The 111484-nt window shown below is 63.8% G+C and carries 111 protein-coding genes, 6 tRNA genes, 1 pseudogene and 1 riboswitch (2 of these 119 only partly in view); of the genes and pseudogenes, 40 read left to right on the top strand and 78 right to left on the bottom strand.

Features of this window, described 5'->3' with window-relative positions:
• From H8S62_RS02935 to H8S62_RS02955, 5 genes are all read right to left on the bottom strand, one after another.
• On the bottom strand, positions 1 to 816 hold the 5' portion of the coding sequence (locus tag H8S62_RS02935) for a phosphatidate cytidylyltransferase (RefSeq protein ID WP_186918414.1). 15 nt of this gene lie to the left of the window's left edge; the window shows 816 of its 831 coding nt (coding positions 1-816); its start codon is at positions 814 to 816; the stop codon falls past the left edge of the window.
• The gene (locus tag H8S62_RS02940) at positions 809 to 1564 is read right to left on the bottom strand and encodes an isoprenyl transferase (protein WP_186918415.1); all 756 of its coding nucleotides are present in this window, start codon (positions 1562 to 1564) and stop codon (positions 809 to 811) included. Before H8S62_RS02940 ends, H8S62_RS02935 begins: the two co-directional genes overlap by 8 nt.
• A 129-nt stretch (positions 1565 to 1693) precedes the next feature.
• Positions 1694 to 2248 (bottom strand): ribosome recycling factor, encoded by a 555-nt coding sequence (gene frr, locus H8S62_RS02945; RefSeq protein WP_155149514.1) that lies wholly within the window; start codon positions 2246 to 2248, stop codon positions 1694 to 1696.
• A 4-nt stretch (positions 2249 to 2252) separates the two neighbouring features.
• Positions 2253 to 2972: a UMP kinase gene (pyrH, locus tag H8S62_RS02950; RefSeq protein WP_155149511.1), complete on the bottom strand. Its 720-nt coding sequence runs from the start codon at positions 2970 to 2972 to the stop codon at positions 2253 to 2255.
• Between the two features lie 228 nt (positions 2973 to 3200).
• On the bottom strand, positions 3201 to 8846 hold the full coding sequence (locus H8S62_RS02955) for an S-layer homology domain-containing protein (protein ID WP_186918416.1): 5646 nt from the start codon (positions 8844 to 8846) through the stop codon (positions 3201 to 3203).
• Between the two features lie 490 nt (positions 8847 to 9336).
• Between H8S62_RS02955 and H8S62_RS02960 the strand changes: the two genes are divergently transcribed.
• Complete coding sequence (locus H8S62_RS02960) at positions 9337 to 10182, top strand: DegV family protein (RefSeq protein WP_155149506.1); 846 nt, start codon at positions 9337 to 9339, stop codon at positions 10180 to 10182.
• Between the two features lie 225 nt (positions 10183 to 10407).
• On the opposite strand, the gene H8S62_RS02965 is transcribed toward H8S62_RS02960, so the two are convergent.
• Together H8S62_RS02965 and H8S62_RS02970 are read right to left on the bottom strand one after the other, a co-directional pair.
• Entirely contained in the window at positions 10408 to 11733 is a 1326-nt protein-coding gene (locus H8S62_RS02965) for a sensor histidine kinase (protein WP_155149504.1), read from the bottom strand.
• Positions 11726 to 12406 (bottom strand): response regulator transcription factor, encoded by a 681-nt coding sequence (locus H8S62_RS02970; RefSeq protein WP_155149501.1) that lies wholly within the window; start codon positions 12404 to 12406, stop codon positions 11726 to 11728. The genes H8S62_RS02965 and H8S62_RS02970 overlap by 8 nt, the downstream gene beginning before the upstream one ends.
• Positions 12407 to 12680: 274 nt before the next feature.
• Between H8S62_RS02970 and H8S62_RS02975 the strand changes: the two genes are divergently transcribed.
• Entirely contained in the window at positions 12681 to 14930 is a 2250-nt protein-coding gene (locus H8S62_RS02975) for an extracellular solute-binding protein (protein ID WP_186918417.1), read from the top strand.
• 98 nt (positions 14931 to 15028) lie between these two features.
• Here the strand turns inward: H8S62_RS02975 and H8S62_RS02980 are convergent, their stop codons facing one another.
• The 4 genes from H8S62_RS02980 to hprK form a co-directional block, all read right to left on the bottom strand.
• Complete coding sequence (locus H8S62_RS02980; RefSeq protein ID WP_243255286.1) at positions 15029 to 15547, bottom strand: folate family ECF transporter S component; 519 nt, start codon at positions 15545 to 15547, stop codon at positions 15029 to 15031.
• A 31-nt stretch (positions 15548 to 15578) separates the two neighbouring features.
• Complete coding sequence (locus H8S62_RS02985; RefSeq protein WP_341481006.1) at positions 15579 to 16886, bottom strand: bifunctional folylpolyglutamate synthase/dihydrofolate synthase; 1308 nt, start codon at positions 16884 to 16886, stop codon at positions 15579 to 15581.
• Between the two features lie 93 nt (positions 16887 to 16979).
• Positions 16980 to 17098: riboswitch (THF riboswitch) on the bottom strand.
• A 146-nt stretch (positions 17099 to 17244) separates the two neighbouring features.
• On the bottom strand, positions 17245 to 19080 hold the full coding sequence (gene glmS, locus H8S62_RS02990) for a glutamine--fructose-6-phosphate transaminase (isomerizing) (protein ID WP_155149497.1): 1836 nt from the start codon (positions 19078 to 19080) through the stop codon (positions 17245 to 17247).
• 204 nt (positions 19081 to 19284) lie between these two features.
• A complete protein-coding gene (hprK, locus tag H8S62_RS02995; RefSeq protein ID WP_256283628.1) occupies positions 19285 to 20250 on the bottom strand; it encodes an HPr(Ser) kinase/phosphatase in 966 nt (321 codons plus the stop codon).
• 265 nt (positions 20251 to 20515) lie between these two features.
• On the opposite strand from hprK, the gene rpmB reads away from it, so the two are divergent.
• The 5 genes from rpmB to H8S62_RS03020 all read left to right on the top strand — a co-directional run bounded on the left by rpmB (position 20516) and on the right by H8S62_RS03020 (position 23767).
• Positions 20516 to 20704, top strand: a complete 189-nt coding sequence (gene rpmB, locus H8S62_RS03000) for a 50S ribosomal protein L28 (RefSeq protein ID WP_155149493.1) — start codon at positions 20516 to 20518, stop codon at positions 20702 to 20704.
• 180 nt (positions 20705 to 20884) lie between these two features.
• Positions 20885 to 21460 (top strand): YeeE/YedE thiosulfate transporter family protein, encoded by a 576-nt coding sequence (locus H8S62_RS03005; protein WP_186918418.1) that lies wholly within the window; start codon positions 20885 to 20887, stop codon positions 21458 to 21460.
• A 1-nt stretch (position 21461) separates the two neighbouring features.
• A complete protein-coding gene (locus H8S62_RS03010) occupies positions 21462 to 22025 on the top strand; it encodes a DUF6691 family protein (RefSeq protein WP_186918419.1) in 564 nt (187 codons plus the stop codon).
• 924 nt (positions 22026 to 22949) lie between these two features.
• Positions 22950 to 23159: a hypothetical protein gene (locus H8S62_RS03015; RefSeq protein WP_155149486.1), complete on the top strand. Its 210-nt coding sequence runs from the start codon at positions 22950 to 22952 to the stop codon at positions 23157 to 23159.
• A 134-nt stretch (positions 23160 to 23293) separates the two neighbouring features.
• Positions 23294 to 23767, top strand: a complete 474-nt coding sequence (locus tag H8S62_RS03020) for a superoxide dismutase family protein (RefSeq protein ID WP_155149484.1) — start codon at positions 23294 to 23296, stop codon at positions 23765 to 23767.
• A gap of 64 nt (positions 23768 to 23831) precedes the next feature.
• Here H8S62_RS03020 and H8S62_RS03025 read toward each other — a convergent pair whose 3' ends face one another.
• The 3 genes from H8S62_RS03025 to H8S62_RS03035 all read right to left on the bottom strand — a co-directional run bounded on the left by H8S62_RS03025 (position 23832) and on the right by H8S62_RS03035 (position 26195).
• Positions 23832 to 24752, bottom strand: coding sequence for a DMT family transporter (locus tag H8S62_RS03025; protein WP_186918420.1), 921 nt, complete (start codon positions 24750 to 24752; stop codon positions 23832 to 23834).
• Between the two features lie 27 nt (positions 24753 to 24779).
• Positions 24780 to 25610 (bottom strand): helix-turn-helix domain-containing protein, encoded by an 831-nt coding sequence (locus H8S62_RS03030; protein ID WP_155149480.1) that lies wholly within the window; start codon positions 25608 to 25610, stop codon positions 24780 to 24782.
• 90 nt (positions 25611 to 25700) lie between these two features.
• Complete coding sequence (locus H8S62_RS03035; RefSeq protein ID WP_243255288.1) at positions 25701 to 26195, bottom strand: GNAT family N-acetyltransferase; 495 nt, start codon at positions 26193 to 26195, stop codon at positions 25701 to 25703.
• Between the two features lie 87 nt (positions 26196 to 26282).
• On the opposite strand from H8S62_RS03035, the gene H8S62_RS03040 reads away from it, so the two are divergent.
• The 4 genes from H8S62_RS03040 (at position 26283) to ppk1 (ending at position 30235) form a co-directional block, all read left to right on the top strand.
• Positions 26283 to 26480, top strand: coding sequence for a hypothetical protein (locus tag H8S62_RS03040; protein WP_155149478.1), 198 nt, complete (start codon positions 26283 to 26285; stop codon positions 26478 to 26480).
• 275 nt (positions 26481 to 26755) lie between these two features.
• Positions 26756 to 26977, top strand: a complete 222-nt coding sequence (locus tag H8S62_RS03045) for a DUF6774 domain-containing protein (protein ID WP_186918421.1) — start codon at positions 26756 to 26758, stop codon at positions 26975 to 26977.
• Positions 26978 to 27062: 85 nt separating this feature from the next.
• A complete protein-coding gene (locus tag H8S62_RS03050; protein ID WP_186918422.1) occupies positions 27063 to 27998 on the top strand; it encodes a Ppx/GppA phosphatase family protein in 936 nt (311 codons plus the stop codon).
• 80 nt (positions 27999 to 28078) lie between these two features.
• Complete coding sequence (gene ppk1, locus H8S62_RS03055) at positions 28079 to 30235, top strand: polyphosphate kinase 1 (RefSeq protein ID WP_186918423.1); 2157 nt, start codon at positions 28079 to 28081, stop codon at positions 30233 to 30235.
• 69 nt (positions 30236 to 30304) lie between these two features.
• Here ppk1 and H8S62_RS03060 read toward each other — a convergent pair whose 3' ends face one another.
• The 6 genes from H8S62_RS03060 to H8S62_RS03085 form a co-directional block, all read right to left on the bottom strand.
• The gene (locus H8S62_RS03060; RefSeq protein WP_186918424.1) at positions 30305 to 31135 is read right to left on the bottom strand and encodes a TraX family protein; all 831 of its coding nucleotides are present in this window, start codon (positions 31133 to 31135) and stop codon (positions 30305 to 30307) included.
• A 347-nt stretch (positions 31136 to 31482) separates the two neighbouring features.
• Entirely contained in the window at positions 31483 to 32904 is a 1422-nt protein-coding gene (locus H8S62_RS03065; RefSeq protein WP_155149468.1) for a flotillin family protein, read from the bottom strand.
• Between the two features lie 98 nt (positions 32905 to 33002).
• Entirely contained in the window at positions 33003 to 33743 is a 741-nt protein-coding gene (locus H8S62_RS03070) for a hypothetical protein (protein WP_186918425.1), read from the bottom strand.
• A gap of 109 nt (positions 33744 to 33852) precedes the next feature.
• Positions 33853 to 34428, bottom strand: a complete 576-nt coding sequence (locus tag H8S62_RS03075; protein ID WP_155149463.1) for a DUF1836 domain-containing protein — start codon at positions 34426 to 34428, stop codon at positions 33853 to 33855.
• Positions 34429 to 34754: 326 nt separating this feature from the next.
• Positions 34755 to 36863, bottom strand: a complete 2109-nt coding sequence (locus H8S62_RS03080) for an FAD-dependent oxidoreductase (protein WP_186918426.1) — start codon at positions 36861 to 36863, stop codon at positions 34755 to 34757.
• 299 nt (positions 36864 to 37162) lie between these two features.
• Entirely contained in the window at positions 37163 to 38023 is an 861-nt protein-coding gene (locus tag H8S62_RS03085) for a patatin-like phospholipase family protein (RefSeq protein WP_186918427.1), read from the bottom strand.
• A gap of 197 nt (positions 38024 to 38220) precedes the next feature.
• Here H8S62_RS03085 and H8S62_RS03090 point away from each other — a divergent pair, with 197 nt between their 5' ends.
• The 15 genes from H8S62_RS03090 (at position 38221) to H8S62_RS03160 (ending at position 53757) form a co-directional block, all read left to right on the top strand.
• Positions 38221 to 38661, top strand: a complete 441-nt coding sequence (locus tag H8S62_RS03090) for a MarR family winged helix-turn-helix transcriptional regulator (RefSeq protein ID WP_186918428.1) — start codon at positions 38221 to 38223, stop codon at positions 38659 to 38661.
• Positions 38652 to 39422, top strand: a complete 771-nt coding sequence (locus H8S62_RS03095) for a sulfite exporter TauE/SafE family protein (protein WP_155149456.1) — start codon at positions 38652 to 38654, stop codon at positions 39420 to 39422. The genes H8S62_RS03090 and H8S62_RS03095 overlap by 10 nt, the downstream gene beginning before the upstream one ends.
• A gap of 19 nt (positions 39423 to 39441) precedes the next feature.
• Positions 39442 to 39747 carry a hypothetical protein gene (locus H8S62_RS03100; RefSeq protein WP_155149454.1) on the top strand — a complete coding sequence of 102 codons (306 nt, stop codon included), beginning with the start codon at positions 39442 to 39444 and terminating at the stop codon, positions 39745 to 39747.
• A 4-nt stretch (positions 39748 to 39751) separates the two neighbouring features.
• Positions 39752 to 40030, top strand: a complete 279-nt coding sequence (locus H8S62_RS03105; RefSeq protein WP_155149452.1) for a GIY-YIG nuclease family protein — start codon at positions 39752 to 39754, stop codon at positions 40028 to 40030.
• Between the two features lies 1 nt (position 40031).
• On the top strand, positions 40032 to 41006 hold the full coding sequence (locus H8S62_RS03110; RefSeq protein WP_186918429.1) for a tRNA dihydrouridine synthase: 975 nt from the start codon (positions 40032 to 40034) through the stop codon (positions 41004 to 41006).
• 244 nt (positions 41007 to 41250) lie between these two features.
• Complete coding sequence (locus tag H8S62_RS03115; protein ID WP_155149450.1) at positions 41251 to 42294, top strand: LacI family DNA-binding transcriptional regulator; 1044 nt, start codon at positions 41251 to 41253, stop codon at positions 42292 to 42294.
• A gap of 178 nt (positions 42295 to 42472) precedes the next feature.
• Entirely contained in the window at positions 42473 to 43774 is a 1302-nt protein-coding gene (locus H8S62_RS03120; protein ID WP_155149448.1) for a galactokinase, read from the top strand.
• Positions 43775 to 43787: 13 nt separating this feature from the next.
• A complete protein-coding gene (galE, locus tag H8S62_RS03125) occupies positions 43788 to 44780 on the top strand; it encodes a UDP-glucose 4-epimerase GalE (RefSeq protein WP_155149446.1) in 993 nt (330 codons plus the stop codon).
• 2 nt (positions 44781 to 44782) lie between these two features.
• The gene (locus tag H8S62_RS03130) at positions 44783 to 46288 is read left to right on the top strand and encodes a UDP-glucose--hexose-1-phosphate uridylyltransferase (RefSeq protein ID WP_155149444.1); all 1506 of its coding nucleotides are present in this window, start codon (positions 44783 to 44785) and stop codon (positions 46286 to 46288) included.
• A 1-nt stretch (position 46289) separates the two neighbouring features.
• Entirely contained in the window at positions 46290 to 47336 is a 1047-nt protein-coding gene (locus tag H8S62_RS03135; RefSeq protein ID WP_186918430.1) for an aldose epimerase family protein, read from the top strand.
• A 346-nt stretch (positions 47337 to 47682) separates the two neighbouring features.
• Entirely contained in the window at positions 47683 to 48765 is a 1083-nt protein-coding gene (locus H8S62_RS03140) for a hypothetical protein (RefSeq protein ID WP_186918431.1), read from the top strand.
• 1 nt (position 48766) lies between these two features.
• Entirely contained in the window at positions 48767 to 49756 is a 990-nt protein-coding gene (locus H8S62_RS03145) for a GNAT family N-acetyltransferase (RefSeq protein ID WP_173023460.1), read from the top strand.
• A gap of 11 nt (positions 49757 to 49767) precedes the next feature.
• Positions 49768 to 51081 (top strand): B12-binding domain-containing radical SAM protein, encoded by a 1314-nt coding sequence (locus H8S62_RS03150; RefSeq protein WP_155149436.1) that lies wholly within the window; start codon positions 49768 to 49770, stop codon positions 51079 to 51081.
• Between the two features lies 1 nt (position 51082).
• Complete coding sequence (locus H8S62_RS03155; RefSeq protein ID WP_155149434.1) at positions 51083 to 52441, top strand: B12-binding domain-containing radical SAM protein; 1359 nt, start codon at positions 51083 to 51085, stop codon at positions 52439 to 52441.
• A gap of 2 nt (positions 52442 to 52443) precedes the next feature.
• Positions 52444 to 53757, top strand: coding sequence for a B12-binding domain-containing radical SAM protein (locus H8S62_RS03160; RefSeq protein WP_186918432.1), 1314 nt, complete (start codon positions 52444 to 52446; stop codon positions 53755 to 53757).
• Between the two features lie 50 nt (positions 53758 to 53807).
• Here the strand turns inward: H8S62_RS03160 and H8S62_RS03165 are convergent, their stop codons facing one another.
• The 11 genes and pseudogenes from H8S62_RS03165 to H8S62_RS03215 form a co-directional block, all read right to left on the bottom strand.
• Positions 53808 to 54620, bottom strand: coding sequence for a M15 family metallopeptidase (locus H8S62_RS03165; protein ID WP_243255290.1), 813 nt, complete (start codon positions 54618 to 54620; stop codon positions 53808 to 53810).
• Positions 54621 to 54706: 86 nt separating this feature from the next.
• Entirely contained in the window at positions 54707 to 55402 is a 696-nt protein-coding gene (locus tag H8S62_RS03170) for a hypothetical protein (RefSeq protein ID WP_186918433.1), read from the bottom strand.
• On the bottom strand, positions 55399 to 56799 hold the full coding sequence (locus H8S62_RS03175) for a sensor histidine kinase (protein WP_155149429.1): 1401 nt from the start codon (positions 56797 to 56799) through the stop codon (positions 55399 to 55401). Before H8S62_RS03175 ends, H8S62_RS03170 begins: the two co-directional genes overlap by 4 nt.
• Position 56800: 1 nt before the next feature.
• Positions 56801 to 57454 (bottom strand): response regulator transcription factor, encoded by a 654-nt coding sequence (locus H8S62_RS03180; protein WP_155149427.1) that lies wholly within the window; start codon positions 57452 to 57454, stop codon positions 56801 to 56803.
• Between the two features lie 168 nt (positions 57455 to 57622).
• Positions 57623 to 57907, bottom strand: a complete 285-nt coding sequence (locus H8S62_RS03185; RefSeq protein WP_186918434.1) for a DUF3221 domain-containing protein — start codon at positions 57905 to 57907, stop codon at positions 57623 to 57625.
• A gap of 130 nt (positions 57908 to 58037) precedes the next feature.
• Positions 58038 to 58205 (bottom strand): hypothetical protein, encoded by a 168-nt coding sequence (locus tag H8S62_RS03190; protein WP_155149423.1) that lies wholly within the window; start codon positions 58203 to 58205, stop codon positions 58038 to 58040.
• A gap of 69 nt (positions 58206 to 58274) precedes the next feature.
• Positions 58275 to 58741 (bottom strand): annotated as a pseudogene (locus H8S62_RS18465) (TspO/MBR family protein).
• A 398-nt stretch (positions 58742 to 59139) separates the two neighbouring features.
• A complete protein-coding gene (locus H8S62_RS03200; RefSeq protein WP_186918435.1) occupies positions 59140 to 61758 on the bottom strand; it encodes an SIR2 family protein in 2619 nt (872 codons plus the stop codon).
• 566 nt (positions 61759 to 62324) lie between these two features.
• Positions 62325 to 62540 (bottom strand): recombinase family protein, encoded by a 216-nt coding sequence (locus tag H8S62_RS18630; RefSeq protein ID WP_155149419.1) that lies wholly within the window; start codon positions 62538 to 62540, stop codon positions 62325 to 62327.
• Positions 62541 to 62729: 189 nt separating this feature from the next.
• Positions 62730 to 62820, bottom strand: a tRNA-Ser gene (locus tag H8S62_RS03210).
• Between the two features lie 169 nt (positions 62821 to 62989).
• The gene (locus H8S62_RS03215; protein WP_155149417.1) at positions 62990 to 63667 is read right to left on the bottom strand and encodes a TIGR00266 family protein; all 678 of its coding nucleotides are present in this window, start codon (positions 63665 to 63667) and stop codon (positions 62990 to 62992) included.
• 188 nt (positions 63668 to 63855) lie between these two features.
• Between H8S62_RS03215 and H8S62_RS03220 the strand changes: the two genes are divergently transcribed.
• From H8S62_RS03220 to H8S62_RS03230, 3 genes are all read left to right on the top strand, one after another.
• Positions 63856 to 64437, top strand: coding sequence for a hydrolase (locus H8S62_RS03220; RefSeq protein WP_186918436.1), 582 nt, complete (start codon positions 63856 to 63858; stop codon positions 64435 to 64437).
• Positions 64438 to 64574: 137 nt separating this feature from the next.
• Positions 64575 to 66335 carry a CvpA family protein gene (locus H8S62_RS03225; RefSeq protein WP_155152926.1) on the top strand — a complete coding sequence of 587 codons (1761 nt, stop codon included), beginning with the start codon at positions 64575 to 64577 and terminating at the stop codon, positions 66333 to 66335.
• Between the two features lie 74 nt (positions 66336 to 66409).
• A complete protein-coding gene (locus tag H8S62_RS03230) occupies positions 66410 to 66949 on the top strand; it encodes an NUDIX hydrolase (RefSeq protein WP_186918437.1) in 540 nt (179 codons plus the stop codon).
• Positions 66950 to 67295: 346 nt separating this feature from the next.
• Here H8S62_RS03230 and H8S62_RS03235 read toward each other — a convergent pair whose 3' ends face one another.
• From H8S62_RS03235 to H8S62_RS03275, 9 genes are all read right to left on the bottom strand, one after another.
• On the bottom strand, positions 67296 to 67628 hold the full coding sequence (locus H8S62_RS03235; RefSeq protein WP_155149409.1) for a hypothetical protein: 333 nt from the start codon (positions 67626 to 67628) through the stop codon (positions 67296 to 67298).
• Positions 67629 to 67643: 15 nt separating this feature from the next.
• The gene (locus H8S62_RS03240) at positions 67644 to 68423 is read right to left on the bottom strand and encodes an SDR family oxidoreductase (RefSeq protein WP_186918438.1); all 780 of its coding nucleotides are present in this window, start codon (positions 68421 to 68423) and stop codon (positions 67644 to 67646) included.
• Positions 68424 to 68976: 553 nt separating this feature from the next.
• Positions 68977 to 71061: a suppressor of fused domain protein gene (locus tag H8S62_RS03245; RefSeq protein ID WP_186918439.1), complete on the bottom strand. Its 2085-nt coding sequence runs from the start codon at positions 71059 to 71061 to the stop codon at positions 68977 to 68979.
• Complete coding sequence (locus H8S62_RS03250; RefSeq protein ID WP_155149403.1) at positions 71058 to 71795, bottom strand: DUF4241 domain-containing protein; 738 nt, start codon at positions 71793 to 71795, stop codon at positions 71058 to 71060. The genes H8S62_RS03245 and H8S62_RS03250 overlap by 4 nt, the downstream gene beginning before the upstream one ends.
• A gap of 122 nt (positions 71796 to 71917) precedes the next feature.
• Positions 71918 to 73312: an alanine/glycine:cation symporter family protein gene (locus H8S62_RS03255; protein WP_155149401.1), complete on the bottom strand. Its 1395-nt coding sequence runs from the start codon at positions 73310 to 73312 to the stop codon at positions 71918 to 71920.
• 153 nt (positions 73313 to 73465) lie between these two features.
• Positions 73466 to 73672 carry a hypothetical protein gene (locus tag H8S62_RS03260; protein ID WP_155149399.1) on the bottom strand — a complete coding sequence of 69 codons (207 nt, stop codon included), beginning with the start codon at positions 73670 to 73672 and terminating at the stop codon, positions 73466 to 73468.
• A gap of 25 nt (positions 73673 to 73697) precedes the next feature.
• Positions 73698 to 74438, bottom strand: a complete 741-nt coding sequence (locus H8S62_RS03265; protein ID WP_186918440.1) for a hypothetical protein — start codon at positions 74436 to 74438, stop codon at positions 73698 to 73700.
• A 1098-nt stretch (positions 74439 to 75536) separates the two neighbouring features.
• Positions 75537 to 76358, bottom strand: a complete 822-nt coding sequence (locus H8S62_RS03270) for a sporulation initiation factor Spo0A C-terminal domain-containing protein (RefSeq protein WP_155149395.1) — start codon at positions 76356 to 76358, stop codon at positions 75537 to 75539.
• Positions 76355 to 77257: a response regulator gene (locus tag H8S62_RS03275; RefSeq protein ID WP_186918441.1), complete on the bottom strand. Its 903-nt coding sequence runs from the start codon at positions 77255 to 77257 to the stop codon at positions 76355 to 76357. Before H8S62_RS03275 ends, H8S62_RS03270 begins: the two co-directional genes overlap by 4 nt.
• A 397-nt stretch (positions 77258 to 77654) precedes the next feature.
• Here H8S62_RS03275 and H8S62_RS03280 point away from each other — a divergent pair, with 397 nt between their 5' ends.
• Entirely contained in the window at positions 77655 to 78083 is a 429-nt protein-coding gene (locus H8S62_RS03280; RefSeq protein WP_186918442.1) for a DUF6465 family protein, read from the top strand.
• Positions 78084 to 78474: 391 nt separating this feature from the next.
• On the opposite strand, the gene H8S62_RS03285 is transcribed toward H8S62_RS03280, so the two are convergent.
• The 5 genes from H8S62_RS03285 to H8S62_RS03305 form a co-directional block, all read right to left on the bottom strand.
• A tRNA-Cys gene (locus H8S62_RS03285) sits at positions 78475 to 78548 on the bottom strand.
• A gap of 46 nt (positions 78549 to 78594) precedes the next feature.
• Positions 78595 to 78670, bottom strand: a tRNA-Gly gene (locus H8S62_RS03290).
• Positions 78671 to 78712: 42 nt separating this feature from the next.
• Positions 78713 to 78788 (bottom strand) — tRNA-Phe (locus H8S62_RS03295).
• A 3-nt stretch (positions 78789 to 78791) separates the two neighbouring features.
• Positions 78792 to 78868: transfer RNA gene (locus H8S62_RS03300), tRNA-Asp, on the bottom strand.
• A gap of 148 nt (positions 78869 to 79016) precedes the next feature.
• A tRNA-Val gene (locus tag H8S62_RS03305) sits at positions 79017 to 79092 on the bottom strand.
• A gap of 222 nt (positions 79093 to 79314) precedes the next feature.
• Here H8S62_RS03305 and H8S62_RS03310 point away from each other — a divergent pair.
• Positions 79315 to 79494 (top strand): hypothetical protein, encoded by a 180-nt coding sequence (locus H8S62_RS03310; RefSeq protein WP_155149387.1) that lies wholly within the window; start codon positions 79315 to 79317, stop codon positions 79492 to 79494.
• 69 nt (positions 79495 to 79563) lie between these two features.
• Here H8S62_RS03310 and hslO read toward each other — a convergent pair whose 3' ends face one another.
• The 4 genes from hslO to H8S62_RS03330 form a co-directional block, all read right to left on the bottom strand.
• Positions 79564 to 80439 (bottom strand): Hsp33 family molecular chaperone HslO, encoded by an 876-nt coding sequence (hslO, locus tag H8S62_RS03315; RefSeq protein WP_186918443.1) that lies wholly within the window; start codon positions 80437 to 80439, stop codon positions 79564 to 79566.
• A 68-nt stretch (positions 80440 to 80507) separates the two neighbouring features.
• A complete protein-coding gene (locus tag H8S62_RS03320; RefSeq protein ID WP_186918444.1) occupies positions 80508 to 81257 on the bottom strand; it encodes a class I SAM-dependent DNA methyltransferase in 750 nt (249 codons plus the stop codon).
• Positions 81244 to 81555, bottom strand: a complete 312-nt coding sequence (locus H8S62_RS03325) for a YerC/YecD family TrpR-related protein (RefSeq protein ID WP_155149381.1) — start codon at positions 81553 to 81555, stop codon at positions 81244 to 81246. Before H8S62_RS03325 ends, H8S62_RS03320 begins: the two co-directional genes overlap by 14 nt.
• A gap of 103 nt (positions 81556 to 81658) precedes the next feature.
• The gene (locus tag H8S62_RS03330; protein WP_155149379.1) at positions 81659 to 81934 is read right to left on the bottom strand and encodes an acylphosphatase; all 276 of its coding nucleotides are present in this window, start codon (positions 81932 to 81934) and stop codon (positions 81659 to 81661) included.
• 148 nt (positions 81935 to 82082) lie between these two features.
• On the opposite strand from H8S62_RS03330, the gene H8S62_RS03335 reads away from it, so the two are divergent.
• The 3 genes from H8S62_RS03335 (at position 82083) to H8S62_RS03345 (ending at position 85585) form a co-directional block, all read left to right on the top strand.
• Complete coding sequence (locus H8S62_RS03335) at positions 82083 to 82805, top strand: DUF3298 and DUF4163 domain-containing protein (RefSeq protein WP_186918445.1); 723 nt, start codon at positions 82083 to 82085, stop codon at positions 82803 to 82805.
• Between the two features lie 131 nt (positions 82806 to 82936).
• Positions 82937 to 84214 carry an adenylosuccinate synthase gene (locus H8S62_RS03340; RefSeq protein ID WP_186918446.1) on the top strand — a complete coding sequence of 426 codons (1278 nt, stop codon included), beginning with the start codon at positions 82937 to 82939 and terminating at the stop codon, positions 84212 to 84214.
• A 177-nt stretch (positions 84215 to 84391) separates the two neighbouring features.
• Positions 84392 to 85585 (top strand): coenzyme F420-0:L-glutamate ligase, encoded by a 1194-nt coding sequence (locus H8S62_RS03345; RefSeq protein WP_186918447.1) that lies wholly within the window; start codon positions 84392 to 84394, stop codon positions 85583 to 85585.
• Between the two features lie 643 nt (positions 85586 to 86228).
• On the opposite strand, the gene H8S62_RS03350 is transcribed toward H8S62_RS03345, so the two are convergent.
• Positions 86229 to 86720, bottom strand: a complete 492-nt coding sequence (locus tag H8S62_RS03350; RefSeq protein WP_155149531.1) for a DUF2284 domain-containing protein — start codon at positions 86718 to 86720, stop codon at positions 86229 to 86231.
• Between the two features lie 283 nt (positions 86721 to 87003).
• On the opposite strand from H8S62_RS03350, the gene H8S62_RS03355 reads away from it, so the two are divergent.
• Both H8S62_RS03355 and H8S62_RS03360 read left to right on the top strand, forming a co-directional pair.
• Complete coding sequence (locus tag H8S62_RS03355; protein WP_186918448.1) at positions 87004 to 88134, top strand: DUF3048 domain-containing protein; 1131 nt, start codon at positions 87004 to 87006, stop codon at positions 88132 to 88134.
• 17 nt (positions 88135 to 88151) lie between these two features.
• On the top strand, positions 88152 to 89693 hold the full coding sequence (locus tag H8S62_RS03360) for a S41 family peptidase (protein ID WP_186918449.1): 1542 nt from the start codon (positions 88152 to 88154) through the stop codon (positions 89691 to 89693).
• A gap of 62 nt (positions 89694 to 89755) precedes the next feature.
• On the opposite strand, the gene H8S62_RS03365 is transcribed toward H8S62_RS03360, so the two are convergent.
• The 4 genes from H8S62_RS03365 to H8S62_RS03380 all read right to left on the bottom strand — a co-directional run bounded on the left by H8S62_RS03365 (position 89756) and on the right by H8S62_RS03380 (position 92367).
• Positions 89756 to 90166 (bottom strand): cell division protein SepF, encoded by a 411-nt coding sequence (locus tag H8S62_RS03365; protein ID WP_173023457.1) that lies wholly within the window; start codon positions 90164 to 90166, stop codon positions 89756 to 89758.
• Positions 90167 to 90306: 140 nt separating this feature from the next.
• Positions 90307 to 91110 (bottom strand): MerR family transcriptional regulator, encoded by an 804-nt coding sequence (locus tag H8S62_RS03370; RefSeq protein WP_186918450.1) that lies wholly within the window; start codon positions 91108 to 91110, stop codon positions 90307 to 90309.
• Between the two features lie 87 nt (positions 91111 to 91197).
• A complete protein-coding gene (locus H8S62_RS03375) occupies positions 91198 to 91692 on the bottom strand; it encodes a pyridoxamine 5'-phosphate oxidase family protein (RefSeq protein WP_186918451.1) in 495 nt (164 codons plus the stop codon).
• Between the two features lie 108 nt (positions 91693 to 91800).
• Positions 91801 to 92367: an SOS response-associated peptidase gene (locus H8S62_RS03380; protein WP_186918452.1), complete on the bottom strand. Its 567-nt coding sequence runs from the start codon at positions 92365 to 92367 to the stop codon at positions 91801 to 91803.
• 167 nt (positions 92368 to 92534) lie between these two features.
• Here H8S62_RS03380 and H8S62_RS03385 point away from each other — a divergent pair, with 167 nt between their 5' ends.
• Positions 92535 to 93800, top strand: a complete 1266-nt coding sequence (locus H8S62_RS03385; protein WP_186918453.1) for a DNA polymerase Y family protein — start codon at positions 92535 to 92537, stop codon at positions 93798 to 93800.
• Between the two features lie 17 nt (positions 93801 to 93817).
• Here H8S62_RS03385 and H8S62_RS03390 read toward each other — a convergent pair whose 3' ends face one another.
• Entirely contained in the window at positions 93818 to 94087 is a 270-nt protein-coding gene (locus H8S62_RS03390; RefSeq protein ID WP_155149357.1) for a GNAT family N-acetyltransferase, read from the bottom strand.
• 117 nt (positions 94088 to 94204) lie between these two features.
• On the opposite strand from H8S62_RS03390, the gene H8S62_RS03395 reads away from it, so the two are divergent.
• On the top strand, positions 94205 to 94795 hold the full coding sequence (locus H8S62_RS03395; protein WP_155149356.1) for a hypothetical protein: 591 nt from the start codon (positions 94205 to 94207) through the stop codon (positions 94793 to 94795).
• Positions 94796 to 95187: 392 nt separating this feature from the next.
• Here the strand turns inward: H8S62_RS03395 and H8S62_RS03400 are convergent, their stop codons facing one another.
• Positions 95188 to 95391: a helix-turn-helix domain-containing protein gene (locus tag H8S62_RS03400; RefSeq protein WP_207723444.1), complete on the bottom strand. Its 204-nt coding sequence runs from the start codon at positions 95389 to 95391 to the stop codon at positions 95188 to 95190.
• A gap of 222 nt (positions 95392 to 95613) precedes the next feature.
• Here H8S62_RS03400 and H8S62_RS03405 point away from each other — a divergent pair, with 222 nt between their 5' ends.
• Positions 95614 to 95850 (top strand): hypothetical protein, encoded by a 237-nt coding sequence (locus H8S62_RS03405; RefSeq protein ID WP_186918455.1) that lies wholly within the window; start codon positions 95614 to 95616, stop codon positions 95848 to 95850.
• A gap of 177 nt (positions 95851 to 96027) precedes the next feature.
• Entirely contained in the window at positions 96028 to 96237 is a 210-nt protein-coding gene (locus tag H8S62_RS03410) for a hypothetical protein (protein WP_186918456.1), read from the top strand.
• 245 nt (positions 96238 to 96482) lie between these two features.
• Here the strand turns inward: H8S62_RS03410 and H8S62_RS03415 are convergent, their stop codons facing one another.
• The 22 genes from H8S62_RS03415 to H8S62_RS03515 form a co-directional block, all read right to left on the bottom strand.
• A complete protein-coding gene (locus H8S62_RS03415; RefSeq protein WP_341481007.1) occupies positions 96483 to 96935 on the bottom strand; it encodes a phage holin family protein in 453 nt (150 codons plus the stop codon).
• Position 96936: 1 nt separating this feature from the next.
• The gene (locus H8S62_RS03420; RefSeq protein ID WP_243255322.1) at positions 96937 to 97695 is read right to left on the bottom strand and encodes a peptidoglycan recognition protein family protein; all 759 of its coding nucleotides are present in this window, start codon (positions 97693 to 97695) and stop codon (positions 96937 to 96939) included.
• Entirely contained in the window at positions 97695 to 98429 is a 735-nt protein-coding gene (locus tag H8S62_RS17780; RefSeq protein ID WP_207723445.1) for an SPOR domain-containing protein, read from the bottom strand. The genes H8S62_RS03420 and H8S62_RS17780 overlap by 1 nt, the downstream gene beginning before the upstream one ends.
• Positions 98430 to 98479: 50 nt before the next feature.
• Positions 98480 to 99583, bottom strand: coding sequence for a DUF6273 domain-containing protein (locus H8S62_RS03430; protein WP_186918458.1), 1104 nt, complete (start codon positions 99581 to 99583; stop codon positions 98480 to 98482).
• Between the two features lie 82 nt (positions 99584 to 99665).
• A complete protein-coding gene (locus H8S62_RS03435; protein WP_186918459.1) occupies positions 99666 to 99815 on the bottom strand; it encodes an XkdX family protein in 150 nt (49 codons plus the stop codon).
• Entirely contained in the window at positions 99812 to 100105 is a 294-nt protein-coding gene (locus H8S62_RS03440) for a toxin-antitoxin system toxin subunit (RefSeq protein WP_186918460.1), read from the bottom strand. Before H8S62_RS03440 ends, H8S62_RS03435 begins: the two co-directional genes overlap by 4 nt.
• Positions 100106 to 100111: 6 nt before the next feature.
• Complete coding sequence (locus tag H8S62_RS03445; protein ID WP_186918461.1) at positions 100112 to 100420, bottom strand: hypothetical protein; 309 nt, start codon at positions 100418 to 100420, stop codon at positions 100112 to 100114.
• 59 nt (positions 100421 to 100479) lie between these two features.
• Positions 100480 to 101142, bottom strand: coding sequence for a hypothetical protein (locus H8S62_RS03450; RefSeq protein WP_186918462.1), 663 nt, complete (start codon positions 101140 to 101142; stop codon positions 100480 to 100482).
• A gap of 13 nt (positions 101143 to 101155) precedes the next feature.
• Positions 101156 to 101764, bottom strand: coding sequence for a putative phage tail protein (locus tag H8S62_RS03455; RefSeq protein ID WP_186918463.1), 609 nt, complete (start codon positions 101762 to 101764; stop codon positions 101156 to 101158).
• Positions 101764 to 102423, bottom strand: coding sequence for a hyaluronate lyase N-terminal domain-containing protein (locus H8S62_RS03460; RefSeq protein WP_186918614.1), 660 nt, complete (start codon positions 102421 to 102423; stop codon positions 101764 to 101766). Before H8S62_RS03460 ends, H8S62_RS03455 begins: the two co-directional genes overlap by 1 nt.
• A 9-nt stretch (positions 102424 to 102432) precedes the next feature.
• Positions 102433 to 103422 carry a hyaluronate lyase N-terminal domain-containing protein gene (locus H8S62_RS03465; RefSeq protein ID WP_186918464.1) on the bottom strand — a complete coding sequence of 330 codons (990 nt, stop codon included), beginning with the start codon at positions 103420 to 103422 and terminating at the stop codon, positions 102433 to 102435.
• Positions 103423 to 103436: 14 nt separating this feature from the next.
• A complete protein-coding gene (locus tag H8S62_RS03470) occupies positions 103437 to 104060 on the bottom strand; it encodes a hypothetical protein (RefSeq protein ID WP_186918465.1) in 624 nt (207 codons plus the stop codon).
• Entirely contained in the window at positions 104057 to 105193 is a 1137-nt protein-coding gene (locus H8S62_RS03475; protein ID WP_186918466.1) for a baseplate J/gp47 family protein, read from the bottom strand. Before H8S62_RS03475 ends, H8S62_RS03470 begins: the two co-directional genes overlap by 4 nt.
• Positions 105186 to 105608, bottom strand: a complete 423-nt coding sequence (locus H8S62_RS03480) for a contractile injection system sheath initiator (RefSeq protein ID WP_186918467.1) — start codon at positions 105606 to 105608, stop codon at positions 105186 to 105188. The genes H8S62_RS03475 and H8S62_RS03480 overlap by 8 nt, the downstream gene beginning before the upstream one ends.
• 165 nt (positions 105609 to 105773) lie before the next feature.
• Positions 105774 to 106052, bottom strand: a complete 279-nt coding sequence (locus tag H8S62_RS03485; protein ID WP_186918468.1) for a hypothetical protein — start codon at positions 106050 to 106052, stop codon at positions 105774 to 105776.
• A 2-nt stretch (positions 106053 to 106054) separates the two neighbouring features.
• Positions 106055 to 107062 (bottom strand): XkdQ/YqbQ family protein, encoded by a 1008-nt coding sequence (locus H8S62_RS03490; RefSeq protein ID WP_186918469.1) that lies wholly within the window; start codon positions 107060 to 107062, stop codon positions 106055 to 106057.
• The gene (locus tag H8S62_RS03495) at positions 107043 to 107813 is read right to left on the bottom strand and encodes a LysM peptidoglycan-binding domain-containing protein (protein WP_186918470.1); all 771 of its coding nucleotides are present in this window, start codon (positions 107811 to 107813) and stop codon (positions 107043 to 107045) included. Before H8S62_RS03495 ends, H8S62_RS03490 begins: the two co-directional genes overlap by 20 nt.
• The gene (locus H8S62_RS03500; protein WP_186918471.1) at positions 107810 to 109972 is read right to left on the bottom strand and encodes a tape measure protein; all 2163 of its coding nucleotides are present in this window, start codon (positions 109970 to 109972) and stop codon (positions 107810 to 107812) included. The genes H8S62_RS03495 and H8S62_RS03500 overlap by 4 nt, the downstream gene beginning before the upstream one ends.
• Before the next feature lies 1 nt (position 109973).
• On the bottom strand, positions 109974 to 110099 hold the full coding sequence (locus H8S62_RS18275; RefSeq protein ID WP_279287738.1) for a hypothetical protein: 126 nt from the start codon (positions 110097 to 110099) through the stop codon (positions 109974 to 109976).
• 14 nt (positions 110100 to 110113) lie between these two features.
• Positions 110114 to 110482 (bottom strand): phage tail assembly chaperone, encoded by a 369-nt coding sequence (locus H8S62_RS03505; protein WP_186918472.1) that lies wholly within the window; start codon positions 110480 to 110482, stop codon positions 110114 to 110116.
• Positions 110483 to 110527: 45 nt separating this feature from the next.
• Entirely contained in the window at positions 110528 to 110968 is a 441-nt protein-coding gene (locus H8S62_RS03510; protein WP_186918473.1) for a phage tail tube protein, read from the bottom strand.
• A gap of 12 nt (positions 110969 to 110980) precedes the next feature.
• Positions 110981 to 111484, bottom strand: the final stretch of a protein-coding gene (locus tag H8S62_RS03515; RefSeq protein WP_186918474.1) for a phage tail sheath protein. The gene runs 576 nt beyond the window's last position; only the last 504 of its 1080 coding nucleotides appear in the window; the start codon falls outside the window, past its right edge; it ends in the stop codon at positions 110981 to 110983.

Here is a 111484-nt window from a genome sequence, read left to right on the forward strand (position 1 = left end):
CGGCAGCCAGTGGATCAGAATCTCAATGAGGGGGGCGCAGAAAATCACGCTGTCGAACCGATCCAGCACGCCGCCGTGGCCGGGGAAGATGTTGCCGAAATCCTTGAGGCCGTACTGCCGCTTGATATAGGAGAAGGACAGATCGCCCAGCTGGGCGACCACGCTGCCCAGCGCGCCGTAAACGGCCAGGTACGCGTAGTTCACCTGCATGCCGAAGAAATAGCGGATGACCGCGCCGTAAATGATGCAGCAGATGATCGCGCCGACAAAGCCGCCCACGGCCCCCTCCACCGTCTTCTTGGGGGAGAGCTCGGGCGCCAGCTTGTGCTTGCCGAAGGCCATGCCCGCGAAGAGGGCGAAGGCGTCGCTGGTGAAGGCGGCCACCAGGGGGAGGAGGATGAGATACCGCCCGATATTCACGTCCCCCGAATTCATGGCGTTGAGCCGCACGAAGGAGGAGAGGAAATAGGGGATCAGCATGGCAAAGAAGAAGGAGCCGCCCATCTTCTCCAGCGTGACGGTGTAGTGGCTGGAGATGGCCACAGCAAAAATCAGCACAAAGTAGATGAAAATACCGCACAGGGCGGAGCGCATCCCCTCGCCGATGAAGACCCAGAAGGGGATCACGCCGGACAGGGCGATGGACAGGGCGGAGATTTTGGAGTTCTTCACAAAGCCCGTGGACCAGAGCACCTCATGGAGGGCGATCATGGAGAGGGCCGAGATCATAATGGGCAGGAAGATGGGCGGCAGGGCGAAGAACACCACGAAAATGAGCGGGATGCAGACCACCGCCACCAGAATACGTTTACGCATTTGTGACACCTCCGAATCTCCGCTGCCGGCGCTGGTAGGCGGCCAGCGCGCGGTGGAGCTCGTCTTTACTGAAATCGGGCCAGAGCACGTCGGTATAGTAGAACTCGGAATAGGCCGACTGCCACAGCAGGAAATTGGAGATACGCAGCTCGCCGCTGGGGCGGATCACCAGATCCGGATCGGGCACGCCCCGGGAGAAGAGATAGCCGGAAAACTGCCCCTCCGACAGGTGGTTGGGGTCCGCCCTGCCGGACGCGCAGTCCATGGCGAAGGCCTTGGCCGCCCGGATCAGCTCGTCCCGGCCGCCGTAGTTGAGGCAGATGTTTACCTGCACGCCGTCGTAGTGCCTGGAGATCTCCCTGGTCTGCTCGCAGAGGAGCCGCAGGTCCTCCGGCAGGGGCGAGAGATCCCCGAAAAAGCACATCTTGACCCTGTCCCGCTCCATCTTCTCAATGGCCTCGATGAGGTATTTCTTCAAAAGGCCCATGATGGCGGCCACCTCGTCGGAGGGGCGCTTCCAGTTCTCGGTGGAGAAGGCGTACACTGTGAGATATTCTAACCCGATTTCCTTGCAGTACGTGGCGATGGTCCGAAAATTCTCCGCGCCGGCCGCGTGGCCGGCGGTGCGGGGCAGGCCGCGCTTCTTGGCCCAGCGGCCGTTGCCGTCCATGATGATGGCGACGTGCCGGGGCAGACGGGTGAAATCCACCAGCGCGGCGGTATTTTCCCTAGGTTTGAAAAAAGGCATAACCGACTTCCTAAATATAAGATTGAGGTGCGGAACGCGAATGCGTTCCGCACCAATTTCGCGAAGCGAAACCAGGCTTAAGGGCCGCAAGCGGCAGAATTGCTCCTGCCGCTTACAGCCCCCGGAGGGTTAAACCGCCATCAGCTCGGCTTCCTTCTTCTCGCAGAGCTCGTCAATCTGCTTGCAGCGCCTGTCGGTCATATCCTGGAGTTCCTTCTCGTAGTCCTTCAGGTCGTCCTCGGTGATCTCGGCCTTCTTCTCCATGGCCTTGAACTTGTCCATGGCGTCCCGGCGGATGTTGCGCACGGCCACCTTGCCGCCCTCGGCGTACTTCTTCACCTGCTTGGTGAGCTCCTTGCGGCGCTCCTCGGTGAGCTGGGGGAAGCTCAGGCGGATGATGCGCCCGTCGTTCTGGGGGTTGATGCCCAGGTCGGAGGTCTGGATGGCCTTCTCGATGGCCTTGAGGAGGGAGGCGTCCCAGGGCTGGATGGCCAGGGAGCGGGGATCGGGCGAGGAGATGCTGGCCACCTGGTTGAGGGGGGTGGGGCTGCCGTAGTAGTCCACGGTGATCCGGTCCAGCACGGCGGCGTTGGCGCGGCCGGCGCGGACGCTGGCGAAGTCGCTCATAACCACGTCGATGGTCTTCTGCATCTTTGCGTCGTATTCCTTGTTGATCTCTTTCATATCCTTATGCCTCCTTCACAATGGTGCCGATTTTCTCACCCATGACCACGCGGTAGATGTTCTCCGGGTCCTTGAGGGCGAAGAGGATGACGGGAATCTTGTTGTCCATGGACAGGGACGTGGCGGTGGAGTCCATGACCTCCAGGTGCTGGGCCAGGATCTCGTCGTAGGTGATGGTGTCGTATTTCACGGCGCTGGGGTCCTTGTTGGGGTCGGCGGAGTAGACGCCGTCGATGTTCTTGGCAAGCAGAATCGCGTCGGCGTCGATTTCGGCGGCCCGGAGGACGGCAGCGGTATCGGTGGAGAAGAAGGGGTTGCCGGTGCCGCAGCCGAAGATGACCACCCTCCCCTTCTCCAGGTGCCGGATGGCGCGGGAGCGGATGTAGGGCTCGGCGATGGCGCGCATCTCAATGGCGGTCTGGACCCGGACCTCCAGGCCGGCCTGCTCCATCACGTCGGCCAGGGCCAGACAGTTGAGGGTGGTGGCCAGCATGCCCATATGGTCGGCCCGGGTGCGCTCCATCTTGTCGCCCCCGTCCTTCACGCCCCGCCAAAAGTTGCCGCCGCCCACCACGACGCCCACCTGGACGCCCGCGTCGGCGCACTTCTTAATCACATGGCAGACCTCGCCGATGACGCCGAAGTCCAGGCCCCGGGAGGCAGCGCCGGCCAGCGCCTCGCCGCTGATTTTGATGAGCACGCGCTTATACTGAGGTTTCGTCATAAACTCGACCCTTTCGTTGCTGTATTTTGCTTCCATACTTCAGGCATTTTATATCCTCCCTATTTTAATATAAGTTTACCCTTTTGCATAGAGGTTCGGCCAAGTTTTTTCAAATTGTTCTTATTTCGCCCCGCCCGGCCCCGGCCCCCCGACATGCGGGCAGGGGCCGCCGCGCATACCGCGGCAGCCCCTGCTGCAATTCTTTGAAATTGTGGCCGGAGGCCCGGCCTATTCCCCGGGCTGCGCCGCCAGATGGCGGGCGAGAATCTGGGCAATCTGCGCGCGGGTGGCCGCGCCGCCCGGCATCAGGCAGAGCCTGCCGTCCGCACCCGCTCCGCCGCTGATAAGGCCCAGGCCCACCGCCCAGCACATTGCGTCGGCGGCATAGCCGGAGACCTCCCCCGCGTCCGTGAACGGCGCCAGCACGCCGCTCTCCCCGGGCTGCTCCGCGCCGGTATAGCGGTAGAGGATGAGCGCGATCTGCTCCCGGGTGATCGCGCCCTCCGGCCGGAAGCTGCCTCTGCCGTCGCCGGCGACCACGCCGTTCTCCGCCGCCCAGGCCACCGCGTCGGCGTACCAGAGGCCGGCCTCCACGTCGGCAAAGGGCTCCGCCCCGCCCTTCGGCGCGGGGCTGCCCGCCATGCGGTGCAGAATGGTCACCAGCTGGGCGCGGCTCAGCGTGCCGTCCGCGTCAAAGCGGCCCGCGCCGACGCCCTCCATGTATCCGCGCTCCAGCATCATGTCCACCGCGTCGTGGTACCAGGCGTTCCGCCCGACGTCGGTAAAGGCATCGCTCGGGCAGACCGCCGCCTCCAGCGCCGTCCTGGCCGCCTCCAGGGCGGCGTTGACCTTCGACTTGGCCGCCGCGGTCCGGACGGCCCTCTCGCCGTCGGAGAGGGCCTGCTCCAGGCGGGCCTTCCGGCAGGCGCAGGCGCCGGCCGGGTCCATGGACTCATAGATCTCCCGCAGCTCCCGCAGGGCCTTTTTCCGGGCGGTGGTCACGGCCGTGTCCCCCCAGACGGCGATCTCCCGCTCCAGGGCGCTCACCGCCGCATCCAGCGCGTCTGCCGCTGCGTCCAGCGTCTGCTGGTCCGCCTGCCCCTTCAAAAGCCGCTCCGCCGCGTCCAGCGCGGCCTGATAAACCTCCAGAGAGGCCTCGGTCATGCCGTCAAGCTCCGCCTTTTTCGCGTTCTCGACCGCTTTCTCCAGCTTTGTCCTGTCGGGCACGGGGGCGTCCGTATCCACCACGATGCTCCCCGCCGCCTCCGCCAGGACAGCCCCGTCCCGGCTCAGGAGCCGCGCGGTGACCCCGTGGGTCCCCCGGGGCAGGTAGTGGACCGTGTAGGACCACGCGCCGTCCCTGCTCAGCGCGGCGGTGTCCTCGTACCCCGCGAAGCTCAGCGCCACGCGGTCGCCGCTCCGGGCGGTCCCTGAGAGCGCAAAGGGGAAGGCGGTCACGGAGGAGGTAATCGACACATTGTCGTACTCCGCCCGCTGTCCGCTGGTGTACATGCCACAGGGCCCGGTCGTCAGTGCCGGGGACTTGCCGTCATCCTCCACATCCAGGATTTTGTCTCCGTCGATATACAGGACAAAGTGTTCGCCCTCAATCACCGCTTTAAAATGATAGGTCTGTCCAGCCGCCATTGTAAAGCTGCTGTCCGTGACATTCTGCTTAATTTCATTGTCCGCCCGTTTCAAGAAGCGGATGCCGGTCCCGGGCGTATAGACAAACAGGTAATTGTTGTTGCTGTCCTGATAGCGGAAGGTGAGTCCGAAGGTCTTCTTGTCAATCAGCTCCGTGGGCGTCACGTCCACCTCAATGGTATAGTCGTCGCCGATACCGGCCGCCGTCACAATGGTACCCCGCGCCCCGCCGTCGGTATTCAGATAGGTCAGCGTGCCGCCGGACACCGCATAGCCGCCCGTATGGTCGGTCCACCCGCTGAGATCGCCTCCGAAGTCCTCGGTTACCTCGGCCGCCGGGCTCAGGATTTCAACGGCGCTGGCGGCGACCTCCACCGGGACCGCGTTGGAGACGACTGTGACGATGACGCCGCTGCGGTCCTCCAGCGTCACCTCCGCGGTGATCTCCGCCGTGCCCGCGGCCCTGGCGTCAATGACGCCAGCGCCGTCCACGGCGGCCACGGCCTCGTCCGAGGAGCGGTAGCGCACGGCGGCCCCGTCCAGCTCCGCGAAGCCGCCGTCGTCCAGCCGGGCGCTCAGGGCGGTCCCGGCCCGCTCGCCAATCCAAAGCTCGGTTTTCTCCGCCTTGAGCGCGGCGGAGACCACGGCGCCCGTGCCCTCGCCGCCCCTCAGCTCGTAGCTGTGCCCCGCCTCAAAGGGGAACTTGATGGAGCCGTTGACCTCGTTGTACTCGAACTCCACGGTCTCCTCGGCGGTGACGTCGTACACCTCCAGCGTGGATACGGACCAGCCGTCGTTGCGGTTTGTAACGGTGGATTTGGTCGCGCCGTCCACGAAGGTGTACTCGTAGACCGAGCCCTTCCCCGCCACGGGGAACACCTCGGCGAAGTAGCTCCCCTTGTGCTCCATATCCTCGCCCACCAGGACGCCCTTGCCGCCGATGAAGGCGGGCATCTGGTCAATGGGCGCCTCGCGGTCCTTCAGGGTGACGGGGCCCTCGAACACCTCGCCGGTGTCGTACTGAATCCACCTGCCCTCGGGCAGGTAGACGTCCCGGCTGTGGGCGGTCAGGTGGTCGGTGCCGAAGAGGGGCGCGGCCAGCACGGACTCGCCCAGCATCCACTGGAACATCCGCTTTTCGCTGTTAATCATATCGTAGACCGCGTCGTCCTCAGGATAGGCGATGTAGAGGGGCGTCATGGAGAGGGGGTAGCCGGTCTCATAGCTCTTGAGGGCGGCGTCGTAGATGTAGGGCGCATAGGTGCTGTGCCAGTTGATGGCCTTGAAGGCGGCGTCCTTCTTCTCCTGGTCGTCCATCTTCAGCACGTTGACGCCCACGGACTGGCTGGGGCACAGGGCCGCCATATAGGCGTTGCGGACGATGTAGTTCTGATTGGCGGGATTGTGGACGTCCGCGCCGGTGCCGCCGATGATGTCCGGGTAGACGTTGGACTGGCCGCTGGCCGCGTAGGCGAGGGAGTTGATGACCATGCGGTCGGGGGAGTTGTTGAAGCTGTTGTTATTGGCTCCGTAGTTTGCGTCGTTGATGCGCAGGACGTCGCCGGGCAGGCAGTAGGAGGCGTTGCGGACGATGAGGCAGTTGTCCTTCTCCTCCGCCATATACTGCTGCAGCTTGTTCCAGTTGTCGTCGTGGTGGGTGGTCTGGAGCATCATGCAGTCTTCCTTGAAGCCGTCCACACCCCAGAGGTCGGCATGGTCGGAGAACCACTTCACCGCCTCGGGGTTCTCCGCGTCAATAACGCCCACAGGGCCACGGGGCTCGATGCCGCCGGTGGGGTACTTGGCGCTGACGGTGTACAGGCTGCCGTCGTCGTTGGTGAGGAAATAGCCCTTGTCCAGCGCCTCGTAGACGAAATCGCCGTCCACCGACGCATCCGATTTCCCGCCGTATCTGACGCCCTTGTAGCTTTCGGGCAGCTTGATGTGGTTGCGCAGGCCCACCAGGAGCTTCATGCCGTTTTCGCTGAAAAACTGCTTGAGCCCGTCCGGGTCCGGGAAGCGGGGGTTGGGCAGGCCGTCCTTCCGCCCCGCCGGGTCCGCCGTGTCGTCCCACATGCCGAAGCTGGTGGTGGTTCCCTCCAGCCCCTTGCGGTCCCCCTTCCAGAAGCCGGAGCCGATGACGCCCCAGGTGAGGTTGTAGCCGCTCTCCAGGTAGTCGGTCAGGGTGTCCGTCACGGACGCCTGGTAGGCGTTCCAGCCCAGCGAGCCGAAGGCCTCCCACCCCAGGCCGAACATCTCGAAGTGGGGCTTGGCGTCCACATAGCCCAAAGCGTTGCGCACCTGCTTGTAGTCGCCGTAGATCTCCTCCATGGTGCCGAAGAAGTAGTAAAGCCCATCCACCTTTTTGGCCCGGCAGACCCCCAGGAGGGTCTGGTCCCCGGTGATGGCCACCCGCTTGTCGTCGCTCTCGAAGAGCACCTGGGCAAAGCCGAGCTGGGGCGCGACGGAGAAATTGCTGATGAAGCGGGCGGTGCTGTTCTTGTTGGTGAAGTCCCCCTCCTTCAGGCGGTTGACGCCCACCACGTTGGAGGTCTCCCGCACGCCCATACCCGTGTTTCCGTGGGCGCCGTAGTCCCCCAGGCCGTACATATACTCGATGCCGCCGGCCAGCCGGGCGTCGATGACGTAGTAGTCTTCCGCAGGCTCCGGATCGGGCTGCGGCTCCTCCGTGCCGTCGGTCACTCTGCCGGAGCCGGCCACGGTCCAGTCGCCGCTCAAAGTCTCAGCCGCAAAATCGTCCCGGAAGAGCTCCCCGCCCGACGCGGAGGTCACCAGGAAGCTGTCCGTCAGGCTGGTGGAGTCCTTCGTGCGGACGCCGGCCAGGCCGGATGTGAAGGTGCCATCCGCCGCGGTGAGGACGGTCTCGCCGTCCAGGGAGCAGGTAATCTGTCCGTCCCTCATGGTGGCCGCCAGCACATAGCGCTTATCAAAGCCATAGGGCTTCGCCGCGGATTGAACGACGGTCTCCACACCGTCCACGGTCTTGCAGAGGTACAGCGTCTCCTGCGCGCCGAAGCGGAAGTCGTAGTAATTGTTCTCGTCCTGATAGCCGAAAATCAGGCCGTGGGCGGTCTCCTCGTCCCCCTTGGCGAAGGACGTCCCCGCGCTGACGGTGTAGTCCCTCCAGTCCGCCTCGCCGGTCACGGCGGTGGAGAGGGAATTGCCCACCAGCTCCAGATAGCGCACTGCGGCGGGCGCACGGGTCAGCTCCAGGCGGTCCGCGCCCATCACATAGGCGAGGGACTTCCTGAGCTGCTCCACGTCGCCGCTCTCAAAGTCGTTCTCGTAGTAGACGGTCTGCCCGTCGTTGCTCGTCACCCGGAAGTCGTCGAACCAGGCGTCCATTTTGTCCGCCCGCAGGCCCGCCGTACCCGTCAGCAGCCCGGCGGACGCCGTTGTGTCCTCCACGTCCACCACAAGCTTACCGTCCACATAGCCCTGCAGCCGGCTGCCCGTGGAGACCAGCTTCAGGGCGTACCAGGTGCCTTTTTGAATATCGACGGGCGCGGAGACGCTGAAATCCACCGACGTACCGTCCTCATTCAGCCGCTTGAGCATCACCATGCCCGGCTTGATAAAGAAGAGGTGAAAGCCGTTTGCAGCGTTGAAATGGGAGTAGACGCCCGCCGAACGGGTGCCGTCCTCCGGCAGCTTTACCCTGGCCTCCACCGTATAGTCGCCGCCCGGCACAAGGCCGTCCGCCAGCTTCCAAACCGTGGCGTCCCCGCCGCTCAGGCTCCCCTTCACCAGCAGTGCGCCGCCTTCCCCGCCGGCGTCCAGCACCTCCGGCAGATTGGCCGCGGCCGGCTCCGCGCCGCCCGGCACGGGGAGAATTTCAAACTGCACATAGCGCTCGGACAAGTGGAGCTTTACCTCCGCCCTGCCGCCCTGCTCATTGGTCACGGCAAAGCAGGCGGTATCGCCCTCCATCCCAGTGTACTCGGACTCCGTCACCGGGTAGGACACACCCCCGGCGCTGCCGAAGCATACGCCGGACTGGGTATGCGCGTCCACGATCACCGTGCCGTCCGGCCGGTAAAATCCATAGCGGAAGCCCGCCTTTTCAATCTGAATCGTGTAGTTCTCCCGCGCGATGGTCACGGTGGTCTCCGTCACGGTGACGCCCGGCTCCGCCCCCTGTGCGGGCAGCGCCAGCACTCCGAGCAGGATGGAGACCGTCAGCAGGATTGACAGCATTCTTTTCATCGTTTACCTCCCCGCGCCGTCCGGCGCTTCCTCAATGATTTGATACCGCCCTGATTGGAACCCCCAGGTCCTCTCTCCCCCTCTCCGGCCTCTGCGGACCGGGCGCATTTATCTGCACTGGCCCCATATGCACTGTACTATTTTTTCCAGACAGTTTAACTGTTTCTTCCATCACTTTTGCAAAAAAGGACAAAATACCCCCTAAATTTGCAGGTATTGCTTTTTATTTTCCATTTTGTTTGTATGAGTATACCAAATACCGCCTCTGTTTGCCTTCATTTTTTGATACTGTATCTGGATAAATCAACACAGTTATAGAATTGTTTTCTCTTGATATCCGCCTCCGTCCGGCCGCGGCGGCCCGCTCCTCCGCCGGAGTCCTCCAAAGGCGGGGCTTGCTTCCCGGGAGATTTGGCATTACAATAAAGGATATCATACGATGGAATTCAAACCCCCGGCAGCGCCCCGCGCCGCCGGAAAGGAGCGCTTTATGGCAGTCAAAATTACCTCCGACAGCACCTGCGACCTGACGGCGGACCTCGTCGCCGCCCATGATATTGAAATTGTCCCTCTGTCCATCGTCAAGGACGGCAGGCCCTACCGGGACGGGGTGGAGATTACTCCCGCCGATATCTTCCGCCATGTGGACGCCGGGGGCGATATCACCACCACCGCCGCCGTCAGCGTGGGCGAGTACCACGACGTGTTCGAGCGCCTCTCCCCCCGGTACGAGGCGGTCATCCACATCACCATCAGCGCCGATTTCTCCTCCTGCTTCCAAAACGCCTGCATCGCCGCGGGCGATTTCGACAACGTCTACGTGGTGGACTCCCGCAACCTCTCCTCCGGCCACGGCCATGTGGTGGTGGAGGCCGCGCTGGCCGCCGAGGCGGGCATGGAGGTGCGGGACATCGTCACCTTCCTCAACGGCCTCACCCCCCGGGTGGAGGCCAGCTTCATCATCGACCGGCTGGACTACATGGTCAAGGGCGGGCGCTGCAGCGCCGTGACCATGCTGGGGGCCAACCTGCTCAGGCTCAAGCCCTGCATTGAGGTGAGGGACGGAAAGATGGGCGTGGTGAAGAAATACCGCGGCTCCTTCCAGAAGTGCCTGACGGACTACGTGAGGGACCGGCTCCAGGGCCGGGACGATATTGAGACCGAGCGTATCTTCATCACACACCCCGACGCCCCCGCCGAGGCGGTGGAGGCCGTCCGGGCGGAGATTTCCAAGTACCGGTCCTTCCGGCGGGTCATCGAGACCAGGGCGGGCTGCACCGTCTCCTCCCACTGCGGCCCCAATACCCTGGGCATCCTCTTCATCCGCAGCAAATAGGCAAAAAGAGAGCGCCCCGGCGTCAATGATGTTGACGCCGGGGCGCTCGGGCTGTCTAAAAATTCTGCGCAGGGCAAGCCTCGCAGAGCTGCGCCGTCCGCGGACGGCGCAGTCAAATGAAACTCCGTTATTTCCGGGGACATGGGCCTGAGAAATTGACGCTTCTCATGACGGATGGGGCGGCTTTTTCCCGAGGAATCGAGCCCCAGAGGTCATGCAGCCCGTCTACACCCTTCCCTCCCCGGGCAGCTCCACCACAAAGGTCGCGCCGCCGCCCGGAGTATCCTCCGCGCGGATGGTCCCGCCGTGGAGGGAGATGATCTCCCGGGCGATGCACAGCCCCAGTCCGTAGTGCTCACGGTCGGTCCGGGCGCGGTCGGTCCGGTAGAACCGCTCGAAGACCCGCTCCTTCTCCCCGTCCGGGATGCCGGGGCCGGTGTCCGCCACGGTGAAGCGCACGCCGCTCCCCGCCCGCTCCACGCCCATCCCCAGGCTGCCGCCCGCCGGCGTATAGGAAAGGCCGTTGTCCGTCAGAACGGTGAGCGCCTGGACCATCCGCTGCCGGTCCCACCGGAAGCGCCCCAGCGCCTTTTCGGGCAGCGCCACCGCCAGGCGGACGCCCTTCTCCCGGGCCGCGTGCTCGAAGCCCTCCGCCACGTCCAGCAGCAGGGTCTCCGGCTCCGCGTCCTCCAGGTACATGGTCCAGCTCCCGCTGTCGGCGTTGGCCAGGGCCAGCATATCCCCCACCAGGCGGGACATCCGCATACACTCGCCGTCCGCGAGCTGCGTAAAGTGCTCCGCCTTTTCAGGCGCAGCATCCTTCAGCGCCGACAGGCTGGCATGAATCACCGCCAGGGGCGAGCGCAGCTCATGGGAGGCCGCGGCGATAAACTCATTCTGCCGCCGCCTGCTCTCCGCCAGGGGACGGACGGCCCGCCCGGTGAAATACCACGCGAACAACGCCAGCAGCACCAGCGCCGCCAGGGTGAAGGCCCCAAAGGCCGTCCGCTGAACGGCGAGCTCCCGCTCCTCCTCCGCCATGGACTGGATGACCAGCGCCCCAATCCAACCCTTCTCCTGGGGGACCTTAGCCACGGCCGCCCGATAGCGCGCGAGCCCGCCGTCCTCAAAAAAGAAGGCGGTCTGGTCCGGCTGGCAGCGCAGATCCGGCTCCAGGCTCAGGTCGACGCCGTAGCCCTGCCACGCCGCCGCCCTGGCCCGCTCCACCAGCTCCCGCCGCCCGCCGCCGTCCGCCGCCGCGTAGAGGATGGGCTGTCCGGAGAGCTCCAGGTAGAGGGTCAGGTTCCCGCCCGCCTCCGTCTGGGAGATCCAGGTGTGGTCCACCACGGTCTGGCTGCGCAGGTGGTACAAAATGGCGTTCACGTCGCTCTGAAAGGCCGCCTCCGCCTTGGCGGTCAGCTGAATCTGGCTCACGGCCAGGGCCGCGCCGGACATGCCCAGGACAATCACCCCCGTGGCGGCGATGCAGAGGACCGTCAGCCGGAGGCGGAGGCGGCGGAAAAGGGCCTCCTCTCCCCCGTGCTCAGCCATCGGCCTGCTCCAGGCGGTAGCCCACGCCCCGGACTGTTTTGACCTCCAGGCCGCCCCCCACCTGATTCAGGCGGCGGCGGAGAAAGTAGACGTAGTTGTCCAAATTCCCCTCCTCCACCGGCGCGTCGGGCCCCCAGACCCGGGAGAGGAGCACGCTCCGTGGGAGGGTCTGGCCGGGATTGCGAAGCAAAGCCTCCATCAGGTCCCCCTCCCGGTGGGAGAGGGAGCACTCCCCCGCCGGACCGCTCAGAATGCGCTGGGCCGGGTCGAAGGTCACCCGGCCCAGGCGGAGCCGGGCGGCGCTCTCCCAGCCCCGGGGCCGCCGGCCCATGGCCCGGATGCGGGCGATCAGCTCCTCCATGGCGAAGGGCTTGACCAGATAGTCGTCCGCCCCGGCCTCCAGCCCCTCCACCCGGTTGGCCACCGTGTCCAGGGCGGTGACAATCAGCACGGGGGTGGCAATGCCGTCGGCGCGCATCCGGCTGAGGACGGTGGTGCCGCTCATGGTGGGAAGCATCCGGTCCAGGATGACGAGGTCGTGGGCCTGCTGGCGGATCCAGCGCAGGCCGTCGTCCCCGTCGCTGCACACGTCCACGGTGAAGCCCTCCCGCTCCAGCTGGTAGCACACCGCCTCGCACAGCTTTCTGTCGTCCTCTACCATTAAAATCCGCATCGCCGCCACCTCCCGATTATGGTATGATTGTACCACAGTTATCTCTAAATTGTCTAAAAACCCGCCGCCCTCCCGCCCCGTCCTGTTCATAAAATCGAAAGAATCTTTCGAGGAAGGCTTAGAGATTTCCCTGCTATGCTCTATCCATCACATCGGCGCGGGCGGGAAAGCCCAAAGGACAATCACGCAGGGGCGGGAGCGGGCGGCACTGCGTTCTGCGCTCACCACCGTCTTAAGCGGTAAACTCTCCGCGTCATATTGGAGGCATTTTGAAATGAAACCACACCTCAAGCGTCTCATTGCGCTCACGCTGGCCCTGGCCCTGCTTGGGGTCTCCGGCTGCACGGCCGGAGACCCCAAGTCCACCGCCCCCGCCATGGGCCGCTATGTGGAGACCCCGGCGGCCCTGCCCGCCGACTTCGCCATGGTCCTGGGCCTCCACGCCGCCGACGACGGCTCCATCGAGCTGCTGGGCTACCCCCGCCCCACCGACGGCAGCGGGCACATCTACCTGCGCGCCTACCGCTCCGCCGACGGCGGCTCCACCTGGACCGAGGAGCAGCACGCCTGGATTGACGACCTCAACCGGGACGACAATATCTACGCTCCCGAGACCGTGGCCTGGGACGGAGACGGCACGCTCTACTTCTACCTCAACATCTACTCCGAGGACGGCGAGAACGGCGAGTGCTTCGCCCGGCTGGACGGCGAGACGATGGTCCTCTACGACGGCGCGGTTCCCGCCTCCTCCGACGGCTCCGGCATCACCGGCTTCCAGGTGGCGGAAAACGGCGACTTCATCCTGGACTGCTGGACCGAATTTATCCAGGTGGACCCGGCCACGGGGTCCGTGAAGAACGTCTACACCGCCCCCACCGCCGACGGCGGCAGCTGGAACGACGGCTATGCCGTCAGCGGCAATACCCTGGCGGTCTCCGAGGCCGGGCGCATCGTCTTCTACGACCTGACCACCGGCAGGGAGACCGGCTCCCTCCCCGCCCAGGTCCCGCCCGTCGACACCTACGACGGCAATAAGTACCGGGTGATGTCCTACGGGTCCGACGGCTCCCTCTACTTCGCCGACCCCAAGGGCCTCTACCGCGCCGTGGACGGCAGCGACACCCTGGAGCGGCTGGCCGACGGCGCGCTCACCTCCCTCTCCACCCCCTCCATCTCCCGGATGGGCCTGGCGGTCCCCGACGGCGGCAGCTATCTGGTGCTGGGCTGGAGCAACCGGGAGTGGCTGCTCTACTCCTACGCCTACGACCCCGACGTACCCACCCTGCCAGACACGGAGCTGACCATCTACTCCCTGGAGGAGGACCCCCTCATCCTCCAGGCCATCTCCGCCTTCCAGGCCACCGACCCCGGCGTCCACGTCACCTATCAGACCGGCATCCCCGCCGACGGCTCCGTCACCCGGGACGACGCCGTCCGGGCGCTGAACACCCAGCTTGTGGCGGGCAAGGGGCCGGACGTGCTGGTGCTGGACGGCCTGCCCATGGACTCCTACATCGACAAGGCCGTACTGGCCGACCTCTCCGCCCCGCTGGAGGAGCTGAGCGCGGCGGGCGGGCTGCTCACCAACATCACCGTCTCCCTCGCCCGGCCCGGCGGCGAAATTTACGCCGTCCCCGCCCAGTTCCAGGTGCCCATGCTCCACGGGTCCGACGACGCCATGGGCGCCATTCACGACCTCGCCTCCATGGCCGACTGGCTGGAGTCCAACAAGCCCTCCTTCCGCACTCCCTTTATCTTCGACTCCTCCAGAAACTACCTCAGCGTCCTCTACCCCGTCTGCGCCGCCTCCCTCCAGGACGGCGGGGGCAGGATGGACCGGGAAAAGCTCTCCGGCTTCCTGGAGCAGATCAAGCGCATCACCGACCTGCGGGACGACCCGGAGGAGGCGGAGTCGGAGAACGACTTCACCACCGACTTCGACTTCGGCCCCCTGGGCTGGACCGCCGGCTACAACGGCCTGGACTTGGGCAACCTCATCCATTTCCAGGGCCTCTACGCCGCCTGGACCGCCAGCGACGCCGCCGGGGACGGCAGTACGGACACACTCTTCGGCGGGGGCTCCTTCCTCCCCGTCACCATGCTGGGGGTCTCCGCCCAGTCGGGGCAGCAGGACCTGGCCTGGCGCTTCATCGAGGCCGCCCTCTCGGACGAGGTCCAGGGCAAGGCGGTGGGCAGGGGCATCCCCGTCTCCGCCGCCGCCTTCGAGGCCTCCACCCAGGACACCAAGGAGCGCACCGACGGCGTCTTCTCCACCTACGGCACCACCTTCTATGACGCGGAGGGGGCCACCGTCCCCGTCAACATGGCGGTCCTCTATCCCCCCGAGGAATACCGGGCGGCGATGGCGGAGCGGCTCAAGGCCCTGGACAGCCCCATTCTCTACGACGAGACGGTGCTCGAGATCATCGTCGACGAGACCCGGGACTGCTGGAGCGGAAAGACCGGCCTGGATGCCGCCGTCAGCGCCATTATGGAGAAGCTTAAGCTCTACGAGGCGGAGTAGCTCAAAACCCAAAAGGCCCCGCCGCAGAATGAAAATTTCATTCTGCGGCGGGGCCTTTTACCCCTTCATCCGCGGCGCAGGGGGCGTTTCCCACGCCCTCAGGCGTGCTGCGCCCTGCGCAGATACAGCGTGACCGGGTGCTGCATGAGGCGCAGGACGATAAACTGGATGGGGATCATAATGAGGTTCTGCACAATCCGGGTGGGCAGAAGGGCCAGGAAGGGGCTGCCCGTCAGGATGGTGAGCCAGTAGGTGGACAGGCACAGGCTGATGCCCAGGCAGTTGACCGCCACGGCCAGCGCCAGCCGGGGCCAGGCGGCCCTCTCCCTGTGGAGGAGCAGGCCGAAGACCACGCCGGTCAGGACGGCGGAGAGGGTAAACCCGGGGAAATAGGCCCCGATGGGGAACAGCACCGCCCCCAGCAGATCGGCCGCGCCCCCGGCCACGCCGGCCCACACGGGGCCGTACAGCATGCCGCACACGGCGATGGGCACGAAGCCGAAGCCGATTTTGACGATGGGCGTGGCGATGGAACAGAAGCGGGAGAGGACGATTTCAATTGCAATCAGAGCGGCCACCTGTACCATGGCCCGGACATCCAGTTTCAACCTTTTCAATCCGATATTCCTCCTCACAAGAGCGTATCAGTCAATACTCGCGGCCAAAGCAGGCGCGGACGGTCCCCGTCATGTAGAGGGAGCCCAAAGCGCAGACGAGGCCCTCCGGCCCCGCCGCCTCCCGCGCCGCGGCCACCCCCTCGGGGACGCTGCCGCACACGCGCACGGGCAGGCCGCAGCCCCTCAGACAGTCCGCCAGCGCCTGGGCCGGTAGGGCGCGCGGATTCTCGGGCGCGACGGCCACGAAGCCCGCAGCCCTGGACGCCACCTGCTCAATCAGCCCCGCGTAGTCCTTGTCGGCCAGCACGCCCAGGAGGAAAACCGCCTTCTCCCCCGGGAAATAAGTATCCAGATTGGCGGCCACCGTCCCCGCGCACTGGGGATTGTGTCCCCCGTCCACAACGAACCAGGGGGCTTCCCCCAGGATCTCAAACCGGCCGGGCCAGCGGGTCTCCTCCAGCCCCTGCCGCACCGCCCCGTCCGGAATGGTCCAGCCCCGGCCGCGCAGGGCCAGGACGGTCTCCAGCGCCACGGCGGCGTTGCGCTGCTGGTGGGCCCCCAGCAGGCCGATGCGCAGATCGCGGAAGGGCCCGTAGTCAAACCGCTGGCCCGCCCGGCTGTCCTCCAGCGTGCGCAGGGCGGAGAAGTCGGCCACCCGCAGGGGCACGCCCTCGGCCCGGCAGACCGCCGCCGCCACCTCCATCACGGAGGGCTTCTGCTGATACATCACGGCCACGCAGCCGCGCTTGATGACCGCGGCTTTCTCGGCGGCGATCAGCTCCACGGTGTCCCCCAGCTGCTGGGTGTGGTCCAGGCCGATGTTGGTCACCACCGCCGCCTCAGGCGGCGGGATGACGTTGGTGGAGTCCAGCCGTCCGCCCAGGCCCGCCTCCAGCACCACCGCGCCGCAGCCGCGGCGCCTGAAGTACTCCAGCGCGATGCAGGTGACCAGCTCGAACTCGGTGGGGTGGTCCTCCATCCCCTCGGCGTGCCGCCGGACAAAGGCGGCGACCTCCCCCAGCCCGGCGTCGGAGATCTCCTCCCCGTCCACCCGGATGCGCTCGTGGAAGCGCCGGAGATAGGGCGAGGTGTAAAGCCCCGTCCTCAGCCCCGACGCCCGCAGGATGGACGCCAGCATCGCGGCGGTGGAGCCCTTGCCGTTGGTGCCGACCACGTGGATGAATTTCAGGCCGCGCTCCGGGTTCCCCATCCGCTCCAGCAGCTCGAAGGTGCGGGAGAGGCCCGGCCTGCTCCCCAGCCAGTGATAGCTGTGGATGTAGTCGATGGCCTCCGCCCCCGTCATCGGTTCCGGGACCGGTTCTTCTGGTAAAATGGGCACAAAAATACCTCCTTCTGTTTTTGGCAGCCCGTCGCCCTTTTGATGACGGGAACGCCGCACAGAGGAGGTATTTTTGCAATAGCCCCGGTATGCGGCAGCGGGATGCGGAACACGCACTGCAAGTACTCGGTACTTTTCGTCCGGCGGACAACTCCCCGTCCCGCCGGCACTGGGTCCCTTCCGGGACACTGCACGCGCATTCCTACTCTGCCTTTGTGAATCGTATTATATATGCATCAAATGCAAAAAGCAATAGGAATCAGACGAAAGCATTTCTTTTTTTCAGCTTCCATAAAATTATTTCTGCACCATTCAAAACGATTGGAACCTCTGCGGCGCGGTACGGCGCATACGGCCCCTACTCCACCGTCACCGACTTGGCAAGGTTCCTGGGCTTATCGATATCGCACCCGCGCATCAGCGCCACATAGTAGGCGAACAGCTGCATGGGCACCACGTCCAGGGTGGGCAGCAGCATGGGGTGGGTGTCGGGTACGGCGATAACATGGTCCACCGTCTTGGCCATCGCCTCCGCATGGGTCCGGGTGGTGAGGCCCAGCACGTCGGCCCCGCGGCTTTTGACCTCCACCACATTGCTCATCAGCTTCTCGTAGAGCTTGCCGTAGCTGGCCAGGGCCACCACCAGGGTGCCCGGCTCGATGAGGGAGATGGTGCCGTGCTTCAGCTCCCCTGCGGCGTAGGCCTCGGAGTGGATGTAGGAGATCTCCTTCAGCTTGAGGGAGCCCTCCATGCCCACGGCGTAGTCGATGTTCCGCCCGATGAAGAAGATGGAAGGGTGGTTGAAGTAGATGGACGCGAAGTACTGCACGTCCTCCCGGTGCTCCAGGATGCTCTCCAGCTTGGCGGGGATGCGCAGCAGCTCGGCCACAATCTCGTCGTACTCCGCCCGCCCGATGGTCCCCAGCAGATCCGCGAAGCAGAGCCCGATGAGGTACACCAGCGCGAGCTGGGTGGAGTAGGCCTTGGTGGTGGCCACGGCGATCTCCGGCCCGGCCCAGGTGTAGAGCACGTCGTCGCTCTCCCGGGCGATGGTGGAGCCCACCACGTTGACGATGGACAGCACCCTGGCCCCCAGCCTGCGGGCCTCCCGCAGGGCGGCCAGGGTGTCGATGGTCTCGCCCGACTGGGAGATGACCAGGGCCAGGGTCCTGTGGGTGACGATGGGGTCGCAGTAGCGGAACTCCGAGGCCAGCGTCACCTCCACATTCTTGCGCAGCAGCCGCTCCAGGGTATACTTGGCCGCCATGCCCACATGGTAGGAGGAGCCGCAGGCGATGATGCACACCTTATCCAGCCCCTCCAGGTACTCCCTCGTCACCGTCAGCTCGTCCAGCGCCACCCGCCCCTCGTGGATGCGGGGGAAGACGGTCTCCCGGAAGGCCTTGGGCTGCTCCATGATCTCCTTGGCCATGAAGTGCTCGTACCCGCCCTTCTCCGCGGCGGAGATCTCCCAGTCCACATGGTGCCGCTCCTTTTCGATGGGCTGGAGGTAGGGGTGGCTCATGACCTGGATGCCGTCCGCGGTGAGGACGGCGATCTCCCCGTCGTCCAGGTAGCAGACCTCCCTGGTGTACTTGATGACGGCGGTCACGTCGCTGGCGAGGAAGTTGAAGCCCTCCCCCACGCCCAAAATCAGCGGGCTGTCCTTCCGGGCGGCGATGAGCTTGTCCGGGCAGTCCGAGCAGACCACCCCCAGCGCATAGGCCCCCTCGATGCGGTGGAGCACCTTGGTCAGCGCCTCCAGAATGTCCCCCCGGTAGTAGTACTCCAGGAGCTGGGCCACCACCTCGGTATCGGTCTGGGAGGCGAAGGCCACCCCCCTGGACTGCAGAAATTCCTTAATCTCCACATAGTTTTCAATGATGCCGTTGTGGACCACCGCGATATGGCCGCTCCGGCTCACATGGGGGTGGGAATTCACGTCGGAGGGCTCCCCATGGGTGGCCCAGCGCGTGTGGCCCAGGCCCACGGTCCCCCGGACGGCCCCGCCCCCCTCCACAAGGCCGGACAGCACCCGCAGCCGCCCCTTGGCCTTGACCACCTTCAGCCCCTCGTCCTCAGACCATACGGCGATGCCCGCCGAGTCATAGCCGCGGTACTCCAGACGGCTCAAGCCGTCCAGCAGAATGGGGGCGGCCTCCTCCCTGCCGATGTATCCTACGATTCCGCACATAGTCTCGTCCTCCCGGAACTCAGTATGGGTGATATTATACTTGGTATTAAAAGGAATAACAAGGCAAAAAAACACAAAAAGAGGGCGGGCAACTGCCCACCCCCTTTGGCGGCTTTTTTCCGGGCGGCACTCCGTGCCGCGGCAAAACCACAGGTATGCCCGCACAGCGGGCATACGCCGCAAAAAACAGCGTGAAACGCCGATTTACAGATTCTCCTGGGCCTCCATCTGCTGGCTCATGGCCTGGTCAAAGTGCTCGTTGATCTGCTTGGTGAACTCCAGCGCGGCGTTGTAGCCCATCTTCTTGTGGCGGTTGTTCATGGCCGCCACCTCGATGATCACCGCCAGATTCCGCCCGGGCTTCACCGGCACGGTGAGAGCGGGCACCTGGACGTCCAGGATGGTGGAATAGAGGTTCTCCAGGCCCAGGCGGTCGTACATGGCGCCGTCCTTCCACTGCTCCAGATTGACCACCAGATCGATGCTGGAGGCCTCCTTGATGGCGGACATGCCGAACAGCCGCCGCACGTCGATGACGCCGATGCCCCGCAGCTCGATATAGTGGCGGATGAGCTCCGGCGCGGTGCCGATGAGCCGCTTGTCGCTGGCCCGCTTGATCTCCACCGCGTCGTCTGCGATGAGGCGGTGGCCCCGCTTCACCAGCTCAATGGCGGTCTCGCTCTTGCCCACGCCGGACTCGCCCAGCAGGAGGATGCCCTCGCCGTAGATCTCCACCAGCACGCCGTGGCGTGTGATGCGGGGGGACAGCTCGCTGCGCAGGTAGGCGATGAGCGCGCTCATAAAGGACGAGGTGGTCTCCTGGGTGCGCAGGATGGTGCGGTCGTACTTCTCCGCCATCTCCATGCACTCGGGGAAGGGCTCCATCTCCCGGGTGATCACCACGGCCGGGATATCCTGGGCCAAAAGGCTGTCGAAGCAGGCCCGGCGGGCCTCCGCCGTCAGTCCCGACAGATAGGTGGTCTCCACCTTGCCCAGCACCTGGATGCGGGTGGGGTCGAAGTAGTCGAAAAAGCCGATGAGCTGAAGGCCGGGGCGGTTCACGTCCTCCGTTCGGATGGCGCGGCGCTCGTAGCCCCTGCCGCCCCGCAGCACCTCCAGATTGAACTCCTGGATTAGTTTCTCCAGCGAAACGCTGTATAAGCTCTCCACAGGCATTCCCTCCCTGTTGTCATTAGTCCCCTTCAGTATACACGCTCCGGCCTCCATTTACAATAAAAACCGTACCGCGCAGGCCCGGCCGGCCCCAATGCCGCCCCGTCCGCCGTCCCCCGCCAATCGGCCGCCCGCCCCCCATGCAGCGCACAAAAATCTTCTGTCGCGTTTTGAAAAAAATACTTGCTTTTTCTTTCTATTTCTGCTATCATATCACTCGATGCTTTGTAAGCAAACCTGACGAGCGAGGAGGTTCAAGCGAATGGCCAAATGTGAATTTTGCGATAAGGGCGTCGTATTCGGCATCCAGGTTTCCCACTCTCACCGCCGCTCTAATCGTCCCTGGAAGCCCAATGTGAAGCGCGTCAAGGCTATCGTGGACGGCGCGCCCAAGCACGTCCATGTGTGCACCAGATGCCTCCGTTCGGGTAAGGTCACCCGCGCCGTGTGATTGATAACGAACGCAAATAAACCCCCAGAGCCGCGAAGGCTCTGGGGGTTTATTGTTTTTTCACCGCGCCTTCATCCCCCAATGAGTTTCAGGGGCAGATTCACCGAATACCGGAGAGGCTTTCAGGCTACAATATTCCTTTATAAAGCAGCTTTTACAGCGCAAAAAGGAGACCGACTTATGAAACACCAGGTTTGGCTAATCCGGGCCCTCGCTTTGGGCGCCGTCTTTTTCCTTGCCGTTTTGCTGGCGAAGCCCATCGGCGTATCCACCCAGTTTTCCGTGCTCTCCGGCATTCTCCACAGCGCCGTGGACGAGACGGTTATCACGGAAAACCCCGAGCGCGGGACCGGGTATGAGAGCACAAACGCCTATTATGACAGGGGCGGCGGCAAGCTGGCGCAAGCCATCGCGAACCCTTGGAATTACGAGTTTGTATTTGTGTTGGCAATTCCGGTCGGCGCCTATGCCGCGTATGCGGCGAACGATAAGAAGCGCCGCAGTCAGATGAGCGACGCCGGGCAGCTTCCGGGAGCACCACGCCAGAGCTTCTTGCGCCGGTACCTGCCGGCCTTTCTGGGCGGCTTCATTATCCTGTACGGGGCAAGGATGGCGGACGGCTGCACCAGCGGCCACATGATGAGCGGGATGATGCAGGGAAGCGTCAGCGGTTATTTCTTCGCCGCCGCGGCTTTTGCCACGGCGATCCCCTCGGCGCTCATCGCCCGCCGGACGGCAATCAGGGGAGGGAAATAGAATGGATATCGTTCTTGCGATTATTTCCGGACTTCTCTTTGGATATGCACTCTACCTGGTCGGCGCGACCTCCCCCAAAAAGATTGTCTCAATGCTGAGGCTGGAGGATTTGACGCTGATGAAGACCATCGTTTTGGCCATTGGGTTTGCCAGCATTCTGCTGTCCCTCTTCAGTATGCCGGGACTCTTGAATATCGGGCACCTGAGCGTAAAAACGATGAACCTCGGCGTAATAACCGGAGGGCTGCTGTTCGGAATCGGATTTGGCACGGTCGGAACTTGTCCCGGCACCTGCGTGGCGGCCACCTCCAGCGGCGGCGCCCGAAAAGCCGTCAGCGCCGTGCTGGGCGGGCTTTTGGGCGCCTGGGCGTTTTCCATGACCTACGGGTGGTGGAGCAGCGTCGGACTGTTCTCCGTAATGGATTGGGGAAAGCTGACCCTCTTCCATATTTCAGATAAATTCCCGTCCGTCTTTTCTCTCGGTTACGCCGGACTGCTGATTGTCGGCATCCTGTTTGTCATTTCAGCGCTGATTCTGCCGGGCGGACGCGGAGATCCCTCGTGATAGCCGCAGGGCCGGGATGATAAATCCCGGCCCTGCGGCATACTTGGGAGGTTATCAGCGGTGTGGGCGGCCTGCCCGAAGCGTCAGAGGCTGAGGCCGCAAAGCAAAAAGCGGCGGCCCAATCCGGGGGCATCCGGGGCGGCAGACAAATCCTGTTTCGCTCCCCCTCGAATCGGCATATCATGTGTTATACCGATTAGGAGGTGCCAATATGATCATGCAGGCCATCGTCATCGAGGTTCAGTTGGGGCGTCTGCTCGTGCTGGATCTGGATACACGGCAACAGGTCATTGTAAATACATCAGAGTTTCGCCGTTTTCGTACCGGCGACCTCGTGAATATCTGGTATAACGGTGTTATGACAAAAAGCATTCCCCCGCAGATTACCGCTCTGGGGATTATTGCGGTGCAGGGCGAGATGCCCCCTCTGTTTCCCCCGGGCGTCGCGCCCTGTCCGCCGAACGTGTGTCCGCCGGTGGTCAGGCCGCCTATCATCGTCCCGCCCATTTTCCCGCCGTTCTTCCCGCCCATCGTCCGCCCGCCGGTAGGTCCCCGTCCACCGGTGGGTCCCCGTCCCCCGGCGGGCCCACGTCCACCGGTCGGCCCACGTCCCCCGGCGGGCCCACGTCCACCGGTCGGCCCACGTCCCCCGGCGGGCCCACGCCCCAGATAGTCCGGCCATGCCGCCCCCGACCCGGGGAGGCTTTTTATCCTTTGCCGCAAAAACAGCGCGCAGCGTCCATGTTTATCCCTCCCGCTCCCGGCCGGATATCATAATTCCCGACGGACAAACTCCCCGGGAGGTGCGTCGCGCCCCGGCGGATTGCCGGGCAGCTTTTTTTCCACACCGGGCGGTATTTTGACACCTCCATCATGCTTTCGACATAGTATGCCATGTATGAATGATGGATGGAGGTGTCTTTTATGAATACGACAATGTGTGCAACCGTCTGCAGGGTTCGCAGCGGTTCGCTGCTCGTCTGCGACCACTGCACAAACCAATTTGTAGTCGTCCATACAAACCGCGCCCGCTGTTTCTGCCCCGGCAGCCACGTCTGTATACACTACAACGGCGTGATGGCCCAGAGTATGCCGCCTCAAATCAACGCCGACTGCATCGAGTGCTGCCGCTGACGCTTTCCGCCTGCCCGCCCGGGCAGGCGTTACATCTCCCGCCCCTTTCCTCCTCCCCCTCTTCTTGCGCCGGACGCCGCCCCCTCACGGCCCCTTCCCCCGCCGCATAGGATGGGCCGAAGGAGGCGAATCCCATGTCCGATCATCCCGGCCGTATTCCCCGCGTGCTGCTGGAGGGCCAGCCCGCGGCCCGCGCCCTCGTCAAGGGGGACGGCTCCCACCCCGAGCTGCGGGGCGAGGTCCTCTTCTACCCCTATCAGGAGGGCAGCCTGCTGCTGGTCCGGGCGGCGGGCTTCCCCGCCGACGGCTTCTACGGCTTCCATATCCACGAGCTGGGGGACTGCTGCACCGGCGGCGACATCCCCTTCTACTGCGCCGGCGGGCACTATAACCCCCAGGGCCGGGAGCACCCGGACCACGCCGGGGACCTCCCGGTCCTCCTCGCCAGCGGCGGGCGGGCCTATACCATCCTCTACACCGGCCGCTTCCGCCCCTGGGAGGTGCTGGACCGCTCGGTGGTCTTCCACGACCACCCGGACGACTACCGCTCCCAGCCCGCCGGAGACAGCGGCGGACGCATCGCCTGCGGCCCCATCGAGGCGGTCTGATCCCTCTTCCACGGCACAAAAAACGGGCCGGCCTCCAAAGTCAGGAGGCCGGCCCGTCCGCTTTTTATTCGGCGCTCTCCGGCGCGGGGCGGGGCTGCTCCGCGTGGGGCCTGTACTGGGACAGGAACAGCCCCGCCAGGGTGAGGGCGGTCCCCGCCACCGCCGCGGCGGTAACGGGCTCGTGGAGGACGACGGCGGAGGTAATGACCGTGATGACGGGCACCAGGAAGATGTAGACGCTGGTCTTCACCGCCCCCAGCCGCCCCACCGCCGCGTTCCAGGTGACGAAGCACAGCGCGGAGGCGCCCAGGCCCAGATAGAGCAGGTTTGCCAGGTTCACGCCCTGGGCCAGGGCCGCGAAGTCGGGCCGGAAGCCCAGCAGCGGCAGGGCGGGCAGCATGAAAACAAGCCCGTAGAGGAAAATCCGGCGGGTGGACTGGACGGTGGAGTACCCGAAGCCCCCGATCCGCCGGGTGAGCAGGGAGTACAGCGACCAGACCAGGGCCGCCAGCAGGGCCAGCAGGTCCCCGACGGGGTTGAGCTCCAGCGCCGCACTCCCGCCCCAGGTGATGAGGGCCACGCCCCCCAGGGCGGCGGCCAGCCCGGCGAAGAAGGTGGGCCGCAGCTTCTCCCCCTCGGGCATCAGCCGGGAAATCAGGGCCGTGAAGAGGGGCGACACCGCCACGATGACCCCCACGTTGGAGGCCAGGGTGTAGGTGAGGGCGATGTTCTCCAGCAGGAAGTAGAGCGTCACGCCGCAAAGCCCGGCGGCGGCGAAGGTCAGCTCCTGCCGCCGGTCGGTCAGCTTCAGCCGGCGGGGGCACATCAGCGCCAGGGCCAGAAAGCCCAGCACAAAGCGCAGGAACAGTATCTCCACCGGCGCGAAGGCGCGCAGCAGCACCTTGGTGGAGATGAAGGTGGTCCCCCACACCAGGATGGAGAACAGGGCGGCGCCGTGGCCGGCCAGGGTCTCTTTTTCGGGCATCTCGTCACATCCTAAAATTGTCGTCGCTTACGCCCTGGGCGGGCAGCCTGTAAAACACGACTGATACTGCCGGGGGGTGAGCCCGATCAGGTTCTTGAAAAAATTGGTGAAGTGGCTCTGGTCGGAGAAGCCGGTCCGAAGCGCCACGTCCACCGGCCGCACCCCCTGCTCCAGAAGGCCCTTGGCCCGGTCCACCCGGACGGTCTCCAGATAGCGGTAGGGGGAAATCCCCTTCTGCCGGGTAAAGGAGCGCAGCAGATAGCATTTGGAGAGTCCCGCCACCCGGGCCAGCGCGTCCAGTGAAATGGTCTCGCCGTAGTGCTCCTCCAGGTAGGCGCACACCGCCCGCACCTCGGGGCGGTCCCCCGTGTCCGGCTCGGGCGGAAAGCCGCCGCCGTTTTCCTCCAGGAGCTGTTCCACGAGCAGGAGGAAGCGCTCCTCCTTGCAGAACTCCCGCTCCTCCCCCGCCACCATCTCATAGACCTCCCGGACCAGTCCGGCCAGCTCGCTCCGGTAGAAGACACACTTGGAAAAGACGGGCAGGTAGGCCCGTCCGGTGATATTCTCCGTCACCCGCTCCATCACCGGCTCGGTCACGTTGACGCAGCGCCAGTCCAGCGGGTAGGCCCCCACCTGCTCGCAGGCGTGGGGCTGGCGGGGGTTGAAGATCACCAGGTCCCCCGGCTGGATGAGGTACTGCTGCCCGCCGCAGATGGCGAAGCGCTGGCCGCTCTCGATGACGCCGATGACATAGTGCTCATGAAAATGGGTGGGGAACTTCTGTACCACGCCCTTGAAATAGTACGCCTCGACCCCCAGCTCCGGGTCGTAGTAGATCCGCCGCTCCTCTTTTTCCATGCCGCCCCCTCCTTCCATTGGTATTTTTGCCATTCTATCATACCCCCGCGCCGCGTTCTTGCAGAATATTGCCCTGTGCCGCTCCGGAGATCACTCCCCCTCCGCCAGCCCGGCCAGGGACTCACCCGCGACGCGGTAGACGGTCCAATCGTCCATGGGCACGGCGCCCAGGGCGCGGTAGAACTCAATGCTGGGCGTGTTCCAGTCCAGGCACGACCACTCCAGCCGTCCGCAGCCCCGCTCCGCCGCAATGGCGGCCAGGCGGCGCAGAAACGCCCTCCCAAAGCCCCGGCCCCGGTATTCCGGGCGCACGTAGAGGTCCTCCAAATAGACCCCCGCCCTGCCCTGGAAGGTCGAAAAATTATGAAAAAACAGCGCGAAGCCGACGGCCTCGCCGTCCACCTCGCCGATCAGCGCCTCAGCGGCGCCCTTTTCAAACATCCACTCCCGCAGCAGCTCCTCCGTCGCCACCACCTGCCCGGCCATCTTCTCATACTCCGCCAGCTCCCGGATAAAGGCCAGCACCGCCGCCAGGTCGGTCTGCACGGCGGGACGGATTGTCATTTTGCTCTCGTTTGCATTCATCTGACAGATTTCCCCTTTTCATGGTTTCAATAAAGTATACCACAAGTGGAATACTAGAAGCATCTCTTTCTGAAAGGAGTTTTTACCATGAATTCGCTTAACCCCATCGCGGACCTGCCCATGGGCCTGGGTATGGCGCTGGCGCAGAACGTGGACGCCATGGAGCAGTTCGCCTCCCTCTCCCCCGACGAGCAGCGCCAGATCATCGACCAGACCCACACCATCAACTCCAAGAGCGAGATGCAGTCCTTTGTCCAGCACCTGACCAACCAGTACGACCTGTAGAGGGAATCCCCCTGTCTTTTTGGCAGGGGGATTCCCTCTACAGGTCAAAAGAAGCCTTCGGGGCTTCTTTTGACGGCAGACCGCATGACGGACGGTGCTCGATTTCTTGGGAAACAGTCGCCCCATGCGCTGTGAGAAGTGTCATTTCTCACAGCGCGCTGTCCGTCATCCCGTCCGGCCTCAACAGCCACCCGCGTTTCGGGACGCGGCGGCGGGAAAGGGCACCTTTCTCCCCCCTTTCCCGTAGAATGGGCAGAGAGGGGGTGGCGGAGCCTATGGCTGCATGCGGCAGCGGACCGTCGGGGGAGTTTTTGCTTATCGTGGCCACCATCGTCTCCATTCAGCTCGGCCAGGGCAGGAGCGCGGAGGAGCTGGGACTCCTCGCCGCCTTTTTCACGGTGCTGGGGGACAATCTGGCCCTGCTGGCCGTCACCCGGACCGCGCCGGAGGGCGGCGGCGCCTGCGCCGCGGGGGACGGCACGGACGCGCAGACGTAAAGGTCTCGTAAAATAGATTGATAACCGGACGGGAAGCGTATAAAATAAAGAGGAACATTTACGACGGAAGAAAGCGGGCGAGGCAATGAAATGCGGCGTTGTGGACGTGGGGTCCAACACCATCAGGCTGTCCATCTACCGGTGCGAGGGCGGGCGCATCAAGCTCCTCCTGAACAAAAAGGAGATGGCCGGGCTGGCCGGATACATCAGGGACGGGGTTCTCTCGGACGGCGGCATTCTTGTGGCCTGCCGGGTGCTGTCCGGCTTCCGCGCCCTGCTGGACAATTTCGATATCAGAGAGCTCTACGTCTTCGGCACCGCTTCTCTGCGCAACATCGTCAACACCGAGGAGGCGCTGGAGACCATCCGGGAGGTCACCGGCCTGACGGTGGAGGTGCTCACCGGCGCGGAGGAGGCCCGGCTCTCCTTTCTGGGCGCGGCGACGGGCGGCGGGGCCAGCGCCGGACTGCTGGCCGACATCGGCGGCGGCTCCACGGAGCTGGTGGCCTACAGGGACGGGGCGGTCGTCTCCGGGTGCAGCCTGCCCATGGGCTCCCTCTCCCTCTACTCCAGATACGTGGAGGGGCTGTTCCCCACCCAGGAGGAGACCAGGCGCATCCGCTCGTTCGCGGCCGAGGAGCTGGAGAAGGCCAGGACCCCGGGCGGCACCTGCAGGCATCTGGTGGGCGTGGGCGGCACCATCCGGGCCGCCGCCAAGCTCTGCAACGACATCGCCGGGGCCGACCCGGACAACCGCCTCATCCCGGCGGCGGAGCTTCGGGACCTCTATAAGGGGCTGAAAAAGGGGGACAAGAACACGCTGCGGCAGATCCTCCGCTCCGCCCCCGACCGGGTGCACACCATACTGCCCGGGCTTATCATCCTCAACACCGTGCTCAAGGCCTATGAGGTGGAGACGGTGAGCGTCAGCTCCTGCGGGGTGCGGGAGGGATACCTGCTGGACAGGGTCGTCGGGCGGCAGAAGGACGCCGGCGGCGGCGGCGCGGGCACAGACGCATAGAGGCGGGCGGGGCTTTGTGAACCGCCCCCGGGAGTGACGGAGGGGCGGCAAGGAGACCGCCCCCTATGGAGGTGGGCCGAATGCCCGGACAGAAAAGCATCGACACGAGATACACCCAGGAGCGGGAGCTCTCCTGGCTGCGGTTTAACGAGCGGGTCATGGACGAGGCCTGGGACGAGAGCGTCCCTCTCTTCGAGCGGCTCAAGTTCGCCGCCATCTTTACCAGCAATCTGGACGAGTTCTTCATGATCCGCGTGGGGTCCATCTACGACATGACCCTCATCAAGCAGACCCATGTGGATTCCAAGAGCGGCATGACCCCGGCGGAACAGCTCAGGGCCATCTTCAAGGCGGTGGCCCCCCTCTACAAGCAGCGGGATAAGCTCTTCTCCCAGCTGGAGGCCCGGCTGCGCTCCTGCAACATCTGCAGTCTGTCCATCGGCGAGCTGGATACGAAGGAGCGCAAGCAGGTGGAGCGGCATTTCCGGGACTACATTCTGCCCGTCCTCTCCCCCCAGGTGGTGGACGCCCACCACCCCTTCCCCCACCTGCCGTCCAAATCCCTGAACATCGCCCTGGCCCTGCGCCGGGACGGGCAGAACTATTTCGGGCTGGTGCCCGTGCCCAAGGCCCTCTCCCCTTTCCTCACCCTGGAGGAGAGGGGCGTGCGGTATGTGATGACCGAGCAGATCGTCCTGCACTACGCCGACGCCCTCTTCGAGTCCTACGAGGTGCTGGGCAAATGCGTCGTCTCAGTCACCCGGAACGCCGACATCAGTCCGGAGGACGAGGACTGCGAGGTGGGCGACGACTTCCGCCAGCACATGAAGAAGGTGCTTAGAAAGCGATCCCGCCTGGCTCCGGTGCGGCTGGAGGTCCAGGGCGAGGCCCCGGAGTCGCTGACGGAGTACCTCCGCGTCCGGCTGGCGCTGACGGGCGAGCAGGTTTTCAGGACCAGGGCCCCCATCTCCATGGGGTACGTCTACGCCCTGGAGGGCAGGCTCCCGGCGGAGAGCGCCGCCGCCCTCTGTTACCCGCCCTATACCCCCCGCTGGCCCGCCGGGCTGGTACGGGGGGAGAAGATCATCCCCCAGGTGCTGCGGCGGGATCTGCTGCTCTACTACCCGTTCCACTCCATGGACCCCTTCCTCCAGATGGTGCGGGAGGCGGCAAACGACCCTGACGTGCTGTCCATCAAGATTACCATCTACCGGCTGGCCTCCAAGGCCAAGCTCATCGAGTACCTGGCCGCCGCCGCCGAAAACGGCAAGGACGTGACGGTGCTCATGGAGCTGCGGGCGCGGTTTGACGAGCAGAACAACATCGCCTGGGCCGAGCGGCTGGAGGACGCGGGGTGCACGGTGCTCTACGGGTTCGAGGGGGTCAAGGTCCACTCGAAAATCTGCCTCATCACCCGGCGCGAGCGCACCCACATCCAGTACATCACCCAGATCGGCACGGGCAACTATAACGAGAAGACGGCGAAGCTGTACACCGATTTCTGTCTCGTCACCGCCAACCCGGCCATCGGGGTGGACGCAGCCACCTTCTTTCAGAATATGTCCACCTCCAACCTGGACGGCGAGTACCGCCAGCTCCTGGTGGCCCCTCACAGCCTCAAGCCCAGGCTCACGGCCCTCATCGACGGCGAGATTGAGAAGGCCCGCCAGGGCAGGGACGCGGGCATCTTCATGAAGGTGAACTCGGTCACCGACCGGGCGCTCATCGACAAGCTGGCCGAGGCCAGCCAGGCGGGGGTGGACGTGACGCTCAACGTACGGGGCATCTGCTGCCTGCGGCCCGGGGTGCCGGGGCTCACCGACCGCATCCGGGTCTTCTCCGTGGTGGGGCGCTTTCTGGAGCACCCCAGGGTGTATGTCTTCGGCCGCGGGAAGGACGCAAAGGTCTACATCGGCTCCGCCGACCTGATGACCCGGAACACCGAGCGGCGGGTGGAGTTGGCCTGCCCCGTGCTGGACGAGGGCGTACGGCGGCAGATAGGCCACTATATGGAGCTGCTCACCGGGGACAACGTTAAGGCCAGGGTCATGGGGAGCGACGGGTGCTGCTTCCCTATCCCCCGGAAGGGGGACGCGCCCCTGGACGCCCAGCAGGCCATGATGGAGGAGGCCGTACGGGAGGAGCCCGGGGCCGCCGTCCCTGCCGGCCCGCCCCAGAGCGCCGGCAGGGGGTTTTCCTTTGCAGAGGTTCTGGCAAGGCTGCGGAGAAAGAAATAGGCTGAAAAGAGGCCGCTGCATTCCGATGCAGCGGCCTCTTTTCAGCCTATGGACCCCATGGGCCGACGCTCAAAGCGCCAGGGCGTTATAAAGCAGGACAGACCCGCCGAAGAGGAGGTAGACATGGGCGGGATAGAAGGCGTAGAAAAAGGCCTTCATGCTTCTGCCCCGGCGGCCGTTGTAGAGGAGGAAAAAGACCCCGGCGAAGGCGGCCATCCACTCGTAGAAATCGGTGAAGAGGAGCATCCACGCGCCGCCCGCCATGGCCCAGACGGCGTACACGTTCCACCCCACATAGACCACGGCCAGGGCGGCGGCCTGGAGGCCCCGGCGGTTTTTCAGCAGATACATCAAAATGCCGCTGATGAGGAAGGGAATCCCGCCCTCGGTGAGGAAGGGCAGGGGGAACACGGTGCACTCCGCCAGGAAGGCCCAGCCCATCACCGTGGGCGGCAGGGGCACCCGGGTGAGCACGGCAAAGAGCGCGAAGGGCACGGCCAGGGCCAGGACGCCGGGAATCCACTTTCTGTCCCGCAGCCAGTCCATGCCCTGCCAGAGGACGATGAGCACCGCAAAGGTGGCGAAGATATTGTTCTGGGGGATAAAGCCGTCGGCCCGGCCAAAGCCGAAAACGGCCATGAAATAGTTTACCGCGCCCATCACGGCGCCGATGGCCCAGCAGCGCAGAAAGTACTTCCTCTTGCTGCGGGTATGGGTATACCCCTCAATCACGATGAAGAGGAAGATGGGGGCGGAGAGCCGCCCCAGCATGCTGAAAAAGGTGGGGATAACGCCGGTGAAGTCAAAGAAATAGTGGATATGGTCCAGGACCATCAGGACCAGTGCGATGACCTTGAGCTGGAAGCCGGTCAGACCGAATCTGGATTGGGCGAGCTGCATGATAATTCCTCCCTTGCTTGTTGCAGCAAGTATAGCAAGGGGGTATAAAGAAAGATTAAAGCAGGAGATAAAAAGAGGTAAAGCGCGCCCGGGCAGCTTGTCAGGGAAGCCCCAGGGGGCTTCCCTGACAAAAGGCCGCATGACGGCTGGGGCCCGATTTTTAGGAAAAAGTCGCCCCAGCCGTCATGAGAAGCGTCATTTCCGAGGCCCATGTCCCCAGGAATGACGAATTTTAAATTGACTGCGTCGTCCGCGGACGGCGCGGCTCCGCAAGGCTTGCTCTGCGGAGATTTTTGACAGTCCGGGGCGCGCCGCCGGAGGGTTCCGGCGGCGCGCCTCTCCGCGGGTCAGGTCTCGGGCTTCTCCTCAGGCGCGGGGGCGGGGGCCGCGGCCGCGGGCGCCTCGTCCTTCTTCTCGCCCAGGAACTTGGGCAGGTTCATGCCCGCCATGTCGAACATCTCGCTCATGGGGGGGATGGACTTCATCAGGCCGGAGATATATCCGGCGGTGCCGGTCTTGCCGTCCTGGCTCTGGCCGCCGTCCCAGACGGTGACCTTGTCGATCTTCACGTTCTTGATGGCGTCCACCTGGATGCGCATGAGGGTCTCCATCTTGTCGGCCAGCAGGAGGCGGACGGCCTCGTCGGCGTCGCCGCCGGCGGCGGCCACGATCTCCCGGAGGCCTTCGGCCTGCTTGAGCAGAATGGCCTGGGCGCCCGCGGCCTCGGCCTCCATCTTGGCGCGGATGGCGTCGGCCTCGCCCTGGGCCTTGCGGCGGATCTGCTCGGCCTCGGCCTCGGCCTCCAGCTCCTTGCGGCGCTTGTCGATCTCGGTCTTGACGATAATGTCGGCCTCGGCGGTGGCCTTCTCACGGGCGGCACGGGCGGCCTCCGCCTTCTGCTCGGCGGCGTACGCCTCCTCCAGGGCCTGGGCGGCGGCGATCTTCTCGGCGGCGGTGGCGATGCGGGTGGCCTCGGCCTCCTTCTCACGGCGCTGGGCGTTGCTCATGGCGACCTCCACCTTGGAGGAGTTCTCGCCCTGGATGGCGGTGGCGTCGGCCTGGGCCACCTGGACGCGCTGGTCACGGTGGGCCTGGGCCTCGCCGATGGAGCCGTCGCGGTCGCGCTCGGCCACGTTCTTCTTCGCGTCGTTGATAGCCTTGGCGGCGGCCTCCTTGCCCAGGGCGTCGATGTAGCCGGACTCGTCGGAGATGTCGGTGACGTTCACGTTAATGAGGCGCAGGCCGATCTTCTTCAGCTCGCCCTCCACGTTGCGGGAGACGGCCTCCAGGAACTTGTCGCGGTCGGTGTTGATCTCCTCGATGTCCATGGTGGCGATCACGAGGCGCAGCTGGCCGAAGATGATGTCCTTCGCCAGCTCCTGGATCTCCTGCAGCCGCAGGCCCAGAAGCCGCTCGGCGGCGTTTTGCATGATGCCGGGCTCGGTGGACACGCCGACGGTGAAGCGGCTGGGCACGTTGATGCGGATGTTCTGGCGGGACAGGGCGCTCTCCAGGTCCACGGAGATGGACATGGGAGTCAGGTCCAGGAACTCATAGGCCTGGATGACGGGCCAGATGAAGGACGCGCCGCCGTGGATGCATCTGGCGGATTTGCTGGAGCCGTCCTTGTTGCTGCCCACCTTACCGTAGATCACCATGACCTTGTCCGAGGGGCATTTCTTATAGCGCTTGATCAAAAACAGCAGCAGAGAAAATAGGATTACGGCTGCGACGCAGATTAAAATCAGGGTGATAATGTTGTTAGGCATCGTGTTCCTCTCTTTCTTAATAACAGTGGGTGAAGGCTGCGGCGGGACGGTCCCGCCGCGCTATACGCTGCGGGCGGCTGGGGCGGAACCGTTCTGCGTCACGGCTCCCCGGCGACGGACTCCACCACCAGGGTATCGCCGCCGGTGACGCCGGTGACCAGCACGTCCGCGCCGGTGGGGATGGGACGCTCCTCGTCGGTGACGGCCTCGAACTCCCGCAGCTGCTCCTGCACCAGAACGTTCACCTTGCCCGGGCCCATGCGCCCGGCGGGGACGGTGAGATAGACGCTGCCGGTCCGCCCCAGGGCGTTGCGGATGTCCAGAGTGCCGTCCGACTGGAGGCGCAGGGCCTCCCGCAGGATGACGGCCACGCTTACCATGCCGATGACGCCGATCTGAACGGCCAGGAACAGCGCGATCAGCGGATGCATGCCCAGGGTGCAGAACAGCAGGCCGCTCCAGCCGAAGAGGGTGAAGAAGGTGACGAAGCCGCGGACGGTGAAGACGTTGAGGCCGGAGAAAAGTCCGGGCCCGTGGGCCTCGCCGCCGTCGGGCGCGTCCGCGTGGAGCTCCAGATGGTCGGGCACGCCGTCCCCGTCCAGGTCCAGGGATAGGCCGTCGGGCACGCCGTCCCCGTCCAGGTCCAGGGATAGGTCGTCGGGGACGCCGTCCCCGTCCAGGTCGGCGCCCTCCGCCCCGTCCGGGCCGTCGGCATCGTGGCCGCCGCCCAGCCCGATGAGCAGGAGCACCGTCTGGATGAGCAGGATGAGCGTCGCGGGAACTGCGACGTAGAGCAGCACACGCTCCAGCGCTGTCAGGGATTCCAGCCAGATGAGCATCGGCGCTCCCCTCCTTTCATATGGTTCATGGGGTATCCGCTCCTCTCCGGTGAGACGCTTCTGAAGAGATACCGTTTGACGCTTCTAGTTTGTGACAGATTCTTCCGATTTATTTTAAAACAGCCGGGGCGTCCAGCTCCGCCAGCAGGCTCTCGGCCTCCTGCCTGTAGCGGGCGGCCATCAGCGCGGTGAGAATGACCGCCATGCTCCGGCTCACCCTGGTCCGGGCGCCCGGGCAGGGCTCGCCGTAGCCGTCCAGCGCATCGCTGCACCACTGCTCCAGCTCCGCCGTGTCCGGCATGGCCTCCCCCTCCAGCCGTCCGACCAGGCGGACAATGCAGGTATAGAGGTAGGAGTCGTCGATGAGGTCGTCGGACTCGTCCGAGAGGCTGCCGTTGAAGTAGGACAGCAGCTTGCAGATCTTATCCAGCTGGAGCGCATCCTTGAGCATATTGATGATGAGGATGCGGCAGAACTGTCTGCGGCTGTATTTTTTGTGCTGGGGCGGGGAGAGAAACCCGCGCTTCACCCAGTTCTGGATGGTGTGGGTCTCCAGTCCGGTGAGCTGCACCACCTGGGACAGGGTCAGCCCCCCTGTGAGGAACAGCGGTGAGAGCAGCGCGTCAGCCGCGTCGGGCCGGCTGAGCTCGGTCTCCACCGTGGTTCCGGGCAGGTATTGCTTCATATCATCCCTCCTATCGGCTTTGACGTCAGGGCGACGAGGCATTCAAAGTCGGCGGTCCGCCTCTTGTTTGTCGCCCCCCTTAAGGTAATTAGAGTATATCATACAGTCATTTGACTGTCAATAGAGTTTGATAAACTTTTGCCAATATTTTTTGGATACGGAAACAGATATCAGGATGGAGGCGGAATGGGGCGGCTTTTCCCAAGAAACCGGGCTCCATCCGTCATACAGCCTGCTGTCAAAGAAGCCCCGCGGGGCTTTCTTGGCAAGCTGAACGCCCGCCCGGCGCAAATGCGCCGGGCGGGCGTTGGGTGCTCGTTTTGGATTTATTCGCCGGTCACGGCGTTCTGGGCGGCCACACGGCCGTAGTAGACGGCGGAGCCGATGGCCATGCCGCAGCAGGGGTACTCGGCGTCGAAGAGGCCGGTGAAGGCCACCTCGCCCGCGGCGTACAGGCCGGGGATGGGCTGGTCGTTGGTATCCAGCACGTGGGCGCCGGTGTCGATCTCCAGGCCGCCGAAGGTGACGGAGGAGCCGGGGGTCATGCGGAAGGCGTAGTAGGTGTCGCCCTCCACGGGGATCATATACTCGGCGGGCTTGCCGAAGTCGTCGTCGCTGCCCTTGGCGCACAGCTCATTGTAGCGGTCCACGGTGGCCTTGAGGGCGGCGCCGTCCATGCCGATCTGGGCGGCCAGCTCCTCGATGGTGGCGGCGTGGGGCACGGACTCAATCTGAATGCCGCCGGCCAGGGTGGGATAGGGCTCCACGCACTTGCCGTCCTTGGAGGCGGTGATGTAGTAGCCGCAGGTGCTGTCCGCGTCGGCCAGGGCCTGGGCCACATGGGACTGGTAGGTCCACTCGTCCACCACGCGGTCGCCGTCCTCGGAGACGATGAGGCCGGACTCCTCGTTGATGCCGCAGTAGCAGTCGTAGCTGACGTAGACCAGCTGGAGGCCGGGGGCGTCGAAGTTCTTGGCGCCCACCGCCACGGCCATGTTCAGGCCGTCGCCCACATTGGTCATGGGCACGCCGGAGTAGACGTTGGTGGGCAGGAAGTCGTTGTACTTGGCCAGCATCTCCTCGTTGTGGGCATAGCCACCGGTGGCGAGGATGACGGCGGGGGCGTTGACGGTAATCTTGCTGCCGTCGGCCTTCTCGGCCTTCACGCCGACCACGGCGCCGGCGGCGTCGGTGATAAGCTCGGTGGCGGGGCAGTTATAGAGGATCTGGCCGCCGGCGTCCTCATAGGTCTTGGTGAGGGGCACGCAGAACTGGCCGCCGTGGCCGCTGGTCTGGCCGCCGCCGCCCTTGACGTTGTGGACGCGCCAGGGGGTCAGGGAGGAGTGGATGGGCTCCACGTCCTGGATCTGGACGCCCCGGTCCACCAGCCACTGGATGTTCTCGGCGGAGGCGTCGCAGAAGGTGCGGACCAGGTCCTCGTTCATAATGCCGTCCCGGTCGTAGCTCATGAGGAAGTCGTACATCATGTCGGGGGTGTCGGTGAAGTTCTGGGCCTCCTGGGTCGAGGTGCCCGCGCCCAGAATCTTGCCGCCGCTGCGGGTGGTGGAGCCGCCGGTGACGCCGGTCTTCTCCAGCACTAGGACGTTGGCCCCCGCCTCCCTGGCGGTGACGGCGGCAGACAGGCCGGCCGCGCCGGCGCCCACGACGACCACGTCCACGTCGAAGGTCTCGTCGGCGGGGGCGCTCTTCTCCACCACGGCGCTCTTCAGGGCCTCGGCGTCGCCGCCGGCCTTGGTGACGCACTCAGCCACGGCCTGCTTGATGGCGTTGCTGGTGACGGTGGCGCTGGTGACGCTGTCCACCGCCAGGGACTGAGCCTCCACGATAGCGGGGCCCATGGTCTCCACGGGGGAGGTCTTCAGGCCGTAGCCCAGGCCGTAGGTCTCCGTGTGGTCCTTCACCTGCACGTCGGTGATGGAGGCGTCGTCAAAGGTGACGGCCACGGTCATCTCGCCGTTGTGGCCCTTGACGGAGGCCTCGTAGGTGCCTGCCTGGTAGCCGGCGGCCTCGGGGGCCTCCTTCCCCATGGCCTCGTCCAGGCACTTCTGGACGGCGGCCTTGATGGCGTTGCAGGTGAGGGTGGCGCCGCTCTCCGTGTCCACCTCGGTGGACTGGGCGTCCAGGATCTTGGTCTTCATGGGGTCGGCGGCCACGCCGCCGATGCTCTCGGTCTCCACGGACGCGTCGATCTGGATGTCGGTGATGGCGGTGCCGCTGACGGTGACCTCCACCTTCACGGGGCCGTTCATGCCCAGGGACTCGGCGGTATAGGTACCGGCCTTGTAGACCGCCTCGGCAGCGGGGGTCTGGCTGGGCGTCTCGGACGGCTTCGTGTCGTCGCCGCCGCAGGCTGCCAGGGAGAGTACCATAGCCCCGGCCAGCGCAAGGGACAGGAGCTTCTTTGTGTGCTTCATTGCGCACCTCCGTTAGTTTTGTCAACATCGTCAAAATGTTAACATTATGTTAAAATTGTAACAGAATAGCGTTAAAAGTCAAGATTACGTTTTTACAGTTCATCCAAAAATTAGTTGGTTTTCCAGTTGAACCGTATGGGAGGGAGACGGGCGCGGATCGGCGTATCCGGGATACGTCCCCCCCTTGGGGACATCCCGGCCCGCCAGTCCGCGCCCGTGTCTTTTTCCAGTTAAATTTTCTCTTTTCCGCCCCATGGGCGGTCCCGCAGTGACCTTTGCCGCCGCGCCGGCGGCAAAGGTCACTCCTGCCCGCTGAAAAACCGGCGGATTTCGTCCAGGCGGGCCACCGTCTGGTCGTACCCGTCCTGGTAGAGCGCCTTTATCTTCTCCACGTCCCGCTCGGTGCGGGAGAAGCCCTTGGTGTTTTTGGGGGAGATCAGCATGACCCGCCCCTCCCGCTCCAGCTGGAACAGCCGGGCGCGGCAGGCGTTGTAGGTGTCCGCCCGGCGGCGCATGGTGTCGCAGAAATTGGGGTACTTCCTGTACCAGCGCTCCAGCAGGGGCTGGAGCTTCTCCGGCTCCCGCCAGTACCCCCGCTCCCGGGTCTCAATCACCAGCACTCTGTCGCAGCCCCTGGCGAAGGCCCGCTCATAGGGGATGGCGTCGGCCGCGCCGCCGTCCATATAGGGCTTGTTGTTGATGCGGTAGACGGGGAACAGAAAGGGCAGCGCGCAGGTGGCCTGGAGGAGGACGAAATTGTCGTCGTACCGGGGCACGGGGAGATATTCCGCCGCGCCGGTATCCAGGTTGGTCACCACCGCCTCCACCTCCCCGGGGTAGGCGGCGAAGGCGTCGTAATCAAAGGGGATGAGCTGGTTGGGGATGGTGTCGTATGTAAATTCCAGCCCGAAATAGCAGTGGTGGTTGCCGGGCTTGGCCATGTTGCGCGGACCCATATAGCGCTTGTCGTTGGCGAAGCGGGTCAGAATCTCCAGGTTGCGCCCGCTCTGCCCGGAGAGGTAGCTCACGCCGTAGGCGATGCCCGCGGACACGCCGATGCAGTAGTCGGGCAGAATACCGCCCGCCAGCAGGCCGTCGCACGCGCCGCTGGAGAAGATGGTGCGGAAGGCGCCGCCCTCCAGAACCAATCCTGTTTTCATAGGTCATCACTTCCTTGGCCTTTATTATAGCCTTTTTGACTGGAAATGTAAATTGAAGTTTGGCGGCGGCGGCGAGGGCGGGCCCGCCGGGCGCGGGGATGGAGGGGGCGGCCGCGCACCGCTTGACAATTTTGCGCGGAGGGCTATAATAGTTCTCAATTCAATCGTTCTATTTTCAACCATTCGGAGGTGCGCCCATGCCGCAGCCCATCGACTTCATGCGGATGATCCAGCAGATCCGGCGGCGCTACGCCGAGAGCCTCCGGCCGCTGGAGCGGCGCTGGATGCTGACCGGGAACGAGATCGACGTGCTCCTCTTCCTCGCCAACAACCCCGGGTACGACACGGCCCGGGACGCCGTGGAGATGCGGGGGCTGAGCAAGTCCCACGTGTGCAAGTCGGTGGACGCCCTCACCAGGAGGGGCTGGCTGGCGGGCGAGCAGGACAAGAGGGACCGGCGGTGCGTCCACCTGCGCCTACTCCCCCCCGCCGTCCAGGCGGTGGAGGAGTGCCGCCTCGCCCAGCGGGCGTTTCTCGGCACGCTCTACGGCGGCGTCACCGACGATGAGCTGGAGACCATGGAGCGGGTGCTGCACAAGCTGGAACACAATATAAAGGGTGGTTCATCATGGCGCTGAGTATGATCGTCTATATCATCGCGGGCCTGGGGGCCGGCATCGGCACGGGGCTGGCGGGCCTTTCCGCCGCCGCGGTCATCTCCCCCATGCTCATTACCTTCCTGGGATTCGACGCCTACGAGGCGGTGGGCATCGCCCTGGCCTCCGACGTGCTGGCCTCGGCCATCTCGGCCTATACCTACGGCAGAAACAAGAATCTGGATGTGAAAAACGGCCTCATCATGCTGTGCACGGTGCTGGTCTTCACCCTCTTCGGCTCCTGGGCCGCGTCCCTGGTGCCCAACACCATGATGGGCGGCTTCTCGGTGGTGATGACCTTCCTGCTGGGCGTGAAGTTCATCGCCCGGCCCGTCATGACCACCAAGGAGGTCCAGGCCGGAAAGAGCCCCAGGACCAAGCTCGTCCAGTCCCTGGCGTGCGGCACGGTCATCGGCTTTATCTGCGGCTTCATCGGCGCGGGGGGCGGCATGATGATGCTCCTCATCCTCACCAGCGTGCTGGGCTACGAGCTGAAGACCGCCGTGGGCACCAGCGTGTTCATCATGGCCTTCACCGCGTTCACCGGGGCGGCCTCCCACATGGTCATCGGCGGCTTCCCTGACCCGCTGGCCCTGGCGGTGTGCGTCATCGCCACCCTGGCGGGGGCGCGGGGCTCCGCCCTCTTCGCCAATAAGGCCGACCCCAAGACCCTCAACCGCATCACCGGCGCGGTGCTGGCCGTGCTGGGCCTGGCGATGATGGCCGTGAAATTCTTCGGATAGAGAAACAGGAGGCGGGCATATGGCCGATTTGGAAAAAGCCTTTACCCAGGAGCTGCTGGACAAGTGCGCGCAGGCAGAACGGGCGTGCGGGTACAACCCCGCCCGCCTCGTGCAGGCGCTCACGAAATACGGCGGGGTGCGCGCCGCAAGGGAGCTGCTCCGCAGGAACGGCGCTTCGGACGGATTCGCCAGGCTGCAGGCGTGCGGCCGCCTGGACTTGACGCTGGAGGCCACGGTGGCGGACCGGAAATACGCGGCGCTCTTCACCGACGATGAGGTCAACGCCTGCTTCGCACTGCTGTGCGAGTATGGCTTTTTCGGGTGAGGGTATGGTATACTGGGTCTACATCCTCCGCTGCGGCGACGGCAGCCTCTACACCGGCATCGCCCATGACGTGGAGCGCCGCCTGGCGGCCCACGCCGGCGGCAGGGGCGCCAAGTACACCCGGGGCCGGGGGCCGCTGGCGGTGGTCTACCGGGAGGCCTGCCCCGACAAGTCCGCCGCCCTGCGGCGGGAGCTGGCCATCAAGGCCATGACCCGGGCGGAGAAGCTCCGGCTCATCGAAGCCGGGGCCCCTGATGAAACCACAAGAGAACGGGACGGTTAACATGCGCTACTACATGGCCCCCATGGAGGGGGTGACCGGCTGGGTCTACCGCAATGCCTTCCACCGGCATTTCACCGGCCCGGACAAGTACTATATGCCCTTCCTCTCCCCCAGGGCGGAGCACCATTTTTCCAAAAAGGAGCTTCAGGACGTGCTGCCCGAGCACAACGAGGGGCTCAGCGCCGTCCCCCAGCTCATGACCCGCTCCGCGGAGGATTTCGTCTGGGCGGCGGGCGAGCTGGGGCGGATGGGCTACCGGGAGGTGAACCTCAACCTGGGCTGTCCCTCGGGCACGGTGGTCGCCAAGGGGAAGGGCTCCGGCCTGCTGGCCAGTCCGGAGGAGCTGGACGCCTTTCTGGACGGAATTTACTCCGCGCCTCTGGACGTCTCCGTCACGGTGAAGACCCGCCTGGGGCTCCGGGCGCCGGAGGAGTTTGAGGCCCTGCTGGAGGTCTTTGGCAAATACCCCATCCCGGAGCTCACAGTCCACCCCAGGGTCCAGAAGGACTTTTACAAAAACCGCGCGAGGCCGGAGTGGTTTGCGCGGGCCTGGGAGGTATCCTCCGCCCCCCTTTGCTACAACGGCGACCTGGTGAGCCTGGCGGACTGCCGGGCGGCTGCCGCCCGCTTTCCCGGAATTGAGGCGCTGATGCTGGGCCGGGGGCTGATTGCCAATCCCGGCCTTATCTCCCGGCTCAGGGGCGGGCCGGGGACGGACAGGGACGCCCTGCGCGGGTTCCACGACGAGCTCTACCAGGGCTACTGCGAGACCTTCCGCAGCCGCCGCAACGCCGTCATGCGGATGAAGGAGGTCTGGTTCTACCTCATCCACCTGTTCCGCGACAGCGAAAGGCACGCCAAGAAGCTGCGCAAGGCCGCCGACCCGGCGGAGTACGAGGCCCGGGCCGCGGCCATCTTTCGGGATTTGGAGCTGCTGGAGGACCCCACGCTTTTTCAGACGGATACCGGATGGTAAACGGCAATATGATGCGTCCGCGCCCATGGGCGCGGACGCATTTATGCTTGTCAGGAAAGCTCCGAGGGGCTTCCCTGACAGAGGGCTGCATGGCGGATGCTTATTTGATTCCGCCGCCCGCGGGCGGCGGCTCTGCGGGGCTTTCTCCGGGGAGGGCTTTTTGGCAGCCTGGATGCATCCGCACTTGCATTTTCCCGGAATCCGTATTATGATATTTTTACTAAAAATATGGAGCGGATGCACTATGGCAACCCTGAAGGAACTGGCCGCCCGGACGGGCTACTCCCCCGCCACCATCTCCCGCATCCTCACAGGAGACCCGGATCTGGCCGTCTCGGAGGAGACCCGCCGCCGGGTGCTGGAGGCCGCCGGCGACCTGAACTACGCCGCCACCAAGAGCCGCCGGGGCCGGGCACCCAAGCGGCTGCTGCGCCTGGGCATCGCCGAGATGCTCACCCCCGCCGAGCAGCTGGACGACCCCTACTACCTCTACCTGCGCAACTTTCTGGAGCAGGCCTGCCTGGATCAGAAGCTCTCCCCCATGCCCCTGCGGCGGCACGGAGCGCTCTTCCTCCCGCCGGAGGACGGCGGCGTGGACGCGGTGGCGGCCATCGGCATCTTCACCCCCGCCCAGATCCAGAGCCTGCGCACGGTGAGCGGCAATCTGGTCTTTCTGGACTCCTCCCCGGACGAGGCACACTGCGACTCCGTGGTGCTCAATTACGCGCTGGGCATCTCCCAGGCGCTGGAGTACCTGCTGGGCCTGGGCCACACCCGCGTGGGCTTCATCGGCCCCACCATGAAGCTGGACGACTGGAAGCAGCCCGCGCCCGAGGAGCGCTGCCGCATCTTCCGCGCCTACATGGCGGAGCGGGGCCTCTTCGACCCCGCCCTCCTCATCGACGGCCCCATGGACGCCCGGCAGACGGCCCAGGCCCTGGAAGCCTTCCTCGCCTCCGGCCGCCCCCGGCCCACCGCCCTGCTGGCCGCCAACGAGGAAAATGCCCTGGGCGCGGTGCGCGCCCTCTCCCGCGCGGGGCTCTGCGTCCCGGGGGACATCTCCCTGGTCTCCTTCAACGACACCCCCCTCTCCGAGCTGGCGGAGCCGCCCCTCACGTCGGTCTCCACCCATGTGCGGGAGATGGCCCGCACCGCCGTGCGCCTGCTCTGCGAGCGCGCGTCCCTGGGGGACAGGCCCCCGGTGCGCACCCTGCCGCAGAAGGTGGTCGTCCCCCCCACGCTGGTGGTGCGGGAGAGCACCGCGCCGCCAAGGGCAAGAGAGGGGTGAGCGGGAAGGGGCGCGGCTCCCGCCCTTCATTTCAATCCCCTTCTCCCCGCCAAATGCACAAGGTAACGACGCTTTTTTTGTGGGGATTCACAAAGTTTTCCGACTGTGGAAATAGCCGTTGAATTTTTAGTAAAAATTAAATATACTGTAGCCAAGAAAATGGATTGGAGTGACTTCCATGCTCACCTGCCAAACGCTCACGCAGCAGCTTTTGTCCGGCGCTCACGACGCCCGCCTGGAGCGGGTCTACTGCTGCCGGGACGCCGCCGCCCTTGACAGCGTCCGCGCCCGGGCCGTCCGGGCCGTGGACCGGTTCCGGGAGCTCTTCGCCGCCGGGGAGGCCCCCGCCGCCCTCTTCAGCGGTCCGGGGCGCACCGAGATCGGCGGCAACCACACCGACCACCAGCACGGCCGTGTGCTGTGCGCCAGCGTCAATATGGATATGCTCGCCTGCGCCGCCCCCAACGGCACCGGGCTGGTGCGCGTCCACTCCGAGGGCTACCCCACCCTGACGGTGGACCTCGCCTCCCTGGTCCCCCACCCCGAAGAGCGCGACACCTCCGCCGCCCTGGTCCGGGGCGTGGCGGCGCGGATGGCCGACCTGGGCTTCTCCCCCCGGGGGTTCGACGCCTACGTCTGCTCCTCCGTCCCCGCCGGGTCGGGCCTCTCCTCCTCCGCCGCCTACGAGGTGCTGGTGGGGACCATTTTCAATTCCTTTTTCTGCGGTGGTGCCCTCTCCCCGGTGCAGATTGCCCAGATCGGCCAGTACGCCGAGAACGTCTATTTCGGCAAGCCCTGCGGCCTGATGGACCAGATGGCCTCCGCCGTGGGCGGCACCGTGGCCATCGACTTCCGGGACCCCCAAGCCCCCGCGGTGCGGAAGATTCCATACGACTTCGCCCGCTCCGGCCATACCCTTTGCATCATCGACTCGGGCGCGGACCACGCCGACCTCACAAGCGAGTACGCCGCCATCACCAGCGAGATGGGGGCGGTGGCCGCCCACCTCGGCAAGGCCGTCCTGCGGGACGTGGCGGAGGGCGATTTCCGCGCCGCCGTCCCCGCCCTGCGCGGGGCGCTGGGGGACCGGGCGGTGCTCCGGGCCATCCACTTCTACGCCGACGACCGCCGGGCCGGGGAGGAGGCCCGGGCGCTGGAGGCGGACGACTTCGGCCGCTTCCTGGCCCTGGTGCGGGAGTCGGGCCGCTCCTCCAGCCTCTGTCTGCAAAACACCTTTGCCGCCTCCAACCCCCGTCAGCAGGCCATCCCCCTGGCCCTGTGCCGGGCGGAGGAGCTGCTGGGCGGCGCGGGGGCCGTCCGGGTCCACGGCGGCGGCTTCGCCGGGACCATCCAGGCCTTCGTACCCAACGGGCTGCTGGAGCCCTTCCTCACCGGGATGGAGGAGCTGCTGGGCAGGGATATGTGCCACATTCTCGCCATCCGCCCGGAGGGCGGGTGTCTGCTGGCGGGAGAAGTATAAAGGAGGTTTTCTTATGGCGATTCTGGTATTGGGGGGAGCCGGCTACATCGGCTCCCACACGGTATACGAGCTCATCGACGCGGGGCGGGACGTGGTGGTGGCCGACAATCTGCAGACCGGCTTCCGCGCCGCCGTCCACCCCAAGGCCCGGTTCTACGAGCTGGACATCCGCGACCGCCCGGCCCTGGACGCCCTCTTTGAGCGGGAGTCCATCGAGGGGGTCATCCACTTCGCCGCCTCCTCCCAGGTGGGCGAGAGCATGACCGACCCCCTGAAGTACTACGACAACAACCTCTGCGGCACCATGGTCCTTCTCCAGTCCATGGTGGCCCACCAGGTCGGTAAAATCGTCTTCTCCTCCACCGCCGCCACCTACGGCGAGCGGTCGCAGATGCCCATTCTGGAGAGCGACCGGACCGAGCCCACCAACTGCTACGGGGAGACCAAGCTCTCCATGGAGCGGATGATGGGCTGGGTCTCCCGGGCCCACGGCCTGCGGTACGTGGCCCTGCGCTACTTCAACGCCTGCGGCGCCCACCCCTCGGGCAGCATCGGCGAGGCCCACGACCCGGAGACCCATCTGGTGCCCGTCATCCTCCAGGTCCCCAACGGCCGGCGCGCCGCCGTCTCGGTCTTCGGCGGCGACTACCCCACCAAGGACGGCACCTGCGTGCGGGACTACATCCACGTCACCGACCTGGCCCAGGCCCACATCCTGGCGCTGGACTATCTGCTCCGGGGCGGTGAGAACAATGTCTTCAATCTGGGCAACGGTGTGGGCTTCACGGTGAGGGAGGTCATTGAGTGCGCCCGCGCCGTCACCGGCCACCCCATCCCCGCCGAGCTCTCACCCCGCCGGGCAGGTGACCCGGCCCAGCTGGTGGCCTCGTCGGAGAAGGCCAAAGCAGTCCTGGGCTGGAGGCCCAGATACAACGACCTGGAGACCATCGTGGCCTCCGCCTGGAACTGGCATAAAAATCACCCCAACGGCTATCAGGAGGGCTAACCATGAAGGACATCAACACCGCCGTCGCCCAGCTCGCGGCCTACGCCGAGCGCACCGGCCTCATCGAGCCCTGCGAGAGAACCTGGGCCGTAAACACGCTGCTGGAGGGCCTGGGCCTTAGCTCCTACGCGCCCCCGGAGGGACCCGTGTCCGGGGACGCGGACCTGAACGAGCTTCTCAACGCCCTGATGGACGACGCCCACGCCCGGGGCGTGCTCCCGGAGGACTCCATCGCCTACCGGGACCTCTTCGACACCGCCCTCATGGGCCGCCTCACCCCCCGGCCCGCCCAGGTGGCGGAGAGGTTCCGCGCACTCTACGCCCAGAGCCCCGAGGCGGCCACCGACTGGTACTACAAGTTCAGCCAGGACACCAACTATATCCGCCGCGACCGCATCGCCAGGGACATGAAGTGGGTCACCTCCACGCCCTACGGCGACCTGGACATCACCATCAACCTCTCCAAGCCGGAGAAGGACCCCAAGGCCATCGCCGCCGCCCGGAACCTGCCCGCCTCGGCCTACCCCCGCTGCCAGCTCTGCGCCGAGAACGAGGGTTACGCGGGCCGCCTGGACCACCCCGCCCGGGGGAACCACCGCATCGTGCCCATCACCATCAATTCCTCCCCCTGGTTCCTGCAGTACTCCCCCTATGTGTACTATAATGAGCACTGCATCTGCCTCAATGCCGAGCACACCCCCATGAAAATCGACCGGGCCTGCTTTGCAAAGCTATTAGACTTTACAGCCCAGTTCCCCCACTACTTCGTCGGCTCCAACGCCGATCTGCCCATCGTGGGCGGTTCCATCCTGGCCCACGACCACTTCCAGGGGGGGCGGTTCACCTTCGCCATGGAGAAGGCCCCCGTGGAGCGGGCGGTCTCCTTCCCCGGCTTTGAGGACGTGGAGGCTGGCATCGTCAAGTGGCCCATGTCGGTCATCCGCATCGCCTGCGCCGACCGGGCTCGGCTGGTGGAGCTGGCGGACAAAATCCTGACCTCCTGGCGGGGCTACACCGACGCGGACGCCTTCGTCTTCGCCGAGACGGTCGGCGAGCCCCACAACACCGTCACCCCCATCGCCCGGAAGCGCCGCGGCAGGTTCGAGCTGGATCTGGTGCTGCGCAACAACATCACCACCGCCGAGCACCCCATGGGCCTCTACCACCCCCACGCCGAGCTGCACCACATCAAGAAGGAGAACATCGGCCTCATCGAGGTGATGGGCCTGGCCGTCCTCCCCGCCCGGCTCAAGGACGAGCTGAGCGCCGTGGCGGACTGTCTGGCGGCGGGGGTTGACCTCCGGGCCGACGAGCGGACCGCCAAGCACGCAGACTGGGCGGAGGGCTTCCGTGTAAAGTATCCCTCCATTACAGCAGAAAACGCCATGGATATCGTAAAGGAGGAGACCGGCCTCGTGTTCGCCCAGGTGCTGGAGCACGCCGGGGTCTACCGCCGCAGCGAGGCCGGACAGGCCGCGTTCCTGAAATTTATAGGGCAGGTGAACTGACTTGACAGAGCTTACTTCCCGCCCCTTCGGGGCGACTGCAGAGGGGACTTTTGTGGAGTGCTGGACCCTCGATAACCATAACGGCATGACCGCCGAAATTCTGACCTACGGCGGCATCCTGCGCACTCTGACCGTCCCCTCCCCCACCGGCCCCCGGGACGTGGTGCTGGGCCTGGACACCGTGGCCGACTACGAGGCCAACCCCGGCCCCCATCTGGGCGCGCTGGTGGGCCGGGTGGCGGGCCGCATCAGCGGCGCGTCCTTCGCGCTCAACGGCAAGGAATATCACTTGACAGCCAACGCCCCCCACACCTGTCTCCACGGCGGGGCCAAGGGCTACGCCAAGCAGGTGTGGCAGGCCGAGGCCGTGGACGGCAAGCTGGTCCTGACCTACTTCAGCCCCGACGGCGAGGAGCATTTCCCCGGGAATCTGAAGGTAAGGGTCGTCTACGCCCTCACCGCCAACAATTCTCTCACCATCGAGTACTTCGCCGAGACTGACGGGTCGACCATCGTGAACCTCACCAACCACAGCTATTTCAATCTGGAGGGGCACGGCGCGGGCACGGTGGACGGCCATACCGCCCAGTTCTTCGCCGACTATATCACTGAGAACAACGCCGAGAAGGTCCCCACCGGGGTGCTCATCGGCGTGACGGGCACCCCCTTCGACCTCCGGGAGCCCAAGCTCCTGGGTCCCGGCCTCATAAGCGGCCATCCCCAGATCGCGGCGGCCCACGGGTACGACCATAACTTTGTCCTCAAGTCCCAGCTGGACGGCGTGTTCCAGACCGCCGCCGTCCTGGAGGCGGGGGGCGTGCGCATGGAGTGCGAGACCACCCAGCCCGGCGTGCAGTTCTATACCGCCAACTTCCTGGATGTGCCCCGGGGCAAGGACGGCGCGGCCTACGGCGTTCACTCCGGCCTCTGCCTGGAGACCCAGGGCTGGCCCGACGCCGTCCACCACCCGGACTTCCCCTCCCCCGTCCTCAAGCCCGGCGAGACGTACCACCACCTGACGGTGTACCGGTTTACAAGCGCGAAGTGACCTCCGGTGGCGGGGAAACGCCATTCAAAATCAAGATATACAGCGGGGACCCGCAGGCCTTTGGCCTGCGGGTCCCCGCTGTTTTTCGCCTATAGACGGAACAAGAGCCGAACGCCCGCTCCTGACGTTCGGCTCCCGCACCAAGGAAAGAGGATACAATGAAATGAAGAAAGCTGTCTCTTGCAAGTGTTATGATACAGGTAAGTTGTTACGGATTCACTCCTCAAATGTTACAAGGACTTTAAATCTTTTTGGACAGTCTGTAAAGCCCGGCGGGAGATGTTCAAATCCACCAGATTGTGCTATACTATGACAAAGTTTACCTTTTGGAGAGGGCGTGCGGGCCATGGAACTGCGCTATGCGAACACCCGGCGGGAGCAGGGGGACTACCTGCGCTTTCTTGAGTCGGTCTACCGGGGCGACCCCTGCTTCCGCAGCGCCAATTCCTACCTCCTCCGCCGGCTCTTCCGCGGCGCCTCCCCCTTCTGCGAGGACCGGGAGATTCTGCCCGCGATGGTGTATGACGGCGGGAGACCGGCGGCCCAGGCGGTGTTCATCGCCGCGGGGACGGAGTATCCCGCGCTGCAGCTCGCCTTCTTTGAGGCCCTGCCGGGGCAGGAGGCCGCGGTGGATCTGCTGCTTGCGGAGGGGCGCGCCCTCTGCCGGGCCAGGGGCCTGCACCGAATCACCGTGGGGCTCAACGGCCATGTGAACTACGGCCTGGGACTGCTGCTGGACGCTCCGGACGCCCCGCCGGTCTTCGGCTGCGGGTACAACCCCGGCTACTACGCGGACTACTTCGCCCGGCCGGGGCTGCGGGAGGTCCCCATGACCTCCTACCGCTGGAGCATGCCCGCCGCGGCCCTGGCGCGGTACGGTCCCTACTGCCGCCGCCTGGAGGGGAGATACACCCTGCGCACCGTGTCCGCCCGGACCCTGCGCCGGGACGCGGCCCTCTACGCGGACCTGTGCAACCGCTGCTTCGAGGGCCACCCCTTCTACTACCCCCGCCGGGCGGAGGAGGACTATGAGATGCTGAGGGAGCTGCTCCTCCTGGCCGGGCCGGAATTTCTGATACTAGCCTTCCAGGGGGACGCCCTCTGCGGCCTGGCGCTGTGGTACCCCGATTTCAACGAGCTGATTTCCCCCGGCGGCGGGATAGGCCCCGCCGCCCTGCTGCGCATCAAGCTCCTCCCCCGCAGGATAAGGCAGATGAAGCTGGCCCAGCTGGCCGTCCTGCCGGAGCACAGCCGCAGGGGCCTCCCCCTGCTCCTGCTGCGGGAGGTGAGCCGCCGGTGCGCCGGGCGGTTCACCGGCGGCGAATCCTCCTGGATACTGGACGGAAACAGCCTCTCCGCCGATCTCACAACGGCCCTGGGCGGCGCGCCGTACCGCCGCTACGCGGCCTGGGAAATGGATGTGGACTGATATGGAGGAGTGCAGGCATACCGTTCTGCCCGCCCCCACGCCGGAGCTTTTATCCGCCCTGCCGGGCATCGGCCCCCTGGGGGACCCCCGGCTCTGGGCGGGCGCGGCACGGGGCAGCGGCGTTGCCGTGGAGTGCCATCTGCTGGAGCGGGGCGGGGAGCGCGCCTTCTGCTCCGTCTACCCCCTGCGGCTCAATCTGCTGACCTACAGCCGGGCGCGCCTCTCGTGGCCGGTCCGGCTGTGCGCCCTCCCCTGCTCGGTCGGCGCGCCGGGGTACTGGGCCTCCTCCCCCGGGATGCGTGAGCTGCTCTTCCGCTACCTCGCCGCCCTCCCCGGCGGGCTGCTGGTGCTGAATACGGAGGAGTTTCAGGACACGCCCGGCTTCGTCCGGGGCCGCACCCTGCCCGCCTGCGTGCTGGATCTGCGCTGGGACAGCTTTGAGGCGTATATGGGCAGCCTCCGCGCCCCCTACCGCCGCAGGCTCCGGCTGGCGCGGGCGGCCCTGCCGGGGCTTGCGATCCGGGATTTGCCCCGGCGGGAGTTCACCCAGGGGCACTACGCCCTCTATGAGAATATCTACCGGCGGTCCGCCTTCCCCGTGGAGAAGCTGACCATCGACTTCTTCCGGGACCTGCCCGGCGAGCTGGTGGAGTTCTCCCTGGACGGAGAGTGCGTGGGCTTCGTCCAGCTCCTGGGCCGGGGGGACACCCTCTGGTTCTTCTTCTGCGGCATGGCGGACGGCCTGCCGTGGCGGGCGGACCTCTACTATCTGATGCTCTGCGAGATTGTCCGCCGGGGCATCGAGGGCGGCTACCGGACCGTCGACCTGGGCCAGACCACCGAGGAGACCAAGACCCGCTTCGGCGCCCGCATTGAGGAGCGGGGCTTCTATGCCCGCCACGCCAACCCCCTCGTGCACAGGCTGCTCGCCGCCGGAAAGGGGCTGCTGGAGTACCGGGACGTCCCCGCAGCGCACAGACCATTCAAATAGAGGAGGTCTCCATGAAAATTCTGCTTGTCCGCCCCAAATTCTTCTCCCTGGTCGCCAACCTGGAGCCCTTGGGGCTGGAATACCTGGGCGGGGCCCTCCGGGAGGAGGGCATCCCCTACGAGATATGGGACGAGTTTCAGGCCCCCTTCGCCCTCCGCTTCACCCGGCTGCGGCGGAAAATCCGCCGGGAGCGCTTTACCGCGGTGGGCTTCAGCGTGAACGCCAACACCGCCGACGAGGTGCGGGAGAAGGCCCGCGCCCTCAAGGCGGAGTTTCCCCGGCTCACCGTTCTGGTGGGCGGGCCGGAGGCGGAGGTCAACTACCGGGACTTCTGCACCGAGGGCGTGGACTTCGTCTGCTACGACTACGGCGTGGAGACCTTCCGCGCCATGTGCGCCTCCGGGTTTGACCCGGCGGCAGCAGCCGCCCTGCCCGGACTGGCCCGGCGGACGGGGGACGGCTGGGTGTGCAATCCCCCGGCGCCGCCCGTCTCCAACTTCACCGTCCAGCCCGACCGGGAGCCCATGCGCCGGAGCTGGAGGCGCAACTTCATCTTCGGCAAGGGGCCCCACGCCCTGGTGAAGGCCTCCTTCAGCTGTCCCTTCCGCTGCGCCTTCTGCTACTGCACCATGATGAACGGCGGGGTTTACACGCAGCGGCCCCTCAGCGACGTGCTGGCCGACATCGAGGCGCTGGAGGCGGAGCGCATCTGGCTGGTGGACGACGATTTTCTCCTGAACCGGGAACGGGTGGTGGAATTCTGCGATCTGGTGCTGAAAAGGGGCGTCCGAAAGCAGTTCATGGCCTACGCCCGGGCCGACTTCCCGGCGGAGCACCCGGACCTCCTCCCCCTGCTCTACCGGGCGGGCTTCCGGGACATTCTGGTGGGGCTGGAGGCCGCCGACGACGCCACCCTGGACGCCTACCACAAGGAGACGGGCAGGGCGGTCAACGAGGCGGCCATCCGCAATCTCCGGGCCGCGGGGCTGGTGTGCAACGGCCTTTTCGTGGTGAGCCACGCCGCCACCCGGGAGGATTTCCGCAATCTCCTGGACTTTATCCGCAAAAACAGGCTCCTATGGGTGGTCTTCGGCATCTTCACGCCCTACAAGGGGAGCGACGCCTATGAGGAATACCGGGACAGGCTGCTCACCCGCAAAGCCAAAAAGCTGGACGGCCTCCATGTGACCATCCGGCCCGAGCATATGTCCAAGCTCATGTTCTACCTGCGGGTCGTCCTGCTCCACGCCGCCACCTACCCCAAGCTCCTCTTCCGCATCCTCCGGGGCACCGCCTACGATACGGAGAAGGACGGGTGGTGGTGAGATGAACGTGCTGCTCCTCCGCCCCAGACCCCACAGGGAGACCATCGGACTGCAGAACGTGATGATCTGCGAGCCGCTGGAGCTGGAGTACCTGGCCGCCGCGCTCCTGGAGGCGGGACACCGGGTGGAGATCGTGGATCTGATTCTGGACCGCCGCCCCCTGGAGCGGATTACGGCGCAGTTCCAGCCCCGGCTGGTGGGCATCACAGGGTACGTCGCCCATGTGAACGTGGTGAAGGCCCTGGCGGCCCGGGTCAAGGCGCTGGTCCCGGGCGTATGGGTGGCGGTGGGCGGCGTCCACGCCGAGGTGGTTCCCCGGGACTGGGAGGACCCCGCCGTCGACTTCATCCTCACCGCCGGGGGCGGGCGTACCCTGACCGCCCTGGCCGACGCCCTGGAGCAGGGCTGCGCGCCCCCGGCGGAGGGCGTCTGGAACCCGGAAGACCCCGTCCGGCGGCCCAACGCCCCGGATCTCTCCGCCCCCCTCCCCTGGCGGGAGGGCGTGGCGCGCTACCGCAGGCGCTATTACTACATGTTCCACCGGGACTGCGCCCTGGTGAAGACCTCCTACGGCTGCCCCTACGAGTGCTCCTTCTGCTTCTGCCGGCAGGTGACCGGATACGCCGCCCGGCCTGTGGCGGACGTGCTGGACGAGCTGGAGACCATCCCCCAGAAGGAAATCTATCTGGTGGACGACGATTTTCTCTTCAACGAGGCCCGGCTGGCCGCCTTCTGCGGCGCTCTGGAGGCGCGGGGCATCCGCAAGCGGTACCTGGTCTACGGCCGGGCCGACTTCATAGCCGCCCACGAGAGCCTCATCGACCGGCTGCGGAGAAACGGACTGAGGGCGGTGATCATCGGCCTGGAGTCCGCCGACGACCGGGAGCTGGACCGCTATCAGAAGCACTCCACCGCCCAGACCAACGAGGACGCGGTGCGCATTCTGCAAAGGTGCGGCGTGGAGTGTTACGGAGCCTTCGTCCTGGGCCCGGACTGGGGGAAGGACGAGTTTCGCGCCCTGGCCCGGTGGATAAAGCGCCTGGGCATCACCTTCGTCAATCTGCAGCCCCTGACGCCCCTGAAGGGCACGCCGGAGTTCGGGGCCTGGCGGGACAGGCTCATCGTCCCGGCGGAGGAATTTGAAAAGTGGGACATGGCCCATCTGGTGGTGCGGCCGGGAAAGCTCAGCGTGCGGCAGTACTATTGGCAGATGACCCTGCTCTACTGGAAGACCATGGCCAACCCCGCCCGGGCCTGGGGCATGGCGAGGCGTTACGGCTTTTTAGAGACCCTGAAGCTCTCCCTGGGGGCCATGAGGGTCAACTGGCAGTACATCAAAAAGATAGTCAGGGGGAAATGAACATGAAACTGCTCCTCATCCAGTCCACCCCCTACGACCTGGAGCGCAGGCCGGTGAAGAAAAAGCGGCTCTACTTCGTGGGGCTGGCCTTCCCCATTCTGGCGGCTCTGACGCCGGCGGACTGGGAGGTGGAGGTCTGCCTGGAGACCATTGAGGACATCCCCTGGGATACCGACGCGGACCTCGTGGGCATCAGCAGCATGGGCCACGCCGTCATCCGCTCCATCGATATCGCGGCGGAGTTTCGCCGCCGGGGGAAAACGGTGGTGATGGGCGGGTACATGACCAGCCTCATGCCCGGGGAGGCCGCCAAGCACTGCGACAGCGTCATCGTGGGGGACGGCGAGACGGTCTGGGCGGAGATGCTCTCAGACTTCGCGCGGGGAGAGCTGAAGCCCCGGTACGAGAGGCCGGTGGAAGCCCTCACCTGGCCCCTGCCCCGGTACGAGCTGCTGCTCGGCAAGAAAATCGGCAGCTTTCTCCCGGTCCAGGCGGGCCGGGGCTGCCCCCACAGCTGCTCCTTCTGCTCGGTCTACTGCCTGTACCATAACCGCTACCTCCAGCGGCCGCTGGAGGAGGTGGTCCGGGACATCAGGCGTGTCAGGGAGCTGGGCTTTCGCCGCTTCCTCCTCCTGGACGACAACATCTGCGCCAACCCCGGCTATATGTCCGCCCTCTGCGACGAGATTAAGAAGCTCGGCATGACCTGGTTCTCCCAGTGCTCCATCAACATCGCCAGGCAGCCGGAGCTTCTCAGAAAGGCCGCGGAGAGCGGGTGCATCGCCCTCTCCTTCGGGCTGGAGAGTATCTCCAGGGAGAGCCTGGAGGCCATGGACAAGGGCTGGGAGGACCCGGGGGAATACCGGCGGCTGCTCGGCATCATCGCCGACGCGGGGATCGACATCTCCACCGAGATGGTGGTGGGGGCCGACGGGGACACCCTGGAGTCCATCGCCGCCACCGCCGCCTTCATCGAGGAGAGCGGCGCGGTGGTCCCCCGGTTTTACATTCTCACCCCCATCCCGGGCACCCTGTTCCACAAGCAGATGGAGGAGCAGGGGCGGATTTGGAACCACGATATGTACTCCTACAACGCCGCCGAGGCCGTCCACATCCCCAGGCATATGACCCCGGAGGAGCTGACCAAGGCCTACTGGGATCTCTACGAGGCGGTTTTTGCCTACAAGAGCATCTTTAAACGCACGGTGCTGCACCGCCGCTTCTGGCGCAGGCCCTTCATGTACCTCTTCTACCTGGGGGTGAACCTCTTTTACAGGGGGCAGATCAAACGGCGGATTACGCCGAATATTATTTGACGCCGGCAAAGAAGGGGCATTTGGCTCAGCCAAATGCCCCTTCTTTGCGATTATCGGGCCGTTTCGCTCTCAAGGTATTCCTCCAGGCAGAGGCCCTGCGTATAAATCTCCCGGGCCGCGGCCTGTCCCACGTAGCGGTAGTGCCAGGGCTCGTAGATGATGCCGGTGGTTTCGCTCTTCCCGCCGGGGTAGCGGAGGATGAAGCCGTACTCCCAGCTGTGGTCCATCAGCCACTTCTGGACGGCGGTCTCCTCCTGGCTCTCGTTCAGGTTCTGGTTATTGAGGTCCACAATATCCACCGCAAGGCCCAGCTGGTGCTCGCTGGTGCCGGGCACAGCCACGGCCTTGGCGGCCTCGGTCTCCGCCTCCGCCCGCGCATACCCCAGGGCGAGGAGCTTGTCCACCTGGTTATTGTAGAGCCGCTCCTGCCTGTCCGTCGAGCGGTAGGCGGAGCAGATCACCGGCGAGAGGCCCGCCGCCCGGCAGTCGTCCATCATCTCCTGGAGGGCGGGATAGCAGCGCTCGTCCACGAAGAGGCCGTTTTTCAGCTTCACCAGGGTCGCCTCGTACCCTTCGGGGAGGGGGTTCCAGGGGTTGACCAGAAGCAGCCGCCAGTCGTCGGCGGCGGGCTTGTCCGCCGCCGGATCGGACGCCGGGGGAGAAACGGCGTCCGGGGACACGGGCTGCGCCTCCTCCTGTACCACAAGCGTATCAATGCCGCCGGACGGCCATTCGGCCACCCAGCGGGCCCCCATGAGCAGCAGTCCCACCGCCACCGCCCCGGCCACCGCCAGCCGTGTACCTACGGTCCGCCGCCTGCGCCGCCGCGCGCGTACCATGCCGTTTCCGTCTCTGCGTCCCATATGAAAAATCACCCTTCTTTCTGTTGATGACAACAGGATAGAGGGGTGATTCCTCATGCCGGCAACGCTCCGGCATCCAAACGGCATCAGAGGTTGAAATAAATCCATTCGCCCCGCAGGCGCAGGGCGGCCGACCGCCCGGAGGCCTCGCCCTCCGCCGCTTTAAAGAAGGTAAGGAGATAATCGCCGGACCCCTCCCCGTGGGCCTCCAGCGCGGCACTCACCTCATCCACGGGGTAATTGGTGCGGCAGTACTCCGCCACGGCCATGACGGACTCCTGGTACGGGCTTTTCACAAAGCTCACCGTGGGGACCCCCACCCGGATCTGGAGGGCCACCATCAGGCCGCTGCCGTCGTCCAGCCAGAGGGTTTCCCGGACGCCTGCGTCATCCGTCCACACGCAGCGCCAGTAGACGGCGCAGAGGCCCGGGTCCTCCCGGCTGGTGATGAGTACCGGCGTGACTGCGGGGACGGTATAGACCATCCCCAGGGCCGACAGCTTGACCATCGTATCGGTGGCGGCGGCCCGGACCTCCTCCGCCGTCATCCGGCGGCCCCCGGCCAGCTCCACCTGGGACTGCCCCAGGTCGAAGAACGCCAGGGCCTCAAGGACGTCCATGTCCTGGGTCAGTACCAGCGAGACCTGGACGTCCTCCCGCTGGGAGATCTCCCCCAGCAGCCGCCGGTCCAGGGCCAGCGCGGTGATGCGCGGCAGGGCCGCGCCCACGCACAGAAGCAGGAGCGTGAGGAGGATGGGTATCAGCTTAGCAGCCCGCTTCATGCCGCGCCCCCTCTCAGCTCCGCCGTTACGGTGGTCCCCTGCCCCGGCGCGCTCTCAAAGCGGAGGGCTCCGCCGTGGAGCGCCGCGATCTCCCGGCACAGGGCCAGGCCCAGCCCCGCGCCCCCCTGCTCCCGGGAGCGGGATTTGTCCACCCGGTAAAAGGCGTCGGTCAGGTGCTCCAGGGCCTGGGGCGGAATACCCCGCCCGCTGTCCCGCACGGTAATGCGGCAGCCGCCGGGCAGCATTTCGGAGCGGACGCGGATCTCGCCCCCCCGGCCGTCCATGGCCTTGAGGGCGTTGTCCCAGAGGTTGACCAGCAGAGACTTGACGAGGTCCGGCTCCATGAGGCAGACCCCCTCGGCGCAGATGCAGGTGAGCGCCACCCCCTGCCGCGCGTAAATCGGCCCCAGATGGGCGGCCAGGCCCCGGATCAGGGCGGCGGGCCGGACCGGGACGAGGGACGCCCCGCCCCGCCTCAGCACCAGCAGGTCCATCAGCTTCTGGGAGAGGTTCTCCAGCCGCTTGCCCTCGGCCACGATATAGTTTGCGGCCTCGGCCTGCTCCTGGGGGCTCAGGGTCTGGCCCCGGAGCAGATCGGCATAGCCGATGATGGAGGTCATGGGGGTCTTCATCTCGTGGGCAAAGCTGCCCAAAAAACGCTCCTGCCGTTCCACCGCCTCCTCCAGCTGGGAGATGGTGCCCTCCAGCGCTTCGGCCATGGTGTTGAAATCCCGGGCGACGAGGCCAATCTCGTCCTCAGAGCGGACCCGCACCCGGCTGGAGAGCCGCCCGGAGGCCAGAGCCCGGGACGCCCCGGAGAGGCTCACCAGGGGCTTTGTGAGCACATGGGAGATGCTGTACGAGAGCAGGGCGCACAGGCCGGCGGTCAGAAGGAAGACCCACAGGTAGGTCTGCTGCTGCATCCGGCGGGTCTCGAAGAGGGACGAGATGTCCCGGGCCAGGTCCAGGCGGAGCGTCTCTCCCCCCGCCTCCAGGGCGCCGGTCAGGGCCAGGGCGTACCCGCCGCCGTCCGTGGGCACATAGCGCATCACGCACCGGCCGGGCTGCACGGGCTGCGGGGAAACGGCCAGCGCGGCGGGGCCGAACGCATAGACGCTCTCCCCGCCGGCGGAGAGGCGCAGGGCCGTCCAGGCCCCCCCGTTCCGGCCCGAGAGCTGCTCCAGCGTGGAGGAGATATCGGCGTAATCGGACTGGCCGGCGGCGCTGTTGACGATGCGCAGGGTGCCCACCACCATCTGGTAGGCGTTGTACGCCGCCTGCTGCTCCCGCTCCAGCGTGTTCTGAAACGAGATGGAGATGAGCAGGCTGCCCCCCACGCCGAACAGAACCGACAGCAGCCCCAGCATACAGAGGGTCATCTTCAGGCGAAACTTCATCCTATACCTCCAGGCGGTAGCCCACCTTGTTCACCGCCTGGAGCTGCTTCTCCCAGCCCACCTTTTTCCGCAGGCGCTGCACGTGCAGGTCCACCGTCTTGCTGCCGAACTGGTACTCCTCGCCCCAGACCCGCTCGTAGATGGTCTCCCGGAACAGGGCCCGGCGGGGGTTCCGGGCGAAGAGGAGCAGCAGGTCGTACTCCTTTTTGGTCAGGGCAATCTCCGCGCCGTCCCGGCGCACCTGCATGGCGCAGGGGTCAATCTCCAGGCCGCCCACCCGGAGCACCGCCTCGTTCTTCCGCCAGCGGCGCAGCACCACGTCCACCCGGGCCAGCAGCTCCACAATTTCAAAGGGCTTGACGATATAGTCCTCAGCCCCGGCCCGGAGGCCCCGCACCCGGTCGTTCACCGCGTTTTTCGCCGTGATGAAGATGACCGGCATCTCCATGGGGCGGATGTACTCCATCAGCTCAAAGCCGTCGATCTCGGGGAGCATCACGTCCAGCAGGACGAGGTCATAGCGGCCCCGCTCCAGCAGATCGGCGGCCTCCGCCCCGTCAAAGGCGCAGGTACAGGCGTAGCCCTCCTTGGTCAGGCTGAGGCGAAGCAGATTGGAGATGGGCTTCTCGTCCTCCACAATCAGGATTCTTATCATGCTATCCCTCCTTACCGCCGCCCAGCATACATCGTTCCGGCATCAAAACGGCAACGGTTCTGAGGTATTGTACCGGATTTCGGCCCGCGCCGCAACTGCGCGGGCCGATGAAATGTAAGAGGTGTCATGACAAAAAGAAAACCGCCCCGGAACGGGGCGGCGGGCGGGTCATCTGCGGCGGGGCGGGCGGCAGCCGCGGCACCCGAAGGGCGGGCGCACCACGGGCGGGAGCACCGTGGGCGGAAATACCGCCGGTATCAGCTCAATTCTCTGGGCGCTGATCTGCGGCGGAATGCTGTTGGTCATCACGCCGTTATACCAGATACGTACCAGGTCGCCGGGCTGAAACCGGTTGGCGGCGGGCGTATGGACCACCACTCTCTGCCGGGTCTCCCGGTCCAGTACCAGCAGACGCCCCCACTGCACGTCGAGCACGGCTGCATGCATTATCATGTCGGGCACCTCCAATCACTACAACACAGGATATGTCGGGAGAGGGCGGCGTGTGACGAATCCCGTCAGACGCCGCCGGAGGCGTGCAGAAAGACCGCCTGAGAGGGCCGCGGCCCTCTCAGGCGGTCTTTCATGATTTTTCCCCGTGCCCGGCGCTCATGCTGTGCCGGAAGTGCTCGCCAATCTGCATAAGCTCCCCGTAGGTGGAGATCTCCACGCCGGAGCGGTTGATATAGCTCTTCACCGCCGGCGGCAGAGAGGAGAAGTACCGCTCCATGGCCGGTTCCCTGTATTTCAAATTCATCACCCCGCTTAGTATGCCGCGAAACGACGGCCAGGGAGATGGTGGATGCTGGCAGCGGCGGCGTCAGCGGTTCAGGAGCCAGACGCCGAAGTTGAGATAGGCCGCAAAGACCGACCACGCCAGATACGGAACCTGAAGCCAGGCGGCGGGCCTGTCGATTTTATAATAGGCCCGGATCATAAGCCCGACGGCGGCGGCCAGGGCGAGCAGCCACACAAAGGCGAAGAGGCGCAGCCCCAGAGCGAAGAACCACACGCTCCACAGGAGATGGCGAGCTGAAGGCCGTAGAGCGCAAGCGCCGCGCCGCGCCCCCTCCCGCGGGTCAGCCAGACCCGCGCCGCCCCGGCGCCCATGAGAATATACAAAATGCCCCAGACCACGGGAAAGGCCGCGGAGGGCGGCGTCAGCGGCGGCTTGGCGAGCCGCTCGTAGGCGGGCAGCCCTCTCATGACGGCAATGGCCGACAGTCCGCCGGCCGCAAGGGATATCAGGATAAACACAAGGTAGGGCATATATTTTTTCCATCTCATACTTTATCACCCGTGGATAGTATGCCTGCCGGGAGGCGAAGTATGAACCCGAAGGTCCGCAAATCCTCCGCGTTCATTCGGCCCGGGCGGATGAGATGCAGGGCGCGGAACAAAAAAAGGGGGCCGCCCACGAAATCAACGTCTTTCGGTAAAGCGTTTTCCCGTTCATCTGTCATTCAGAACTGGGCCGCGCAGCGGCGGACCGAAGGGAACCGCGCGGCCAACGAAAGCGCGGCCCCACAGCCTGGCGCGCCCCGGGGCGGTCTCTCTTGCCCCTGCGGGACAATTCACCTCCCAGAATCCCTTTTCATAGGAGTAGCAGCCCCTGAATTTCCCTCTGAATCCTTTGGTCAGAGGTTTTTTGTCAAACGGAGGCGGCCCAGCGCGGCTGCGCCTTCCTATCCATCTGATTGGACGCTTTCGGCGATCTCGTCATTGCCGACGACTACAATGTCGTCGCTGTCAAACTCACATTCCGCCAGCCCGGGGTTGATTCCCTTGTCCACCCGGTTGTATTTATTGTCCAAAGCGGTCAGGCATTCGTTTTTCCAGCTGATGCGGCCGCAGTAATCCGAAAACTTTTTAACAATGCTCGGCCCCAGCCTGTCGCTGTAGACGTCTGGCATCCGCAAAAGGAGCTGCGCCATATTCAGCAGCGCAGCATCCGATATTCCCTCACCGCTGGCCGAATGGTATTTTATTATCATATCCACGTACGTATGAACGGAATATGCAAAATAGCGGTAGGACGCCTTTTCAATCAGCTCCTCAATCTGCTTTTTTCCTATGTCAAAATAATACTGCGCATGCTGCGGCTCATTGTAAACGCCCCATACCCCCCAGGTCATATAATTTTTGGCCTGCGCATGCTTTACATGGTAAGAGGTATTATTGCGAATCGCCGCCGCCTCGGAAAACGCATTGTTCGCCTCTTCAAAATGTTCCATGTCCCGGTGCAGGATACCCCGCTGCACCCAATAATAGCTTAGATGCTTACACACCTTCTCAATCTGCAAAAACAGGTTGAGCATCATGGAATCGTCGAGCTGCAATTGTTTGCGCAGGCTTTTAATCTTAAGCAGCTTTTGGAATATTTCGTTTTGAACCGTCTCCTCCTGCTCGCTGAGGTTCCGGGCGAGGAAGCGCACGGCAAAGTTGATCCAGGACAAAAGCTCGTCCCGGTCCAGCTGCGTTTGCACCGACGCCCACAGAAGCCGGGAGCACCGTATGGAAATCCGGTCGTCCTGCAGGCGGATTAGGTCGGCGTAGTCCAGCGCGAATGTGTGCATGTCCACCTCCAGCCCGCAGCCGGAGAGAATATTGGAAAAAAGCGCTGCGGAAATCTCTGATATGTCCAGAGCGCCAAACGTGCTGAGGATGAGAAAGGCCGTCTTGTTTTGGGACGCCTGCATGCGCTCAATCATGTCGGAAAAATAGCTGACAAACTGGCGCCCCTCCTGCGCCGTATAAAGCACGTCAATCAGGTCGTTCAGCTTCCGGATATAGTCGATGCACTCCTTCCGCGTGTTCCCGTAAAGCCGCAGTTTGTTCAGGTGATTTGTCTCCTCCAGCTTGTCGTAGATATTGGCCGCCTGGCGCCCGTCTTTTGTCTTTTCGGAAATATAGACCTCTTCCAGGCTCTCGTAGGAATCCAATAAATATTTCTTTGAATTGTGGTCCTGCAGACTGCCCGTACAGATAAAGATCAGGCTGCTGACGTTAGGCGGGCATTTATTGAGGATATCCTTTACACGATTGTAGTAGTACGACATCCTCTCCGCCAGAATCGCCACCTTTGCCCCCTCGGGGAGGACCTCCAGATATTCGATAATCCGCTCCTGGTATGCGGTCGCGTTCATGGAATAGGGGAGGTTGAAGACGGAAAACTCATAGTCAAGCCGCATCAAATCCACGCCAAGCCGAATGGCCGCGCATGTTTTCCCCACATACGCCTCGCCATAAATCGCCACCAGATGATGCTTCCCTTTGGACGCGAGGGCCTTGGCCCTCCCGTCCACCTGCGGCCTTATGATATCAATATTCTTGATGAAGTCGTACGGCCGCGGCGGCGCCCCCATGTATAATTCGCTCATGTATTGATTGAGCTTGTTCTCATCCGCCGGGACCTGCTCGTCATAGAAAACCATTCCATAATCGCGCATTTTCCGCCGCGCCTCGCCCACCGCTGCAATGCGGTCTTTGATCGTGGTCAAGAATTTCTGCGCCGTCCAGGGGATAAAGTGCATGTTCCGCTTTTCCTCAATTTTGCGCACAAGCTTCCGATTGTTGATCTTGGGCGAGACAAAGAAATAATGGGGCGGCTGGACAATTTCAACCATGGAATTGAGCTGCTGGATGATAAGCTGCAGGTCCTCCTCCTGAAATTCCGTCCCCAGAAAGACGACGTCATTGGTCAGGGAGAGATATCCGAACGTGTTCAGCGCCCAGCTGGGGATCGCTTCATAGTTTCTGTATTCGGCGGAGTCAAAGACGAAGCCCAAATCCGGTCTGTTTACAGAGCCGTGCAGCTTGTACAGCTCCAGCGAAGTCCCGTTGTGCAGCGTGGAGCATTGCTTGACATGGACAAGAGGGCGCTGCTTCGCCGGCACGTTTGAATAAATGGCCTCGACCAGATCGTCAATATTCAGTGTAAAAATATGCCGCCACGGGTAGTCCAGCAGGAACATATGAAAATCGCCGCTTAAGCAGCGGCAGCCCGAAAAGCGCTTTTGCAGGAAGCGGTCCCTCTGCTCCACTAGGTGTTCCATCTCAATGTTGTCGCAGGTTTTCTTCAAATCGGAGCGTTCGGCCCAGTAATCCTCCAAATCCTCCTTCTTAACCGTCTTGCTTTTGGCCAAGACTTCGTCAAACAGTTCTCCGGCCAACTCGCTGCCGGCCGGCAGCGGTTTGCCGTCCTGGCTCTGGATACCCTTGGAAAAGCCGGCGCCCAAAACAAGGATTGGCGTGCGGATCGACATTCTATCAATCAAAAGCTGTTCATCGCCGACAAGATACATCAGAATTTCCTCCATATGTATATTTGAATACACGAATGTGTCAAATATACATATTATACGACAGGGCAAATCATGTTGCAATCGAAATTTGGCGATTTTTCTCAAAAGGCGGAAATCAATTCACTGGTTATTTGTGCGTTATTCCGGCAGTACAAGGAAAGCTCTGCTCCCAAAAACAGAAAGCCCTTGCAATCACTAGCTTTTCTAGCAATTGCAAGGGCTCCAAGAGTGTAACACACAAACAAAATAGATGCCACGCAGTCTTGCCCAACCGTTTGAATAACTAAAAAATAAAGGGAGACGGTTTAACAATATTTTCAAGCTTAGAGAATACTGCCTCAATATATGGGAACAGTTCCCTGTTGTCAAATTGTAGTCGTTCCTCTACTGCATCTGCCTGGCAAACTAGCTTTGCACATCCTTAGCATTGCTTGGGTAGTCTGCTTCACCAAGCTTAATTTTATAATGACAACTTCGCTTTAACTCCTCCATCTCCGAATACTGGAAGCATCCGTAGTTAATGTTGCATGGGTATTCCTTTTCAAACTGGACGTCCATATAAGTGGTCAAGCCAACCATAGGATGTACTTCGCACTGGCCAACAGTTCATCCACCGCCGCCCTGATCCATCTGAGGTTACCGGTTGGAGAGGGGATTCCCTTCTCGCAAAGCATATCCACTGCCTTGCCCAAGCTGGCTCCAACGAGGTAATAAGCAAAGATACTGCGGACGGTTTCCCCCTTTTCGTCACCCACCAAAATGTATCCATAGGGTATCCTCATATTTACCGCCTCACTTCCTTAAACATAAATAAAAGCAGGTTTGAATGAGAACCGACTCACTCAAATCTGCTTAGCAATTCTTCTGATATAGTGATGATAACTAATTTAGAACCCACACTTTAATGCAAATTCAACACTAAATAGCAAAATCTGCGTATAACGATAGTTATACGCAGATTTTGTCTGCTTTGGCGGAGAGAGAGGGATTCGAACCCTCGGTACGCTATCAACGTACACACGATTTCCAATCGTGCGCCTTCGTCCACTCAGCCATCTCTCCATGGCAGTTGACAAACAGCAAACCGCGATTCAATTGTTTGCTGCCGAAGCAACGTTGATTATTATAACCACTTTTCCTGTTCGAGTCAAGAGAAAAATGAAAATTAAAAGGAAATTTTTGCGCCCGGCGGCGGAGGCCGGAAGCCTCCGCCGCCGGGCGCATCGGGCAATTATTTGCTGCCCGTGTTGAAGAAGGGCGCCAGCGCCGAGGCGAAGCCGCTGACCGGCATGGTCTGAAGCACCACCCTGCCCGGGCCGCTGACCACGGTGTTGAACATCCCCTCCCCGCCGAAGAGCACATTCTTCACGCCCTTGACGGTCTGGATATCGATGGAGCAGGTGGCGTCAATCATAGCCAGATTCCCCGTGTCCACCACAATCTGCTGTCCGGCCTGGAGCTCGTACTCCACGGCGTAGCCGTCCACCTCCAGGAAGGCCGTCCCATGGCCGGAGAGCTTCTGCATGATAAAGCCCTCGCCGCCGAAGAAGCCCGCGCCCGCCTTCTTCTGGAAGAAGACCGAAAGCTCCACCCCGGACTCGGAGGCCAGGAAGCCGCTCTTCTGGACGACCACCGGCCGGTCGGGGGTAATCTCCACGGCCTTGATGGAGCCGGGAAAGCTGGAGGCGAAGGCGATCATGCCCGCGCCCTTGGCCGTATAGATATTCTGGAACATGGACTCGCCGGAGAACATCCGCCCGAAGGCCTTGCCGAATCCGCCCGCCGAGGTCTGCATCTCCATATTGGGACTCATCCAGCACATGGAGCCCCGCTCGGTGATCATGGACTCCCCGCCCTCCAGCTCGCACACCACAACGGGCATCGGCTCGCCGATTACTTGATACTTCATCTCTCCAACCTCCTGTTTCATTTTGATTTTAATATGGGGTTCTTTGTACAATTATACTACGGAAAGCGAAATACCACAAGTAAAACCGCCTTCCATTGCAGATGCGGTTAGGTGTTGACCTGGGCGGGAAAAGCGTCTAAACTATTGCATTATACCAAATGCCAAACCTTATGAATGGAGCGATAATAATGGAACTGACCCGCGCGCAGGCGCTGGACCTGCTGAAAGAGTACAACAAGGAACCCTTCCACCGCCGCCACGCCCTCACCGTGGAGGCCGTCATGCGCTGGTACGCCAATGAGCTGGGTTACGGCGGCGAGGCCGACTTCTGGGCCGCGGTGGGTCTGCTCCACGACCTGGACTTCGAGCTGTGGCCCGACGAGCACTGCGTCAAGGTGCGGGAGCTGATGGAGGCGCAGGGCCTGGACGAGGCCCTCATCCGCGCCGTGGTGAGCCACGGCTGGGGTATGACCGGCGCGGACGTGAAGCCGGAGCACGAGATGGAGAAGGTCCTCTTCGCCGCCGACGAGCTCACCGGCCTCATCGGCGCGGCCGCCCTCATGCGCCCCTCCAGGAGCACCCAGGACATGGAGGTGTCCAGCCTGAAAAAGAAGTTCAAGGACAAGAAGTTTGCCGCGGGCTGTTCCCGGGAGACCATCACCCAGGGCGCGCAGCTGCTGGGCTGGGAGCTTACGGACCTGCTGGACAGGACCCTCCGGGCCATGAAGGCCGGCGAGGCGGCGGTTGAGGCCGAGCTTGCGGCCCTGTAATTCCCAAAAAGGCGGCCTGTGGCCGCCTTTTTTATGTAATTTTAATCTTGGGGGCTTTTCCCTTTGTTGCTTTGCACGGCAAACTAGGCTATACTATATTTTGTCCATATTCACCATTTGGTAAGGAGAATTGTAAATTGGAACAAAAGAAAGCGAAAGCCAAGGGCAAGGGTAAGCTCCACGCGCCCAGGAGCAAGCTGGGCAAAATCGCGCTGAACCTGGCGGTTACGCTGGTCGTGGGCTTCATCTACTTCTACGTCTCCCTCCCCGCGCTGAACCTCCAGTCCAGCGATTTCTACTTCTTCGTGGGCCTGCTCTGCGTGGTGTACATCGTCTGCGCCTTCATCACCTCCGGCTTCCACCTGGAGGGCGGCAAGGCCGCCACCGTCACCGGCGGCGTGGTCAACATCGACGGCGGAAAGGTGAAGGAGTACTTCAGGTTTATCAAGAGCCAGTGCCTGCCCATCGGCATCCTGCTGGGCGTGCTGATCGTGGTGGCCCTGGTGGGCTCCATCATCTCGGCCCCCATCTTCCGCGCCGGGTCCTACCGGGAGCTGCTGGACGTGCAGGAGCTGCCCGCGGGCAACTTCGCCGCCGACGTGGCGGAGATCTCCTTCGACGAGATTCCCCTGCTGGACGAGGAGTCCGCCAAGCGCCTGGGCACCACCCAGATGGGCACCATCCCCGACATGGTCAGCCAGTTCGAGGTGGCCGGGGAGTACACCCAGATCAACTACCAGGGCCGCCCCGTCCGCGTGGCCCCTCTGGAGTACGCCGACCTTATCAAGTGGTTTACCAACCGCTCCCAGGGCCTGCCCGCCTATATCGTGGTGGACATGGTGTCCCAGGAGGTCCAGGTGGTCCGCCTGCCCGAGGGCCAGGGGATCAAGTTCTCCCCCTCCGAGCCCCTCAACCGCAACGTATACCGCCACCTGCGCTTCCAGTACCCCACCTTCATGTTCGCCACCCCCTCCTTTGAGATCGACGAGAACGGCGACCCCTGGTGGATCTGCCCCCGGGTGGTGAAGACCATCGGCCTCTTCGGCGGCACCGACGTGAGCGGCGCGGTGCTGATGAACGCCGTCACCGGCGAGAGCACCTACTACGAGAGCGCCGACATCCCTCAGTGGGTGGACCACGTCTACCCTGACAGCCTCATTATGGAGCAGTACAACTACTACGGCACCCTGGTCCACGGCTTCATCAACTCGGTCTTCGGCCAGCGGGACGTGAAGGTGGTCACCGAGGGCGACAACTACATCGCCATGAACGACGATGTGTACGTCTACTCCGGCGTCACCTCCGCCACCAGCGACCAGTCCAACCTGGGCTTCCTCCTCTGCAACCAGCGGACCAAGGAGACCAAGTTCTACACCGCCCCGGGCGCCACCGAGCAGGCCGCCAGGAACTCCGCCATGGGCGTGGTCCAGGACCTGGGGTATACCGCCACCTGGCCCATCCTCCTCAATATCTCCGGCCAGCCCACCTACTTTATGGCCCTCAAGGACAACAGCGCGCTGGTCAAGCAGTACGCCATGGTCAACGTCTCCCAGTACAGCACCTTGGTGGCCACCGACGCGTCGGTGGCGGCCTGCGAGACCAAGTACGTCCAGATGCTGGCCGACAGCAATGTCATCGTCCCCGAGGCACTGCCCCAGACCAGCGTCTCCGGCGTCATCGACGACCTCCGCTCCGAGGTGGTGGACGGCAACACCCGCTACCTCATCCGCCTGCGGGGCGACGACATGTACTACTCCCTCTCCGCCAAGGACAACGACGTGGCGGTGATTCTGGATCTGGGCGACGCCGTCACCATCGACCATGCCCCCCTGCCCGAGGGCTCCGCGGCCCTCATCCTGGACGGCTACTCCGTCACCCTGGACCGCAAGGGCAGATAACAGCTCGGCAAACGGCGGCCCGGTCTCAGACCGGGCCGCTTTGTATACCGCTTTTTTGACTGGGAGGAAATCTGATGGAACTCTGGGACCTGTATGACGCGCACCGCCGCCCCCTGAACCGCACCCACGTCCGGGGCGAGCCCCTCTCCCCCGGTGAATTCCACCTGGTGGCCGAGGTGTGCACGGTGAACCGGAAGGGCGAGCTGCTCCTCACCCTCCGAAGCGGCGAGAAGCAGAAATACCCCAACCTCTGGGAATGCACCGGCGGCTCGGTGCTGGCCGGGGAGGAAAGCCTCCAGGGCGCGGTGCGGGAGCTCTTCGAGGAGACGGGCATCCGGGCCGCGCCGGAGGAGCTGCGCTACCTCTGCTCCACCGCCGAGCCCTTCGACGCGCCCTTCTGCCATATGGACTTCTACCTGCTGATGAAGGACGCGCCCCTCACAGACCTGGTGATGCAGCCGGGCGAGACCGTGAGCGCCCGCTGGGCCGGGCGTGACGAGGTGGCGGACATGATTCGCAGCGGGCAGATTGCCCGCCCCGTGGCGGAGCGCCTGGTGCGCCAGGGGGCGCTGATGGAGGCCGCGCTCAGAGAGATGGGGCTGCCGGAGGCCTAAGGTCCCGGTCAGTCCGCCGGCCTGCGGGCTATCTACGGCTCAAGAGGCGCGCTTCCCTGTCACGTTCGCGTTGGGCGCATCATACGGGACGGCTTCCCGATGACTCCGGGCAAACCCGGACAACGCCTTGCGGGGGCCGGCCTTTTCCGGCTTTCCCCTCCGCTCTGGTCCATCCGTCCCTATGCGCCTGCGCTCGCGCTTCCTTGTCACGCTTCGCACCCTCCGCGACGGGTCCCAAGCCGTACGACTGCACAAAAAATCTCCAGGCGGCTTGCGCAAGCCGCCTGGAGATTTTTCGTTCCGCTCCCGGCTTAGTCCCCTGCTCACGGGCGCTCGGCGCTTCCCGTTACGCGGGGCGGATGACCATTTCCTGAATCAGCCCGGTCTTGTGGTCATAGGACTCGATGGTGGCCACGGCGTGGAGGATGACGCCGCCGTAGGTGGCGTAGAAGTTCACCGTACGCTCGTCCACAATGAACGGGTCCACAATAGAGAGCCCCCCCAGGACAAACTTATTGTGGTAGAACATATCGATGGCCCGCTGGCCGTAGATGAAGAAATTCTCCTGGCCGATGTTGCCGGGGCAGTAGTCGAACAGGCGGCAGTTCTCGGAGAAGCACTTGGAGAGGGCCACATAGTCCTTGTTCTCCATGGCGTTGATGTAATCCCAAATCATCATGTCAATATCCCTCCCTTAATAGACCTTCTCAGAGTTGAGAAGCGCGTCGGTGCCGGCATCCACAAAGAGGACCACACCGCAGACGCCGTGGGCCTCGGGGGAGGCCAGGAAGGCGATGGCGTTGGCGATGTCCAGCGGGTCCATCAGGTCCTTGGTGCCGTAGTTGAGGGGCACGGGCAGAGCCTCCACCGCCACCCGGTGGGCGCCCTCCAGCTTGTCGGTCATGGCGGTGTGGACGTTGCCCGGGGCGACGGCGTTGATGCGCACGCCGTGGGCGGCCCAGTCGGCGGACACACGGCGGGCCCAGCGGGCCAGGGCGTACTTGGTGGCGGCGTAGAAGGTGTGGCCGGTCTTGGGGTCGGCGTCCTTGATGAGGTTGAGGATGCGCTCCTCGTCGGCCTGGTTGTTCAGCAGGCCCACCACGTCCATGCGGGCGCCGCCCTGGGCGATGGAGTTGGAGGAGGTCACCACGCAGGAGCCGTGCTTCTTCTCCAGCAGGTCCCGGGCGCCCTGGGCCATGGCGGTGGCGCCGAAGTAGTTCAGGGAGATGATGAGGGGGATGTTGCCGCAGCCGCCGGAGACGCCGGCGTTGCAGATCATGGCGTCGATGCCGTCGGGGTATCTGTCGTGCAGCTCCTTGACGGCCTTCTCCCGGCCCTCCCGGGTGGCCAGGTTGGCGTTGATGTCGCCGCCCTTGAGGTCGATGTTGACCACCTCGTGGCCCTTCTCCTTCAGAATGGCTACCGTCCGTGCGCCGATGCCGCTGGTGCCGCCGGTCACTACATAGATTCCCATGTCTTATTACCTCCAGTTCAATGTTGCTCTTGCTGACTCTTATCCTGATGGCAAAAATGGAAAAAGTAAACTGTGGGAGTTGACAAAATGCGTTCCCGTTTTCATCGGCTGCTTTGTGGTCATCATACAAAAAAATACACATATTTTCTGTGATAAATTTGTCAATTTGTCTAATTTATTTTTTGACGAAGTTTCGGCTGTTTTCACCCAAAAAATGCGATATTTTTATAACAATACGGAATTATTGTTATAAAATTGACTAAAACATCTCAAATTTAGTGCACGTGCACGTCATTCTTTTCACACAGTCATCCCGCCGCACCTTCCGCGCATCTCCGGTCCATCCGCCGCCTTCGATTGACAAACGCGGGGCCGCCCTGTCAAGGGCGGCCCCGCGTTTGTCAATTTGAAATATCATTCAGTGCCAGTGCCCACGCCGGCGGAGAAGCCCCCTCGGGAGACGCGGCAGCCTCTGAACGGGGATTCTTCCCCAGATTGAGGACCGGCTCTGAAGGACAGTATCCTGTGGCGTCCGCTGGGCGCATGGGAACCCTTAAAACGCCCCGTCCTCCTCTCCGTCCCCGCCGGGGCGGAAGTCGGAGATGCGAAAATCGTAGGGGTATTGGCCCAGGAGGGCGCCGATCTCGTCCCAGAAGGCGGCCTCGTCGTAGAGCAGCAGATCGATATAGGCCCGCTCGCTGCCCATGGCGGCGCCCAGGAGGATGCCCAGCTCCTCCCCGCTGCCCCGCTCGCCCAGAACCTCGCTCTCAATGAGCTCCTCCAGCTCGTGGCGCACATCCAGGGGGGACTGGCCCTCGGCCACGTCCTCCACCGGGAAGGAGAGGTAGACGGCCCGGGCGCCGCAGGCCTCCAGCGCGTCGGGCAGCTGCGTGTCGTCCCGGTAGTAGGCGTTCACCAGCTCGGACCAGCAGGTGTCGCCGATGGTGATGTCGTACCGGGGCGCGTCGCGGTCGTCCATCGCCACCTGGTAGACCGTGTAGCGCCGGTCCGGACGGGTGAACATCTTCTTCCCCGCCCGGCGCAGGACGTCGGCCATACGGTCCTCCAGCTCCGCCAGGGGGAACATGCCCTCCTCAGGCCCCTCGGCCCTGGCGACCTCTCCTATATAAAGATAGGAGAGCCCCTCGCCAATGCAGTTTTCCATCAGCAAAAAGAAGGCGTTGTACCCCTTCGCCCCATCCAGAGCGCAGAGTCCCCCGTGCCAGAAGCGGATGCCGAAGCGGTCCGTGGAGGGGTCGTACTCCGCGCTGACCCGCACCTCGTCCACCCCGGCCTCCACGCCGTGGATGGAGAGGCTGAATTGCTTCCCCTTGCTGCTGCGCATCCAGGGGGAGAAATGCCACTTGCCCTCGTACTCCCCGGGCATCCGGGCCACCAGCCAGGGCATCAGGTAGAAGAGGTGCCCGCCTCCCTCGGCGGTGAAGGTGAACTCATGGTCGCCCCCCACGTTGAAGTGGAGGTCCGGGGAGATGAGGCCCACCCCCTGGTCGAGTAGGCCGATCACCTCCTCCGCCTCGTGGGCCTCCCGGTGCTCCACCATGTCGGAGAGGGTCTCCTCCTGCTCGCCGAACCACTCCCAGAAGGCGTCGGAGCGCTCCCGGAAGGAGGGGCCCTCCTCCCCGTCCCCGTCCAAATCCTCGCAGGTATTCTCCCGCTCCGGGTCCAGCACCTCCGTCTCCCCCTCCAGCCGGGCGAAGAGGGCCTCGGCGCTGTGGGAGAGCTTGTAGTCCAGCTCCTCCTGGTAGATGGGGACATACTGGTAGAAATTCACCTCGTCCCCGCCGGGCAGCGGGCAGCAGAAGGCCTCCCCGCCGAAGGCCCGGGGCACGTCCAGAATGACGGCGCAGAGCCCGGTGTTGTCCGCGAAGGGCTCCTCGTTGCTCACGGTATGGCCCCAGCCCAGCCAGGTGTCCTGCTCGCCGGGGAGGCGGGCCAGAATTTTCAGCCACCGCAGGGGCCAGTACCAGCGCTCGTCATGGTCGCTGAGGGGCCAGTCCGGCGGCAGGCATACCACCATCTCCGCCCGCTCCAGCTTCCTGTCCCTCAGCCCCTCGGGCACGTCCATGCGGTGGGCCCCCATGCCCATGGTGACCAGGGTGTAGTAATTCCGCTCCGGCCGGGGCGGGATGACGCAGATGTCCACGTGGATGTCCGGGGAGGCCAGCTCGTGGAAGACGCTCTCATAGGGGCCAAAGCGCCCGGTGATGAAGCGGTCCAGGGCCTCCAGCTCGGCCTCGCCGTAGAGCTCCGGGCTGTCCCCGGCCGCCTCCCGCTCCAGAATGGCGTCGCACATGCGGATAAACTCCCGGCTGTCGGCGTCGCCGGGGTCCAGGGCCGCGGCCCGCTCAAACTCCGCCTTGGCCTCCGCCTCCCGGTCCAGGTAGTAGAGGGCATACCCCCGGCGGTAGTGCCAGAGGGGGTCGTTCTCCCCCTCCTCCGCCACGCCGTCCAGGACGGCCAGCCCCTCCGCCTCCCGGCTCAGGTTGTTCAGCGCCCGGGCCAGGCGGCCGGTCAGATCGTAGCCGCGCCCCTCGGGGGGCAGCGCCAGGATAGCGTCCACAATCTTCTCGTGCTCGTCGTCCTCATGCCAGCGGTCAAGCTGCTCCAGAAAGGTCATGCCCGCTCCTCCCCGTAGGCCATCTCAATGTCGATGAACTGGACGGCGAGCTGGCAGAGGTTCCCCGCCCCGTCGTACCCGAAGTAGACGGGGTAGGTTCCGTCGCCGAAGCCGGACTGGAAGATGGGCATGTGGAGCCTTGCGCCGGGGACCTCCCAGTTGAGCCAGTCGCCCCCCTCCCGCTGGTACCTTGGGTGCTTTCTATAGTTCTCCGCGAAGAGGGCGGCGAAGTAATCGTCATAGAGGTTCTCCTCCGGGTGGGCGTCGCTCCAGAGCGCGGCGAAGACGCAGAAGGCGTCCCGGGCGGCCTCGTCGCAGATGCAGGCCAGGCCCGCGTCCACGTTGAAGCCGAAGTACTCCCCATCCTCAAAGGCGCTCAGGTCCTCGCTGCCCAGCAGGGCCTCCTCAAAGCGGACGGCGGGCGCGTCGGTGAAGCAGACCCGGACGGCGGCGTACCGCGCGCAGTCCCCGTCCGCCGGGACCACCACACAGGCCACGGCCTCGTACTCCCCCGCCGGGACGGTCTGGAAGTAGGGCTCCTCCTCATCGTCCAGGTAGACCAGGGGGTCCCGGACCAGCACCCGCCCCGTGGGCAGGGAGACCGGCCCCAGGCTCAGACGGTCCAGCCGTTTCCCGGCCAGCATGTCCAGGGTGAAATAGGCGTTCAAATCGTTGGGGCAGCGGGTAAAGGCCCGCTTCTTCTCATATTCGGCAAGCCATTCTTTGGTGGGCATCGCGTTTTCCTCCTTGGTTTCACAGGTACAACAAACCTGTCCCTATCATACCACGACCCACCCTGAAATACCAGAAAAACCCCACGGGCCGTCCCTGTCCCCCGCCCCCGACGGTGCGGGGCCTACCGCCCCCGCACCCTCCTCCGCGAGCGCTTCCACTCCCCCAGGAGGCGCAGCGCCTCGGGAGACAGCAGGAGCAGCGCCGCCAGGTTGGGCAGGGCCATCAGGCCGTTGAAGATGTCCGCCAGCTGCCACATGGAGGACATATCCCCCACGCTGCCCAGCACCACCATCACCATAAAAAATACCCGGTAAAGCCATTTCCACCGCGTGGTGCCCGTCAGGTAGGAGAGGCCCCGCTCGCCGTAGTAGCTCCACCCCAGCAGGGAGGTGAACGCGAACAGGAGCAGGCACACCGACACGAACACCCCGCCCCACCGGCCGAACACCGTCCCGAAGGCGGCGGCGGAGAGGGGCGCGCCCAGCATGGCGTTGGTCACCGCGCCGCCCTCGATGGCCGCCAGGGCGGCCGCGGGGTCGTAGACCCCGGTGGTGAGAATCACCAGCGCGGTGATGGAGCAGACCACCAGCGTGGCCACAAAGACCTCGAACACACCCCACATGCCCTGCTCCGCCGGCTCCTTCACGTCGGACGCGGCGTGGGCCATGGCGGAGGAGCCCATGCCCGCCTCGTTGGTGAACACCCCCCGGGCCACGCCGAAGCGCATGGCCGCCGCCACGCCGTACCCCAGAGCGCCCCCCAGGGCGGCCTTGGGGGCGACCGCCCCCATTACGATGCTCTCCAGCGCACCCGGCAGGGCGGCGGCGTTGACCGCCAGCACCACCGCGCCCCCGCCGATAAAGAGCAGGGCCATGGCGGGCACCAGCTTCTCGCTCACCTTGCCGATGCGGCCGATGCCGCCCAGAATCACGATTCCCGTCAGGACGGCGGTCACCACCCCCACCGCCAGCCGGTCCCAGCCGAAGCTGTGCTCCAGGGCGGTGGCGATGGAGTTGGACTGCACCAGGTTCCCGCCCCCCAGGGAGGCGCACACGCAGCACACCGAAAAGAGCACCGCCAGAAAGCGGCTGTGCAGGCCCTTCTCCATATAGCACATGGGCCCCCCCTGCCAGCCGCCCTCGGGAGACGGCTCCCGGTAGCGCACAGCCAGGGTCTTTTCGATGCAGCCCGTCATCATACTCAGGAAGGCGGAGACCCACATCCAGAAGACCGCGCCCGGCCCGCCGTAGAAGATGGCCGTGGCCACGCCGGCGATGCTGCCCGTGCCGATGGTGGAGGCCAGGGCGGTGGAGAGGGCCTGGAACTGGGTGATGCCCCCGCCCTTTTTCTGTTTGGAGGGCTTTAAAATAGAGCCCAGCGTGGTTTTGAACCACAGCCCGATGTCAAATACCTGAAAAAAGCCGGTCCTGATGGAAAAATAGAGCCCCGTGAGCAAAAAGAGGCCCAGAAGCCAGGGATTCCAGATAAAGTCCCCCACCCGCGCCAAAAAAGCCATGTCCATTCCCCCTTACTACAAGAGGTATGCCCGTCTCACTCTTTTCATGCCCGCACAGGGGACATGGCGTCCGGCGGCGCGGATCATCCCGTTCCGGCTCAAAAAGGAGCGTACCGTTTCGGACGGTACGCTCCTTTTCAAGCCGGCGCCGGGTCAGGCGATAAAATCGTAAATCAGGTCAAGCAGGTGGATTTCCGACGCATGAAATCGATTCAGGCGCGATGCGAACCCCTCCAGCCTCCTGGCGTATGTGGTAACGTCGTGCACGACGTATCCGGATGGAGCCCTCAGCGCGTAGGTTTGATAGACGCCCAGTCCGTACTCCTCGCCCGAATGTATCTCGGGAACCACCTCATACATATTCCTCGTCCTCCTCGATCGTAATTTACACCGCTGCAGTTTCAGAGAGGCCGGAGCCCACACGTCTCCCCTCTCCGTCAAATAGCAGATGCACGGTCTTTTCATAAATATCGCCGGGTAACATATCGGCGCTGATCTCAATGCTCACGCCGCCGGGGGAGAGCAGTTGTGAGACGGCCTTCAAAATGTCCGGCTCCGGGAATTGCGCGCTGGTGCTCTCAATCCGAATGCTGGGGAACAGGTCGCCTGCCATGTCGACGGTGAGCAGAACCCGCCGCACCGGGTTGTCGCACGCGGCCGCAGCCCGGGCCGCGCCGTCCACGACACCGCCGACCGCCTCCGCGAGCGCGTCCGCCGTGACGCCCCTCCCGACGGCCCCGCCGATGGGGGCGAGGGCCATGAGGTCGAGGTCCACGTCCAGCCCATGGGCCAGGGCCAGCGACCTCATAAGACGTGCGTCCAGGGCGGATACCCCCGTGCGGGGGAGCCTCTTTCCGTCGCGGAGCTCCTGCGACGTGCGCCGCTCCATATCCCTGTACGTCTGCGCCACTACCCTGCCGGGCAGCTCGGGCGCAGCGTCGGACGCGGCCTCCATTCGGTACTCCCGCAAATGCTTTTGGAGATCCTCCTTGATGTCGTGGCTGACCTTGACCGCGGCCCTGTGGGCGGCTTCCGCCTCAATGCGGCCCGCTTCGGATTGTTCGTGTTCGGTTAACAGCTTACGTTCCTTCTTGCCGTCCTTGTTGTCCAGGATTGTAGCCGCCACCAGCATTCCTATAGATACAAATAAAACCCATAGGACATAGCCAAAAAATTGTTCGCCAACCGCCTCAAATGGCTGCTCAACAATGCAAAATGAGACGATCAACAGTAACGCTGTACAAATGACTGTTGCTTTAACATGGTTACGAATATCCAACTTAAAATTCGTCGCTCGGACTCCGATTGCAAATGCTACTAAAGCTAGCGCATGAAATATAACCCGTACTATTAGCATGGCTGCATTATAACCAACAGCACCCGTAATTGGATAAACAAAAAATGCAGCAACAATTATACCGAACCAAGTAAGTGCCTTTGCTGCTAAATAGCATTCAAGTACTGCAACACTTCCTTCTAGGAAATCGCCTCTTTTTCCTACTGCGATACAGCCAGTACATACAAGTACAACCGCAATCGTGGTGAAGGGTTCTGCCCCAACACTTCGAAAAATAAATCTAATGCTTGAGATAATAAAAAGTGTAGATATCCTTGCAAAAATCCCACCCACTGCCTTGGGGTATATAATACGCTGTGTAATTAGTAAAGTTGCACATAGAATTAAGGCATCTATCATCCGTAGAAAACCCATCATTCACTTTCCCCTTTCACTATTCTTTTGATAATCTATTATCACATGAAAGGGCAGTTTAAGACGGTACATTGATTAGATGGAGGGGTATTAATGCCATACCCCTCCATCAATGTAGGGATTAACCGTGCTCACGGATATAGTTATAGACAAACTCCCAGAATCCATCCCACATAAGGCCTTCCCTCCTTCCGTGTCAGTCTCTCGCAGCTGCCGCACAAAAAACTAACACAGTTGGAAGGGATACCCATGTCTAAAAAATCCGCCCTGAATCATCCAGAATATGTCGCATTATTTCTGATTTGGCCTGCTAAATTATGTCAACTCCCTTCCCGCAGGTTCCGGGGCGCTCCTCTGCACACTTTCATGTCGCTTTCTGTTACAGGAAAAAAGGCGAATTTCGCCTTGATCAGAAAATATCACCGTTTGATAGTTAAAAAATACACAAACTATCGATTGAGTAATAAAAAAGGACCCGGTCCTTGCGGACCGGGTCCTCTCCCCATGTAGGCATCAGCGAAACAGTGAGGCATAGTAGGAGATGAACTCCTTCAGCTCCGGCTTTCCCTTCTCCGGGTCCACCTGCTGGGTATACTCCTGCTCCAAAATCTCCACCGCTGTCTTCTTCCACGTCTTTTCAATTCTATCCCGCATGATCCGCTCGATGCTCCATTTTGTCACCCGGTACTTATTCATCAGCTCCGGGTATATCTCGTTCTCCATATCCACCACACCGCTCTTATTCTTGCTGGCAATCAGGATCGACTCCACCAGGTATGTGTGCCCCACGGTGCCGATTTTTACGTTGATGCGGCCCAGCTTTTCCGCAATGCGGCGGCGCATTGCGGAGTCCGGGTCGAGCACCGTCATGCCGGAGGTGTTCACCTGGGTCCCCTGGGGCTTGTCCACAAAGCCGAAGTAGGGCCGCATCCTGCGCAGGGTGCTCAGCACCATCTCCGGCCCCTTCTCCTGATAGCCGGGCTGGGACTTCACCTGCACGAACCCCACGCCGTTGTCGAGGATGCTGCGGATGGTCGCCTTGTCGCTGGTCCAGGTGGTGGCCAGTATGTAGGGGCGGCGGATCATATCCAGCTCCTTTAAATGATACAGGAAGGAGACTCCGTCCCCCTCGTCCAGGCGGATATCCAGAATAATCGCGTCCGGGCGCTGGACCTCCGTCAGATGGAGCGCCTCGCTCATGGACCCGGTCCAGTCGATCACCTTCACGTCGGGCGCCTGCTCCAGGCAGGCCAGCAGCTTCTCCCGCTCCATCGCGTCGTCCTCCACCAGGAGGATGCGCATTTTGGGCTGCTCCCCGTCAAATTCACGGTTCATTTCGTCTCCTCCTCTCCGGTCCCCTTGGCCCGCCAGCCGTACATGATGCGCAGCTCACAGGCGCAGTGGCAGATGAAGGGCCGGATGGTCCTGCCGCTGCGAATCCGCTCGGGCTTTTCCCCCGGGACCCGGAGCGCCCGCCGCTCACCCTCGCTGTAGTCCGCCATCATCGTCCGCCGCTCCTCCTCGCTGGTCGCCGCCTCCACAAAGCGCTGCATCCCCTTGCGGATGGTGCCGCGGGTGGCCCCCTTGAATTCCTGCTCCAGCAGGGGCAGAATTTTATTTTCCAGCTCCACCAGGATACCGCCGATGTGGATCTGGTGCTGAATGCCCTTGGCGACATAGACGTGCTGCATGTCCCCCTGCTCCCAGCTCACATATTTCGCCAGGTACTCGGATATCAGGCAGAGCTGAGTCTCATCGTCGTCAAAGGCCCAGCCCACCTGCCTGGGCACCGCAATCCCCTGCTCGCGCATCCTCCTCCGCCGCCGGGCCTTGGGAACGCACCTGCGCAGCAGGGAGAGCACCTCGTAGGGGCCGGTCTGGGCGTAGCCCGTATCGTCCTTGTGCCAGACATACGCGGTGCCGTAGTCCATGGTATAGATATCCTCCACCGGGCCGCTCCCGGTGCGCATCAGCGTGACGGAGGGGATCTCGTCCAGATTGACAAAGGTCCGTATCTCCTCCAAAAGGTCGATGCTGCTCTTCCCCTCCGTGAGCTGGTGATCCAAAATCAGGGCGTCCGGCCGCCGCTCACGCACGGCGCGGACGCCCTCCGTCATGGTATTGACCACGGAGAGCTCCACGCCCGGTATCACGCTGTAGCAGTTCTGATACCACTTGCAGTCATCCGGATTGTCTTCCACCAGCAAAATGCGTATTTTGTTCTCCGTATCCATGTACGCGCTCCTTTTACAAATTTCGAGCTAAGTCTAGCATATTCCACATATCCAATCAATATTTTTTCGGCAACTGTCCTTTTATGTCTAAAAAACGTCCGTATTTTTTCTATTTCTACATATTACCTGCGCTTTCAAAATCGACATAACCGGACATTCCGGCCGGGCGCGCCCTCTCCCCCGCCGGACGGCGCTCCGCGGCGGTCAAATCCCCTGTTTTCGCTCCCTGACCGCGTTTCCAGGCCGGGATTCACCTGTTTTCACCCATAGTACCCAAATTCCTATTTCCATTCCCTTCAAATTTCTTACATTTCACATATGCCATTTCCCGCCGTTTTGCTGTAGAATAAATACGATAGCGAAATAGTAAACCCCATTTTTTATAGGAGTGATTCAAATGACTACTGCGCCGAAGCGTTCCGAGGCTTCCGTAGCCGCCGCTAAGCCCGCCGAGGAGAAGGCCGTAAAGGCCGCCAGCGTCAAGGTCGAGGCTCCCGCCGCGGTTAAGACCGAGGCTCCCGCCGCGGTTAAGACCGAGGCTCCCAAGGCCGAGTCCAAAAAGCCCGCCGCCAGGAAGGCCGCCGAGAAAAAGCCCGCTGAGAAAAAGCCCGCCGCCAAGAAGGCCGCCGCCCCCAAGGCCAACATCGTGGTGGAGTACCAGGGCCGCCAGGTCATGCAGGCCGACATCCTAGCCGGCGCGGAGAGGGTCTGGGCCCAGGCCGGCCGGACCGAGGCCATCAAGACCATGGAGCTCTACGTGAAGCCCGAGGACGGCGCGGTCTACTGCGTCATCAACGGCGAGTCCGTGGGCAAGTTCAGCTTCTAAGCTGCGGCAATGAAGGCGGAAGCCCCGCCGCACTTGCGGCGGGGCAGGCAAATTGCCGCCGGCGGAAAAGCTGACGCCGGGGCGATCCATTGCGCCCGGGCCGGTAAAATCAAACGGGCGGAGCGCCGCAATGCGGCGCGAAATCCAAAAAGAAGGACACGACTATGTCGTGTCCTTCTTTTTGTAAAATCTTCACGCTATGAATGGCGCCCTCCGGGGCCCCGCACGGCGGGGCGGCGCTTTTGCGCCGTACAAGCGTTTTGGGCCTGGGGCCCAAAACCTTGATGCCGGGGCGATTCACTCGCCCCGAGCAGATAAAATGAATCGGGTGGAGCCGCAAAGGCGGCGAAACCCAAAAAGAAAGACATTCCCGAAGGAATGTCTTTCTTTTTGGAGGCGACACCCAGACTCGAACTGGGGGTGGAGATTTTGCAGACCTCTGCCTTACCACTTGGCTATGTCGCCATATAGATAACAGGAGCAACAACTTGCTCCTGTTATCATTTGTACATGGAGCGGGTGACGAGGCTCGAACTCGCTACCTCCACCTTGGCAAGGTGGCGCTCTACCAGATGAGCTACACCCGCATGGGCTTCTCTCTGAATCACTCTATGCAATTCAGAGAGAAATGGTGCCTCCGGCCGGAATCGAACCAGCGACACGGGGATTTTCAGTCCCCTGCTCTACCAACTGAGCTACAGAGGCAAATGGCGACGCGGAAGGGACTTGAACCCTCGACCTCCGGCGTGACAGGCCGGCGTTCTAACCAACTGAACTACCACGCCATTTGTAAAGGTAACCCCTTCCCTGTTCCACCCCGTAGGGCAGAAGGGGTATCGGGCCAACGGCCCGTATCTAGGGGGAACAAGGTTCCCCCTGGAAGACACATCCTTCGCGCAGCGAACGCTTTTCCGCAGAAAAGCGATGTGTCTATGGTGGGAACAACAGGGCTCGAACCTGTGACATCATGCTTGTAAGGCATGCGCTCTACCAGCTGAGCTATGCTCCCCTGTTGGCCGCTCATCTGTCATACGCGGCGAAAGTTATTATACTAAAACGAGTACCGGATGTCAACACTAAATTACCGATTTTTTCTCAAAAATCCGCAAACCCTTGGGACTGCTTGTTTTTTTACAGGTGTGACATCTGTCATACCGCCCCATTCCGCCCCTGTGGTACAGTATACCCGAAGAGAGAACGGCAATTCATCCCTGCCGGAAAGGAGCTGCTTATGAGGTCTCAACACAGTAAGAATGTGGGTCCCAGCGATATCCTCCTCCCCTCCCGGGGGGTAAAGACGCTCACCTGCCCCCACTGCTGGACCGCCCAGCGCACGGAGCGGGACTTCTGCTGCCGCTGCGGCGCCGCCTTCCGCTACCTGGACGAGGAGCGGGGCGCGCGGGTGGGCTGAGCCCCGCCCCGCCGGACATAGACAAAAACGCCGCCCCCGGACTGCTTCCGGGGGCGGCGTTTTTCTGCGCTACAGGGAGGCGAGCAGCTCCTCAAGCTCCTCCCTGGAGTAGTCGTAGACCTTGTCGCAGAACTGGCAGGTGAGCTCCGCGCGGCCCTGCTCCTCAATGAGGGAGCGCAGCTCCTCCCTGCCCATGCTGATAAGGGCCCTGGTCACCCGCTCACGGCTGCAGTAGCAGCGGTACTCCACGTCAGACTCCTCCACCGCCTCCAGCTCGAAGTCCCGCAGGACCCGCTCCAGAAGCTCCCGGGGGCCTATCCCGGTCCTCAGGGCCTCGGTGACCGGCCCCACCTCCATAACGCCCCGCTCAATGGCGGAGATGACCTCCTCCTCCGCCCCCGGCAGGAGCTGGATGAGATACCCGCCGGCGCAGGCGATGGACTGGTCGGTATCCACCAGCACGCCCAGGGCGCAGGCGGTGGGGATCTGCTCGCTCTCGGAGAAATAGGCGGCGATATCGTCGGCAATCTCGCCGGAGAGCAGCTCGATGGTGCCCACATAGGGCTCCTTCAGGTTCAGGTCCTTAATCACGGTCAGCGAGCCCGCGCCCACGGCGCTGCCCACATCCAGCTTTCCGGGGGCCTTGAGGGGCAGGTCCACGGCGGGGTCCTGGACATAGCCCCGGACGTTCCCGGCGCTGTCGGAGACCACGGTGATGGCGCCCAGGGGGCCGTCGCCCTTGACGCGCAGGGTGATGGAGCCGTCCTCCTCCTTGAGCTGGTTGCCCATCATGGACGCCGCCATGAGGGTGCGCCCCAGGGCCGCGGTGGCGGTGGGGAGGGTCAGGTGGATCTGGCGGGCGCGCTCCACCAGGTCCCTGGCCGTGATGACCGACGCCTTCACGGGCGCGTCCTTGGCCAGCATGCGAATGATCCGGTCTGCCATGAAATGCTTCATCCTTCCATTTGTAAAAAGCGTGCGTCAATCAGGCGGCGGGGGCAGGCCCCCCTGCCCTATCCGTCCTTCCGCGCAGCGAAAAAGACGCGCTCCTCGCCGGGCCCGGGCGGGCGCATTTTCAGCTCCCCATACCGCCTGATGCGGCGGAAGCCCGCGGCGCGGAGGTACTCCTCCAGCTCGTCCGGCTCATAGGCGTACTCCTCGTGGAGCTCCTCCCCCCGCGCCCAGCGGCCGTCGTCCTCCCGGCGGAAGATGTCCATGCCGTAGGTACAGATGCGGCGGCGCGGCGAGTACTCCGCCCGCCAGACACAGTATGCGTCGTCGGTCTCGTCGATAAACATCTGCCCGTCCAGGTTCCTCAGCTTCTCCGGGGTGTTGACGTCGAAGAGGAAGAGGCCCCCCGGCATGAGAAACAGATGGACCCGCTCAAAGGCCTTTTGCAGTATCTTGGGGCGGGTGACGTAATTTATGCTGTCCAGGCAGCAGACGCAGGCGTCGATGGTGCCGTATAGGTCCAGCTTCTCCATGGGCTGGTGCAGGAAAATGGGGGGCTCGCCGGCGAGCCCCCTGCACTTCTCCGCCGCCCGGGAGAGCATCTCCTCCGAGCGGTCCGCACCTATCATCTCATAGCCGCGTAAAGCCAGTTCCCTTGTCAGGCTTCCCGTGCCGCAGGCCAGGTCCAGCACCGTATGGACCCTCAGCGCGCCGCGGGCAAAGTGGCGCTCCAGATAGTCCGCCCAGCGGGCATAGCCCACGTCCTGGGTCAGCTCATCGTAGCACCCGGCCAGGAACTCATAGCTTTCCATCGGCCTTCAGCTTCTCCTTGGCCCGGGGCAGGACGGTGGTATAGCCCTCTGCGCCGTAGTTGAGGGAGCGGTTGACCCGGCTGATGGTGGCGCTGGACGCGCCGGTGCGCTCCAGGATATCGTTGTAGATCATCCCGTCTGAGAGGAGCAGCGCCACCTCAAACCGCTGCTCCATGGCCCGCAGCTCCGCCACGGTGCACAGGTCGGAAAAGAATTTTTTGCACTCGTCCAGATCCTTGAGGGTGAGGATGGTCTCATAGAGAATATCGCTCTGCTCCCGTTTCTCGCCTTTGGTCATGAGACGGATGCCTCCTTTGTTTTGTTATTTCGCTGATATTCTAACACTGTGAAGTATGAAAGTAAACCTGTTTTGCCGCTTTTCTCCCGATTTTACACGCCGCCTATGCCCCCCGCACATGGAAAGACCGCTCGTCCGGGTCCGGTTTTCTGCCCTCCACCTCGATATGGGTCACCTCGGCATAGCGGGGACCGCGGGCGGCCGCGCCGATGAAGGCGTCCACCGCCTCCGCCGCGCCCTGGACCTCCATCTCCACCGTGCCGTCCTCCCGGTTGCAGACCCAGCCCGTCAGGCCCAGGCGGGCGGCGTTCTGGCCGGCGAACCAGCGGAAGCCCACGCACTGGACCAGGCCGGCCGCCACAATCCTCTTGCGGACCATGGAAATTCCTCCAATCACCCCGGCGGCGGCCTGAGCGCCGCCGCTCTCCCGTTTTTCTTCAATTTCACTCTACCACGCCGCCGAAGCCCTGTCAAATCCCCGTCCGGCGCATAGACTGACCTATGAGAGAAAAAAGGAGGTCCGCCCTATGAAACGCGGTAAAAAGCCCGCCGGGCCGGCGAACGTGGATTCCGGCCAGTGGAAGCATGTACTCAAGTGCGAGGAGGAGCCGGTGCTCACCCTGGACCTGCGCTGGCCCAGGCTGCCCGACGAAAACGCGGCCCTGCGGCGCATCAGCCGTTATTACCAGCGCTTTGCCGACCAGTGGAAGGCCCGGTGGGAGGCGGCGCTCTACGCCCGGGCCTGTGCCGCCCTGGCCGAGGCCCGGGAGAATTCCCGCCCCTTCCAGCCCTGGCAGGCGCAGTTGGTTTACACCGTCACCTACAATGAAAACGGCCTGCTGAGCCTCTTCTCGGACGCCTATGAGTATACCGGCGGAGCCCACGGCATGACGGTGCGCTGCGCCGACGCCTGGGACCTCACGGACGGCTCGCCCCGCTCCCTGAGCTCCTTCTTCCCGCCCAGGAGCCGCTGGCGGCGGCAGGTGCTGGAGGCGGTGCGGACCCAGATCGCCGCCCGGCTCGCCACCGGGGAGTCTGTCTACTTCGACGACTGGGAGAAGAAGGCCGAGACCGAGTTCGACCCCGGGCGGTTCTATCTGACGCAGGAGGGCGTGACGGTATTTTACCCCCTCTACACCCTGGCCCCCTACGTGGAGGGGATGCCCGCGTTTACCATCCCGTGGCCCCTTCCCCCCGAACTGCCCAAAGAGGAGCCGCCGGAGCAGTCGTCCGACCAAAAAAAGCAATAAAAATACTTTAAATGGAAAATTCTTTCTTGCAACGGTGGGCATGATACTATATAATATCGGCGTTCCGTGGGAAAAGGCCAAGGGAGGCGGTCCGCCTGCCAGTGCGAATCCCTGCGGAAGGAGGAACCACCATGGTAAAAGCGATCGTCGGGGCCAACTGGGGCGACGAGGGCAAGGGCAAGATCACCGACCTGCTGGCGGAGGAGTCCGACGTGGTCATCCGCTTTCAGGGCGGGGCCAACGCGGGCCACACCATCATCTGCGGCTACGGCAAATTCGCCCTGCACCAGCTCCCCTCCGGGGTATTTTACCCGCACACCACCAACATCATCGGAAACGGCGTGGCGCTGGATGTGCCCAAGCTCGTCGACGAGCTGAAGACCCTCGCCGACGGCGGCGTGCCCGCCCCCCGCATCATCGTGGACCAGCGCACCCAGGTGCTGATGCCCTACCACGTGCTGCAGGACGTCTGCGAGGAGGAGCGGCTGGCGGGCGCGGCCTTCGGCTCCACCAAGTCGGGCATCGCCCCCTTCTACGCCGACAAGTACGCCAAAATGGGCGTCCAGGTCTGCGATCTCTTCGACGAGGCGCGGCTCATGGCCCGGCTGGAGCATGTCTGCGTCATCAAGAACGTGCTCTTCGAGCATCTCTACCACAAGCCCCCCCTGGACCCCGGGGCGCTCTTTGAGACCCTGATGGGCTACCGGGAGATGATCGCCCCCTACGTGGGGGACGCCATGAGCTTTGTCCACCGGGCCATCCGGGAGGACAGGAGGATTCTGCTGGAGGGCCAGCTCGGCTCCATGAAGGACCCGGACCTGGGCATCTACCCCTTCACCACCTCCTCCCACACCCTGGCGGGCTTCGGCGCCGTGGGCGCCGCCGTGCCCCCCACCGCCATCACCGACGTGGTGTGCGTGACCAAGGCCTACTCCTCCGCCGTGGGCGCGGGCGCCTTTGTCTCCGAGCTGTTCGGGGACGAGGCGGACGAGCTGCGCCGCCGGGGCGGCGACGCAGGCGAGTTCGGCGCCACCACCGGGCGGGCCAGAAGGGTGGGCTGGTTCGACGCCGTGGCCACCAGGTACGGCTGCATGGTCCAGGGGGCCACCGAGGTGGTCCTCACCGCCATCGACTGCCTGGGCTACCTGGACGAGATTAAGGTCTGCACCGGCTACGAGATTGACGGGGCCGTCACCGACGCCTTCCCCGTGGCCCCCCTGCTGGAGCGGGCCAGGCCGGTCTATGAGACTCTGCCCGGCTGGAAATGCGACGTGCGGGGCGTCACCGAGTTTGATCAGCTGCCCCGGGAGGCCCGGGACTATGTGGAGTTCATTGAGCGCCTGCTGGGCGTGCGTGTGGGGACCGTCTCCACCGGCCCCAGGCGCCACGAGATTATCCGGCGGAAATAAGCCTCTCAATGCCCGGGCGCCGGCGGCGCCCGGGCATGATTTCGGCGCCGGTTTCGTCCCGTAAAATTTACCCGGTTTCTCAAAATTTTTGTTTTACATTCGACATTATATATTGTATAATAATTTGTCGCGGAAATGTTCCGCGCTGATTTATTCCAAAAATTAGGAGTGTTAACTATGAGCCGGATGGTCGGAACAGTTTCGAGAGGTATCCGTGCGCCCATTATCCGCGCTGGGGACGACTTGGTGGAGATCGTCACCAAATCCGTTCTGGACGCCTCCGCCGACGCGGGCTTCGCCGTTCAGGACCGGGACGTCATCGCCATTACCGAGGCCATTGTGGCCCGCGCCCAGGGCAACTACGCCAGCGTGGACGACATCGCCGCCGACGTGCGCGCCAAGCTGGGCGGCGGCACCGTGGGCGTCATTTTCCCCATCCTCTCCCGCAACCGCTTCGCCATCTGCCTGCGGGGCATTGCCAAGGGCTGCAGGAAGGTGGTTCTGATGCTCTCCTACCCCTCCGACGAGGTGGGCAACCACCTTGTCAGCGTGGACGCGGTGGACGGGAAGGGCGTGGACCCCTACAGGGACGTGCTGACCCTGGCGCGCTACCGGGAGCTCTTCGGCTATGAGAAGCACCCCTTTACCGGCGTGGACTACGTGGAGTACTACGAGAACCTCATCCGGGAGTGCGGGGCCGAGGTGGAGGTCCTCTTCGCCAACGACCCCCGCGCCGTCCTGCCCTATGCCAAGAACGTCCTCGCCTGCGACATTCACACCCGCGCGCGGACCAAGCGCCTGCTGAAGGCCGCCGGGGCCGAGGTCGTCTGCACCCTGGACGACATCATGACCACCCCCGGCAGCGCGGGCGGCTGCAACGAGAAGTACGGCCTGCTGGGCTCCAACAAGGCCACGGAGGAGACCGTGAAGCTCTTCCCCCGGGACCCCCAGCCCCTGGTGGACGCCATCCAGGCCAAAATGCTGGAGAAGACCGGCAGGCATGTGGAGGTCATGGTCTACGGCGACGGCGCGTTCAAGGACCCGGTGGGCAAGATCTGGGAGCTGGCCGATCCAGTGGTCTCCCCCGCCTACACCCCCGGCCTGGAGGGCACCCCCAATGAACTCAAGCTCAAGTACCTGGCTGACAACGACTTCGCCGCCCTGACCGGCGAGGCCCTGCGGGACGCCATCAAGGAGCAGATCAAGAAGAAGGACGGCAGCCTGGTGGGCAATATGGCCGCCCAGGGCACCACGCCCCGGCGGCTCACCGACCTCATCGGTTCCCTGTGCGACCTGACCTCCGGCTCCGGCGACAAGGGCACCCCCATTGTCTATATCCAGGGGTATTTCGACAACTACACCACGGAGTAAACCTGAAATGAGCGGCGGCCCCGGGGCCGCCGCTCATTTTTTGTACATCCGGACGGGCTTATCAGGGCGGCCGGAAAAGCGGAGCGGACCGGGCGATAAACGGCAGCCCCGGGGGAGGCCCTCCGCGGACCTCCCTGAATGGGTTTCAAACCGGCGGCAAGCACCGTAACGGGACCTGCCGTGAAGAGGGCAAAGGCATACCTTGTTTCATCCATACTGTTTGCCACGGCCGCTGTGATTTGGAGCATTGTCACTTATATGCTCTGCCGGTATTGCAGGGCTGCTATGTGCTCGCATTCGGTGCGGGGGCTGTCGTGTACTTCATTCGGTACAGGCGCAGTAACCGCAATCAGGACGACGAATAGCGTTCCGTTTACGGGGCAGCCGCCTGAAGCTGGCGGCTGCCCCGGTTTGCATCTTTCGGCCGAGCGGGGCCGGGCAGACCGAGTATCAGCACTTTTCCGCAGCAGGAGCCGCCCCGGGTTCTCTCACGTTCAGCGCGGTCTGGGAAAAAACCTGGTGTTAAATCCGAACCTGTATCCGGTAATATAAAAGGCCGCCCGTTCGGGCGGCCTCCCCATATATTCGTATGCTGCGCCTTATCGGCACAAGGCGCATTAAGCCAACTCAACAAAGCAACAGATTATTCGACGAGAATAAGACCAAAATGATTTTGAATTTCCCCTTTTTCTCTGAGCGTATGGATTTCAAGTCCATTATTTCTTACCGTGGCAAAAACGTCTATACCACAAGCTTCCATCGCTGGTACTGTTTTATCAGGAAAATTGCAGGAGTCCTGACCGCACTTCTTGCATTTTTCGCATGGACCGCTTCCAAAAGCGATTACCTTGTAATAGTCGTCCAAAAATAACTCCCGTGCGGCTTTAACGGCCAGAGGCGTTATCAGACTCATTTCGTGGCATCTGAACAGTATGCCATATTCAAAGCAGTCAATCATTTCCCGCGTTTCTTTCCATGTCGGTGAATATGGCGGGCAACAATGATTTTTTCCATATGTATTGCAGCCAAACTTGCAGCGATAAACCGTCCAAGCCGCTGTCACGATTGTTTTTGCGTCAATCCTGACTGCCAAATCCGCGCCGCCCTCTTGTAAAAGGTTGAAGTATTTTTGCATCACAACACCACTCCTGCCGTATTTTCAGCGCGTCTTTTCCGCCCGAGGCGTACCGGGTCAATCCAATACGCCTTTTTAATGTAATTATAAGAGAGTTCATGTGCAAATGCAATCGCCTGAACGGCCCCATTTTCAGAGGGCTGACGTTGCATGATTTCAGCCCCGCATGCACAGCTTGACCACGCTGAGCGCCACAGAAGCTCGTTTCGTCCCGCCTTGACAGATTCCGGCCCGCCGGGTTATGATGGTAAGAACGAAATGCGACGAACGGGGGCATCTCCTCATGAAAAAGAAACGGCTTCTCTCCTACTGCCTGGCGCTGCTGCTGGTCCTCTCCGCCTGCGGCGGCAAGACCGCCGATGTGACGCCCGCCCCGCCGGAGCTGCCCAGACTGCCGCCCAGAACCGAGGCCCCCTCCCCCACGCCGACGCCCACATCAGAGCCCGAGCCGGAGTACACCGGCCCGCTCAACCCCCTCACCGGCCTGCCCATGGGCGAGGAGTGGGTGGGCAGGCGGCCGGTGGCCATTATGCTCAACAACCTGAAGGAGGCCCAGCCCCAGCTGGGCCAGAGCCAGGCGGACATCATCTACGAGGCCCTGGAGGAGGGCGGCATCACCCGGATGATGGGGGTCTACCAGTCCCTGGACGGCGTGGGGATGGTGGGCTCCATCCGCTCCGCCCGCACCTACTACCTGGAGCTGGCCCTGGCCCACGACGCGGTCTTTATCCACGCCGGCGGCAGCGACGAGCCCAAATACGAGGACGCCTACGGCAAAATCAAGGCCTGGGGCGTCACCAGCCTGGACGGCGTCCGCGGCCCCTATATGAGCAACTCCGTGGAGGGGAATCTCATGTGGCGGGACCCGGCCCGCAAGAAGAACAACGGATCGGTCCACAGCGTGGTCACCACCGGGGAGAAGATTCAGGAGGTCTTCGCCAACGCCTCCTTCCGCACGGAGCATGAGGACGGCTTTGTCTACGAGATGGCCTTCGCCGAGGACGGCACCCCTGCGGGCGGGGCGGCCGCCGGGGTCATCACCGTCCCCTTCTCCAACTACAAGACCGGGAAATTCACCTACGACGCCGGGACCGGGCTCTACATGATTGAGGAGTACGGCAAGCCCTACAAGGACGGCAGCACCGGCGAGCAGGTGGGCGTCACCAACGTGGTGGTGGTCAGGACCGGCCACCAGAACACCGGAGACTCCTACGGGCATATCAAGGTGGACCTGGACGGCACCGGCACCGGGTACTTCGCCTGCGGCGGAAAGGTCATCGACATCCTCTGGTCCAAGGAGCGGCCCGGCGGCCAGTTCCACTATACCGATTTGGACGGCAATCCCATCGTCTTCGGCCGGGGGAAGACCTATGTGAACATCGTCCCCACCGACGCCGAGATTGCCTTTGAGTAACGATTGCGAGGTGCGCCATGAGACGGCTGACCGGCCTGATGCTCTGCCTTCTGCTCCTGCTCTCCGCCTGCGGCACCGCCGGCCCGGTTCTCACACCTACGCCCAGCCCCGCTCCGGTCCCCCTCCCCTCCTTTGAGGACGTGCTGACCGATTCCAACGCCCGGCACGCCGACATGGTGGACCGCCACCTGGTGGAGGACCTCTCCCCCTATCTATGCGAATTCTCCGGAGGCGACCTGAAGGCGGCGGGCTTTACGGAGGAGGAGCTGGCCGCCCTGGTACAGTATGACGCGCTTTACAGCGCCCGCACCACCCTCACCGCCGAAGAGGCCGACCGGGACGTGGACTTGCTGTTCCGGCTCTTCCGCTACTGCTTCGCCCTGTACGAGTACTACGGGGGCCGTAAGGCCTTCGACGCGGCCCGCGCCGCCGTGGAAAAGGATTTGGCGGGACAGCGGTTTATTACAGCCGGGCGGCTGGAGGAGATTCTCTTCACCCGCCTCTCTTTCATTACCGACGGCCACTCCTCCCTGAACGGCCGGCCCTTCACACCGCGTCAACGCCTCTACTACAGCGAGGAGGCCGCCTTCCTGCCCGATGGCGCGGGCGGGTATGTGATCGACGGGGTCCTTCCCGTCCGGCTGACCGCCGTTAACGGCGGCACAGACCTGGAGCACTGGATCGTCCCCTCCATCTCGCCCGGGGGGCGGCTTGTATGGTACCCCGGCACCCTGGCGCCCTCCGGCGATCCGGCGGTGGAGGCGGTATATACCCTGGAGGACGGTGAGCTGAACCTCACCCTAGCCGAGGCCCAGCCCTACACGGGCTATGAACGCACGCCCGCCTTCTCCGCCTCCTGGGACGGCGTTCCCACAGTCACCATGCGGGATTTCACCGACGCGGACATCAGAAATCCGTTTATCGCGACCGGCGCGCCTCTGGCGGAGGAGCCGCTGGCCATTCTGGACCTGCGGGGCAACGGCGGCGGAATGCTGAGCACGGCTTCCGCGTGGCTCTACGCCTACGGCTGCGGCGGCCTGGCCCCCTTCTGCGGCGATATCGGCGTGTTCCTCTCCACCAGGGCCACATCCTACATCAAGGCCCACGACACGCCGCGGCGGCTGCCCTTTTTAAATTATCTCGGCACGCCGGAGCAGTACCATGATAAATTTATGACAGACTATCGGCGCAGGGGCAATTACTCCACCCTGCACCAGTCCGAGGCGGTGGAGCGGGCGGAAGGCGGCGGCCTGCTCTTCGTCCTCACCGATTCGGCGTCCATGTCCTGCGCCGAGCACCTGGCCGCGGCCCTCCACGGCCGGGAGAATACGATCTTTGTGGGCACCAATACCAAGGGCGCCCTCCTGGGAGATCCCGGCGTTTTAACGGTGCTGCCCCATTCCGGCATCCGGGTCCAGCTCAGCGTCTCCCTCTACCTCTATTACGACGGCGAGACCTTTGACGAGACCGTGGGCTTCCACCCCGACCTCTGGGTGGGCGGCGACAGCCTCGCGCGGGTGGAGGCCCTGATAAGCCACTATGAACTGCAGCAGGAATAAGGAGGGGTTTAAAAGCGGCCCCCCGCCGGCAGTGCCGGCGGGGGGCCGCTCTCTGCTTGTTTTCAAAAGCCGAACGCCCGGTCGTACTCCCAGTCGTCCGGCGCCTCGGTCTCGCCGTCCAGAATGTCCACGCCGGATGGCGCAAGGAGATACGCCTTACAGGCTACCTGCAGCATCCGCCCGTCCCGGGCGTAGGCCGAGCCGCTGAGGAAGTCCACGATCCGGCGGTTGGCCTCCGGAGGGACCTCCTCCAGGTCCAGCAGGACGGTGTACCCCTCGCAGAGGTAGTCGGCAATTCTGCCCGCCTCCACATAGCGGTCCGGGCGCACCAGCACCACCTTGCCCGCGCCGGAGTAGACTGGGGGAGAAGGCGAACGGGCCTCCTCACCCTCCGGCCCGCCGGTGAGGGCGTCATATTCATCCTCAATCGGCTCGCCCAAAACCAGGTCTTTCAGCTTGGTCCAGAGTCCCATTTCCATCCCTCCTGCCGCTCTTGGTCTTTTCATTATAGCGAAAGTGGTTCCGCTTTACAAGAGTATTTTGGTAAAAAACAGCCCGGGACGGGGAATTTCGGCAAATTCCACGTCCCGGGCCGCTTCTTTTCAGATACACCCTAGATATGCTTCACCGGGAACTGAAGCTCCGTCAGGTATTCCGCCGGGTCCTCCTTGTTCCAGCAGCCGTCGATATAGCACTCGCGGGCCGTATCAACGCACCGGTAGCCGTTCTGCTCCAGCCAGTTCATGGCGAAGGCATAGGCCTCGCCCAGTTTCTCGTAGCTGCCCCTGTGGTAGACGCACACCGCCTGGACGGCGGGCATGGTCTTGAACTTGATGGCGTCGGTCTCCCTGCCCACGGAGGTGACCGCCTGGGCGTACATCAGCCCCACGTCCTTCTCCTTGTACTCGTGGTCCACGTAGGAGACGAAGCTGTAGTCGGGCTGCGCGCATTTGAGGGTGGGATTGGCGGCGGCGCACTCCGCGCCGGCCTGGGTGACGAACTCGCTCAGGCTGGCGTAGCTGGGGATGACCCCCTCCTTGTAGAACACGATACAGCTGGGAATGTCCCTGATAACGGCCTGATACTCCATGAAAATATCCTCCTGGCGTAAAATAGATTCCAGGCGGGCGAGACGGCCCCGGGCCAGCGTGATTTCCCACCGCATCTCCTCCCGCCGCCGCTCCAGAACGGCGGCGCCGTCCTGTCCGGACAGGACGGCGGAGACCTCGTCGATGGACAATCCGGCCTGGCGCAGGGCGACGATGCGCTGGAGGGGCACGAGCTGCGCCGTGGTGTAGAGCCGGTAGCCGGTGTCCGGGTCCACCCGGGCGGGCTTGAGCAGCCCCACCTCGTCGTAGTACCGCAGCGCGGCCACCGTCACCTTTGACAGCTGTGAGAATGCCCCTATCCTGTGCATAGTTCCACGTCCTTTCCGCCTGGTGAGACCAGAATAGACCCTCGTGCAGCATGAGAGTCAAGGGGAATTTTCAAAAAAGTGCTTCTTTTATTCCACGGTCGCCCGCGCCGCCCGTTCCCCCCGCGCCGGGAAATTGCTCTTTCCCGTCACCTCGTCCAGGCTGAGCTTCCAAATGCCGGTCCGGGGCAGGCTGCGCCGGACCTCCCGCCCGAAAAGCTCCATATCCTCCGGGCAGTACTTGAGGCACAGGCGGCGCAGGGCCTCCACCATCTCCCCCTCCTCCGTCACCTCGCTGGCCCGGCCGAAGGCCACGGCGGACTCGTAGTAGGTGGTAAAGCGCCCTGCGGGCACCTGCGCGTCCCCCACAAAGGTCATGCACACCCGGGGCTCACCCCGCATGGCGTCCAGCTTACGGCCCTCCAGGGCGCAGTGGAAGTAAATATGGTCGTCCCACCGCACGGGAGAGAGGGGCACACAGTAGGGCGCGCCGTCCTCCCCCGTCACGGCCAGCACCATATGGGCCGATTTGTCAATGATGGAAAGGGCGAATTCCCGCGTCTTTTCCCGCTCTCTGCGTCTCATATCCAGTCCTCCTCCGCCGTTATGGACTCTATCATAAGTCATCCGGGCGGCGGACGCAAGCCCCTTGCGCGGGAAACGCACTCCCGACGCGGCGGAGCCGGGCCCTCCCTACGCCCGGATATGGACCAGCGCGGGCGGAACGCGCCGCACCACCCCGGAGGCAAAGCCGGCGTCCCTGACCCAGGGCTCCGCCTCCGCCCGCGTGAGCACTACCGGCATACGGTCGTGGACGCCGTCCATGCTCCCATTTGCCGCGGTGGTGAGTATGACGCATTTCTCCTGCCCGGCGAAGTCATTCCACAGCCCGGCCAGATAGAGGGCCCTGTCCCCCGGCAGATTGAAGCGGTACTTCCGCTTTTTCCCCTCCCCGTCCGCTCCCCACTCGAAAAAACCCGTGGTCGGCACAACGCAGCGCCGCTCCGCCAGCGATTTGCGGAACATGGGCCGCTCCCCCGCCGTCTCGCTCCGGGCGTTGATAATACTGCCCGGCTTGTCCCCGAACCGGGGGTAGCCCCACACCATGGGCCGGGGCGCCAGCCCGCCGGCAAATCCGGCCAGCACGGGCACGGCGTTGGTGGGGAAGATTTCCCCCGTCTTCACACGGTCCTGGACCTGCCGCACAATCCGCTCAATTTCCGCGCTCTCCGCCGGGTCCAGCTGATAGCGTCCGCACATAAAAATCACCTCTGCCTTAGATTTTGTCCGGTCAAAGCGCCGCCGCGCCCTTTGAGGACTGACTTCAGTATGCCGCGTCCTCCGGCAACTTACCAATACTTACTCGTAGATATTTTACCCGCCTGCGCCATATACTCTTACCAGAACATTTGTTTGGTGGTGTACTTATGGAGCGGGTCATCCTGCACTCGGATCTCAACAATTTTTATGCCTCAGCGGAGTGCCGGGACAACCCGGAGCTGCGCGGCAGGCCTGTGGCGGTCTGCGGCGACCCCGCGGCGCGGCACGGCATTGTCCTGGCCAAGTCCCAGGAGGCCAAGCGGTGCGGCGTGAAGACCGGGCAGGCCGTCTGGCAGGCCCGTGAGCGGTGCCGGGACCTCGTGGTCGTCCCGCCCCGCTACGACCGCTACCTGGAGCTCTCCGCGGCGGTCAGGGACATCTATATCTCCTATACCGACCGCGTGGAGCCCTTCGGGCTGGACGAGTGCTGGCTGGACGTGGGCGGCAGCGCCGGGCTCTTCGGACCGGGCAAGGCCATCGCGGACGACATCCGCGCCCGGATTCGGCGGGAGCTGGGCCTTACCGCTTCGGTGGGGGTGTCCTTCAACAAGGTCTTCGCCAAGCTGGGCAGCGACTATCGGAAGCCCGACGCCACCACCCTCATCACACAGGAGAATTACCGCTCCGTGGTGTGGGCGCTGCCGGTCTCCGACCTGCTCTACGTCGGTCCGGCCACCACCCGCAAGCTGAGCAGGTACGGGGTATACACCATCGGCCAGCTTGCGCAGTCCAGCCTGGAGTTTCTCCACACGCTCCTGGGCAAGGTCGGCGTGATGCTCTGGCAGTTCGCCAACGGGCAGGACGGCGCCGGGGTCGCCCCCTATTATGCCGTCCCGCCGGTCAAGACCATCGGCAACAGCACCACCGCCCCGCGGGACCTGGAGAGCGACGACGACGTTAAAATCACGCTGTACGCCCTGTGCGACAGCGTCGCCGCCCGGCTCCGGGAGCAGCGCAGCATGTGCAGCGCCGTCCAAATCGGCATCCGGGACACCGGCCTGCTGTGGTACGAGCGGCAGGCGCAGCTCCTGCGCCCGGCCTGCGACTCCACCAGCCTCTTCCAGGCCGCCTTCGCCCTGTTTGCAGGCAACCGCCCCCGGTACGCGGTGCGCAGCCTGTCCGTGCGCGCCCTCGGCCTCTCCCTGGCGGACGAGGCGCCCCAGCTCTCGTTTCTGCCGGAGGAGGCGAGGCGGCTCAGGCGCACCGACCTGGAGGAGGCCGTGGACCGCATCCGCGGCAAATACGGCTACGGGAGTCTCCGCCGGTGCATCATGCTCACCGATCCGGCCCTGGACCTGGACGCGAAGGGGACCAACATCGTGCATCCCATCGGCTTCCTCGGCACCATGGCCGAGAGCGCCCGGAGCCATTGACAGGCCCCGGGCGCCCCTTATTTCAGAAGGTCAGCGTGCTCCGGGTGCTCCCCGAACCACTTCACCGCATAGGAGCAGGTGGCACGGGCCTTCCGGCCCTCCGCGCGGAGCCGGCTCACGGCCTCCTCCATCAGGCGGCCCGCCACGCCCTGCCCCCTCAGCGAAGGGTCCACAAAGGTATGGTTGATGTCCGCCCTGCCGGCCGCCTCGGGGAACGTGACCTGCGCAAGCACGCTGCCGTCTTCCCCCAGTACATAGACCCGCCCTGTCTCGTGATGAAACTCCATTTTGCCGCTCCTCCCTGTGGCTGCGGTTTTCCGCGCCAAATTTATGTCCCTATGATAGCATATCCGTCTATATTATGGTAGTATAGTGGTCAGCCCATGCAGAAAGGACGCTTTGTCGTGAAGGAAATAAAAATACAGCGGCTTCCCGCCACCAGATCTCCCGCCCCGCAGAGCAGACCCCGGCAGACAAAGGACGGGGCGCCCATCGTGGAGCGCCTTGAGCAGTTGGCCCGTGAGCTCTATGAGTGGGGCAGGAGGCCCGACAGGACGCTCCCCGCACTGCCGGAGATCAGCTCCGAGGGTTTCTTGCGCCAGTATGCCTCCTCCTTTGATCTGCAGGACTACCGGCGGCGGCTTTACGACGTCATGCAGGCCATGTTCCCGCCCGCGCAGATGCTCTTTGTGGCCGATCCCGCCCGCTGCTTTGAATCCCGCTGCTCGGAGGTCATGATACGGCGCAAGCCGGTGGAGGAGCGCGTCTACTGGAAGCGGGAAATCGTGTCTGTGAAAAAAGGCGTCTGGCTCCCCGGCTACCGGGGCCCCATCGATACGGACGGCTGGCACGCCGACCCGCTCCGGCCTGTCTATGAGTACGAGCTTTCCGTCGCCACGGCCTATCTGTTTACGTCGGTGGCAAACGAGCTGAAGTACCCCGCCGCCCTCTTCTATGCCGCGCCCGGCTGGCCGCTGGCCATCCGGATACGATAATACCGTGGAGGGAGCGCCCGGGCATATGATAATAATGAAAGCCGCCCTGTTCACTGTCATTTCCCGCTCCCGGTCCCGTTTTGTGGGGGCTTTTCTCTTTTCCGGCCTCTATGATATGCGCTGAAGCGCCGCCGTGCAGACCCTCCCCGCACCAAACCCCGCCTCCTTCATAGAATGGCATGAGGGGTGTCGAGCCCTTCCCACGAAAACCCTTTACTACTCTTTTGGGAGGTATTGCAATGCCTGAAAAGGTCATGCCAGGCCCCGTGCAGGATAATGCCTGTATCCGTGAGGCCGTGTGCATTCACACCAAGAAGATTTTCGATTCGTGCCGCGAGGAAGATATAACGTCTTATAGGAAGAGCAGCCCAGGGCATGACCCCGGGCTGCTCTTATTTTTCTGGCACATACTCCATAATATCGCCGGGCTGGCACTGTAGATACTCGCAAAGGCTTTCCAAGGAGCGGGTATCCACATGCCCCTCCCCTTTGCGCATCTTCTCCAATGTAGCCACACCCACTACTTTATCCCGGCGTAGAGTGTACATCGTCATTTTTTTTGCCTCTAACATTGTAAACAGCTTATCATACCTCATTGGCACAATATCACATCCTTCTATTGATACTATATCAAAATATATGTACTATTTCTAGTGTAATCTTACGCAGAATTATACACTAAAGTTTGTACATAACATGCATTGATATGTACTAAAGCTAGTGTTATAATATAATTGTCAGGAGGGGAAACCCAATGACAACGGCACCTTGACAACCGAATATCCGGCACCGTATAATAACAACACGAGGTGATACGCATGACAAACGAAGAGAAGATTTTAGAAATGCTTGCATCTATGCAAAAGGATATTTCTAGCATAAAAGAGGACGTAACGGAACTGAAGGATGACGTAACGGAGCTAAAGGATGACGTAGCAGAACTAAAGGAGTACGCAACAGAAACCCGTGAGGGTGTGAACAAGGTAGCTGAGTGGGCAGACAATGCGGGTTTCCTCCTGAAAATTCCTTTTTCCAAGCCCGCGTCCGGGCAGTAACTACATAGCTTGACAGACGGTGCCGGATATCCGCTGCCGTCTGTTTTGTTTATCGAATAAAAGTGCCCCGGCCAGCTTGACGGAGCTGCCCGAGGCGAGCCGCCAGCAGAAGAACAACCAACCACCAGAGGCAAGGCCATTATAACACAGCCTAGCCTCCCACAACAAGGAGGAGCAATGAAACTTACCCGTGAACACGTAGCCCTGGTGATCTACGAGGAGCTGAAGGAGTGCGAGGCCATCAAGGACAGCCCCGGCCCGCACCCCTTTGGGCGGTACAGCATCAGGGACTTACATATCGCCGCCATCAATGAGCTGTGGGACCTCGCGCAGCTCCTGGGCGTGAGCAAGAGACTGCATGAGCTGAACGAGGACAGACCCGCCTGATGATAGACTGTTGGGTGCAGTCCGAAACCTCCTCAGATTGGAGCGGCAAAAGAATGGGCGCGTTCTCATCCCGGCGGACACCGATGTGAGACCCTTCCCCCGGAAGTGAAGCAGCGCCTTGCGGAACAACAACGCACCTACTTCGGCGCAAAGTTGAGCGCAAAAAGGATGCAGCCGATACCGATAAACCTAACGACGAATAAAGAGAGCTGGAGACCCGGAGTGATCCGGGTCTCCAGCTCTCTTTATGTCTTGCCCTCAGCCTTGCCGTTGCCGCTCTTCTCCTTCATGGCTTCCAGCATGTTTTTGAGGAAGGGCGGCAGGGGGACCCCCATCAGGCCCAGGTTCTCCAGGATGCTCAGTCCCTCGTTGGCGATGAAGAACAGGCACACCGCCACACGCACGTATGCGGCCCCCAGCAGCTTGTCCAGCCAAACGGCCACCAGCACCAGGGCCAGGATGCCCACCTTTCTCACCAGCCCCTTAAACCCGGCCCGGCTCTCCAGCGCTCCGCCCTCGCTCTTGGGGGATTTTTTGAACACGGCCGCCACCACCCAGCCGGTGGCGTAGTCCACGGCCATACATCCGATAAGTACCTGCAGCGTCACGTCCCAGCCTCCAAACAGGTTTGCAAGGACGCTGCCAATTGCGGCAAGTGTCACCAGCACCATATCCTTAATGTTGACAACGGTCTCCACGTCACACGCTCCTTTCCGGCGTCACGGGCCTATCGGCCATGTTGAACATCATCTGGAGCGTCACCAGGAGGTCGTCCGTCAGGTGGAGCCTGCCCGCGCCGTCGCCTCTGATAATGCCGGTCTCCACCGCCCGCCTCACAAGCCCCTGCGCCCACTTCGGCACCTCGTCCATATCCGTGTATACCCTGGGCTGCGCGGACCTCACGGCCTCGTCCACGAGGGCCTGCACCTCTTGCCTGGTCATTTCGCTTCCCTCCAATCGCTTTTTAAACGTCTCCCACGCCGCCCCGTCGTTGACGTAGGGCGCTGGGCAAATCTTGCCGGTTACGTCGTAATGGCGGAGCACATGGGCGGCGTCGATGCCGTGCCGGGCCATGATATCCCGGGCCAGCTCCACCGTCCTGTCCACGGTCTCCGGGTCAAAGTACCACTTCCCCGCCCCGTCCCGGTGGCAGCACATCTCAATGCCGATGCTGTTGGCGTTGCGGCAGTCGGGATGCCTGTACCTGCCGTCGCTGCGGCCGCAGTGGGAGGCCACGCAGTCCTCCGCCACGCTGGCCCACACGTCCGCGCCGTCCTCGGTGTGGCCGACAAAGTAGTGGGCGCTGGCCCCGATGCCCGGCGTGTTGTGGTAGTACCATGCGTTCTGTCGGGCGTCTCCCAGCGCTCCGACATAGTGGATCACCAGCCACCGGACCGGCTTCACCCGCCTGCCCTGATGGTTTCTGGGGTTGCAGGGGTAGTCCTTGCGTATCTCCATCACTGCTCCACCTCCTGGATAAATCCGGGGTATCCCTTGGCCTTCAGCTCGTCCCGCAGACGCTCCGCGTTGGCCTTGACGGAGAACGCCCCCACTTGGACCCTGTACAGGGTCTTGGGCTCCTCCCGCGTCTCCCTGGGAAACACCAGCAGCCACCCCCGGCAGATGCGTTTTTGGCTGGGCTGCACGTCCATCCCCGGCCCGAGGCTCCCCTGGCTGCTCCAGGAGCCGTCCCAACGCAGGATGTCCACGCACCCGGCCCCCAGCATGGCCGCCACGGCCTCCTCGCCGGTCAGGCCCGCGTCCCTGGAGGCCAGCAGGCACACCACCGAGCCGTCTCCCTTGACGCCCGTATACGTCACTCCGTTTCGGCTGTAGGCGGTCTTGTTGTTGAGCCGCCCGCCCAGATACGCCGCCTGGCCTGCCGCCGCATAGTCCCACTCGGCGTCCTCCTTCCAGCCGGTGGAGACCCGCCCGGCAGCGTCGATGCAAATGCCGGGGAAGTCGTATTTCTCGTAGACCCATTTGCCCCGGAGCATCACGCCGCCGTTCTGGTGGTCAAAGTACTTCACCCCGGCGCCGGGCTGAGCCGCCAGCGCGAAATACCACAGATTGATGATGGCACAGCACCCGGTCCGCTTCTTAATCTCCTGCCACGTCAGGCGGTCCACGTTATCAAAAAGCTCAAAGCGGTACTTGTCCTGGGGGTAGGTCGCTATCTTGTAATTGCTCATATGTATCTCACCTCACTCCCGCCGTGGCGGGTGGTTTTGCCGTAGTCGGGTCAGCCGATGGCAATATAGTCGTACACAAGGTCGCTCTGGTTGAGCTGCTGCGAATCTCCATCGGCATACCAGCTCAGGCCGTCAGACCTCCATGTGATGTTGGCCTTATAGAGAGTATTGCCTATGACCGCCGTCTTCCCCTTTGGTGTGCCGGACACCCACCCGAAGCCGCCGTAAGACTCCTCTGCCCGGCATGTTATAATCACCAGCTTAGGCGCAAAGCCAAGCGTCAAGGCATTGGGGTTGCTGGCCCCGTACTTTCCCGTCCCCGTATAGCTCCCGGCGGCTGTCTTCACGCCGCCGATTACCTGTTCTTCCGGGATATACAGCGGGGTTCCGTGCGCGTCCGTGATGAAGGTCGGCACTGACGCTGTAAAAGTATCGGGCAAAACAATACAGGGGCGGATGGTGTATGCGCCCGAACCGGTGCCCCGGCGTGCCTCTCCTGTCGTGCCGACAAGCAATATGCTTGTTGCTCCGGTGCTGCTATGGCAGTACGGGGAGCGGGTCTCCCAATTTTGAGCGGTACCGCTCATAAGCCCGATTCGTTTTTTGTTTGCTTCAGTTGTTTCTCCACTCAAAAAGTAGGCGAATTTGGCGCCCTCTGCGGGGAAGGTGGCGCCGTCAGAGGCCGATTTTGTCAACCCCAGCTCATACCCGGACGGGAGCCATACCTTTGCAGCCAATCCACTCTCCCCGGACGTAACCGCCGTTCCATTTCCGCTCCCCGCCCGGTAGGGTATCTTGACCTGCTTTATTGCAGCCTGAACATCAGCGTCCAGCTTCGCAATGAAGGTATTGTTGAGGTAAGTATGGATAGTGCTGTTGGCGTAGTCGTTTACGTCGGCACTGTGCCATTGGCGCTTTTCGTAGATATCCTTCATCAGCAAAACAGTACCGCCGGTAAAGGTGCTGGAGTAGATGCCGGAGGGCTTCCCGTGATGGACCACGATCCACTCTCTGGGCGCTCCGTCCACCTTGAGCACGATGGTCTCCCCCACCGCCACGCTCCCCAACGTGACCGGCGTCTTCTGCGCCAACACCATTTTCTCCAACACGGAGGGCGGCGCGGCCCGCTGGCCTACTAGCTGACCTCTAGCCATGCTGCACCTCCTTTTTGTCCACAATCCGGGTCCGGGCTACCCTGTAATAAGAGTGCCCCCCCCCGGTAATTTTTGATAATTCTCATTGCTTGCCCTCCTCTGTGGAGTTCTCCACAGCCGTGATTTCGTCCGCCTCGGCCCGGCTCAACCGCCCGGCCTCCACCAGCGCATTGATGCGCTCCGCGCCCCACAGCCTGGGGTAATATTTCTTCGCCAGCTCGTACACGCTCACAGGCTCACCCCCTGCAGCGCCGCCAGATAGTCGATATCCGCCCGGTTGCGCTCCTCCAGCGTGGGCTCCGGCTCCGGCAGCGGCTCCGGCGCGGGCCGCTCGGTGGGCGTCACCCCCACCAGCTTCCCGCCCTCAATGGTCAGGTCGCAGTATCCGCAGGTATCCCATGCCGCCGCCTCCAGATGGGCGGGGACCTCTATGTACCCCTCCAGCCAGCAGGCCCTCCGGCCGCTCTGCTGCTCAATCCGGTGCAGGCCGTTCCCAACTGAGTCAATCTGAATGATGGTCATATTACGCTAGCCTCCTGTCTTGATAGCTACATAGTTGTAAACGCTGGGGCTGCTATTGACTACAACATCCGACCGGGTAAAGGATTTAACTAAAAACCCATTGGCCGTGCAAGTGATATAGTCCTTGGCCGAGTCCTTGCCTGATGCGTAGTTTGCAGGACTCCCGGATACTGCAAGCCCGCCATAGTGCATAGAAAAGCCGGAGTTCTGGAAAGCCATGCTGCCATCTGCCATCACCAGCAGCACAATATCAGGCTGAAATCCAAGGTTAATCGTCCGTGTTTCCGCGTCGTCGCCCTGGTAGGAGCCGTACACAATCCTGCCCCGCAGGGCGGCGGGCGCGGGCATTCTCTGCCCGACGACAGTCCCTCTGCTCATCGTATCACCTCAATTCCAACACTCATCGCTGCGGACGGCTTGGCCGTCTGCTTGCAGTAGAATGTCACCTTGCCCGCCGCGCTGTCCACGTAGGGCTCCAGCGTGTCCCAGGCGTCCATCTGGGCCGCCGTGGTCCCCGTCAGCCGGGCCTTGGGCACGTCCGCAGCCAGCATCCAGCTCACCGTAACCGCCTGGCTCCAGTTCCCCGCGCTCCCCGTCCACCCGGTGGTGCTCAGCGTCCCCGTTGCCGTCTTCCGCTCCGCCTTGGCGCTCAGCGCAGTGGACAGCCCCGTCACATCCCCCGTTCCATGCGTGTGCGCTGTCGGCGTCATGCTGGCGGGGAAGTCGGTAATCTGGCTCCTGGTATGTGTGTGGCTCAGCGCGGCGTACACCGTGCCCAGCTTCGCCTTCATAGCCGTGATCAGGTTGGCAAAGGTGATCCGCTTGGTGGCGGAGCTGGCCGCCGAATCCAGCAGCGGCAGGGCGTCCGCGTCGGCCAGCGTGGTCTTCGCCGCCGCGCCGCTGAGCTTTGCCTCCTTTTCGTCGCTCAGCCCCTTCAGCGCGGCGTCGATGGCCGCCGCGTTGGCGTTGAGTATTTCAATATCCACGGTGTCGGTTCCGTCCGGCATATTGAGCTGATAGTTGGTCGTCTTTCTCATTTTCCGCTCCCCTCTAAAGGATTCTCAGCCGGTCCCATGTGCTGCTCCCCGCCTCGGTCCATGTGACGGCTGCCAGGTTGTCCCAGACGTTGTAAAGGTACTCGAAAGAAAACGCCAGGTGGGCGGGCTTGGCCTCCACCACGGCCTCCTCCAGCCCCTTGATGTTGGCGGGGACGCCCTTCACGCCCACGAACTTGATCACAAAGCGGTACTCCTCCGGGTAGACGATCACCTCCGCCTCGCCGTTGGCAAAGGCGGAGGCCACGTTGACCAGGGCCTGCCGCGTAGTGGTCCCGGCCCCCCGGAGCTTGGCCTTAACCCGCTCCCGGCGGAATGCGTAGGTCTTCCCGGCGTCGCTCTCCAGGCCAAAGGCCCGCTCCCAGTAGACGAGGCCCCATGTGGCGGTCTCCAGCGCAAGCTGCCTTGCAAAGCCGTCAAACCATGCCCGCAGCCGCCCGGCCTGCCAGCCCATCACGCCCTGGAGAGCCTGCATCTCCTCGCTCCCCCGCCACTGCGGTGGGATTCTGGACAGGAGGTCCACTGGCCGGGCGTCGTCGCCGCCGGGCCCGGCGTCGCTCAGGCCGTAGCCCGCAGCGCCATAGCGCCCTTCGCCGTACTTCATCAGCCGCCGCCCCCCTTTAGGGCGTCCCAGGTCAGGCCCCCGGTGGGGAGATAGCCGGTGTGGGTGTGCCCCGTGTCCGCCTTGCCGTCCAGCGCCCCGCTCAGCCCGGTCACGTTGGCCATGGTGTGCAGGTGGGAATTATCCTTGACGGCGGGGCTTGGATAGGTCCCCTCCAGATCCCCCCCGGCCGGGCCGGAGGGCGGCAGGCTGGACGGCACGCCGGGTATGGTGGGCTTGTCGCTCAGGTCGTTGTAGCTCCCGCTGAAGGCAACGGTCTTCAGGTCCGCGAACCATTTCATGACCTTCCCCAGGAGCACGGAGAGCTTTTCACCGCTCACCAGATTGGCCCGCGCCCCCGCCTGCGTGAAAGTGGGCGTTTGGTCGTTGGTGGCCACGTTTGGGACGCTCTCCAGCCCCACATCCGCCTTGGAGGGCGTCCAAGTGCTGGGCCTTGCCCCCACCTGTGCCGCCGTTACGCCGTGGGGGTTGCTCTTGCTCACGGCATGGGCAATGAGGTCGGCGTCCTTTGCCATCGGCACGTTTTCCGTCCCGGTGCCGAGGTACAGCTTTTTCTCATCGGTCACAAAGCCCGGCTCGCCCTCCGACAGGATGGGCAGCTTTGCCTTGGCCCCTCTTTTCAGTTGCAGCTTACGGCTCATAGGCCCTCCTTAAAACGTCCCGCCGTCGATATCGCCCACGCTCAGCACCCCGGAGGCCATGGCAAGCCCGGCCCCCACCTTCACGCCGCCCAGGACGCTGGCCGAAGCCGTGGGCAGGGTGTAAACCGTGTCCTGCCCCGGGATGCCCAAGGCCGTAATATCGGACTTTGCCACCGCCGTGGCCGCGCTCACATGCCCGGTAGCGTCCACCGTCACCTTGTAAAGCCCGGCGGTCTTGGCCGTGTAGGCGGGATGCACGTACTTGTTGTACAGAGCGTCAAAATAGGTCTTCAGCGCCGCTTTCAGCGTGGAGAATTTGACCTTCTTCGTGGCGCTCGACGCGGCGCTGTCCAGTGCCGCCAGCAGATCCGCGTCCGCCAGCGAGGTCTTCTCCGCAGCGTTTTTTAAGAGTGCCTCCTTGCCGGAAATTTGTGTCGTAATCGTCGCGGCAAAGTTCGGGTCGTTGCCCAGGGCGTCGGCCAGCTCCTTGAGGGTGTCCAGAGCCTCGGGTGCGGAAGCCACCAGGGCGGACACCTTGGCCGCCACCTGCGCCTCGGTCTGGTACGCGCTGTCGTTGGTGAGCTGGGACACCTTCGTGGGCAGCCCCGTCACTTTGCTGGCCGGAATGCTGGGCAGGTCCTCAATGGTCAGCGCCGCCCCCGCCGTCACCCGGCCCTTTGCATCAACGGTGAGCTTGGTGTAGGTCCCCGCCGTCAGCCCGCTCATGGTGGCCAGGGTCAGCACCAGCTCCACCGCCTGGGTGCCGTCAAAGGGAACCGCCGGGCTTGTGGCGTCTCCGCTGATCGAAAACTCCCGGGCATTCATCAGCTTCACCGCCTGGTCCGATGTGCCGCCCTTCGGGTTGATATGAACCTTGCCTGCCGTGGTTCCGATATAGACATTTCCAGTGTCCAGGGCTACGGCCATCTCGCCCTCGGATAGGACCAGATTCTCCACACCGACCTGAGCGCCTCGCTTAATTCGGATTCTTCCCGCCATGGTTTATTTCCCTCCTATGTTCCGTTTCCATCGATATCCAAATTTTGATGAGCCATTGGATTTGCCATGTGCTCCTCCAACGTCTGGGACGTGTCTGCTGCCGCCGAATAGTTCCCGTCCACCAGCATCCACGGGTGGGCCGTCCGGGAGGTCTCGTGCAGCGTCAGGGCATCCGCGTCGTCAAACGTCCCGAAGTCGATATCGCCGGACACCACCTCCGCCGGTAGCTGCTCCACGGGCACCGTCCCGCCCACCAGGTCGGCCTTGCGCTTCAGCGCTCCGTCCAGTGCCAGCCGGTCGGCCTCGGCCTCCGCCGCCAGGCCCTCCAGGTCCCCCTGGAGCTGGTTGATATCATCGGCCTCCACCACGTCGCCGGTGGTCTCGTAGCTGAGATAGAGCACATCCGCCGCCGCGAAGACCCGCAGCCACAGCTTCCACTCGGCCCCGTCCCGGATTTCGGTGGTGTAGTTGAGCACCTTCTCCCCCTGCCGCCCCGGCAGGGTGTAGATTTCAATGGTGGCCGGGTCCACGTTGTCGTGCCCCGGCCAGCCCTCCCAGCGCCCGCCGGAGAGGGTCAGCGCCTCGTCGGCAATCACGTAGGGGGTATCCCTGCGGTTGAGCTTGGCGGTGTACCTCACAGCGCCACCTCCACCCTGCCCAGCCTTGGGAGCTGCCCCACGGCGAGCTGAAGGTTCCCTTCAGAGCCGTTCATGGTCAGCGCGCCGAAGTCCAGCACCCCGGGAATGCTCAGCAGCTCCATGGCCACGGCGTTGTGCCGCAGGGTGTAGGTGTCCCCGGCGTAGTCGATCTGCGTCACGCCCGCGCCGCAGTGGGCGGCGTACCAGCGGTAATGCTGCGCCACGCTGCTCTCGGCCTGGGCGCGGAAGTAGGCCCCCAGGGCGGCGGTCAGGGCGCTCTGGACCTGGGCCAGGGTGGCGGAGGCGTCCAGCAGCAGCCCGGAGACGGAGACGGCGATCTCCACCGCCTCCATGCCCGCCACGGTGACGGCGGGCCCGATGGGCATTTCCTCCCGGATGTGGGCCTCCACGGCCTCCAGAATGGCCCCTGCGGCCTCTCCCAGGTCCTTGTCGGAGACCAGCACCCTGACGCTCCCCGGCCCGGCCCACAGGGGCAGGACCTTGCACAGCCCCACCCCGTCCACCTCCCTGGCCCACTGGTCGTAGTGGTAGACGTTGCCGGAGGTGGGGGGCTTCCTGCGGCGCTCGTAATACCGCGCCACCAGCTCCGCGTCGGTCTCGGCGTCGGTGCCGCCCCGGGCGGCACCGGCGGCAAAGCCGTCCAGCCCCAGGGGGTTGACGTACATCCGGCAGATGGCCCCGGCCTCCACGTTGTAGGCGCTCCCCACCTCTGCGGCCTCCAGCTCTCCCACGGCCGCGCCGTCCTCCCCGATGGCCACGGCCTCCGTCAGCTCAAATTCCAGTCCCCCGGCGGTGAGAAAGACCGTCCCGGCGGCGAGGGCGGTCCCCGCCCGGCCGGTCAGGGTGATCTCCGCCCGGGCCCTGGTGCCCGCCTTCCGGGTCATTCCGATGCTCCCGCTCTGGAGGTCGATATATCCCCCGGAGGTCTCGTCGATGTAAAAGGCCGGAATAAAGGCGTCCAGCGTCCGCAGCATCTCCCAGTACTGCACGGCCAGCGCCCCCCAGGTCACGTCCAGGAAGCTCCCCTCCCTGGCGGACAGCTTGGGGTAGTGCTCCGCCACGTAGTCCAATATCTCTTTCTTGACCGTCTCGACGGTCAGGTCTTCAAACATCGAAGCTCACCTCCCCGTATATCGTCTCCAGCTTCAGATCCATGGAGAATCTGCCGCCGCTGAAGGCGGTCCCCGATACCCGCACCCCCGTGATGTAGGGGCTTACCATCAGGGCCTCCCGGACGTAGCGCTCCGCCTCGGCCAGCTTGGTGTCCTCGCCGTAGGGCTGGCCGGTGAGGGCGGCCAGGGAGCACCCGTAATCGGGGCTGAACTGCTCCCAGCGGTAGCGGGCGGTCCCCACGGCGTTGACCGCCCAGGTCAGCACGGCCTCCAGCCCCTCGGCAAACACCGGCTCGCCGTCCTGCCAGCGGGGCGCGTTCCGCTCCCGGTCCCAGGCAATATCCCGGTACAGGGGCAGGCTCCGCCGGGCGTCCTCCGCCGGGCCGGGGGCGATGGGAAAGAGCTCCTTAACCACGCCGCAACCCCCTCCCGTCCCTGTCACGCTCCGTCACGCTCGCGGGCGGGCCGCCTTCCCTCCGACTCCGGCCAAACCCGGCCGAGCCTTGCGGGGGTCGGCTCCGCCTGGGCTTTGCCCGTCGCTCCAGTCCAGGCTCCCCTGCTCGCGGCCTGCGCGCTTCTCTCATGCGTCCACCACCTTACACAGGATATAATACCGCTCCCCGTCCCCGGTCAGGAGGACCACCCGGTCCCCGGCCCGGAGCTTTTCCGGCGCGCCGTCGTCCTCGGTCCAGCGCCAGTCCAGGGCGGGATTTACCGCCAGGTCCCCGGCCTCCAGCGGCAGCCCATGGGCCGCCACCCGGAGGGGCAGTCCGTTCCCCGCCTGAAGCACCAGCCCCTCGGGGGCGGACTTCGCCACGCTCGGCGTGAGGAGCGCCGCCATCTCAGCAAAGGGGTCCATGGTCATTTCTCCTTTCCCGCATTGGTCTCGTCCATCAGGTTTCTGAAGTTCAGGTCCAGCTTGGCCACGTACTGGCCGTTTTTCCACTGGTGGCGGTCGCTGTCGATCCAAAAGAGCCCCGCCGCCCCGGCGGAGGTCTCCCGGACCACCACCGCCTCCCCGGAGATGAGGTCCAGGTCGCCCAGGCACTCCACCGTCACCGTCTGGGCCGGACCGTTGTCCTCCAGCAGCTCCCCGGCCTCCGCCGCCGCGTCCGCGCCCCTGCGCTGGGTGACGGCCCGCTCCATGAGTCCGTAGAGGGCCACGGCGTCGTCGTCCCGGACCACCCGGAGCTTATTTCCGTACTCGTCGTATACGGCCACGCTGTCCACCAGCTTTTCAATGCTCTCCGCGATGGAGGAGTGCATGATGGTCTGCCTGGGGGCCAGGATGCAGTCGCTCTCCACGGGCTTCTCCAGCACGGAGAGGGCCTTTCCCTCCACCCGGATCACATACCGCCGCCCGGTGGTCTCGGCGGCCTTGGTGTAGAGGGTATTGATGATTTTCTGGCAGGCCACGCCGGTAAACTTCCGGCTCACCGCCGCCCCCGTGGCGGCAATCCGCCCCGGGGTAAAGCCGAAGTCGGCGCAGATCTGCCGCACGGCGGCCTCGGGCGCACCGTGCCAGTTGTACCAGCCCTGGCAGGCGGAGAGCCGCCGCCCCTCGTCCAGGCAGCGGTGGGAAATGGCCGCGCCGCCGCCGGTGCGCTTGCGGTAGACCACCATGCCCTCAAAGACCGCCCTCCCCGCGCCGTCCTCCACGGACACCGCCGTCCCCATGGGGCAGTCCACCCGGGGGAGGTCCGCGTCCAGCTCAGACGCCGCCATGTCAAAGGCAAACTCCCGGGCGCACCGCTTGATGCTCCCGCTCCAGGTGTAGCCGGTCAGCAGCCGGGTAATCTCCCGCCGCCCCGCAGCCGTGGGGACGAAGACCTTCAGGCCGTCGCCGCCCCTACCAGAAAAACGTGCCAAGGCCGCCCGCCTCCCTCTCTTCCTTCAGGGTGGTCATCACCCGCTGTCCCGTCTCGGTGCGTACAAATTTGGTGGCCCCGGCCACCCTGGCGGACCGGGCCGTGGGCGCGGCCGCCGCCGGGAGCGCGTCCAACCCCGGGATGGTCAGCACCTGTCCGGGGAAAATCAGGTTGGGGTTTGCAATGCTGTTTGCCTTGGCCAGGGCCAGGTATTTGCTCTCGTCGCCGTAGAAGCGCCGGGCAATGGCGGACAGGGTGTCCCCCTCCGCCACCACGTAGCTGCCGGACGCGGCCAGGGCCGCGTCCGCCCCCCGTACCTCCCGGGCCGCCGCCGTCTCCGGCGCGTCGGGCGTGCGGTACTGCCGCAGGGCGATGGCGGCGTATACGTCGTTGGTGCCGTCCTTCTCCCGGTATTCCACGCTCTGGATGAGCACCAGGGCGTTGAGGGGCGTCCCGGACACGATGTAGCGCACGCTCCGCCGGGCGTCAATCCACCGCTCAATCCGCTCCAGATACCACCAGGGATTGAGCACCGTCCCCGGCTCGTTGAAGGGGTAGTCCCTGGCCGGAAAGAAGCACTCCACGCTCCGTTTGTCCAGGGTGCCGTAGCCGGGGAGGTTCAGGTCCCCCAGCCGGTCGATGTTGACCTGTTCCACGTTGATGCCGTGCTCCCAGCCGTACCCGGCCGGGGTCACGGGGAGCACCAGCTCCACTCCCGCCGCCGCGTCCACAAAAATCTGTCTGCGTCTCATAGGCCGTACTCCCCCGCCAACCGGGCCAGCCGGATTTCCTGCATCAGCTCCCTGGCCACGTCCTGGATATCGCTCTCCTGGCGGATGTGGAACTCGTTGCCCGTAATCACGACGCCCCCGCCGCCCCCGCCGGAGGCGCGGCCCCGGGCCTCGGAGGCCGGGACGATCTCCTCGTCCTGGTGGAGCAGGGCAAAGTAGTTGTCGTAGGGCACCCGCTTCAGGCCGGTGGCGTGGGAATTGACCCCCATCCCCGCCGCGAGCAGGTCTCCCTCGGCCTCCATCCGCTGGGTCCAGGCTGTGGAAAAGCCGCCCTCGCCGTCCCCCTTCGGGCCCAGCATGAACTGGCTGAACGCCGACGCCGCCTGTCCCTTGTCCTGCTGCTGGCCCATGAGGTACTCGGGCATATGGGCCTGGAGCGCCGCCGTGTTGTCCTGGAGGGCCTTCACCAGATCACGCTCCGCCTCCTGAACGCCCTTGGCCGTGTCGCTGACGTTGTAGGCGTCCTCGGCCAGCCCCTCGGCCGCGCTCTTGAGGCGTTCCATGTTGGCGGCCGCGACGGCCTTCGACTCGTCGTCCCCCTCGTCAAACTGCTTTTGCAGGGCGGCGTACTCCTCGTGCATCGCCTGGAGGGTCCCCGCCTGCTCCTCGCCGTAAAGGCTGGTGGGGCCTCCCAGCAGCAGGGCGGACATGGCCTCCCGCTGGTACTGGCCGGACAGGTTCTCCGCCAGGGCCTTTCCCTCTCCGATGTAGGCATTCATCTGCTCCAGGGCGGCTCCCGCCTCCCCCTGGAGGAATGCGATATTGTCCTGGAGGCCCAGCTTCGCCTTCTCGTTGTAGGCGTCGCCCTGGGCGCTGCGCATCTCCTGGGTCCATCCCTCCATGGTGGAGGAGAGGCCCGCATAAGTCAGGGACTGTTCCTCCATGGCCCCGCCGTAATCCTTCTGCATCCTCTTGATGAGGAAGTCCGCAACCTCCCGGCCGCTGTAATTGCCCTTGGAGATGTTTTCGTACACCTGGGCCACAGAGATGCCGTCCTTCTCCGCCAGCCAGTTCAGCGCCCCGATGCCCCGCTCGGTCATCAGGTTGATGTATTCCAGGCTCGCCTTGTCGGTGGACTGCATCCGCCCCAGGGCGGTGGCCACGGTGTTGATATCCGCCGTGCCCATGCCCAGCGCGGCCCCCGTGTCGCCCACGGCGGTCAGCGTGGGGATGATCTCATCCACCGCCGTGCCGAACGTCAACATGGTCTTGGACAGGCCCGTGATGTCGTCGTAGAGAAACGGCGTGCTGTTGGCCAGAGTCTTCACCTCGTCCAGATAGCTGACGGCATTCTCCCGTCCGCCCAGGAGGGTGGCAAAGGAGGTGAGGCTGGTCTCCCGGCCGGACGCGATTTGCCCGCCGCTCTCCAGCTCGGCGGTCCGGGCGCTTTGTAGCGAGCCGTACTGGTCGCGGACGTAGCTTTTAAATGCGTCGTCCTGCTCCTTGAAGATGTCGGCCGCGCCCCCCACCAGCCCCGTCAAGCCGCCCACGGCGGCCCCGATGGCGGTTCCGATGCCCGGAATCACCGAGCCGATGGCTGCCCCGGCCGCCGCGCCGGAGATGCCCCCGGAGAGGGCGGAGCCCACGCTTCCCCCCAGGGCGGAGCCCAGGAAGGTGTCCGTCACCTGTCCCAGGCTCTGCCCCAGCATCCCCATGAGCCCCGCCTTCCCCAGCGTCCCCAGAACGTCGCCGCCGGCGGCCCCTCCGCTTCCGGCCCCGCCGTTATTCCTGGCACCCGCCCGGTTATCCGCCCTGGATGCCGCGTCGGAGGCGGCGTCGATATCTCTCTGCGTCCTTCTGGCCTGCTGGCTCACCACGGAAAGCTGCTCCGTCAGGTTGGAGTAGTCCGCCTCGGCGGCGGCCAGCGCCGCCCGCTTGGTCGCCTTTTCCATCTCGTCCGTCCCGGCCTCGGCCTCCTTGAACGCCCTTCTGGCCTGGGCCAGCTCGTTCTTCGCCCGGGTCAGGTCCACCTTCAGGTCAACCCTCTTGCCATTGAGCCTGTCCAGCTCCTTTTGCAGCTCCGTCACATCGGAGCGGAAGGGCGTGCAGGCGTTGCGCATATTGATAATCGCCTGCGAAAAATTGTCCTGGAGCTTCAGTGCGATGCTGGCTTCCGCCATGCTACTCCCTCCCCTCTAAGTAGTCCGTCAGCAGTCCCCGGATGAGCAGCTTCTCCCCGTCGCTCAGCCGGTAGTAGGTCCCCGGGAGAATGCCGTGGCGGATGAGGAGCCACTGTGCGGTCTGCAACTCCCCATCCGTCCTCAGTTTTTTGAGATGTCCTCCAGCACGCCGGGTCCGTAGCCCGCCAGCTCGTCCAGCTCACGGGCCAGGGCCCGCAGCTCGCCGGGCCGCAGCAGCTTCTTCAGGGCGTCCGCAGGCGTCTCACAGCCCATCTTGTCCTCGTACCAGCGTGGGTCCCGCAGGTTGGGCTCCTGCACGCCCTCCAGCACATAGTTGGCGTCCCGGTCCTTCTGAAGACCGGCCGCCGCCTCAATCTGGGCGCTGGTCAGCTCCCGCAGGGTGAAGACCACATCCTCCCCCGCCAGCTCGGAGAGGCGCTTAATCTTCTTCTGCCTCAGCTCCGGCTTGGGCAGCTCCAGCCCCAGCAGCCTGTCCATGGTCGTACTCATCGCTTTATCTCCTCTCTCGTCGCCGGGCCCCCTTCGCGGGCCCCTTTACCGCTCCGCAATCCTGTCCAGCAGCTTGTAGCCCGTGAAGGTGAACGGCACCGAATGCCGGGTGACACTGGCCGCCTTCCAGTTGGCAAGCTGCACCTCGTCGAAGTTGACCCCGTAGAGGGCGATGCGCTCCGCGCCCCAGGAGGCGGGGTCCGCCAACTGGCAGATAATCTTGTCCCGGCCGTAGCCCCCGGTCTCCGGGTCCCCCTCGTCCTCAATCATGGCGCTGTCCACCTTCAAAAACTCCAGGGTCCCGGTGCCCTTCTTCTTGGTCATTTTGGTGTCTTCCCACAGCTCGCCGCAGAGGTTGACCGCCTCCTTGGTCTTGGCCACCTTGGCCGTGAACCCGCTGACCTCGGCCATAATCCGCCCGGTGCGCCATACCTGGCCGTAAGTGCCGTTGATAACGCGCTCTGCGCTGTCAATTGTCACTGACATATCCTATCCCCCCTATACTTCATACCGAATGAGGAAATCCTCCATGGTGTCCAGTATCTTCACCAGCCCCAGCAGGAAGACATAGCTCCCCGTGTCGGCCTCCCGGATCTCCTGGTCGGTCATGCTCCCCACGTCGGCTCCGCTGTTTTTCAGCCATTTGCGCTGATTATCCAGGTCCAGGTCCATGCTGCTGCGTCCCTTCTGGAGGATGTCCGGCTCCAGGGTTTTAAAGAAGGTCTCGAAGGCCAGCAGGAGCAGCAGCTTATTCGGGTAGCTGTTGGCGCACTTGCCCCGGTAGCCGTGCTTGATGGTGGTCGTCCCGAAGTAGGTCAAAAGGTCCATGGTCTCCACGATTTTGACCTTCTTCCAGTCCTCCTTCTGGTCCGCGCCCACCGTCACCAGGGAGTTGACCGCCCGGGCGATCTCCACCTGCACCCCGTCCCGGATGAGGAAAAGCTCCCCCTTGCCCACCCTGGCGTCCGCGTCCTCCACAGCGGGGACCCCCGTCACCTCGGG

It is taken from the genome of Lawsonibacter faecis (genome assembly GCF_014287675.1).
Taxonomy (GTDB): Bacteria; Bacillota; Clostridia; order Oscillospirales; family Oscillospiraceae; genus Pseudoflavonifractor; species Pseudoflavonifractor faecis.

Coding starts and splice junctions, on each gene's coding strand:
- H8S62_RS03465 (WP_186918464.1), bottom strand. CDS start 103,422: ATGGCGGGAAGAATCCGAATTAAGCGAGGCGCTCAGGTCGGTGTGGAG.
- H8S62_RS03100 (WP_155149454.1), top strand. CDS start 39,442: ATGGCCGATTTGGAAAAAGCCTTTACCCAGGAGCTGCTGGACAAGTGC.
- H8S62_RS03060 (WP_186918424.1), bottom strand. CDS start 31,135: ATGCAGCTCGCCCAATCCAGATTCGGTCTGACCGGCTTCCAGCTCAAG.
- H8S62_RS02960 (WP_155149506.1), top strand. CDS start 9,337: ATGGCAGTCAAAATTACCTCCGACAGCACCTGCGACCTGACGGCGGAC.
- H8S62_RS03040 (WP_155149478.1), top strand. CDS start 26,283: ATGAATTCGCTTAACCCCATCGCGGACCTGCCCATGGGCCTGGGTATG.
- ppk1 (WP_186918423.1), top strand. CDS start 28,079: ATGCCCGGACAGAAAAGCATCGACACGAGATACACCCAGGAGCGGGAG.
- H8S62_RS03080 (WP_186918426.1), bottom strand. CDS start 36,863: ATGAAGCACACAAAGAAGCTCCTGTCCCTTGCGCTGGCCGGGGCTATG.
- H8S62_RS03455 (WP_186918463.1), bottom strand. CDS start 101,764: ATGAAGTACGGCGAAGGGCGCTATGGCGCTGCGGGCTACGGCCTGAGC.
- H8S62_RS03460 (WP_186918614.1), bottom strand. CDS start 102,423: ATGAGCCGTAAGCTGCAACTGAAAAGAGGGGCCAAGGCAAAGCTGCCC.
- H8S62_RS03115 (WP_155149450.1), top strand. CDS start 41,251: ATGGCAACCCTGAAGGAACTGGCCGCCCGGACGGGCTACTCCCCCGCC.
- H8S62_RS03140 (WP_186918431.1), top strand. CDS start 47,683: ATGGAACTGCGCTATGCGAACACCCGGCGGGAGCAGGGGGACTACCTG.
- H8S62_RS03340 (WP_186918446.1), top strand. CDS start 82,937: ATGGTAAAAGCGATCGTCGGGGCCAACTGGGGCGACGAGGGCAAGGGC.
- H8S62_RS03430 (WP_186918458.1), bottom strand. CDS start 99,583: ATGGCTAGAGGTCAGCTAGTAGGCCAGCGGGCCGCGCCGCCCTCCGTG.
- H8S62_RS03405 (WP_186918455.1), top strand. CDS start 95,614: ATGACAAACGAAGAGAAGATTTTAGAAATGCTTGCATCTATGCAAAAG.
- H8S62_RS03185 (WP_186918434.1), bottom strand. CDS start 57,907: ATGATAATGCATGCAGCCGTGCTCGACGTGCAGTGGGGGCGTCTGCTG.
- H8S62_RS03035 (WP_243255288.1), bottom strand. CDS start 26,195: ATGAATGCAAACGAGAGCAAAATGACAATCCGTCCCGCCGTGCAGACC.
- H8S62_RS03270 (WP_155149395.1), bottom strand. CDS start 76,358: ATGAACCGTGAATTTGACGGGGAGCAGCCCAAAATGCGCATCCTCCTG.
- H8S62_RS03255 (WP_155149401.1), bottom strand. CDS start 73,312: ATGGCTTTTTTGGCGCGGGTGGGGGACTTTATCTGGAATCCCTGGCTT.
- H8S62_RS03105 (WP_155149452.1), top strand. CDS start 39,752: ATGGTATACTGGGTCTACATCCTCCGCTGCGGCGACGGCAGCCTCTAC.
- H8S62_RS03335 (WP_186918445.1), top strand. CDS start 82,083: ATGAAACGCGGTAAAAAGCCCGCCGGGCCGGCGAACGTGGATTCCGGC.
- H8S62_RS03220 (WP_186918436.1), top strand. CDS start 63,856: ATGGAACTGACCCGCGCGCAGGCGCTGGACCTGCTGAAAGAGTACAAC.
- H8S62_RS03495 (WP_186918470.1), bottom strand. CDS start 107,813: ATGAGACGCAGACAGATTTTTGTGGACGCGGCGGCGGGAGTGGAGCTG.
- H8S62_RS03375 (WP_186918451.1), bottom strand. CDS start 91,692: ATGAGACGCAGAGAGCGGGAAAAGACGCGGGAATTCGCCCTTTCCATC.
- H8S62_RS03090 (WP_186918428.1), top strand. CDS start 38,221: ATGCCGCAGCCCATCGACTTCATGCGGATGATCCAGCAGATCCGGCGG.
- H8S62_RS03355 (WP_186918448.1), top strand. CDS start 87,004: ATGAAAAAGAAACGGCTTCTCTCCTACTGCCTGGCGCTGCTGCTGGTC.
- glmS (WP_155149497.1), bottom strand. CDS start 19,080: ATGTGCGGAATCGTAGGATACATCGGCAGGGAGGAGGCCGCCCCCATT.
- H8S62_RS03095 (WP_155149456.1), top strand. CDS start 38,652: ATGGCGCTGAGTATGATCGTCTATATCATCGCGGGCCTGGGGGCCGGC.
- H8S62_RS03440 (WP_186918460.1), bottom strand. CDS start 100,105: ATGACCATCATTCAGATTGACTCAGTTGGGAACGGCCTGCACCGGATT.
- H8S62_RS03360 (WP_186918449.1), top strand. CDS start 88,152: ATGAGACGGCTGACCGGCCTGATGCTCTGCCTTCTGCTCCTGCTCTCC.
- H8S62_RS03175 (WP_155149429.1), bottom strand. CDS start 56,799: ATGAAGTTTCGCCTGAAGATGACCCTCTGTATGCTGGGGCTGCTGTCG.
- H8S62_RS03500 (WP_186918471.1), bottom strand. CDS start 109,972: ATGGCGGAAGCCAGCATCGCACTGAAGCTCCAGGACAATTTTTCGCAG.
- H8S62_RS03345 (WP_186918447.1), top strand. CDS start 84,392: ATGAGCCGGATGGTCGGAACAGTTTCGAGAGGTATCCGTGCGCCCATT.
- H8S62_RS03020 (WP_155149484.1), top strand. CDS start 23,294: ATGTCCGATCATCCCGGCCGTATTCCCCGCGTGCTGCTGGAGGGCCAG.
- H8S62_RS03150 (WP_155149436.1), top strand. CDS start 49,768: ATGAAAATTCTGCTTGTCCGCCCCAAATTCTTCTCCCTGGTCGCCAAC.
- H8S62_RS03070 (WP_186918425.1), bottom strand. CDS start 33,743: ATGCTCATCTGGCTGGAATCCCTGACAGCGCTGGAGCGTGTGCTGCTC.
- H8S62_RS03050 (WP_186918422.1), top strand. CDS start 27,063: ATGAAATGCGGCGTTGTGGACGTGGGGTCCAACACCATCAGGCTGTCC.
- H8S62_RS03325 (WP_155149381.1), bottom strand. CDS start 81,555: ATGACCAAAGGCGAGAAACGGGAGCAGAGCGATATTCTCTATGAGACC.
- H8S62_RS03350 (WP_155149531.1), bottom strand. CDS start 86,720: ATGCAAAAATACTTCAACCTTTTACAAGAGGGCGGCGCGGATTTGGCA.
- H8S62_RS02965 (WP_155149504.1), bottom strand. CDS start 11,733: ATGGCTGAGCACGGGGGAGAGGAGGCCCTTTTCCGCCGCCTCCGCCTC.
- H8S62_RS03260 (WP_155149399.1), bottom strand. CDS start 73,672: ATGTATGAGGTGGTTCCCGAGATACATTCGGGCGAGGAGTACGGACTG.
- H8S62_RS03155 (WP_155149434.1), top strand. CDS start 51,083: ATGAACGTGCTGCTCCTCCGCCCCAGACCCCACAGGGAGACCATCGGA.
- H8S62_RS18630 (WP_155149419.1), bottom strand. CDS start 62,540: ATGAGGATACCCTATGGATACATTTTGGTGGGTGACGAAAAGGGGGAA.
- H8S62_RS03410 (WP_186918456.1), top strand. CDS start 96,028: ATGAAACTTACCCGTGAACACGTAGCCCTGGTGATCTACGAGGAGCTG.
- H8S62_RS03170 (WP_186918433.1), bottom strand. CDS start 55,402: ATGAAGCGGGCTGCTAAGCTGATACCCATCCTCCTCACGCTCCTGCTT.
- H8S62_RS03230 (WP_186918437.1), top strand. CDS start 66,410: ATGGAACTCTGGGACCTGTATGACGCGCACCGCCGCCCCCTGAACCGC.
- H8S62_RS03145 (WP_173023460.1), top strand. CDS start 48,767: ATGGAGGAGTGCAGGCATACCGTTCTGCCCGCCCCCACGCCGGAGCTT.
- H8S62_RS03025 (WP_186918420.1), bottom strand. CDS start 24,752: ATGCCCGAAAAAGAGACCCTGGCCGGCCACGGCGCCGCCCTGTTCTCC.
- H8S62_RS03320 (WP_186918444.1), bottom strand. CDS start 81,257: ATGGAAAGCTATGAGTTCCTGGCCGGGTGCTACGATGAGCTGACCCAG.
- H8S62_RS03165 (WP_243255290.1), bottom strand. CDS start 54,620: ATGGGACGCAGAGACGGAAACGGCATGGTACGCGCGCGGCGGCGCAGG.
- H8S62_RS03010 (WP_186918419.1), top strand. CDS start 21,462: ATGGATATCGTTCTTGCGATTATTTCCGGACTTCTCTTTGGATATGCA.
- H8S62_RS02940 (WP_186918415.1), bottom strand. CDS start 1,564: ATGCCTTTTTTCAAACCTAGGGAAAATACCGCCGCGCTGGTGGATTTC.
- frr (WP_155149514.1), bottom strand. CDS start 2,248: ATGAAAGAGATCAACAAGGAATACGACGCAAAGATGCAGAAGACCATC.
- H8S62_RS02975 (WP_186918417.1), top strand. CDS start 12,681: ATGAAACCACACCTCAAGCGTCTCATTGCGCTCACGCTGGCCCTGGCC.
- H8S62_RS03180 (WP_155149427.1), bottom strand. CDS start 57,454: ATGATAAGAATCCTGATTGTGGAGGACGAGAAGCCCATCTCCAATCTG.
- H8S62_RS03130 (WP_155149444.1), top strand. CDS start 44,783: ATGAAGGACATCAACACCGCCGTCGCCCAGCTCGCGGCCTACGCCGAG.
- H8S62_RS03475 (WP_186918466.1), bottom strand. CDS start 105,193: ATGTTTGAAGACCTGACCGTCGAGACGGTCAAGAAAGAGATATTGGAC.
- rpmB (WP_155149493.1), top strand. CDS start 20,516: ATGGCCAAATGTGAATTTTGCGATAAGGGCGTCGTATTCGGCATCCAG.
- H8S62_RS03030 (WP_155149480.1), bottom strand. CDS start 25,610: ATGGAAAAAGAGGAGCGGCGGATCTACTACGACCCGGAGCTGGGGGTC.
- H8S62_RS03075 (WP_155149463.1), bottom strand. CDS start 34,428: ATGAAGCAATACCTGCCCGGAACCACGGTGGAGACCGAGCTCAGCCGG.
- H8S62_RS02970 (WP_155149501.1), bottom strand. CDS start 12,406: ATGCGGATTTTAATGGTAGAGGACGACAGAAAGCTGTGCGAGGCGGTG.
- H8S62_RS03450 (WP_186918462.1), bottom strand. CDS start 101,142: ATGAGAAAGACGACCAACTATCAGCTCAATATGCCGGACGGAACCGAC.
- H8S62_RS03015 (WP_155149486.1), top strand. CDS start 22,950: ATGAATACGACAATGTGTGCAACCGTCTGCAGGGTTCGCAGCGGTTCG.
- H8S62_RS03380 (WP_186918452.1), bottom strand. CDS start 92,367: ATGTGCGGACGCTATCAGCTGGACCCGGCGGAGAGCGCGGAAATTGAG.
- H8S62_RS03370 (WP_186918450.1), bottom strand. CDS start 91,110: ATGCACAGGATAGGGGCATTCTCACAGCTGTCAAAGGTGACGGTGGCC.
- H8S62_RS03005 (WP_186918418.1), top strand. CDS start 20,885: ATGAAACACCAGGTTTGGCTAATCCGGGCCCTCGCTTTGGGCGCCGTC.
- H8S62_RS03275 (WP_186918441.1), bottom strand. CDS start 77,257: ATGGATACGGAGAACAAAATACGCATTTTGCTGGTGGAAGACAATCCG.
- H8S62_RS03510 (WP_186918473.1), bottom strand. CDS start 110,968: ATGTCAGTGACAATTGACAGCGCAGAGCGCGTTATCAACGGCACTTAC.
- H8S62_RS03085 (WP_186918427.1), bottom strand. CDS start 38,023: ATGAAAACAGGATTGGTTCTGGAGGGCGGCGCCTTCCGCACCATCTTC.
- H8S62_RS03485 (WP_186918468.1), bottom strand. CDS start 106,052: ATGGACCCCTTTGCTGAGATGGCGGCGCTCCTCACGCCGAGCGTGGCG.
- H8S62_RS03400 (WP_207723444.1), bottom strand. CDS start 95,391: ATGAGGTATGATAAGCTGTTTACAATGTTAGAGGCAAAAAAAATGACG.
- H8S62_RS02955 (WP_186918416.1), bottom strand. CDS start 8,846: ATGAAAAGAATGCTGTCAATCCTGCTGACGGTCTCCATCCTGCTCGGA.
- H8S62_RS03310 (WP_155149387.1), top strand. CDS start 79,315: ATGAGGTCTCAACACAGTAAGAATGTGGGTCCCAGCGATATCCTCCTC.
- H8S62_RS03065 (WP_155149468.1), bottom strand. CDS start 32,904: ATGCCTAACAACATTATCACCCTGATTTTAATCTGCGTCGCAGCCGTA.
- H8S62_RS03250 (WP_155149403.1), bottom strand. CDS start 71,795: ATGCCCACCAAAGAATGGCTTGCCGAATATGAGAAGAAGCGGGCCTTT.
- H8S62_RS03045 (WP_186918421.1), top strand. CDS start 26,756: ATGGCTGCATGCGGCAGCGGACCGTCGGGGGAGTTTTTGCTTATCGTG.
- hslO (WP_186918443.1), bottom strand. CDS start 80,439: ATGGCAGACCGGATCATTCGCATGCTGGCCAAGGACGCGCCCGTGAAG.
- H8S62_RS03420 (WP_243255322.1), bottom strand. CDS start 97,695: ATGGAGATACGCAAGGACTACCCCTGCAACCCCAGAAACCATCAGGGC.
- H8S62_RS03390 (WP_155149357.1), bottom strand. CDS start 94,087: ATGGAGTTTCATCACGAGACAGGGCGGGTCTATGTACTGGGGGAAGAC.
- H8S62_RS03235 (WP_155149409.1), bottom strand. CDS start 67,628: ATGATGATTTGGGATTACATCAACGCCATGGAGAACAAGGACTATGTG.
- H8S62_RS17780 (WP_207723445.1), bottom strand. CDS start 98,429: ATGAGCAATTACAAGATAGCGACCTACCCCCAGGACAAGTACCGCTTT.
- H8S62_RS03280 (WP_186918442.1), top strand. CDS start 77,655: ATGACTACTGCGCCGAAGCGTTCCGAGGCTTCCGTAGCCGCCGCTAAG.
- H8S62_RS03245 (WP_186918439.1), bottom strand. CDS start 71,061: ATGACCTTTCTGGAGCAGCTTGACCGCTGGCATGAGGACGACGAGCAC.
- galE (WP_155149446.1), top strand. CDS start 43,788: ATGGCGATTCTGGTATTGGGGGGAGCCGGCTACATCGGCTCCCACACG.
- H8S62_RS03385 (WP_186918453.1), top strand. CDS start 92,535: ATGGAGCGGGTCATCCTGCACTCGGATCTCAACAATTTTTATGCCTCA.
- pyrH (WP_155149511.1), bottom strand. CDS start 2,972: ATGACGAAACCTCAGTATAAGCGCGTGCTCATCAAAATCAGCGGCGAG.
- H8S62_RS03160 (WP_186918432.1), top strand. CDS start 52,444: ATGAAACTGCTCCTCATCCAGTCCACCCCCTACGACCTGGAGCGCAGG.
- H8S62_RS03240 (WP_186918438.1), bottom strand. CDS start 68,423: ATGGGAATCTATGTAGTGACCGGCGGCACCAGCGGCATCGGCGCACGG.
- H8S62_RS03215 (WP_155149417.1), bottom strand. CDS start 63,667: ATGAAGTATCAAGTAATCGGCGAGCCGATGCCCGTTGTGGTGTGCGAG.
- H8S62_RS03110 (WP_186918429.1), top strand. CDS start 40,032: ATGCGCTACTACATGGCCCCCATGGAGGGGGTGACCGGCTGGGTCTAC.
- H8S62_RS03365 (WP_173023457.1), bottom strand. CDS start 90,166: ATGGGACTCTGGACCAAGCTGAAAGACCTGGTTTTGGGCGAGCCGATT.
- H8S62_RS03330 (WP_155149379.1), bottom strand. CDS start 81,934: ATGGTCCGCAAGAGGATTGTGGCGGCCGGCCTGGTCCAGTGCGTGGGC.
- H8S62_RS03505 (WP_186918472.1), bottom strand. CDS start 110,482: ATGAGTACGACCATGGACAGGCTGCTGGGGCTGGAGCTGCCCAAGCCG.
- H8S62_RS03120 (WP_155149448.1), top strand. CDS start 42,473: ATGCTCACCTGCCAAACGCTCACGCAGCAGCTTTTGTCCGGCGCTCAC.
- H8S62_RS03200 (WP_186918435.1), bottom strand. CDS start 61,758: ATGTATCTTGTCGGCGATGAACAGCTTTTGATTGATAGAATGTCGATC.